This is a genomic window from Lysinibacillus sp. RS10, assembly GCF_041956855.1.
Taxonomy (GTDB): domain Bacteria; phylum Bacillota; class Bacilli; order Bacillales_A; family Planococcaceae; genus Lysinibacillus; species Lysinibacillus xylanilyticus_A.
The window spans coordinates 4,897,010-5,012,352 of record NZ_CP167122.1 but is presented as its reverse complement, the minus strand read 5'-3'; the positions used below and the strand labels follow the sequence as shown (position 1 = coordinate 5,012,352).

Sequence of the window (115,343 nt, the reverse complement as noted above, 5' to 3'; positions counted from 1 at the left end):
TCATCTGTATCATAAACGACACCATTTATCATGACACCCGATTGCAAGTATCTACGAATCAGCTTGAGTAGAGGTTTATCAGAAATTTTCTTCGCTAATGTACTCATTAGACGGTCATGGTTTACTTTGTCGAAGAATTTCTCTAAGTCCATATCTACTACCCAGCGATATCCTTCTTTTATATAGCCTTTGGCTTCTCGGATTGCATCGTGAGCACTTCGTTTTGGTCGAAATCCGTAACTATGATTCGAGAAGTTCGGGTCGTATAGGTTGGATAGCACTTGGGCAATTGCCTGTTGAATGAGTCGGTCTGTCACGGTTGGGATTCCTAATAGTCGCACACCGCCGTCAGGTTTCGGGATTTCGATTCTGCGAACTGGTTGTGGTTGGTAGGTTCCCTCAAGAATTTGCTTCTTAATCGTTAGCCAGTTTTCGACTACATGCTGTCGTAGGAATTTTACGGGCATTTTGTCTACTCCATGACTCCCTTTGTTTCGTTCCACCCGTTTGAGTGCGAGAAGCAGATTCTCTCGTGATAAAATTTGATTCATTAACATCTCGTTCGACTCCTCCGTGAATAGCTTGTCTTCTTATAACAGTTTCTACTGCACCCGCTCAATGTCCCTCATGGGATTCACCATTACCTCCATTAAGTCGGTCCTTCTGGATTTTCTGTGTTTATCATAGAAAACTGCATGCCAAGGGCTATTCTCTCCGAATTGTTCGGTCCTTTCCATTCATTCTAGAAGTGAATGGTACTATGACCTCTGCTGACTTCTGATGGTTCAGCTACCTATCGCTAAGTAGGTTACAAAGTGTACTTTGCGTTTCCATCAGACCTCCCCGGGTAAGCGTATGCACTTTCACACCATCTATCCGCCTCATTTACTCGATATGACCTTCGACAGAAAGGACTTTGTGTTGTTGTGCACACTCATCCAATCATACCTAGCCTTATATGAGATTTGTGTTCCTCGGACCGGTGTTTTGCCTCCAGCTTCCTTCAGATTCCGCGTCGCCACGGACACCCTTGCTCTTGGCTAACCTCTACTTCTGTCTTCGAGGTTCGGGACTTGCACCCTATAGTTCATACGCATGCCGGGCGCACACATAAAAGGGTGTACCGCATACGGCACACCCTTTTGTGTTTTTCATTTATTATGCTTCCCAAACGTCTACTAAAACGTTCGTTTGTTCACGTGCAGGACCAACAGAGAAAGTAGCAATTTGAATACCTGTTAATTCACTAACACGTTCTACATAGCGTCGTGCATTCTCAGGTAGCTCTTCTAATGTTTTGCAACCTGTAACATCTTCTGACCAGCCTGGAAGTTCTTCATAAATTGGCACACATTGTTCAATAATATGAAGATTTGCAGGATACTCCGTAATTGTTTCATCTTTATATTTATACGCTGTACAGATTTTCACTGTCTCTAAACCAGATAAAACGTCAATAGAATTAAGTGCAAGATGTGTAATACCACTTACGCGACGTGAATGACGTACTACTACTGTATCGAACCAACCTACGCGACGTGGGCGACCTGTTGTCGTACCATATTCACGACCTACTTCACGAATTTGTTGACCCACTTCATCAAATAATTCAGTTGGGAACGGACCATCACCAACACGAGATGTATATGCTTTAGATACACCAATAACACTTGTAACACGTGATGGACCAACGCCAGCACCGATCGCTACACCTCCGGCAACAGGATTCGAAGATGTTACATATGGATACGTACCTTGATCGACATCAAGTAAAATACCTTGTGCACCTTCAAATAACACTTTGCCGCCCTCATCAAGTACATCATTTAAGATTTTAGATGTGTCTGTTACATATTTTGCGATTTCTTGTCCATAGCCATAATATTCCTCGAAAATTTCTTCGAATGTTACACCTTCAACTTCATAGAATTTCTCGAATAATTTATTTTTAATTACTAAATTATGACGTAGTTTTTCTTCAAATACTTCTTTGTCTAATAAATCAGCCATACGGATACCGATACGTGCTACTTTATCCTGATAGCAAGGCCCAATTCCTTTACAAGTCGTACCAATTTTTTTATCGCCACGGCTTTCCTCATCAGCGATATCTTGTTTGATATGATAAGGTAAAATAACATGTGCACGGTTAGAAATACGTAGATTGTCCGTATCAATACCACGCTCTTGTAAACCTCTAAGCTCAGTTACTAATGACTTCGGATTAACAACCAATCCATTTCCGATTACTGAAGTTTTTTCTTTATAAAAAATACCTGATGGAATTAAATGTAGCTTATAAGTCTCCCCATCAAATTTAATTGTATGTCCAGCATTATCGCCACCTGCAAAACGAGCGATTGCTTCGGCTTTTTGTGAAAGGAAATCTGTAATTTTACCTTTCCCTTCGTCTCCCCACTGTGTTCCTACAACTACAACTGATGTCATAATCAGCACCTCCGTTAGATACGTTTGTATCACAATTTTTAAGCCGTTAATTATTGTAACAATGAAAGAAACGCCTAGTCAACAAAAAAATAGTTAAAACACGAACGTAAAATCAAACAATCTGATTCAACGTTCGTGTTTAATGACAGAATGGTATGAATATTATCTAACATTCAGATTAATTCCACCTTGGCGTAATTGCTGACGTTAAGTTCCTCTTTAGAGGTAGGCGTCTTCTACTGAATGAAGATAAATAGCATACGTTTTAACAAATGTCATCTCCAACTATTGGTGATGAACCAAATAATATATTTAATCACGTGGAGGTGGTGGCGGCATTTGCGACCAGTCCACATTAATGAATTTATTGAATTCTTTTTTAAACGCAAGTGTAACCGTACCTGTTGGACCGTTACGCTGTTTAGCAATAATAATTTCAATCATATTTTTACTCTCGGACTCTTTATCGTAATAATCATCACGATATAAGAAGGCAACAATATCAGCATCTTGCTCAATACTTCCCGATTCACGTAAGTCACTCATCATTGGTCGCTTATCTTGACGTTGCTCAACGCCACGAGATAACTGTGATAATGCGATAACTGGAACCTTTAATTCACGTGCTAATCCTTTTAATGAACGTGAAATTTCAGATACCTCTTGCTGACGGTTTTCACCTGGTTTACCACTACCTTGGATAAGCTGTAAATAATCGATTAAAATCATACCAAGCCCATGCTCCTGTGCTAAACGTCGACATTTTGCTCGAATTTCATTGATACGTACACCTGGTGTATCATCAATAAAAATACCGGAATTCGATAAACTCCCCATTGCCATAGTTAGTTTACCCCAATCTTCCGTTGTTAAAGCACCTGTACGTAAAACTTGTGCATCTATATTTCCTTCTGCACAAAGCATACGCATAACTAGCTGCTCAGCACCCATCTCTAAGGAGAAAATCGCAACATTTTCACGTGCTTGAACGGCAACACTTTGCGCGACATTCAATGCAAAGGCCGTTTTCCCTACAGAGGGACGTGCTGCTACAATAATTAGATCGTTGCGCTGGAAGCCAGCTGTGATATTGTCTAAATCACGGAAGCCTGTCGGAATACCTGTAACGTCTCCCTTTTGTGATTGAAGCTTCTCGATGTTATCGAAGGTTTCTACCAATACGTCTTTAACATGCTTAAAGTCACCCGCATTTTTACGATTGGCTACCTCCATCATTTTCTTCTCTGCTTCACCTAGTAATGCCTCTACTTCATCCTCACGTGTATAGCCATCTTCTACTATTTTAGTAGCTACACGAATTAAGCGACGTAATAGGGCCTTTTCTTCGACAATTTTCGCATAGTGTACGACGTTAGCGGCCGTAGGGACAGCATTGGCGAGCTCTAGTAAATACGATAGCCCGCCAACGTCCTCAATTTCTTTTTTAGCTGATAATTCTTCAGTAACTGTTACAACATCTATCGCTTTTCCTTGATCACTTAAACGTAGCATCGTTTCAAAAATTTTCTTATGTGCATTCTGATAAAAATCATCTGCTAGTAAAATTTCAGATGCAGTGATTAACGCTTGAGGATCAAGAAAAATTGCACCGATAACCGATTGCTCCGCTTCCCGGTTATGCGGTGGGACGCGGTCCATCATCGGTTCGTTCATGGATTGTCGCCCCTTATTCTTCCGTTACATGAACTTTTAATGTTGCAGATACTTCATGATGTAGTTTTACAGGTACATTTGTAAAGCCTAGCGCACGAATTCCATCAATTAAAGTCATTTTACGTTTATCAATTTTAATGCCATGCGTTTTTTGAAGCGCATCTGCAATTTGCTTTGTAGATACAGAACCAAATAGGCGACCACCTTCACCTGATTTTGCTTTTACTTCTACTGTTAACGCCTCTAATTTTTCTTTTAATGCTTTTGCTTCAGCTAATTCTGCAGCAGCGTTTTTAGCCTCTAATTTCTTTTGACCATCTAATTGACTTAATGATTGAGCATTTGCTTCTGCAGCGTAGCCATTTTTAATTAAGAAGTTTTGTGCATAGCCATCTGCTACATTTTTAACTTCTCCTTTTTTTCCTTTTCCTTTAACATCTTTCAAAAATACTACTTTCATGATTCAGAACTCCCTTCGAGTACCTCATTTATGGCCTCTTCTAAATATTTTTTTACTCCAGCAATGGAATTTGCTTCGATTTGGCAAGCTGCATTAGTTAAATGCCCACCGCCACCAAGCTTTTCCATAATAAGCTGTACGTTTACCTCGCCAAGTGATCTTGCACTTATGCCGATTTTACCATCTGAACGATGCGCTATGACAAAAGAAGCCCCCACATCCTTCATTGTGAGTAAAATGTCTGCTGTTTGCGCAATTAGTACAGAATCATATATTTTTGCTTCTTCACCTACAGCAATAGCAATACCTGGCTTCACGAACTTAACAGTCTGCACTATTTTAGAACGCTCAATATACGTATCGACATCTTCTTTTAGTAATCGCTGTACTAACACTGTATCTGCACCATTTGTCCGTAAATAAGATGCTGCTTCAAAAGTACGGGCTCCTGTACGCAGTGTAAAACTCTTCGTATCTACAATAATTCCCGCCAATAATGCAGTAGCCTCTAGCATATTAATCTTTGCACGTTTTGGTTGATACTCGAGTAACTCTGTCACAAGTTCAGCCGTGGACGACGCGTATGGTTCCATATAAACAAGCGTTGGATTTTCAATAAAATCCTCACTTCTACGATGGTGATCAATCACTACAACTTTTTCAGCTAGCTTCAATAGGTGTGAATCGATGACTAAATTCGGTTTATGTGTATCGACAATAACGAGCAATGACTTTTCTGTCATTTTTGTCGCAGCTTCCTCTGGTGTTAGGAAATTTTCATAGAAATCCGATTTATTCTCAATTTCATTCATTAAACGCGTTACACTGCCGTTTAATTCATCAAAATTTATAATGACATAGCCCTTTACATCATTCATTTGTGCCATCTTACGTACACCAACAGAGGCACCAATAGAGTCCATATCAGGGTTTTTATGTCCCATGATAAACACTTGGTCACTATCTTGAATTAAATCACGTAGTGCATGAGAAATAACACGTGCTCTAACGCGCGTACGTTTCTCAACTGGATTCGTTTTCCCACCATAGAATTTTAACTTTCCAGTAGGTTGCTTGATGGCAACCTGATCCCCACCACGGCCTAAAACTAGATCTAGACTTGACTGTGCTAATTCACCAAGTTCTACTAATGAAGAAGATCCTGCGCCAACACCAATACTTAATGTTAATGACGTATTTTTTTGTGCTGTTTTTTCTCGAATGGTATCTAAAATAGCAAATTTTTTCTTTTCAAGCTCCATTAAAATGGATTCGTTTAATACAGCTAAAAAACGATCAGATGATATTCGTTTCACAAATATCCCTTGCTCCGCCGCCCAATCATTAACAATTGATGTCACCATCGTATTCGTTAAACTACGTGGCTGATCATCCATTGCTTGTGTGATTTCGTCATAGTTATCAACAAATAAAATCGCAATGACTGTACGATCTGCATAATATTGTTTTTCAATGGCTATCTGCTCAGTAATATCAAAGAAATATAGCAAATTCTCTTCTTTTTTATAATAAACTCGATATTTACGGTCACGAAGCGTAATCGTATCTTCGTTGGTCTCCTCGGTCTTCATTAGCACGTAGATGTCATCAGATATATTAACGATTCCTTCACCTACTAAATTTTCCATATTTAAAACACTCTGCATATATGGATTCGACCATTCTATTTCATACTGCTCATTAACAAGTAAAATCCCAATTGGCATTTCCAGCAATGCCTCTTCCCCAACTTTTTTCATGCGGAAGGAGATGGATTCAATATGCTTTTCTGTTTCTTCAAAGGTAATTTGTTCTACCTTCCACGTATAGGCCATTAATAGAACAAACCCTACTCCATAACCGATACCTACTCCGATATTCCAAATACATAGAAGCACGAACGTCACAATGCCAAAAATGGAAAGAACAAAAAGCGGATAGCGGATTGGTCGTTTTCTAAAAGTCCCCATTACATCAGCCCCTTATTCTTTAGTTTTCCCCTTCACAAGTGAACGTAAATCGAAACCTAAATCTACAATACCTAGCAATATCATAAAGGATGCTAATGGTAAGGCTAACAAAGTAGCTACCCATTTAACACCATTCGGCATTTCCTTTTTAGAAATGAAATAATGTATAAAGGAAATCCCCTGCAGGATTAATAACATCCATAAAACATAAGAAACATTTAAAACAATAACATCTAAAGTAGACCCAAATTCTGGACGCATAAATAAATTAATGCATAACACAATCATGTAATACCAGAGTATAGATCGTGGTAGACGCATATTTTGGAACGGTGCAAATTTTGGTACGTCTAAACCAAGACGTTTTAATACAGGTAAATTTAACGTTATGATAATAAATGCTGCGAAAAATGCAGAGATTGTTACTGTTGCAGGCATTGTCAGCTCAATAGTTTTTAACATTGCCTCAATTATCTCTGGCTGAAATACTACTTGACCTGTCACATTTTTTGCAAGTTCATTTGATTGCTCATAATTTTCGCGTAAAATCTCTAAACTCATGTCAATTATGTTGATACCAGCAAATTGTACATAAGCTACATAGACTATTGTCATTGATAGAAGAAAAGCAATCCCAGATGACATGAATAGGTACAGTTTGCTCTTCTTTAGATAAATTGCATTTCCTATTACGACACCCATTAATGCCAAAATAAAGGCAAATGGTAACATAGTTATACCACTCGTTAAAGTGGTTAAGGTACAGCCTACTACTGCTACGAGTATTGATGAGGAACGCTTGTAATTTGCGCTATACCAAGCAATCGGTAGTGGGGCAAATATTAGACCTACTATAAAAATGATTGGTACGTATGCAGAAATAAGCATTAGAATCGTAAAGATTGCGACCATCATTGAGCCTTGTACAAGCGCCTTTGTTTGATTATTCGGCATTGAAAACCTTCCTTTTTTCAGTCAAACTTACTGACCTTTATTGTACCATTTTTTCACGTTATTGAACAAAAAACGCTAACAACAACTGTATGCTTTGTCATTAATTTTGTAAAACCATTGGCTATAGTGTAAAAAACATAGCTATATAGGAGATTTTTTACCGAAAGAACACTTAATATTACAATTCATCACATGAAAAAAGGCTTTTAACCAAAATGATTATAAGCCGTTTTGTTAATAAATTTTTTAATCTACTTACTTAGTCGATTGTTTATTTCATCCATACATTTCTGTAATAGGATGGTATTTTGTTTTTCAATCTCACATTTCATTTTTCCGTTTTTCATGCCTTTAAAAGTGTAATCAATTCTTATGATAATGGCAAATGGTAATATATAGAGTCAGGTGTATTGATTAACCATTTTTATCTACTCTGATTAATTAACAGGCTCTGATTTCCGCTGCGAGCGAGCGACGGGCCGCTTTGTTGTTGCGATCGTTGCACTTTCGCACAGAAAACATTCGCTCCGTGCAGGGTCTCGTCTGTCTCGATTTCCCGCGGGAGTCGAGTAGCCCTACGCTACAATCAGTTAAAAATGGGAATATATTAACAAAATAGCAACAAAAAAATCCTTTTATCGCTCAATAATAAACCTATTTTTTCCTAATCAATACACCTGATATCGATTGAGATTATGTTATTCCAAATTCTCCGACCAAACGGTTAACATATCGCTTTCCCTCAGGTAAAAGTTATTATTGTATCAAATCTAACTAGACGAACTTTACTATAAAAAAAGCACAACAAGATTTTATCAACCTTTGTTGTGCTTTATATCTATCTTATTTATCTTCTGCAACGAATGGAAGTAATCCCATGATACGAGATACTTTGATAGCTGAAGTTAATTTACGTTGGTACTTAGCGCTAGTGCCAGTTACGCGACGTGGTAAGATTTTACCGCGCTCAGAGATGAATTTTTTTAATAAATCCACATCTTTATAGTCGATATTCGTAATGTTATTAGCAGTGAAGTAGCAAACTTTACGGCGTTTGCGGCCTCCGCGACGTGGTGCCATAGTGTGTCTCCTCCTTATCATTTTTTATTTTAGAAGTATTAGAACGGTAAATCATCCTCAGATACTTCTATCGGTCCTTTGCTATTAGCAAATGGATCCTCATCTACACGTGTATAATTCGGCTGATTCATAGGTGGTTGATTTTGCTGATAAGCATCGCCGCCAAATGAACCCTGCCCTGGCATAGCACCACCAAACTGTTGTTGTGGTTGACCACCGCCATATGACGGTTGATTATTACCGTAAGTCTGTCCACCGTATTGAGGAGATGCAGGAGCACCACCACCATTACGAGGTTCTAAAAACTGTACGCTATCTGCCACTACATCTGTTGTGTATACTCGCTTACCATCTTGTCCTTCATAACTGCCTGTTTGAATGCGGCCTTCCACTCCAATTAAACTTCCTTTTCGCATGAAGTTCGCAAGGTTTTCAGCCTGTTTGCGCCAAGCAACACAGCTAATGAAATCAGCTTCGCGATCACCTTGTTGGTTTGAGAATGTTCGATTCACAGCAACTGTAAATCTTGTAGACGCAACACCATTAGGCGTATAGCGCAGCTCAGGATCTTTTGTTAGTCTTCCAACTAATACGACACGGTTTATCATCAGAAATGCAACCTCCTTTTCAGCATTTTGTTAAAAATAAATGATTACGCTTCTTGGCGAACCGCAATGTGACGAATGATATCTTCGCTAATGTTAGCAAGACGTGTATATTCGTTAATTGCATCTGAAGTAGCGTTTACTTTCACGATTTGGTAGAAACCTTCGCGGAAGTCTTGAATTTCATAAGCTAAGCGGCGTTTGCCCCACTCTTTTGATTCGATGACTTCTGCACCGTTAGAAGTTAAGATTTCGTTGAAACGTTCAACTAAAGCTTTCTTCGCTTCGTCTTCAATGTTCGGACGTACGATGTACATTAATTCGTATTTTCTCATCTGTTTACACCTCCTTATGGACTTAGGCTCTCCTGTACACAGGGAGCAAGGAGCAAGTAATAATTATTACTCACATCAATGAATTGTAACATATAGGTACTTTTCTTTCAAGTCGCAAACAAAGAATTCATTCTATATAATAAAATTAATGGATTTATGAAAGGAGTATTTTCATGCCACTAGATACAGAACCAATCGTAATAGAGTTAGATATAAAAAAACTAATGATGGACAATATTGTTCTCACAAGTGGACTTGCCATATTATTTGTAGCGATCCAATATATTTGCTTTAAAGATTTTGATTTTTCATTTTGGAGTATGATTAGTGGGGTCATACTTTTTGCCATCCTGTATATTGTTTTCATTATATTGCATGAAGCCTTTCATTTAATTGGCTTTATGGTCTTTGGAGGCGTGCCCTTTAAATCATTAAAATATGGTCTTAATTTAGAGCTTGGCGTAGCGTACGCAACAACTGAACAACCATTACCAAACCATACAATGAAAAAAGCTTTATTACTTCCATTCTGGACAACTGGCGTCCTTCCGACAATTGCTGGTTTCTACTTTAACAGTACTGTTTTAGTAGTAGTGGGTGCTTTTTTAATAGCTGGAGCAGTCGGTGATTTTGCCATGTATAAAGAATTACGCAAATATCCAAAAAACGCGTTAATACAGGATGACCCTCAATTTCCTAAGCTTTATGTATATATGCCTGAGAAAAAGCAATAACTTAGTTTAGAGAACACGTTTAATACGTTTTCCATTCCATATAGAATCTGCTTGGCTCCAAGCAGATTCTATTTTTTCACATACATTTATGGGGTTAAAAAACCATGCTGTGCAGCTGTATATAAATTTCTCCAAATACGATTGATCGAGGATGTTTCCTTAATTGCATCCATACCAAGTCTGCGTATTAAGTTATTGGTAATATCTACACAAGCTGCAGCGATATCTTTACTCAGTCGTGAAAATTGTTGTAGTTCTTCCTCAGCTAACTTATGGCCTTCTTGATGTTTTTGCCAGTATCCATTCAATATTGAATAAAATTGCTCTTCAAGCTGTCTAAAGTGCTTCTGTTGCTGCATCAATAAAAATTGTAATGCACCCATACGTTCAGTACGGTTTGGATCATGATTTCTTTGCTTCACTAAAATAGACGTCTCTTCTAAGAAATTTTCTGTTATCCCAAGACAAACGCTTAAAAAAGAAGCTTCCGCAAATGCGCCAAACGGAAAACTATGTACTGCACTTTCATACTTGTTTTTAATTGTGCCTAATTGAAATGTTGCCTCTTGTGGTACCCAAGTATTTTGCACACGGATTGTATGACTAGCCGTTGCTTTTAAGCCCATTGCCCGCCAATCGTTAAGAACCTCTACCTGGTATCGCTCCACTGAGCAACTAATTATTTCATCTGTCCTAACACCGTCATGTTCGACAAAGCAATTCATTGTAAAAGTTGTAGCATAATCTGCGCCACTACAATACTTCCACTGCCCTGTAACACTATAGCCTCCATCCATTTTTTTTGCTGTTCCTGTAGGATAACCACTGCCTGCTATTACTGCATTTCTTGGTGAATAGATTTTTTCACAAGCCGCTTGGTTTAATGTTGGAATAAATGCATTACCACCTGTACCGATTGTGACAAGCCAGCCAAAATTCCCATCGAGTGCAGACATTTGTTGAAATACTTTCATACCCTCTAGTAAATCTAAATCCTTACCTCCTAATTCCTTTGCTGTAAATAACTTAAACAATTGGTGCTCATAAATGACCTCTAACACATCTTCTGGCAATCTACCTAGCTCTTCAATTTCTAAACCACGTTCTTTTATTTGTACTATGTTCATACTGTAACTACCCCCTCTATGGATTGAAAATTCAGATAACTATATAGACAAAAAAGGGCAATCTTTCTATGATTGCCCTGCACATTTTTTATACATTGAAACGGAATAACATAATATCGCCGTCTTGCACTACATATTCTTTACCTTCAAGACGTACTTTACCAGCTTCTTTAGCAGCAGGTTGAGATCCAGCTTCAACTAAATCATCAAAAGCAACTGTTTCTGCACGAATAAATCCACGTTCAAAGTCTGTATGAATGACTCCAGCACATTGTGGTGCCTTCATGCCTTTACGGAATGTCCATGCACGTACTTCTTGTACCCCAGCAGTGAAATATGTTGCTAGTCCTAGTAAATCATATGAAGTACGGATTAATTGATCTAAACCAGATTCTTTAATGCCTAGCTCTTCTAAGAACATTGCTTTTTCTTCATCATCCAGCTCAGAAATTTCTTCTTCGATTTTTGCACAAATTGTAATAACTTGAGCTCCTTCAGCAGCTGCATACTCACGTACCTTTTGTACATACTCATTATTATCTGCGTCAGCAACTTCATCTTCTGAAACGTTCGCCACATAAAGCATAGGTTTAATTGTTAAAAGATGAAGTCCTTTAATAACCTTTAGCTCGTCTTCTGAAAGCTCTGCAGCACGTGCTGGTCGACCGTTTTCTAATTGTTCTTTAACTTTTACAAGAATTGGTTCTTCAATCATTGCTTCTTTGTCTTTTTGCTTTGCCATTTTGCCAACACGTTGTAATCGCTTATCAACAGATTCTAAATCAGCAAGTGCAAGCTCTAAATTAATGACTTCAATATCGTCAATTGGATCTACTCCACCTGATACGTGCGTAATATTTTCATCAACAAAACAACGTACAACTTGACAAATTGCATCTACTTCACGAATGTGAGCAAGGAATTTGTTCCCTAACCCTTCACCCTTTGAAGCGCCTTTTACGATCCCAGCAATATCTGTGAACTCGAATGCTGTTGGTACTGTTTTTTTAGGTGTTACTAATTCTGTTAATTTATCTAAACGTGCATCTGGTACTTCAACAATACCGACGTTCGGATCGATTGTTGCGAATGGATAGTTTGCAGCCAATGCGCCCGCTTTTGTAATTGCGTTAAATAATGTTGATTTTCCAACGTTAGGTAAACCAACGATTCCAGCTGTTAATGCCATAAATGGACACAACCTTTCTATATCTGTTCAAATTTGCTCTTATCTCCCGTACTAACGGATACTATGAGGATGCAGAAAATCCTCACTGATTAATCACTGTATAACCCTATCTATTATATTGATTCACTCATAAAAAGTCTAATACACATCCATTTCGCCTTGGCGTAATTGCGTCCGGATTTTGAGTCGTTGCCACAGGACGTGGCGTTCTTAGACTGAGTTCCCCTATTTCAGCAAGTGTCTTTTGTCCGAAAGCGTAGCGACAGGTACAGGTGTTTGAACACCCACTGAAAAGGAACCACATGTGCGTTCATCTCACCACCTTCTGAGATGGGAATCTTCTGTAACTGACGTTTCACTTTCGCTACAAAACATTTGCTGAATGAAGATGAAAGTTAGTCTTCACTAGAGGAATTTAATATCTTTTTCATTTTTTTCTCAAATTCACGTCGTGGAATCATCACACTATGCTGACAGCCTTCACATTTAATACGTACATCTGCCCCCATACGAATAATTTTCCACTTATTTGTGCCACATGGATGTTGCTTTTTCATTTCAACAATATCATTGAGACTGAACTTTTTATCTTCCATATTATTCACTTCTCCCCTCTTCTTTCCCATTAACACCGTACAACATCATTTTCGGATGAGCCATTGGAATATTATGTTCTTCAAAGAGTCTAGTAACATCACGACGAATTGCACGCGCCACTCCGTATTGTTGCTGTGCCAATGTTTCTGCGACTATGCGAATAGTTACCTCTGTACCCTTAACACTTTGTACACCTAAAAAGATTGGTACTGATACAAGCTCTTTGTGAATATCTGGTAGAGTTGCTAAATACTTTTTAATAATGGCTTCTGCTTTTTCAAAGTCTGCATCTGTCATCATTTGTAAATCTATAAAAATTTTAGAATTATTTATAGAATAATTGATAACCTCACCAATCGCACCATTTGGAATAATAAACTGCTCTCCAGTAGCACCATTAATCTTTGTTGTTCGTAAACCGATTTCTACAACAGTTCCTTCTGCTGCATTTATTTTTATATAATCACCTACACCAAATTGATCTTCAAAAATAATAAAGAATCCCGTAATGACATCCTTAACTAAGCTTTGTGCACCAAAACCGACTGCTAAACCGACAATCCCTGCTCCAGCTAATAACCCCGCTACCTTAATATGTAAGATAGAAAGAATAGCAATGATTGCTGAAAAATAAACAACATAGGATATGACACTTTGTAATAGTCTGGCAATTGTCTTTTGTCGACGTTCTGAGTGGTTTAACGGTGAACTCATTCGTATTAAAAACACTTTTTTAATAAATTTTTTACCTAATCGTACGGCTAGCCACGATGCTATCAAAATAAGCGTAATTTTAATTGAAGCATTTATTATATTTTCCCAAAACTTCTCTGACATCACCGTATCCCAAAAACTCTTTAATATCTTTTCGTTAAAGTAATCCATTAATACCACCTCTTGAATAACTTGCTAAAAATTTGCGTATACTGCATAAAAATCGAGCGCTTCTTACAAATAAAAAGGAAAGTGAGTTTTTTTATGAATACTATACCAAAATTATTACTCCCTTATACTCTTCATCATGAAAGTAAAAATGCCGTTTGGCAGTTAAGTACATTATTTTTAGAACATATACCCTTTCATCATGAACGCCTTATTTTCTGTTGTATTGGAAGTGACCGTTGTACAGGTGATACACTCGGCCCATTAACAGGTAGCTTCCTAAAAAAGTCTGTTAGCTTTCCATATGAAGTTGTAGGTTCTTTAGAAGATCCTTTGCATGCTCTTAATTTAGACACTACTATGCAACAACTACACAATCATACTATAAAACCTTTCATTATTGCGATTGATGCATGTCTTGGAAGTGAACAAAATGTTGGACATATTTCTGTGCAAAACGGACCTATTTTTCCAGGAAAAGCTGTAAAAAAACAATTACCTCCAATTGGTGACATTTCTGTTAAGGGGATAGTCAATATTGGAGGCTTTATGGAAATGCTTGTTTTACAAAATACAAGACTGCATATTTCCTATGCAATGGCTGAAAAGCTTTCAAGAGCTCTATTACTCGCTGTACATCGGTACTCACTGAAAAATATAGAGGATAGCAACCATAACACCGACAACAATGATACCTGGCAACAAGTTAGCAGCCTTGATCTTAGTTAAGCCCGCTATATTTAAACCAATGGCAAAAATCATAACACCGCCTACAGCAGTCATTTCTGTAATAAACATTTGTAATGCCCTATCTGGTATAAAAGAGCTAATGGCACCTGCAAAGAGTGCAATCAATCCCTGATATACAAATACAGGTATAGAGGACAGCAACACGCCAATTCCTAATGTAGATGCTAAAATTATCGATGTAAATCCATCGATAATTCCTTTCGTAATAAGCACATTATGATCATTGCGCAGACCACTATCGAGTGCACCTATTACAGCCATAGAGCCAACTACGAATATTAGTGAGGCTGTTACAAAGCCCTCTGCAATATTAATTTGATTATTATCAGTACGCTTTTTGCTGAATAAAGATTCTACCCATTGTCCAAGTCTATTCATTTGCTTATCTAAATCTAACCATTCACCAATTACTGCACCTACCACTAAACTTATCACCAAAATAATAAAATTATCACTTTCAAAGCCCATTTTAATCCCTAAAAGTGCAACTGCTAAACCGATAATCGATAATACAGTAGATTTCATTGATTCAGGAATATTTTTGAAAATTCGCCCTACTAATGCACCCGCTATAATGAGTAAAGCATTAATTAATGTCCCTAGTAATACCATAGCCTATCCTTCCTCCTCTCTAGAAAAATAGAGAGCGCCTTTTAGCTCGGCGCTCTGATTACGTGATCGATATTTCTCTTACTCTTCCTGTAAATTTAGTATTTCTAAAATACGTTCTAAATCATCTTCAGAGTAAAATTCAATTTCAATCTTCCCTTTATTGTTAGCTTTCTTAATTTGGACATTTGTTCCAAAATAATCGCGCAATTGTGTTTCCTTTGCTGCAACAAATATATCCTTTTTCTTCGATTGATTTGTTTCACGTGAAACTTCTTCATTTAAATTTTGTACCAACATTTCAACTTGACGGACATTTAAACCTTGTTTAATGACTTTATTGGCTACTTCTGATATTCTTCTTTTATTTTTTAATCCAAGTAATGCTCGTCCTTGTCCCATCGATAGTGCGCCATCGTTCATGAACGCACGAACATCCTCTGGTAATGCTAGTAAACGAACATGATTGGCAATATGTGGTCTACTCTTCCCTAATCGTTTGGATAGCTCTTCCTGTGTTAGATGTAAGTTTTCCATTAGGCTTTGATATGCCTCAGCCTCTTCGATAACAGTCAAATCTTCACGCTGTAGATTTTCTAAAATTGCTAACTCCATCATTTGCGTATCTGATAGCTCTTTTATAATAGCTGGAATAACCTCTAATCCTGCTAATTGAGTTGCTCTATATCGGCGTTCCCCAGCGACGATTTCATATTTTCGTCCTTTTTTACGTACAGCAATTGGCTGTAAAATACCATGTTCCTGTATTGAGTCAGCTAATTCTTGTAAAGTTTCTTCATCGAAAATTTTACGAGGCTGGAATGGGTTTGCGACGATAAACTCTAATTGTATTTCTTCCACTTGCCCACTTTGCTCTAAAGACTCTCCAGGAAATAATGCACCTATGCCTCTTCCTAAACCTTTAGCCATTTTTAATCACTTCCCTCGCCATCTCTAAATAAACTTCTGCACCTCTCGATCTTGCGTCATAAATGATAATTGGCTGTCCATGACTTGGTGCCTCACTTAATCGTACATTACGAGGAATAATTGTTTTGTATACTTTATCTTGGAAATATTTTTTTACTTCATCAATAACTTGTAAGCCTAGGTTTGTTCGTGCATCAAGCATCGTCAATAATACGCCATCAATATATAATTGCTGATTTAAATGCTTCTGCACTAAACGGACGGTTGATAACAACTGGCTTAGTCCCTCTAATGCGTAATATTCGCATTGTACAGGGATAATAAGTGCATCTGATGCAGTCAAAGCATTAATTGTTAGAAGCCCTAATGAAGGTGGACAATCAATAATAATATAATCATAATCTTCTTTTACATCTTGAAGTGCATGCTTTAACCGTACTTCTCTTGAAATTGTCGAAACTAATTCAATTTCTGCTCCTGCTAGTGAAATGGTTGCTGGAACAATCGATAAGTTTTCGACATTTGTTTCTTTAATGACATTTTCAACGTTTTCATCATCAATTAACACATCATAAATACAGCCATGAAGTTCTCCTTTATTAACACCAAGTCCACTTGTTGTATTTCCTTGTGGATCAGTATCGATTAAGAGCACTTTCTTCCCTAAAAACGCTAAACAAGCGCTCAAATTGACTGATGTCGTTGTTTTTCCTACGCCACCCTTTTGATTGGCGATCGCTATAATTCTACCCATTTAAAAGCACCTGCTTTCATTTATCAAAGTTCACTTTGACAAATCAATTGTAAAATCACTGATCAATTATGCCTCCGGCGGATGTTTGGACACCCGCTGCAAGAAGTTAAATACCGCTATCTTACTTTCATTCTATCAAAAAAACAGAAAAGAGTTGTATAAAATATTAAGAATATATACAAAAAAAGGAGACATCTCAGAAATATTTCTGAGATGTCTCTAAAAAACTCAATAAATTACTTTCCTAAAATAACTTTAATTCTTGTACTCAAGATTTTTTCTTTTTAGGTATCTTCACTGTAATTTGATAATATTCCTCTGTATCTTCTTCTTCAGTCTTAACTGTTATACCACTCTTCGTTACCATAGATAATGATTGTTTAATAGTATTCAAAGCAATACGCACATCTTTACTAATCGCCTTACGTTTAGGCTTTGCTTTCTTCGGCGTTGCTTCTTCTTGATCTGCCGCCACAGGATGTAATAAAGCATAAATTTGCTCTTCTAACTGACGAACATTCCAATCATTTTCTATCGTTTGTTGTAAAATTTCTAGCTGTAATGGCTGATCTTTTATCGCAATTAATGCACGTGCATGTCGTTCAGAAATTTCACGCGTTAAAATAGCTCGCTGCACTTCTTCAGGCAGCTTTAATAAACGTAATTTATTGGCTACCGTGGATTGTCCTTTTCCAAGTCGTTGGGCTAGTGCTTCTTGTGTTAGCTCATGAAGCTCTAATAATTTTTGGTAGGCCACAGCTTCTTCAATTGCAGTTAACTCCTCACGCTGCAGGTTCTCGATTAACGCGATAGAAGCTGTTTCCTTATCAGTTAAATTTCTTATAATAGCCGGAACTTCTGTCCATTGTAGCTTTTTCATTGCTCGATAACGACGCTCACCAGCAATGATTTCATATTGATTTTCCGCTGTTTTACGTACAACAATTGGCTGAATCACACCATGCGTATGAATGGTTCTTGATAATTCTTCGATTTTTTCATCATCAAAAATAGTACGTGGCTGAAAACGGTTAGGCACAATTTGATCAATAGGCAGCTTTATAACTTCTTCTGCTGCATGAACCGCCTCTGCTTGTTCTACTTCATTTTTCACAATAGGCTCTGTTTTATTTCCGCCTCCAAAAAAACGTGAAAAAGGACTTTTCATCCAAGTGGCACCACCTTTAAGTAACTATCTTGCTCTGTGTCATTCTATTATTATTTATTATATTTCCTAAAATGTATATAGTTCATAGATGTCATTTGCGTGAACCATCCATAACTAGTATGTATGCTCAAAATAGAAAAATTATTTTCTACTTTGAGAAGTTTCACATGAAACACTAATTATTGAATCGGTGATTTATTTGGCACACCTGGTTTACGCGGATATTTTTTGGGTGTTCCTTTTATTTTATCAAAGATATATAAAACACGGTCACTTTCTTCAACAGGTAGCTGGAAAGAAAATTCTTCTTTTAGTGTAACTCCTAATGTAACTAATGCCTTTTTTGCATCTTTTAATTCTTCTGCGCCTGCTGCTGCTTTTAAAGCAACAAAATAGCCACCTTGTTTTGCTAATGGTACGCATAACTCCGATAAAACCGATAAACGGGCTACTGCACGGGCTGTTACTACGTCAAACTGCTCACGATATTTCGCATTTTGAGCAAATTCCTCTGCTCGCGCATGTACAAAATGCATGTTCTCTAATTGCAACTCATCACTTAAATGATTTAAAAATGTAATTCTTTTATTTAAAGAATCAACAATTGTTACGTGTAAATGCGGGAAGCAGATTTTAATTGGAATACTTGGGAAACCAGCTCCTGCTCCAACATCACAAACTGTTATTACTTTGGAAAAATCAAAATAGAAAGAAGCACTAATCGAATCATAAAAGTGTTTTAAATAAACACCTTCTAAATCGGTAATAGCAGTTAAGTTCATCTTTTCATTCCACTCAACAAGTAACTCAAAGTATTTTTTGAATTGAGCCATCTGTTTTTCAGAAAGTTCGATGCCCTTCTCCTTTAGCGCCTCAAAAAATTGTTGTTCGTTCATGTAAAGTCTCCTTTATCTATATAGCTTTACTATCTCTATTATTGACTTGTAAGTATGTAACTACTCACATTTCCGAATCAACTATGTAAAATAGTAAAGCCTTAAAAATAGGAAGCGGGCACAATGGTATGCCCGCCCCTTATTCACTTTACGAATCTTTATTATTCACCGCTGACACGTGCGATTTTACCTTGCTCAATATAAACGAGTAATATTGAAATATCTGCTGGATTTACACCAGATATTCGCGATGCTTGGGCAATGGAAAGTGGTGTAACTTGTTTTAATTTTTGTCGAGCTTCTGTTGCTAAACCTGAAATAGCGTCATAATCAATATTTTCTGGGATTTTTTTATTCTCCATTTTATGAAGCTTTTCAACTTGTTGCAATGCTTTTTCAATATAACCTTCATATTTAAGCTGAATTTCAATTTGTTCCTTCACTTCATCCGAAAACTCTATGTCTGCTGGAATTAACGAAGAAACTAATTCATAATGCATTTCTGTACGTTTTAATAAATCCGCTCCACGGATACCATCTTTTAGCTCACTACCACCTACAGAGCGAATAGCAGCTTGTGTTGCTTCATTTGGTTTAATAATAACTTCACGGAGACGTGCAATTTCGTTTTCAATCAGCTCTTTTTTCTCATTGAATGTTGCATATCTTCCTTCAGAAATCATTCCCACATTATAACCTAGCTCTACCAAACGTAAATCAGCGTTATCATGACGAAGTAGTAAACGATATTCTGCACGAGATGTTAGTAAGCGATACGGTTCATTTGTTCCCTTTGTTACTAGATCATCAATTAATACGCCAATATAAGCATCTGAACGACTTAAGATTAATTCTTGTTTATCAAGTACATTAGCAGCAGCATTTATCCCAGCCATTAAGCCTTGAGCAGCCGCTTCCTCGTAACCAGAAGTTCCGTTGATTTGACCAGCTGTATATAAACCTTTAATACGTTTTGTTTCTAAAGTTGGCCACAATTGTGTTGGCACGATTGCATCGTACTCAATTGCATAGCCAGCACGCATCATTTCTGCTTTTTCTAAACCAGGAATTGATTTTAGTAAACGTGTTTGTACATGCTCTGGTAAGCTAGTTGATAAACCTTGTACATATACTTCACGTGTATTGCGACCTTCTGGCTCTAAGAAAATTTGGTGGCGCGGTTTATCGTTAAATCGCACAACCTTGTCTTCAATAGAAGGGCAATAGCGTGGACCCGTACCTTTAATCATCCCTGAGTACATCGGTGAAAGATGTAGGTTTGCCTCAATAATTTCATGCGTTTCTAGGCTTGTATAAGTTAACCAGCAAGGTAGCTGATCCATAATGAATTCAGTTGTTTCAAAGCTGAATGCACGTGGAACATCATCTCCTGGCTGAATCTCTGTTTTATCATAATCAATTGTACGATTATTCACTCGTGGTGGAGTACCTGTTTTAAAACGCACAAGGTCAAAACCAAGCTCTTTTAAGTTATCAGCTAAACGAATTGACGGTTGTTGGTTATTAGGCCCACTTGAATACTTTACGTCACCAATAATGATTTCACCACGAAGGAATGTACCTGTTGTGATAACAACTGTTTTAGCGCGGTATATAGCACCAATTTGTGTAATAACACCTTTTACTTCCCCGTCTTCAATTATTAGCTCTTCAACCATTCCTTGCTGAATTGTCAAGTTTTCAGTTTCCTCCAAGATGCGTTTCATTTCTTGTTGGTATAAAACTTTGTCCGCTTGTGCACGTAATGCACGCACAGCAGGACCTTTCCCTGTATTTAACATACGCATTTGAATATGCGTTTTATCAATAACTTTCCCCATGACGCCACCTAATGCGTCAAGTTCTCGTACTACGATTCCTTTGGCAGGACCACCAATGGAAGGATTGCATGGCATAAATGCAATCATATCTAAATTGATTGTTAACATCAGTGTGTTAGCACCCATTTTGGCAGCAGCATGTGCAGCTTCAGATCCTGCGTGACCTGCGCCAATTACGATAACATCAAACGTGCCTGCCTCATAATTTGTTGGCATAGCTCGTATCTTCCTTTCTTTAGTAAAATTATTTTCCTAAGCAGAACTGTGAAAATAACTGATTGATTAGGCTTTCTTGTACTGTGTCGCCGATAATTTCACCAAGTATTTCCCAAGTTCTAGTGACATCTATTTGCACCATATCAACAGGTACACCAGCTTGTGCTCCAGCTAATGCATCCTCGACCGTTGCTTGTGCTTGATGAAGTAATGCAATATGTCTTGCATTTGAAACATATGTTAAATCGCCCGCTTCAATTTGTCCTTCAAAGAATAATGCAGCAATCGCTTCCTCTAGCTCTGTGATCCCCTCTTCTTGTAAAAGAGATGTTGTCACAATGCGATGGTTACCCGCTATCTCTTTGACACGTGCTAAATCAATTTTTTGCGGTAGATCTGTTTTATTAATAATAACGATGTAATCCATCGCCTCAATTGTTTCGAATAGACGCTCATCCTCAGCAGTCAATTCTTCTGCGTAGTTTAAAACAAATAAAATTAAATCTGCGCCACGCAAAGCCTCACGCGAACGTTCAACACCAATTCGTTCGACGATATCCTCTGTCTCTCGAATACCAGCTGTATCGACTAAACGAAGCGGAACACCACGTACATTCACGTACTCTTCTATAATATCACGAGTTGTACCTGCAATATCTGTCACAATGGCCTTATTCTCCTGTACTAAACTATTTAAAAGAGAAGATTTCCCGACATTTGGGCGACCTAAAATAACAGTTGATAGACCCTCTCGTAATATTTTCCCCTGAGATGATGTTTGCAAAAGTTTAATAATTTCATTTCGTACCCATGTACATTTTTCTACTAATACTGGTACCGTCATCTCTTCTACATCATCATACTCCGGATAATCTATATTAACCTCTACTTGCGCTAATGTCTCTAGTAATGCTTGGCGTAAGTCACCAATTAAACGTGATAATTTGCCATCCATTTGTCCCAATGCTACATTCATCGCTCTATCAGTTTTTGCTCTTATTAAATCCATAACTGCTTCAGCCTGTGATAAATCGATACGTCCATTTAAGAATGCGCGTTTTGTAAATTCACCTGGCTCTGCGAGTCTTGCTCCATTTGTTAATGCTAGCTTTAATACACGGTTTACCGAAACTAGTCCCCCGTGACAGTTAATTTCTATTACATCCTCACGAGTGAATGTTTTAGGTCCGCGCATTAATGACAGCATTACTTCCTCTACAACCTCATTTGTTTTTGGATCGACCAAATGTCCATAATGAATTGTATGTGAAGCCTTCGTTGTTAAACTTTTACCACCAGGCGATCTGAATATTTTATCTGCAATCGCTACTGCTTCGTCCCCACTTAAACGAACAATAGCAATAGCTCCTTCACCCATAGGTGTGGATATCGCAGCAATTGTATCGAACTCCATTTAATGACCTCCTTAACGTTATCCACATGTGGATAAATAAAACCGACCAACACTTACTAACACCTTAGACTAACATATTTTCTGCAAAATCTAAAGTAAGGATAATTTCCAATTGTGGATAATAAGAAAGCTCTACATTATAGCATGTATTTCGACAAGAATTGCAAATGCTTGAACATTCTTTCTAGATCATAGAAAAACTATTTTGCCAATGTAATTAAGGTGTCAATGAATAAAGTATGGCTCTTCGGCAAAACAAGTGGTTGGTTTCCATTCCGACTGAGCGCTTTCCTGGGAGCGTCCGATATTGGTCACGAAGGCATTTTCACAGGACGTGACGCACTTAGCCTTCGTTCCTTTAGCGGAGGAAGCGGCTCGACGCTCGCCCACAGGAAGCTCTGCTCTGCGCGAAAGCGAAGCGTCAGCGACAAATGTTTTATCTGTGCGAAAGCGAAGTGACAGCAACAAAGCGAGTAGCCTGGAACGGAAATCACCCTCATCTGAAGCACCACAACATTCACAAAGATTCCCTTGACCATCTTGTTTTTCAACAACATAAAAAAGTCATTTTATCATGACGATAAAATGACTTTAGTTATGTCTGTATGTTTTTAGCGAAGTTTAATCGTTCTTTACAGGTTCAATTACTAAATAACGATTAGGCTCCGTTCCTTCTGAATATGTTTCAATATCAAAGCGGTTTGCCAATTGATTATGAATAATTTTTCTTTCGTACGACTGCATAGGTTCAAATGTCACACGCTGATTTAAGCACAGTGCTTTATCCGCCATGCGGTCTGCCAGTAACTCCAAAGCCACTTGACGACGCTCACGATAGTTTTCTACGTCTAATTTCACCATTAAGAACTGCTTGGCACTTTTATTTAACACAAGCTGTGTTAATTGCTGCAAGGAATTTAATGTTTGACCACGTTTCCCTATAAGCAGTGCAGCTTTCTCGCTTTTCAGTTGAAATATAACATATTTCCCTTCACGTGTCGTTTCAATTTCAAGATCATGAATACCCAATTGTTCAGCAATATTTACTAAATAAGCCTTTGCATCTTCAATTGGGTTTACTGAGGCTTCTTCTTCCTCTTTTTGATCCTCTACGACTTGTTGAACAGCTTCGAGATCACTTGGTTGTTCAGAAACTTGTGAACTTATTGTTTCAACACCATCTTTTACTGCTGGTTCGTCAAATTGAGCCATATTTTGCTGTTCAGCTTTTTCTGCCTCAATCATTGGTCGAACATGTACTTCCTTTACTGTTACACGAACTTCTGCAGATCGTGCCCCAAAACCTAAAAATCCTTTTTTACCTTCTTGTAAAACTTCAACATCTACTTGTTCACGGGTTTTGCCAAGTTTCTGTAACGCCAATGAGATCGCTTCTTGTGTTGTTGCGCCTATTTGCGTAAGTTGTTTCACTTTTTAGCCCCTCCATTTTGAGCAGGTTGTGTTTTATCTTTTTCCCAAGGTTTATAAATATACAGGTTTTGCATAATCGAGATAACGTTTCCGATTACCCAGTATAGTGATAATGCTGCTGGTAATGCTATACCAAAAGAAATAATCATAATTGGCATAATGTACATCATTATTTTCATTTGAGGGTTATCCATCGCTGGACCCGTACGTAAAACTATAAATTGCATGATACCAGCAGTAATTGCTAATGCCGGTGCAGGATCTGCTAATGGGAAGATAAGGAAATTCCCTAAATCAAAAGTAGATGTAGCATTCATACGACTAATCGCATGATAGAAACCAATTAAAATTGGCATTTGAATGATTACAGGTAAACATCCAGCAAGTGGGTTAACACCTGACTCACTCATAAGCTTCATCATTTCTTGCTGATACTGTTGCTGTGTCTGTGCATCCTTAGAAGCGTACTTCTTCTGCAATTCCTTCAATTTCGGCTGAACTTCTTGCATTTTTTTAGCGTTCTTTGTTTGTTTAATCATCAATGGCAGAATTGCCAAACGAATGATAATCGTTACAACAATGATCCCCCATGCGTATGAACCAAGCAAATCAGCGAAGTATTTTATCACTGATACTAAAGGCCAAACAATGAATTCATTCCAGAAGCCTGTGCTGTCCTTGGAGATTGGTTCATTAAATTCTGTACAACCAGATAGTAGTAATGCTACTGATGCTAGAGACAAAATTACCCAAAGTTGTTTCTTCAACCTTCTTCCCCCTACAAATACTATTCACTTTTTCTAAAACTATATGCATTCTTCTTCTTTATTCATTGAAAGTTTCCTGCCACTGAATAAAGTTATCAGTTATTTTATCATGCATATAACGTTTCACTCTACTAATTATTCTAACAATGTACTTGAGATGTTACTAATTTTACATATATCCTTATGAAACAGCAGCAGAAAATACCCCTGTGTGTATTTTCTGCTGCTTTAAAACATACTTCTAAAATAAATGCTTTTCACCACTTTGGCTGCCCTCCGTATCACGCTTTCTTCAATACTTTCGCGATTCGTAGAACATGCTGTAAGCTTTGTTTCACTTCATGAAAATCCATAGTGGCCGCCGGTTGTCTGGCGATAATAACATAGTCCATATTTGGCTTTAGCTCATCCTTTAATTCATGAATGCTCTGCCTAATATAGCGTTTGATCTGGTTGCGTGTTACCGCATTCCCAAGCTTTTTACTAACCGATAAACCTACACGAAATTCCGTTTGTCCCTCTTTTTCAAATAAATAAAGGACAAACTGACGATTAGCGAAAGATTTACCCTTTTTAAACACCTTTTGAAAATCATCGTTTTTTTTCACTCGTTGGCGTTTTTTCATTTCTTTCACCTGCTACTAGATAATTATCTTTTGATCCTCATTTCTAGGTTTACCAAAAATAAAGAAAAAAAAGACCACTGATGTGTCTCAGTGGACTTATTTTATGCTGATAATACTTTTCTTCCTTTACGACGACGAGCAGCAAGAACTTTACGGCCGTTTTTCGTGCTCATACGTGCGCGGAAACCGTGAACTTTACTGTGCTTACGTTTTTTTGGTTGGTAAGTACGTTTCATTTATATAGACACCTCCTGAATGAAAGTTGAGTTTTTCAACATACAGACCTGAACATTATATAAAGTAACTAGTTATTTTGTCAATGAATTTCATAAATTTCTTTCTTTAAGCGAGTCTATGTATATCTTTTACCGCTCTTCGCCAATATATGTACTTAAGCGCAGGTATTCCTATAAGGTCTCAGATCTAACACAATCCATTCTCTCTATGCACTTTCGTATGAACCTAATTTTTATTTAAGAACAGATTTTAATATTTATCTTTTTTTACTTAAATTAATTATCCACAGAGTACTTGTTTTTTTTACACAGAGTTGTGTATAGTATTTTTTGCATTATTTTTTATCCACAACATTTATCTACAGCTTTTTCACATAAGCAGATACTGTGGACAACTCTAAAGTGTATAAACCAAAAGTATGTGGATAAGTTTCACAAACTATTGAAATGACTTTGTTTTTCTGATACGATATCTGTGCTTCACTTTGTTGAAAACTGAAATGAACATTTATTTTATCCACAACTGTTGATATGCTGTGGATAATTTTTATCACAGCCTTTGGTTAACTTTTATCCACAACTTGTGAGTTTGTGGACGAGTTGTAAAATGAACGTGTTTACCATTACTATAAATGCGCTTTTTTATTGCTGTACTTGTATTGAACTGTAAAGGAGATTAGCAGCTTGGAACATTTAGAAGAACTATGGAATAATGTCCTGGCTCAAGTTGAACAAAAAATTTCTAAACCAAGCTTCGAAACGTGGCTAAAGTCTACTAAACTACTTTCTTACAATGGAAGTGGTTCTACTGTGACCATTGCTGCGCCAAATTCGTTTGCTCGAGACTGGCTTGAAAATCATTATATTCATTTGATTACAGGTATATTAACGGAGCTTACAGGCGAAGACTTGCTTATTAAGTTTGTTGTTCAAAAAAACCAGGATTCGGACGATTTCGATCTGCCAGCGCCGATTATCCAAGCAAAAAATAACGATCATCATGATATTTCACCAGGGATGTTAAACCCGAAGTATACTTTTGATACGTTTGTTATTGGCTCTGGTAACCGCTTTGCTCACGCTGCATCGCTAGCTGTCGCAGAAGCGCCTGCAAAGGCTTATAACCCGTTTTTTATCTATGGGGGAGTAGGGCTTGGCAAAACACACTTAATGCACGCGATTGGTCATTATGTTTTAGAACATAATCCAAATGCAAAAGTTGTATATTTATCATCTGAAAAATTTACTAATGAATTTATTAACTCAATTCGAGATAATAAGGCACTTGATTTTCGCAATAAATACCGCAATGTAGATGTACTGCTAATTGATGATATTCAATTTCTAGCTGGAAAAGAATCAACTCAGGAAGAATTTTTCCACACTTTTAATACATTGCATGAAGAATCGAAACAAATTGTTATTTCCAGTGACCGTCCTCCTAAGGAAATCCCGACATTGGAAGATCGTTTACGCTCTCGATTCGAATGGGGACTAATTACAGATATTGCACCACCTGATTTGGAAACTCGTATCGCCATTCTTCGAAAAAAAGCAAAGGCTGATGGTCTAGAAGTGCCAAATGAAGTTATGCTCTATATTGCGAACCAGATTGACTCCAATATTCGGGAGCTTGAAGGTGCGCTTATTCGCGTCGTTGCCTACTCATCACTTGTTAACAAGGACATTAATGCAACTTTGGCTGCTGAAGCATTAAAAGATATTATCCCTAATTCGAAGCCACGAACTGTCACTATATTAGACATTCAAAATGCAGTAGGAGAGCATTTTAATATTCGTTTAGAGGACTTTGCCGCGAAAAAACGTACAAAGTTAATTGCCTTTCCACGTCAAGTCGCGATGTTTTTATCCCGCGAATTAACAGATTTTTCGCTGCCGAAAATTGGCGAAGAATTTGGTGGACGTGACCATACTACTGTTATTCATGCTCACGAAAAAATATCTTCTATGTTGAAAAATGACGTTCAGCTGCAACAAGATATTAAACAAATTCGAAGCATGCTAGGGAAATAATTCTGTGGATAACACAATCGTTTAATCACAAACTTATACACAGTCTATCTACATGTGGATAGACTGATTTTATTCACTTAAATACACTTATCCACAAATCCACAGGACCTATTACTATATCTTTTTTATTTTATATAAATAAATAATATAAATATGTGAGGGAAAACGAATGAAATTTGATATTTTACGTGACCGTTTATTAGAGGGTTTAAATGATGTCATGAAAGCTGTAAGTTCTAAAACAACTATTCCAATTTTAACGGGGATTAAAATCGATGTAACAAATGAGGGCATTCGCTTAACAGGTAGTGATGCTGATATTACAATTCAAACATTTATTCCAGTTGAAGAAGATGGTCAACAAATAATTCATATTACTGAAACAGGATCGATTGTTGTACAAGCTCGTATGTTCAATGAGATTGTACGTAAGTTACCAACAAATGAGGTTGAAATCCAAGTAACACCTGGTTTCCAAACTCATATCCGTTCAGGTAAATCTGAATTCCATTTAATTGGCTCAGATGCTGCTGAATATCCTTTATTACCCGAATTAACAGAGGATCAAAAATTTACTATTCCTGCAGATCTATTAAAGTCAATTATCCGTGAAACAGTATTCGCTGTTGCTACTTCAGAAAGTAGACCAGTGTTGACAGGTGTAAACTGGCAAATAAAAAATGAAACATTAATCTGTGTTGCAACAGATAGCCACCGTTTGGCAAGACGTAAAGTTCAACTAGATAGGTTACCTGAAGTTGAACATAGTGTTGTAATTCCTGGTAAAAGTTTAAATGAGTTAAATAAAGTTTTAGAGGATTCAACGAATCTTGTGCAAATTGTTATAACAAGTCAGCAAGTATTATTTAAAACTGGAGAAGTATTATTCTTCTCTCGTTTACTTGAAGGGAATTACCCAGATACAACACGTTTGATTCCTGAAGAATATCAAACAAATTTAACGATAAATGGTAAATCATTATTACAAGCAATCGATCGTGCATCTCTTGTTGCTCGTGGCGATCGTAATAATGTTGTACGTTTCGAGATTTTAGATAATCAAGCTGTTGAAGTTTCTTCTAATTCTCCAGAAATAGGTAAAGTACAAGAGGAAATTCTTGTCGAGTCATTAGAAGGGGAGAACTTAAAGATTTCTTTCAGTGCGAAATACATGATGGAAGCACTAAAAGCAATAGATGGTCAAGATGTGGTCATTCAATTCACAGGTGCAATGAGACCGTTTATTTTACGTTCTGTTCATGATGATGCTATTTTACAATTGATTTTACCTGTACGTACTTACTAATATTTAAACTATTTTCGTTGGAGAAAATAAAACTCCATGCTTTTAGGTTTTAATTGCTTTGGAAAACATTCGGATAGTCGCTAATTGCGGCTATCTTTTTTTACTTATGACGAATTTTTAGGTATGATAGAGAGATAGACAATCTGTATTTGGAGGGAAACACAGCTATGAAGGACGTTGAAATTGATGTAGAGTTTGTCACTTTAGGACAGCTTTTAAAAATGACCGATGCTATTAGCTCTGGTGGCATGGCAAAATGGTTTTTACACGAAAATGATGTATATGTAAATGGAGAAGTGGATGATCGCCGCGGTCGTAAATTACGTGACGGTGACATTGTAAATATTCCCGGATGTGGTCGATTCCGTATCGTTGGTACCGCTGGACAGTAGATTATGCATATAGAGCAATTAAAACTTACAAATTACCGTAATTATGATGCCTTAGCTTTAAACTTCTCTCCCAAAATTAATGTTTTTATTGGTGAAAATGCTCAAGGAAAAACAAATGTTATGGAATCTATTTACGTATTAGCGATGGCTAAATCCCACCGCACGACGAACGATAAAGAATTAATACGTTGGGATTCAGACTATGGTAAAATAGAAGGGGCCGTTCAAAAAAGGCATGGTATTTTACCGATTGAGCTTACGATTACAAAAAAAGGCAAAAAAGGTAAGATAAATCACATAGAACAGAGTCGCCTCAGTCATTATATTGGCCAAATGAATGTCGTGATGTTTGCACCCGAAGATTTAAACGTTGTAAAGGGAAGTCCGCAAATACGGCGACGTTTTATTGATATGGAGATTGGGCAAATTTCGCCTGTCTATTTACATGATTTATTAACCTTTCAAAAAATTTTAAAACAACGTAATCATTTTTTAAAAATGAATCAAGGTAAGGCAATGCCAGATGACGTGATGTACGAGGTTTATAATGAACAATATATTCACGCAGCTACCCAAATTATTCGAAAAAGATTTCAATTTATGGATTTATTGCAGGAGTGGGCAGAGCCAATTCACGCAGGTATTTCACAAGGGAAAGAAACGTTAGTTATTAAATACCGCACAGTAGCTGGTATCGAAAAAGAACATAATTTCAGTGAAATTGAAGGCTTCTTGCATAAAAAGTTACTTGAAGCTAAGGAGCGTGAATTTGATCGAGGTGTAACATTAGTTGGTCCACATCGAGACGATTTGCAGTTTTTGGTGAATGGCTATGATGTTCAGACATACGGTTCGCAAGGACAGCAACGTACAACCGCTCTTTCATTAAAACTTGCTGAAATCGAGTTAATTAAACAAGAAACAAATGAAACACCCATACTACTTTTAGATGATGTATTGTCGGAACTCGACGATTATCGTCAATCGCATTTATTAAATACCATTCAAGGTGAAGTTCAAACTTTTGTAACGACTACAAATGTTGATGGAATTCATCATGAAACGATGGAGCATGCACAACTGTTTCACGTGAAACAAGGAGCGATTGAAGAAAGTTAGCCCGGGGAGTTTTTTAGATTACAAAAGAATGGTAATAGTCAGCTCGGTTGACTGTTCATTCATTTACACACAATGATGTTATGAAGGAGTAGATGAAAGCCGTGGCTATAGAGAACGAAGGTTTACAAAATCAAGCTTATGAAGCCGATCAGATACAGGTATTAGAAGGTTTAGAAGCGGTACGTAAAAGACCGGGGATGTATATCGGTTCAACAAGCTCTAAAGGGCTACACCATTTAGTATGGGAAATTGTTGATAATAGTATTGATGAAGCACTTGCAGGATTTTGTTCAGATATAACAGTAACGATAGAAAAAGACAATTGGATTCGTGTAGAAGATAATGGTCGTGGTATTCCAGTAAGTATTCAAGAAAAAATGGGTAAGCCTGCTGTTGAAGTTATTATGACAGTGCTACATGCTGGCGGTAAGTTCGGCGGTGGAGGATATAAAGTATCTGGTGGTCTACATGGTGTAGGGGCATCTGTTGTAAATGCTCTATCAATTGAGACAATCGTTCAAGTTCATCGTGAGGGTCATATACATGAGATTAAATTTGAACGTGGAAAAACTGTTCAAGAGCTAACAATTATTGGTGACTCAGATCGTAATGGAACAACTACACGTTTTAAAGCTGACCCTGAAATATTTAAAGAGACTACAGTTTATGAATACGATATTTTAGCACATCGTATTCGTGAATTAGCTTATTTGAATCGTGGTATCAGGATTACAATTGCTGATGAACGCGAAGATGAAGAACGTTCTACAACGTATCACTATGAAGGTGGTATTCGTTCGTATGTAGAGCATTTGAATCAATCTAAAGAGCCAATCCATGAACCAATTGACGTTCTTGGAGAAAAGGATGGAATTTCAGTTGAAATTGCTATGCAGTATAATGCTGGATTCTCGTCAAATATTTTTTCATTTGCTAATAACATTAATACGTATGAAGGTGGTACACATGAGTCTGGTTTTAAAACAGCTCTAACACGTGTTATTAATGATTACGCGCGAAAAAACGGGCAATTAAAAGAGTCAGATGCAAATCTTACTGGTGAGGATGTTCGTGAAGGGTTAACAGCTATTGTTTCGGTTAAGCACCCTGATCCACAATTTGAAGGACAAACAAAAACAAAGCTTGGTAACTCTGAAGTTAGCCAAATTACTAACTCCTTATTCTCAGATGGTTTTGAACGTTTTATGTTAGAAAATCCTACTGTTGCTCGTAAGGTTGTAGAAAAAGGTTTAATGGCTGCTCGTGCACGTGTCGCGGCTAAAAAAGCACGTGAATTTACACGTCGCAAAAATGCACTTGAAGTATCAAGTTTACCGGGGAAATTAGCTGACTGTTCATCAACAAATCCATCAGAATGTGAAATTTATATCGTTGAGGGTGACTCTGCCGGTGGGTCAGCTAAATCTGGGCGTGACCGACACTTCCAAGCAATCTTACCGTTACGTGGTAAAATCCTTAACGTTGAAAAAGCACGTTTAGATAAAATTTTATCCAATACAGAAATTCGTGCAATGATTACAGCATTTGGTACAGGTATTGGGGAAGAGTTTACTTTAGAAAAGGCTCGTTACCATAAAATCGTTATTATGACAGACGCTGATGTTGATGGTGCGCACATCCGAACATTACTGTTAACATTCTTCTTCCGTTTCCTTCGACCTCTCATAGAGGCAGGGTATGTTTATATTGCACAGCCACCTCTTTATCAAGTAAAGCAAGGTAAGCATGTTGAGTATTGCTATGATGATATTACTCTTCAAGAAATTTTAGAACGGCTACCGAAAATGCCAAAACCAAATGTTCAACGATACAAAGGTCTTGGAGAAATGAATGCAGAGCAGCTTTGGGAAACTACAATGGACCCTGAGCACCGCACATTGTTACAAGTAGAATTAGATGATGCCATTAAAGCAAATCAAGCATTTGAACGTTTAATGGGCGATGAAGTTGAACCTCGTCGTCAATTTATCGAAGAAAATGCTGTATACGCTAATTTAGATATTTAATTTTTCTTGAGAGGAGGTCTACACTTTGTCAGAACAAGAACGCTCCGGTGTTAAAGGAGTTAATATAACAGAAGAAATTGAAACATCTTTCCTCGATTATGCGATGAGTGTAATCGTTTCTCGTGCATTACCTGATGTACGAGACGGGTTAAAGCCTGTACATCGTCGTATTTTATATGGCATGCAAGAGCTTGGAAATACAGCAGATAAAGCGTACAAAAAATCAGCACGTATTGTTGGGGACGTAATGGGTAAATACCATCCACATGGTGACTCATCTATCTATGATGCAATGGTACGTATGGCGCAAGATTTCAGCTATCGTTACATGCTTGTTGATGGTCATGGTAACTTTGGATCTGTTGATGGCGACGGCGCTGCAGCAATGCGTTATACAGAATCACGTATGTCTCGTATTGCAATGGAGATGCTTCGTGATATCAATAAAGACACAATTGACTATACAAATAACTATGACGGCTCAGAAAAGGAACCTATTGTCCTTCCAAGTCGCTATCCAAACTTATTAGTAAATGGAGCGGCAGGGATTGCAGTTGGTATGGCGACAAATATCCCGCCACATCAACTTGGTGAAACGATAGATGCAGTGATAGCACTTTCTGAAAACCCTGCTATTACAACGGAAGAATTGATGGAAATTATCCCAGGACCTGATTTCCCAACTGGTGGATTAATTTTAGGTCGTAGCGGTATCCGCCGTGCCTACGAAACAGGTCGTGGCTCTATCATTATTCGTGCAAAAGTAGAGATTGAACAGAAATCAAATGGTAAAGAAACAATTCTTGTTCATGAATTACCATACCAAGTAAATAAAGCTAAGCTTATTGAAAAAATAGCAGAGCTTGTACGCGATAAAAAAATTGATGGTATCACAAACTTGCGTGATGAATCTGACCGACGTGGTATGCGAGTAGTCATTGAAGTTCGTAAAGATGCAAATGCTAATGTAGTTTTAAATAACTTATATAAACAAACAGCAATGCAGTCTAGCTTCGGTATTAATATGCTGTCATTAGTAAATGGTCAGCCTAAAGTAATGGGCTTAAAAGAAATGTTGCATCATTATTTAGAACATCAAAAAGTGATTATCCGTCGTCGTACGGAATTTGACTTAAGAAAAGCGGAAGATCGTGCACATATTTTAGAGGGCTTACGTATTGCCCTCGATCATATCGACGAAATTATCGCTATTATCCGTGGTTCTCGTAGTGGTGATGAGGCGAAGCCACAATTGATGGAGCGATTCAATCTATCTGAACGTCAAGCACAAGCAATTTTAGATATGCGTTTAGTTCGTTTAAGTGGATTAGAGCGTGAAAAAATTGAAGCAGAGTACCAAGAGCTTCAAGTCCTAATTGCGGAATTAAAAGAGATTTTAGCAGATGAAGCTAAAATTGTTGATATTATTCGTACTGAAATATTAGAACTAAAAGAACGCTTTAATGATAAACGACGTACTGAAATTACTTCTGGCGGTTTAGAAATGATTGAGGACGAGGATTTAATCCCAGTCGAAAACTCGGTTGTAACTTTAACGCACAATGGTTATATCAAACGTTTAGCTGCGAATACATATCGCAGTCAAAAACGTGGTGGTCGTGGTGTACAAGGTATGGGCACTAATGAAGATGATTTCGTAGAGCACCTTATGAATACATCCACACACGATACAATTTTATTTTTCACTTCAAAAGGAAAAGTATTTAGAGCAAAAGGTTACGAGATTCCGGAATTTGGTCGTACAGCGAAAGGATTACCGATTGTTAACTTACTCAATATTGAAAAAGGTGAGAAAGTAACAGCGATGATTCGTGTTGATTCATTTGAAGAAGATGCATACTTCATCTTTACTACTAAAACAGGTATTACAAAGCGTACTCCAGTTTCTCAATTTGCTAATATCCGTACAAACGGCTTAATAGCTATAAGTTTACGAGAAGATGATGATCTTATTTCTGTTCGTTTAACAGATGGCGAAAAGCAAGTGATTATCGGTACTCGTGATGGCATGCTCGTACGCTTCCAAGAGGATGATATTCGTTCAATGGGACGTACTGCGGGTGGTGTACGAGGTATTAAACTTCGTGATGGTGACGAAGTAGTTGGTATGGAAATCATTGAACCAGGACAGGAAATTTTAGTTGTTACAGAAAAAGGTTACGGTAAACGTACTTCTGAAGAAGAATATCGTTTACAGAGCCGTGGTGGTGTAGGATTAAAAACAATTCAAATCACTGATAAAAATGGCCCAATGGTAGCTGTAAAAACTGTGGATGGTTCAGAAGATTTAATGCTTATTACAATTAACGGCATGCTAATCCGTATGGATGTGGATGATATCTCTTTAATTGGACGTAGTACACAGGGAGTTCGTTTAATTCGTTTAGGCGATGATGAGCTTGTTGCAACTGTAGCGAAGGTTGAAAAAGAAGAAGAATCAAATGAAGAAAATGATGAAGTAGAAGATCAAGTAGAAGAATAATAAAAGCCGATGACGACAGCTATTGTTGCCGTTCATCGGTTTTTTTAGCATAAATTATGAAAAATAAGTAATTATTTTGAATTCGTGATAAAATGAAATTAACTTTATGTTTAAGCAGTGAAATAGTGAAGAGGTGTTAATCGGGTGGAAACAATATATGTTCCAATTCCAGAATTACGTGTTGGTAAAGTGATTTCTGAAGATATTTTTGCTAATACACAATATCCAATAATTTTTAAAAATACGATAATTTCCTATGACCATTTACAAGTTTTTTTTGCTTTTAATATCTCAAGAGTCCCAGTTTATAAAGATGGTAGAGAGGTTCAAGCAGAGACAATAGAAACAGAAATAGTTGTTCCACCAGAGGTTATTCCAACTTTTAAAAGGGTCTATGACAATTCTGTTGAGCAATTCAAAAAGGAATTTAAAAACTGGGAAGCTGGAGCAAAGGTAGATATTGCGAAAGCACGTAAAATTATCTTGCCATTATTAGAAATGGTTTTAGAAGATCGTACAATAATTTTTGATTTAAATGAGTATTCAAATCCAAAAGACTATTTGTACCATCATTGTGTAGCAACAGCATTGATTTCTGCAGTGATTGCACAAAAATTAGGCTATGACAGAGGAATTACAATTCAAGTTGCAATTGGAGGTTTATTAGCTGATTGTGGGATGGCAAAAGTTCATCCACGTATCCGTGATAAAAAAACAACCTTAACAGAGCAGGAGTTTGATGAAATTTATAAGCATCCGATTTATAGCTATCATATGGTCAAAGATTTAACAATCTTAAAGGATACAATGAAAGAGGCTATTTTCCAGCACCATGAGCGTTTAAACGGTAGTGGCTATCCGAAGGGTGAAAAAATTGCTAATATCTCTACTTTCGCACAAATTATTGCTGTTGCAGATGTATTCCATGCAATGACATGCGAGCGAGTTTATAGAACAAAGCAATCTTCTTTTAAAGTTATAGAGATGATTAATGAAGCTGAATTTGGAAAGTTTGATATTAAAGTAGTTCGTGCACTTATAGATATTGTTGCTGATCTCCCAATAGGTACAATAGTTGAACTATCTAATCTTGAACATGGCGAAGTAATGTTTGTAAATAAATTTGCACCAACTCGACCACTTATCAAATTAAGTCTTTCAGGGGAGATATTTGATTTAAGTAAAAATCGTACCTTCTATATTTCACGTATTATAACGAACTTATAATAGACGAAAGGCAACCCATTAACATTGGCGTTTGCCTTTTTTTATTTTTATTTCTGTCGACAAAGGTTTATGAGGTGAAAACAAAAGCGTCAGTAATATCTCGAAATATAACGAGATGAATACAAGAGAATTTTTATCTCAAAAAACAATTCAAATAGAGAATAACATCTCTTTAGAATTAATTAATCAATATTAATTAAAACCTTTAAACATAGTGATGTGATAGGAGAATAATAGATATATATAAACTATTGAATTATTTTATTGAGAAAGTGTTGACATAGTTTTAGATTCTTGATATTATAAGTAAGTCGCCAAGAGGTGATGCTTAAAACAAAGTAATGAACCTTGAAAACTGAACAAGCAAAACGTAATCAATAAAGTTTTAAGTAGCTAACCTTGAGTTAGTGAACGAAACAAAATTTTGGACATCAAACATGATGCCAGCAAAACAATTTGAGCTAATCAAATTTCTTTTATGGAGAGTTTGATCCTGGCTCAGGACGAACGCTGGCGGCGTGCCTAATACATGCAAGTCGAGCGAACAGAGAAGGAGCTTGCTCCTTTGACGTTAGCGGCGGACGGGTGAGTAACACGTGGGCAACCTACCTTATAGTTTGGGATAACTCCGGGAAACCGGGGCTAATACCGAATAATCTATTTTACTTCATGGTGAAATACTGAAAGACGGTTTCGGCTGTCGCTATAAGATGGGCCCGCGGCGCATTAGCTAGTTGGTGAGGTAACGGCTCACCAAGGCGACGATGCGTAGCCGACCTGAGAGGGTGATCGGCCACACTGGGACTGAGACACGGCCCAGACTCCTACGGGAGGCAGCAGTAGGGAATCTTCCACAATGGGCGAAAGCCTGATGGAGCAACGCCGCGTGAGTGAAGAAGGTTTTCGGATCGTAAAACTCTGTTGTAAGGGAAGAACAAGTACAGTAGTAACTGGCTGTACCTTGACGGTACCTTATTAGAAAGCCACGGCTAACTACGTGCCAGCAGCCGCGGTAATACGTAGGTGGCAAGCGTTGTCCGGAATTATTGGGCGTAAAGCGCGCGCAGGCGGTCCTTTAAGTCTGATGTGAAAGCCCACGGCTCAACCGTGGAGGGTCATTGGAAACTGGGGGACTTGAGTGCAGAAGAGGAAAGTGGAATTCCAAGTGTAGCGGTGAAATGCGTAGAGATTTGGAGGAACACCAGTGGCGAAGGCGACTTTCTGGTCTGTAACTGACGCTGAGGCGCGAAAGCGTGGGGAGCAAACAGGATTAGATACCCTGGTAGTCCACGCCGTAAACGATGAGTGCTAAGTGTTAGGGGGTTTCCGCCCCTTAGTGCTGCAGCTAACGCATTAAGCACTCCGCCTGGGGAGTACGGTCGCAAGACTGAAACTCAAAGGAATTGACGGGGGCCCGCACAAGCGGTGGAGCATGTGGTTTAATTCGAAGCAACGCGAAGAACCTTACCAGGTCTTGACATCCCGTTGACCACTGTAGAGATATAGTTTTCCCTTCGGGGACAACGGTGACAGGTGGTGCATGGTTGTCGTCAGCTCGTGTCGTGAGATGTTGGGTTAAGTCCCGCAACGAGCGCAACCCTTGATCTTAGTTGCCATCATTTAGTTGGGCACTCTAAGGTGACTGCCGGTGACAAACCGGAGGAAGGTGGGGATGACGTCAAATCATCATGCCCCTTATGACCTGGGCTACACACGTGCTACAATGGACGATACAAACGGTTGCCAACTCGCGAGAGGGAGCTAATCCGATAAAGTCGTTCTCAGTTCGGATTGTAGGCTGCAACTCGCCTACATGAAGCCGGAATCGCTAGTAATCGCGGATCAGCATGCCGCGGTGAATACGTTCCCGGGCCTTGTACACACCGCCCGTCACACCACGAGAGTTTGTAACACCCGAAGTCGGTGGGGTAACCTTTTGGAGCCAGCCGCCGAAGGTGGGATAGATGATTGGGGTGAAGTCGTAACAAGGTAGCCGTATCGGAAGGTGCGGCTGGATCACCTCCTTTCTAAGGATATTTTCGGAATACAAACCTAGGGTTTGTAAGATTACGTTTTGCGTTCAGTTTTGAAGGTTTATGAAAAAAATAAAACTTCTAAGAGGGCCTATAGCTCAGCTGGTTAGAGCGCACGCCTGATAAGCGTGAGGTCGATGGTTCGAGTCCATTTAGGCCCACCATATATACCTCTTGGGGCCTTAGCTCAGCTGGGAGAGCGCCTGCCTTGCACGCAGGAGGTCAGCGGTTCGATCCCGCTAGGCTCCACCATTTTTTTGTTCTTTGAAAACTGGATAAAACGACATTGAAATTGTAACAAACACATTTATTTTTTAAGTTTTTTATAGGCTTAATAACTTGGTTAAGTTATTAAGGGCGCACGGCGAATGCCTTGGCACTAGGAGCCGAAGAAGGACGGCACTAACACCGATATGCTTCGGGGAGCTGTAAGTGAGCTTTGATCCGGAGATTTCCGAATGGGGGAACCCACTACGTTTAATCGCGTAGTATCTTGACGTGAATTCATAGCGTCTTGAAGGCAGACCCAGGGAACTGAAACATCTAAGTACCTGGAGGAAGAGAAAGAAAAATCGATTCCCTGAGTAGCGGCGAGCGAAACGGGAAGAGCCCAAACCAAGAGGCTTGCCTCTTGGGGTTGTAGGACACTCTATACGGAGTTACAAAAGAGCGAGTTAGATGAAGCGACTTGGAAAGGTCCGCCAGAGCAGGTAAAAGCCCTGTAGTCGAAAGTTCGTTCTCTCCTGAGTGGATCCTGAGTACGGCGGAACACGTGAAATTCCGTCGGAATCCGGGAGGACCATCTCCCAAGGCTAAATACTACCTAGTGACCGATAGTGAACCAGTACCGTGAGGGAAAGGTGAAAAGCACCCCGGAAGGGGAGTGAAAGAGATCCTGAAACCGTGTGCCTACAAGTAGTTAGAGCCCGTTAATGGGTGATAGCGTGCCTTTTGTAGAATGAACCGGCGAGTTACGATTACGTGCGAGGTTAAGCTTTAGAAGGCGGAGCCGCAGCGAAAGCGAGTCTGAATAGGGCGAATTAGTACGTGGTCGTAGACCCGAAACCAGGTGATCTACCCATGTCCAGGGTGAAGGTGAGGTAACACTTACTGGAGGCCCGAACCCACGCACGTTGAAAAGTGCGGGGATGAGGTGTGGGTAGCGGAGAAATTCCAATCGAACTTGGAGATAGCTGGTTCTCTCCGAAATAGCTTTAGGGCTAGCCTCGTGATGAGAATACTGGAGGTAGAGCACTGTTTGGACTAGGGGGCCATCCCGGTTTACCGAATTCAGACAAACTCCGAATGCCAGATATTTATACACGGGAGTCAGACTGCGAGTGATAAGATCCGTAGTCAAAAGGGAAACAGCCCAGACCACCAGCTAAGGTCCCAAAGTAATCGTTAAGTGGAAAAGGATGTGGCGTTGCACAGACAACCAGGATGTTGGCTTAGAAGCAGCCATCATTTAAAGAGTGCGTAATAGCTCACTGGTCGAGTGACGCTGCGCCGAAAATGTATCGGGGCTAAACGATTCACCGAAGCTGTGGATTGACATCTACGATGTCAGTGGTAGGAGAGCGTTCTAAGTGCGTTGAAGTCAGACCGGAAGGACTGGTGGAGCGCTTAGAAGTGAGAATGCCGGTATGAGTAGCGAAAGACGGGTGAGAATCCCGTCCACCGTATGACTAAGGTTTCCTGAGGAAGGCTCGTCCGCTCAGGGTTAGTCGGGACCTAAGCCGAGGCCGATAGGCGTAGGCGATGGACAACAGGTTGATATTCCTGTACCACCTCCTCACCGTTTGAGAAATGGGGGGACGCAGTAGGATAGGGTAAGCGCGCCGTTGGTTGTGCGCGTCCAAGCAGTAAGGCGTGTGTGTAGGCAAATCCGCACACTGTAACGTTGAGCTGTGATGGCGAGTCCGTATGGACGAAGTTCCTGATTTCACACTGCCAAGAAAAGCCTCTATCGAGGTGAGAGGTGCCCGTACCGCAAACCGACACAGGTAGTCGAGGAGAGAATCCTAAGGTGTGCGAGAGAACTCTCGTTAAGGAACTCGGCAAAATGACCCCGTAACTTCGGGAGAAGGGGTGCTCTTGAGCGTGCAAGCGCATGAGAGCCGCAGTGAATAGGCCCAGGCGACTGTTTAGCAAAAACACAGGTCTCTGCAAAACCGTAAGGTGACGTATAGGGGCTGACGCCTGCCCGGTGCTGGAAGGTTAAGAGGAGTGGTTAGCGCAAGCGAAGCTGCGAATTGAAGCCCCAGTAAACGGCGGCCGTAACTATAACGGTCCTAAGGTAGCGAAATTCCTTGTCGGGTAAGTTCCGACCCGCACGAAAGGCGTAACGATCTGGGCACTGTCTCAACGAGAGACTCGGTGAAATTATAGTACCTGTGAAGATGCAGGTTACCCGCGACAGGACGGAAAGACCCCGTGGAGCTTTACTGTAGCCTGATATTGAATTTTGGTACAACTTGTACAGGATAGGTAGGAGCCAGAGATCTCGGAGCGCCAGCTTCGAAGGAGGCGTCGGTGGGATACTACCCTGGTTGTATTGAAATTCTAACCCATGCCCCTTAGCGGGGCAGGAGACAGTGTCAGGCGGACAGTTTGACTGGGGCGGTCGCCTCCTAAAAGGTAACGGAGGCGCCCAAAGGTTCCCTCAGAATGGTTGGAAATCATTCGTAGAGTGTAAAGGCACAAGGGAGCTTGACTGCGAGACCTACAAGTCGAGCAGGGTCGAAAGACGGGCTTAGTGATCCGGTGGTTCCGCATGGAAGGGCCATCGCTCAACGGATAAAAGCTACCCCGGGGATAACAGGCTTATCTCCCCCAAGAGTCCACATCGACGGGGAGGTTTGGCACCTCGATGTCGGCTCATCGCATCCTGGGGCTGTAGTCGGTCCCAAGGGTTGGGCTGTTCGCCCATTAAAGCGGTACGCGAGCTGGGTTCAGAACGTCGTGAGACAGTTCGGTCCCTATCCGTCGTGGGCGTAGGAAATTTGAGAGGAGCTGTCCTTAGTACGAGAGGACCGGGATGGACACACCGCTGGTGTACCAGTTGTCTTGCCAAAGGCATCGCTGGGTAGCTATGTGTGGACGGGATAAGTGCTGAAAGCATCTAAGCATGAAGCCCCCCTCAAGATGAGATTTCCCATTACGCAAGTAAGTAAGATCCCTCAAAGACGATGAGGTAGATAGGTTCGAGGTGGAAGTGTGGTGACACATGGAGCTGACGAATACTAATCGATCGAGGACTTAACCATAATGTTTGAAACATTCAATGCACCGTTTATCCAGTTTTGAAAGAATAATTTCTTTTAACCAAGGGTTTCAAGATACGAGTAGTTCGAGGAAGCGATGGAGAGAAGGAAGGAGCGTACTCAAGTACGTGACTGACTGAACGACAGAAGCTGACGAAGAAATACGATGTATATTGAAAGCCGATAATAGTCTAGTGATGATGGCAAAGAGGTCACACCCGTTCCCATACCGAACACGGAAGTTAAGCTCTTTAGCGCCGATGGTAGTTGGGGGCTTCCCCCTGTGAGAGTAGGACGTCGCTAGGCAAATGAGACAGTCAGCTATATGCTGGCTGTTTTTTTTTATAAAATTATAAAAAATAATATACCAATAAAAAAATCAAGAAGCTTAAATAACCAGCTTCTTGATTTTTTTTAGTTATTAACTTTAGCAAAGATAATTTTTATGTAGTTAAAAATACTTAGTAGTATATAGATATTTAATTATACTTTTTATCAATCACGGTGTAATATTACCTATAGTTTAATGAGTTGAAATTATGGATTTTATGGGTATTTTATATTAAGATAGGGAATGGTTATTTTTTCATACTTTTATAGATTGTTTTAGAATATAGATCTGTAAAAAAATACATGAATAGGAGTGTAAAAGTTGATAATACTAGATAGACCTTATGTTTCTGATTTATTAGCGCAAACAGTTAGTAAGAATAAAATTCCGGTTATCAAATTAAATGAAGTTTTTATACCAAACGAATCTGCTATAAATTTAAAAAAGGTAGATGATTTGTTGATTGAATTAGAGAAGGGGAATTCTCCAATTCTCTTTAACTCTGAAAATGGACTTAATATTTTATCAAAATATGCGCCTGATCACTATTTAACAACTGTTACAGATATTTTGAAAAATAAAGTTACTTTCAGGAAAACATTAAGTAGACATTATAAAGATTTCTTTTTCACAGAAGTTTCTCTAAAAGAATTAGAAGAATTAGATTCTAATTTACTCCCGTTCCCTATTATTGTTAAACCTGCTATAGGATATTCCAGTATAGGTGTACATCGAATTGATAAAGTAGAGGAATATAATGAAACTATTAAACAACTTAAATCTGAAATGGAAGTTACAGGTTCAGAGTATCCAATCGAAGTTATAAATAGTCAAACATTTATAATCGAGAAGTTAATTGAAGGTGATGAATACGCTGTTGACGCCTATTTTTCAGAAGATGGGGAACCAGTCATCCTAAATCTCTTTAAAAGAATGTTTAGGCATGAGAAAGACATGAGCGATAGAATTTACTATACGAGTAAGCAAGTAATAAATGAGTCTCTCCATAAAATTCAAGAATTTTTAAGAACTATTTCATCATTCTTCGCTTTAAAACTTGCCCCTATACATATTGAAGTGCGCATTGATCGTGATGGACAAATTGTCCCTATTGAAGTAAATCCACTTAGATTTGCTGGTATAGGGACAAACGAACTTGGTGTTTATGCATATGGTGTAAACGCATGTGAATACTTTTTTAAACAACAAAAGCCTGATTGGGGAAATATAGTTAATCAAATGGATGATTCAATTTATAGTTTCTGTTGTGCTGAAATAGATGCATCTATTGATTGTAAGAAAGTTAAATCTATTAATCATGAAGCCTTTAAACTAAATTTTGATGAAATTTTAGAGTATCGACCAATGAAAATTAATGAAAGCTCTACTTTTGCTGTAATATTCCATAAATCACCGGATCTAAAAGAAAATATAAGGTTATTGAATTTAGATCTAGATCAATATATTACGTTAAAAGAATTGGTACTTGCTTAATATTGATGAATTTTTTTATTACAGTTAGGAGCGTTAATGTTGTTAAAAAGAATGACAATTAGAAAGAAAATATTATTAAACGTACTAATGCCTATTGTTGTTATAAGCACAATTTTTAGTTTTGTCATTTTTTTTGTAGCTGATCATTTAATTGATGGGTATATTATTCCTCAATTTGAAAAGAGCTTAACAATGAAAATGGAGGAATTTGATGAGCTGTTTGATAAAGAATTAATCAATAGTGCTAAAACAAACAAAAGTGCATATGAAGAATTAGTGTCTAAAGGAAATGCATTTCAAGAAAAGTATGATTTAGAAAATGTTTATATTATGAGTAAAGTAGATAATAAAGAAGTCATTCTATTTTTAGGTAATGACGATAAGTATTTATCACCACTAGCGTTTACAGATGAACAAAAAGCTGCGTTAGGTACAACAAAGATGGTTACGAGTGATATTTATATAGATGATTACGGTGCTCATAAGTCTACATTTTTACAAGTTCAAGGAACAGATTCTGTTTTAGGATTAGATGAAGATGCAGATTTTATAGTTGATTTAGAAAATGTATTAATAATAATTTGTATAGTATTAGCACTTGTATTTATTGTCGGAAGTGGTGTACTAGCATACTTCACTGCTAAAAGAATTTCTGAACCGTTAAATAACCTGGTAGATTATACTAAAGTAATTGCAGCTGGTGATTTGACACAGGAATTAAAAAGTACAAGTAATGACGAAATTGGTCAGCTTGCATCAAGTTTTAATAGTATGCAAATACAGTTAAAAGAAGTTATAGGCCATGTATCCTCAACTGCAGACTATGTAGTAAATGGATCTAAAGAATTGACTCACAGTATAGAGCAAGTGACAGAAATGGCTAATCAGGTATCAGCAGCGATTCAGGAAGTTTCGGTAAGTAGTGAAATGATAACAACTGGGGCCATTCAAAATCAAATTGCTATTAGGGAAATATCAGAGGGTATAGCAGAAATTACAGAATCTACTACAAATGTTTCTAATGAATCTATTAGGACCTCTGAAGAATCCAATCAAGGTAATAATGTTATTCAAAAATCCGTACAAGGTATTGATGCAATTAACGAGCTTTCGAAAGCTTCTATGCAAATGACAGAACAAATGCATCAACGTTCTAAAGAAGTGGGACAAATTACAAATGTAATTACAAGTATTTCAGATCAAATTAATTTACTTGCTTTAAATGCAGCTATTGAGGCTGCTCGTGCAGGTGAATACGGAAAAGGGTTTGCTGTTGTTGCAGATGAAATAAGACATTTAGCAGAACAATCTGCCCAATCAGCGAATGACATTACTAAATTAATCTCTGAAATGCAAAACAATTCTAATGAATCTGTTGAAGCTATTACGAGAGTAGTAAATGAAATTGATCACGAGACTGTCGCAGTAAGAATGGCTGGAGATACTTTCCAAAAAATCTCATCTTTAATTTCAAACATTAGTATGCGAACACAATCAATTGCTTCGACAGTAGAACAAATATCAGCAAGCTCTGAACAAGTATTGGGGACTACTGAGACAACTGTGCAATCATTGGAGCAAACATCAGCAGGTACTCAACATATTGCTTCAACTATGCAAGAGCAATCTGCTTTTATGGAAGAGATGCTAGGAACAGCTAATCAAGTAAATGAGATGGTTGAAAACTTAAAAGGTCAAATTTCACATTTTAAAATTAAGTAATCAAAGTAATAATATTAACTAAATTAAAAGGATTAGCTCTATATTGAACAGAGCTAATCCTTTTAATATTTTTAGATCCGCATGACAGTATCATAGTAGTTTAATAATTCGACAAAATACTCATCGAGTTCGTTCTATTTGTATATAGCTCTTTGTATAATGTAACGATTACCTTAAAAAAGGAGAGGGAATTTTGTGGATTGATGGTGTTTTTTCTGGTGGAGGTTTGAAGGGGTTTGCACTAGTTGGGGCGTATCAAGTATTAGAAGCTGAAAATTTTCGGTTTAAAAGGGTAGCAGGAACGAGTGCAGGGGCTATTTTAGCTGCTTTTATTGCTTCAGGATATAGCGGTAAAGAAATCCAAACTATGCTAGAAGAGTTGGATGTACCTTCACTACTAGATCCAAGGAGAACAATATTACCATTTCCGTTTATGAAGTGGGTCAATGTTTATCACCATTTAGGTTTATATAAAGGAAAAGCTTTGGAAAAATGGTTTTTTCAGAAATTAGCTAAAAAGGGAGTTTATACTTTCGGGGATCTACCTAAAGACTCGTTAAAATTAGTTGCGTCCGATTTAACAAACGGCAGAATCATTGTTTTACCAGATGATTTACACAACTATCATATTGATGCAAGTAATTTCTCAGTGGCTTGTGCATTACGTATGAGCTGTGGGATTCCATTTTTCTTTGAACCTGTCACATTAAAAACAGGGAAAGGTGAATCTGTTATTGTAGATGGTGGTGTATTGAGTAATTTTCCATTATGGGTATTTGATGATAAAGAAGGACGTAAAGTACGACCTATTTTAGGGCTAAAATTAAGTAGACGTAGAGAAGAACAATGTCCACACGAAATTAAAAATGGATTAAATTTATTTGAAGCTTTATTTTCGACTATGAAAGATGCTCATGATGAAAGATATATCTCGAGACGACATGAGAGAGATATTATTTTCATTCCTGTCGATGATTATAGTGCTACACAATTTGATTTAGATGAAGAAACTAAGGAAACGCTGCTAGAAATCGGCAGAAACCGTACTATTCAATTTTTAAAAACATGGCCAAGATTTAAGTTATAAAACTTTTTAAAAAAACGATAGAAAACTATTGACGTTCTATAGGAGTAAGTGATATTATATAAAAGTTGCTGCTGAACAAACAGCTAGAACAATATAAAAATAAAATAACTGTTTGACATTATATACGAAACATGTTATTATATAAAAGTTAACTCTTAACGAAGAGATAACGAAATGAACCTTGAAAACTGAACAAGCAAAACGTAATCAATAAAGTTTTTAGTAGCTAACCTTGAGTTAGTGAACGAAACAAAATTTTGGACATCAAACATGATGCCAGCAAAACAATTTGAGCTAATCAAATTTCTTTTTATGGAGAGTTTGATCCTGGCTCAGGACGAACGCTGGCGGCGTGCCTAATACATGCAAGTCGAGCGAACAGAAAAGGAGCTTGCTCCTTTGACGTTAGCGGCGGACGGGTGAGTAACACGTGGGCAACCTACCTTATAGTTTGGGATAACTCCGGGAAACCGGGGCTAATACCGAATAATCTATTTTACTTCATGGTGAAATACTGAAAGACGGTTTCGGCTGTCGCTATAAGATGGGCCCGCGGCGCATTAGCTAGTTGGTGAGGTAACGGCTCACCAAGGCGACGATGCGTAGCCGACCTGAGAGGGTGATCGGCCACACTGGGACTGAGACACGGCCCAGACTCCTACGGGAGGCAGCAGTAGGGAATCTTCCACAATGGGCGAAAGCCTGATGGAGCAACGCCGCGTGAGTGAAGAAGGTTTTCGGATCGTAAAACTCTGTTGTAAGGGAAGAACAAGTACAGTAGTAACTGGCTGTACCTTGACGGTACCTTATTAGAAAGCCACGGCTAACTACGTGCCAGCAGCCGCGGTAATACGTAGGTGGCAAGCGTTGTCCGGAATTATTGGGCGTAAAGCGCGCGCAGGCGGTCCTTTAAGTCTGATGTGAAAGCCCACGGCTCAACCGTGGAGGGTCATTGGAAACTGGGGGACTTGAGTGCAGAAGAGGAAAGTGGAATTCCAAGTGTAGCGGTGAAATGCGTAGAGATTTGGAGGAACACCAGTGGCGAAGGCGACTTTCTGGTCTGTAACTGACGCTGAGGCGCGAAAGCGTGGGGAGCAAACAGGATTAGATACCCTGGTAGTCCACGCCGTAAACGATGAGTGCTAAGTGTTAGGGGGTTTCCGCCCCTTAGTGCTGCAGCTAACGCATTAAGCACTCCGCCTGGGGAGTACGGTCGCAAGACTGAAACTCAAAGGAATTGACGGGGGCCCGCACAAGCGGTGGAGCATGTGGTTTAATTCGAAGCAACGCGAAGAACCTTACCAGGTCTTGACATCCCGTTGACCACTGTAGAGATATGGTTTTCCCTTCGGGGACAACGGTGACAGGTGGTGCATGGTTGTCGTCAGCTCGTGTCGTGAGATGTTGGGTTAAGTCCCGCAACGAGCGCAACCCTTGATCTTAGTTGCCATCATTTAGTTGGGCACTCTAAGGTGACTGCCGGTGACAAACCGGAGGAAGGTGGGGATGACGTCAAATCATCATGCCCCTTATGACCTGGGCTACACACGTGCTACAATGGACGATACAAACGGTTGCCAACTCGCGAGAGGGAGCTAATCCGATAAAGTCGTTCTCAGTTCGGATTGTAGGCTGCAACTCGCCTACATGAAGCCGGAATCGCTAGTAATCGCGGATCAGCATGCCGCGGTGAATACGTTCCCGGGCCTTGTACACACCGCCCGTCACACCACGAGAGTTTGTAACACCCGAAGTCGGTGGGGTAACCTTTTGGAGCCAGCCGCCGAAGGTGGGATAGATGATTGGGGTGAAGTCGTAACAAGGTAGCCGTATCGGAAGGTGCGGCTGGATCACCTCCTTTCTAAGGATATTTTCGGAATACAAACCTAGGGTTTGTAAGATTACGTTTTGCGTTCAGTTTTGAAGGTTCATTCTTATGAATGAAACACTTCAAAACTTGTTCTTTGAAAACTGGATAAAACGACATTGAAATTGTAACAAACACATTTATTTTTTAAGTTTTTTTTATAGGCTTAATAACTTGGTTAAGTTATTAAGGGCGCACGGCGAATGCCTTGGCACTAGGAGCCGAAGAAGGACGGCACTAACACCGATATGCTTCGGGGAGCTGTAAGTGAGCTTTGATCCGGAGATTTCCGAATGGGGGAACCCACTACGTTTAATCGCGTAGTATCTTGACGTGAATTCATAGCGTCTTGAAGGCAGACCCAGGGAACTGAAACATCTAAGTACCTGGAGGAAGAGAAAGAAAAATCGATTCCCTGAGTAGCGGCGAGCGAAACGGGAAGAGCCCAAACCAAGAGGCTTGCCTCTTGGGGTTGTAGGACACTCTATACGGAGTTACAAAAGAGCGAGTTAGATGAAGCGACTTGGAAAGGTCCGCCAGAGCAGGTAAAAGCCCTGTAGTCGAAAGTTCGTTCTCTCCTGAGTGGATCCTGAGTACGGCGGAACACGTGAAATTCCGTCGGAATCCGGGAGGACCATCTCCCAAGGCTAAATACTACCTAGTGACCGATAGTGAACCAGTACCGTGAGGGAAAGGTGAAAAGCACCCCGGAAGGGGAGTGAAAGAGATCCTGAAACCGTGTGCCTACAAGTAGTTAGAGCCCGTTAATGGGTGATAGCGTGCCTTTTGTAGAATGAACCGGCGAGTTACGATTACGTGCGAGGTTAAGCTTTAGAAGGCGGAGCCGCAGCGAAAGCGAGTCTGAATAGGGCGAATTAGTACGTGGTCGTAGACCCGAAACCAGGTGATCTACCCATGTCCAGGGTGAAGGTGAGGTAACACTTACTGGAGGCCCGAACCCACGCACGTTGAAAAGTGCGGGGATGAGGTGTGGGTAGCGGAGAAATTCCAATCGAACTTGGAGATAGCTGGTTCTCTCCGAAATAGCTTTAGGGCTAGCCTCGTGATGAGAATACTGGAGGTAGAGCACTGTTTGGACTAGGGGGCCATCCCGGTTTACCGAATTCAGACAAACTCCGAATGCCAGATATTTATACACGGGAGTCAGACTGCGAGTGATAAGATCCGTAGTCAAAAGGGAAACAGCCCAGACCACCAGCTAAGGTCCCAAAGTAATCGTTAAGTGGAAAAGGATGTGGCGTTGCACAGACAACCAGGATGTTGGCTTAGAAGCAGCCATCATTTAAAGAGTGCGTAATAGCTCACTGGTCGAGTGACGCTGCGCCGAAAATGTATCGGGGCTAAACGATTCACCGAAGCTGTGGATTGACATCTACGATGTCAGTGGTAGGAGAGCGTTCTAAGTGCGTTGAAGTCAGACCGGAAGGACTGGTGGAGCGCTTAGAAGTGAGAATGCCGGTATGAGTAGCGAAAGACGGGTGAGAATCCCGTCCACCGTATGACTAAGGTTTCCTGAGGAAGGCTCGTCCGCTCAGGGTTAGTCGGGACCTAAGCCGAGGCCGATAGGCGTAGGCGATGGACAACAGGTTGATATTCCTGTACCACCTCCTCACCGTTTGAGAAATGGGGGGACGCAGTAGGATAGGGTAAGCGCGCCGTTGGTTGTGCGCGTCCAAGCAGTAAGGCGTGTGTGTAGGCAAATCCGCACACTGTAACGTTGAGCTGTGATGGCGAGTCCGTATGGACGAAGTTCCTGATTTCACACTGCCAAGAAAAGCCTCTATCGAGGTGAGAGGTGCCCGTACCGCAAACCGACACAGGTAGTCGAGGAGAGAATCCTAAGGTGTGCGAGAGAACTCTCGTTAAGGAACTCGGCAAAATGACCCCGTAACTTCGGGAGAAGGGGTGCTCTTGAGCGTGCAAGCGCATGAGAGCCGCAGTGAATAGGCCCAGGCGACTGTTTAGCAAAAACACAGGTCTCTGCAAAACCGTAAGGTGACGTATAGGGGCTGACGCCTGCCCGGTGCTGGAAGGTTAAGAGGAGTGGTTAGCGCAAGCGAAGCTGCGAATTGAAGCCCCAGTAAACGGCGGCCGTAACTATAACGGTCCTAAGGTAGCGAAATTCCTTGTCGGGTAAGTTCCGACCCGCACGAAAGGCGTAACGATCTGGGCACTGTCTCAACGAGAGACTCGGTGAAATTATAGTACCTGTGAAGATGCAGGTTACCCGCGACAGGACGGAAAGACCCCGTGGAGCTTTACTGTAGCCTGATATTGAATTTTGGTACAGCTTGTACAGGATAGGTAGGAGCCAGAGATCTCGGAGCGCCAGCTTCGAAGGAGGCGTCGGTGGGATACTACCCTGGTTGTATTGAAATTCTAACCCATGCCCCTTAGCGGGGCAGGAGACAGTGTCAGGCGGACAGTTTGACTGGGGCGGTCGCCTCCTAAAAGGTAACGGAGGCGCCCAAAGGTTCCCTCAGAATGGTTGGAAATCATTCGTAGAGTGTAAAGGCACAAGGGAGCTTGACTGCGAGACCTACAAGTCGAGCAGGGTCGAAAGACGGGCTTAGTGATCCGGTGGTTCCGCATGGAAGGGCCATCGCTCAACGGATAAAAGCTACCCCGGGGATAACAGGCTTATCTCCCCCAAGAGTCCACATCGACGGGGAGGTTTGGCACCTCGATGTCGGCTCATCGCATCCTGGGGCTGTAGTCGGTCCCAAGGGTTGGGCTGTTCGCCCATTAAAGCGGTACGCGAGCTGGGTTCAGAACGTCGTGAGACAGTTCGGTCCCTATCCGTCGTGGGCGTAGGAAATTTGAGAGGAGCTGTCCTTAGTACGAGAGGACCGGGATGGACACACCGCTGGTGTACCAGTTGTCTTGCCAAAGGCATCGCTGGGTAGCTATGTGTGGACGGGATAAGTGCTGAAAGCATCTAAGCATGAAGCCCCCCTCAAGATGAGATTTCCCATTACGCAAGTAAGTAAGATCCCTCAAAGACGATGAGGTAGATAGGTTCGAGGTGGAAGTGTGGTGACACATGGAGCTGACGAATACTAATCGATCGAGGACTTAACCATAATGTTTGAAACATTCAATGCACCGTTTATCCAGTTTTGAAAGAATAATTTCTTTTAACCAAGGGTTTCAAGATACGAGTAGTTCGAGGAAGCGATGGAGAGAAGGAAGGAGCGTACTCAAGTACGTGACTGACTGAACGACAGAAGCTGACGAAGAAATACGATGTATATTGAAAGCCGATAATAGTCTAGTGATGATGGCAAAGAGGTCACACCCGTTCCCATACCGAACACGGAAGTTAAGCTCTTTAGCGCCGATGGTAGTTGGGGGCTTCCCCCTGTGAGAGTAGGACGTCGCTAGGCAAAGAAAACAGTCAGCTGTGTGCTGGCTGTTTTTTATTTTTTATGAAAATCATTAATAATTTATCAATAATTTTGCAAAAATTGCTTAAAATTAAGATAGGACAGGTTTTAGCTAATGTTTATATACTAATAGAAGAAAGAAAATTGAAAAGGCCTCATTTTTGTCCATGTGAAAGGGGACGAAAAACTATAAGAATTACTGCCTTAAAAAATCTGAATTGTCTTTCTTTTATAAGTTTCTTGACAGTAGCCTAGCTCGTTGTTAATCTTACAATTAATATTCTTTTCACTATAGGAGGAAGTTACGATAATGTGGGAAACTAAATTTGCCAAAGAAGGTTTAACTTTTGATGATGTATTATTAGTACCAGCTCATTCAGAAGTATTACCGAAAGACGTTGATTTATCAGTTCAACTAACACCGAAGATTAAATTAAATATTCCAATGGTCAGTGCAGGCATGGATACAGTTACAGAATCTAAAATGGCAATTGCTATGGCACGTCAAGGTGGTATCGGTATTATCCATAAGAACATGGGTATTGATGAGCAAGCTGAGCAAGTAGAAAAAGTAAAACGTTCTGAAAATGGTGTTATTACAAACCCATTCTTCTTAACTCCGACTCACCAAGTTTTTGATGCTGAACATTTAATGGGCAAATACCGAATTTCGGGTGTACCAATTGTTGATAGTATGGAAAACCAAAAGCTAGTAGGGATCATTACAAACCGTGACTTACGTTTTATTTCTGACTATTCTTTAAAAATTGAAGACGTTATGACAAAAGAAGATTTGATTACAGCTCCTGTTGGAACGACTTTAGAGGATGCTGAAAAGATTCTTCAACAATATAAAATCGAAAAACTACCAATTGTGGATGAAGAAGGTAAATTAACTGGATTAATCACAATTAAGGATATTGAAAAAGTAATTGAGTTCCCTAACGCTGCAAAAGACATACACGGTCGTTTATTAGTAGGGGCAGCAGTTGGTGTTTCAAAAGATACGATGCTACGTATTGAGAAGCTTGTTGAAGCACAAGTAGATATCGTAGTAATCGATACAGCACACGGTCATTCTGAGGGAGTATTACAAACAATTCGCTCTATCCGTGAGACGTATCCAGAGTTAGAAATTATCGCTGGTAACGTGGCAACAGGTGAAGGTGCACGCGCATTATTTGAAGCTGGTGCAGATGTAGTGAAAGTTGGTATTGGACCAGGTTCTATCTGTACTACACGCGTAGTAGCTGGTGTAGGTGTACCACAAATTACAGCTGTTTATGATTGTGCAACAGTAGCTCGTGAGCTTGATAAAACAATTATTGCTGATGGAGGTATTAAATACTCTGGAGACATTGTAAAAGCTCTTGCAGCAGGTGGTAACGTTGTAATGCTTGGTTCACTTCTTGCAGGTACTTCTGAATCTCCTGGCGAAACTGAAATCTTCCAAGGTCGTCGTTTCAAAGTTTACCGTGGTATGGGTTCAATTGGAGCTATGGAAAAAGGTTCAAAAGATCGTTATTTCCAAGAAGATGCGAAAAAATTAGTACCAGAAGGTATTGAGGGCCGTCTTCCATACAAAGGACCTCTAGCAGATACAATTTATCAACTAATCGGTGGTATTCGTGCAGGTATGGGCTATTGCGGATCACCTAACCTTGAGTTCTTACGTGAAAATGCTCAGTTTGTTCGAATGACAGGTGCAGGTCTACGTGAATCACATCCACATGATGTACAAATCACAAAAGAATCACCAAACTATTCGATGTAATATATTACTAGCAACTTTTATGCTCTCGAATCGTCTACAAAGATGGCGCGAGAGCATTTTTTTATGGTAGAGAGTGCGCACGGAATCAACTTTCTATGATAAAATGTCGAGGACAAGATTATTTTTTTGGAGGGCTTTAAAGGTGAAAAAGACAATGAACACAGTTATCCGCTTGCTCCTAATTCCTGTTTTGTTATTTAGTGTTTTGGCAGCTGTCCCTGCGAAGGCACATGCAGAATCAGATTTAGGATTAAAAGTGGATGCTGCGATTTTAATTGACGCAGATTCAGGTAAAATTTTATATGAACAAAATGCAGATACATCACTAGGTATTGCGAGTATGACAAAAATGATGACTGAATACCTGTTATTGGACGCAATTGATGCAGGTACAGTTAAGTGGGATCAGGAATATCATGTAACTGAGTATACGTATAAATTGTCTCAAGATCGTGCGTTAAGTAATGTACCATTGCGTAGAGACGGGTCTTACACAATTCGTGAATTATATGAGGCGATGGCAATTTACTCTGCAAATGCTGCTACAGTTGCTATAGCAGAAACAATTGCGGGTACTGAAACTGAGTTTTTAAAGCTAATGAATAAAAAAGCAGAAGAGCTTGGTCTTACAGACTATAAATTTGTAAATTCTACTGGTCTTAACAATGCAAATTTATTTGGTATGCACCCAGCAGGTACTGGACCAAATGATGAAAATGTAATGCCTGCTAAATCTGTAGCTAAATTGGCATATCATTTACTAAAAGATCATCCGGATGTATTAAAAACTTCTAAAATTGCAAAGAAAACTTTCCGTGAAGGTACAGAAGATGCGATTAAAATGGAGAACTGGAACTTTATGTTGCCAGGATTAGTGTACCAATATGAAGGCGTTGATGGATTAAAAACAGGAACAACTGACTTTGCTGGACATTGCTTTACAGGTACTGCAGAGCGTAATGGTACACGTTTAATTGCTGTTGTTATGAAGGCTGTAGATGCAAATGGAGAAGGTTCATATAAAGCTCGCTTCGATGAAACAGCTAAATTATTTAACTATGGCTTCTCACAATTCTCGAAACAAGAAATTATCCCAGCGAACTATAAGTTTAAAGATCAAGAAACAGTAAAAGTTACGAAAGGTAAAGAAAAGAATGTAGCGATTGCTGTTAAAGAACCAGTTTCATTTATGGTAAAGTCATCTGAGAAAGACTTATATAAACCTAAACTAGTATTAGATAAAAAAAGTCTTGAAGCAGAGGTCAAGAAGGATACACCTGTCGGAAAGGTAGTTATTGAGCGCTCAGAAGGCACAGATTACGGTTTTGTTGACGGTAAGGAACTTTCAGCTGATGTTGTCACTACGGAGGCTGTAGAGCGTGCTAGTGGTATCTCGCTATTCTTCCAAGGTATTGGTAGCTTCTTCGGAAACTTATGGAGTGGTATTACCGACTTTGTTGGTGGCTTATTTTAATAATTAATGGATAGAACACGTAGATGTTTTCAAACATCTCGTGTTCTTTTCACGTTTTCACGCTTTACTGCATACGCTAATAGGCGAAAGGATGTGTGGCTAAATGTGTGGTATTACTGGATGGGCTAGCTTTCAAAAGGATTTAAGAACAAGTGATAGAATTCTGAAGTTAATGACGCAAACGTTAAATAAACGAGGGCCTGATGATGAAAATATTTGGTGTAGTGAGCATATTGCATTTGGCCATCGACGGTTAGCCGTCATCGATTTAATCGGTGGGAAGCAGCCGATGAAAAAAGTACATGATGGTGCAAACTATGTCATTACATACAATGGCGAGCTTTATAATACAGAAGAATTACGGAAAGAGCTTCAAAATCGAGGGCATGTTTTTACAACTCATTCAGATACGGAAGTATTATTAACTGCTTATATTGAATGGAAAGAGCAGTGTGTAGATTTTTTAAATGGGATTTTCGCTTTTGGTGTATGGGATGAACAATCACAATCTCTTTTTTTATGCCGGGATCGACTAGGTGTAAAGCCTTTGTTTTATACAGAGCTACAAGACGGCTTGCTTTTTGCATCAGAGGTGAAAGCATTATTAGCTCATCCATTGATGAAAACAACCGTTAATATAGAAGGGCTAGCTACTATTATGGCTTTAGGACCATCTAGAACGCCTGGAAAGTCACTTTTTCAAAATATTAATGAGTTACGTCCAGGATATGCAATGCGTTTCTCTAGAGAGGGTATACGACTTTGGCAGTATTGGAAGCTGCAGAGTAAACGGCATGAAGAGCCATTAGAAGAAACAATCGATCATGTCCGTTTTTTGCTAACGGATGCTATTGAACGGCAGCTTGTTTCAGACGTACCGATTTGTACATTTCTTTCAGGTGGTTTAGATTCCAGCATCATTACTGGAATAGCAGCAAACATGTTTCAGCAACAAAACAAAGGCACACTTCATACGTACTCTATAGACTATGAGGATAATGAGCGTTTCTTTAATCCACATGCTTTTCAAACATCGACAGACACGTATTGGATTCAAAAAATGACAGGTACCTTTAGTACAACACATCATACTGAGGAAATTTCTCAGCAGCAATTAATCGATTTGTTAGTAGAGTCTGTCATTGTTAGAGATTCACCAGGGATGGCGGATGTGGATTCATCATTACTATGGTTTTGTCGAGAAATAAAAAGGGACTTTACCGTTGCGCTATCAGGTGAATGTGCGGATGAAATTTTCGGTGGTTACCCATGGTTTACAGAAACGGCTACAGGTTTCCCTTGGATTCGTTCACTGTCTGAAAGGTCTACAATGTTACAAGAGCGGTGGCGTAAGAAATTAGCAGTTGAATCTTATGCACAACAAGCATATTTGCAAACAATTGCTGAAGTACCCTATCTTGATGGAGAGAGTATTGAGGAAGTAAGGCAACGTGAAATGTTTTATTTGAATATGGTATGGTTTATGCAAACATTGCTGGAACGAAAAGATCGTATGAGCATGGGAGCGAGTCTGGAAGTTCGTGTTCCATTTGCAGATCATCGCCTTGTGGAATATGCGTGGAATATTCCTTGGGAAATGAAAAATTTAGGTGGTATGGAAAAGGGGTTGCTTCGTAAAGCAATGCAACACTTATTGCCAGAAGAAGTTTTATATCGAAAAAAGAACCCGTATCCTAAAACTTATCATCCAGTTTATACAGCAGGCGTTCAAAAATGGCTAAGAGAAATAGTGAAGGATAAAAGTTCGATTCTTCATGAATTATTTGAACGGCAGAAGCTAATCGAGCTCATTGAATCTGGTGGCAGTTCTTTCAAAGTCCCGTGGTATGGACAATTAATGGCAGGCCCACAGCTTTTAGCTTATCTGGGGCAAATTCATACATGGTTTAAGCATTATAATATCCAATTGATTGAATCATGATCAAAAGAAACACCTATCAATTTGATGGGTGTTTCTTCTGTATATCCCAACAGTCCATTAGCTTTTCAATAAACGCTTCTATTTCATCTACAGGTATACTTCCAAAACCTAGTAAAAATTGAGCATGTGAGGCTGTGGAGTGATCCAGGCGATAATCAGATAATGGATAAATCCCGATATCTGCATTGGAGGCAAGCTGCTGTAATTGCTTTTCCGATAAAGCATGCTGTACATCAAGTAAAATATGCATGCCTGCTTGCTCTCCAGTAATTTTAATTTGATTAGAATAGTTTTCTAAAATTGAAGTGAGTTTTTCATGCTTTTTTCGATAAATTTTCCTCATTCGATTTAAATGCTTTGCAAAATGACCATCACGCATAAAATTAGCTACGATATGTTGATCGAAACGAGGTACGGTTGATGAATAGTAATTAAATACATCATTATAAGTAGCAAGTAATTTTGGTGGAAGTACAAAATAAGCAACACGCAAGGATGGCATTAACGATTTTGTAAAGGTACTCATATAAATTACTTTATCGTTTCGATCTAATGCATGAAGTGCAGGAATTGGTTTTCCGGTATAGCGAAATTCGGAATCGTAATCATCTTCTATAATGTAACGGGAGGAGCTTTGTGCGGCCCATTTTAAAGCCTGTGCACGTCTCGTTGCTGATAATACTGCTCCTGTTGGGAATTGATGTGATGGCGTGATATAAACAACGTCTGCGCTAGTTTTTTCGAGCTCATGAATGACAATTCCTTCATCATCGACCGCAATTGGATAGACTTTTCGTTTATGTTGGGAAAACATACGATGCACAGCTGGATAGCCTGGATTTTCAAGCGCAAAGCAAGTGTCGTCACTAAAAAGGCGCAAAATCATTGGAAGAAGTTGCTCTGTTCCGGAGCCAATAACAATTTGCTCAGGACTACAAACAACTCCACGTGATTGAAATAAATAATTAGCAATCTCCGTACGTAAAGATCGTTCTCCTTGAGGCTCACCAGTTAATAATAATTCCTTTGAGGCGTTGTCAAAGAGATCTTTCGCATATTTCCGCCATGTTTGAAAAGGGAAGGCATCGATATCGATGGAACCAGGATTAAAATCTATTTTGTGCGATTTTTTTTTAGGTTGTTCGGTTAAGGAAGCTACTGTTTCCTGTTGAATATACGGAAGCTCGTCAATTTCCTCTACAAAATAACCAACTCGTGATTTTGACATAATATAGCCTTCTGCAAGTAGCTGAGCATACGCAATTTCAATTGTTGTTTGAGAAATATTCAAAAAATCTGATAATTTTCTTTTTGATGGTAATTTTTCTCCTACTGCTATTTTCTTTGTAATAATAGCCTCTTTAATGCCGCTATAAAGCTGATCATAGAGCGGTTTTTCACCAGTTTTTTCTAGTTGAAATAATAGCATGTCCATGTCCACTAATCCTCCTGACCTTATAATTATTTTGTAAACTGGATATTTTTATATGGTCAATTTCTATTATACTAAATTTCATCATACAGGTGGAGGTTAGAAATCATGAAACAAACAGGTACAGAGTTAGTAAAACGCGGGATGGCGGAAATGCAAAAGGGTGGCGTCATTATGGATGTTATTAATGCAGAGCAGGCGAAAATTGCGGAAGCGGCAGGGGCTGTAGCTGTCATGGCATTAGAACGAGTACCATCAGATATTCGCAAGGCGGGCGGAGTTGCACGTATGGCTGATCCTCGTATTGTTGAGGAGGTAATGGGGGCTGTATCTATTCCGGTAATGGCTAAAGCACGTATTGGACATATTGTTGAAGCAAGAGTTTTAGAAGCAATGGGTGTCGATTATATTGATGAAAGTGAAGTATTAACTCCAGCAGATGAAGAGTTTCATTTATTAAAAAGTGATTACACAGTGCCATTTGTTTGTGGTTGTCGCGATTTAGGAGAAGCGGCTCGACGCATTGGTGAGGGAGCTTCCATGTTACGAACTAAAGGTGAACCAGGTACGGGGAATATTGTAGAGGCTGTTCGCCATATTCGCAAAGTGAATGCGCAAGTACGTAAGGTTGTTGGCATGACAGAGGACGAATTAATGACAGAGGCTAAATTACTTGGTGCTCCTTTTGAATTATTAAGAGAAATTAAGCGTCTTGGCCGTTTACCAGTAGTGAATTTTGCGGCAGGTGGAGTTGCTACGCCAGCGGATGCGGCATTAATGATGGAACTTGGAGCGGACGGTGTATTCGTTGGTTCTGGTATTTTTAAATCAGAAAACCCAGAGAAATTTGCTCGTGCAATTGTAGAGGCCACTACGCATTATAAGGACTACAAGTTAATTGCTGAAATTTCAAAAGAACTTGGTGTTCCAATGAAAGGCATTGATATTGCACAGCTTAGTCAAAATGAGCGTATGCAAGAGCGAGGCTGGTAAGATGAAGCGAATCGGTGTTTTAGCATTACAGGGAGCGGTTCGAGAGCATGTGCAAATGTTAGAGTCACTTGGATGCGAAGCGGTCTTAGTAAAACAAAGTGCTGATTTAGAGAAGCTTGATGGACTTGTCTTGCCTGGTGGAGAAAGCACAACGATGCGGAAATTGCTGAACCGCTATGAGCTATTGGAGCCAATTCGCACACTTGCAAAACAGGGATTGCCGATGTTTGGAACATGTGCAGGATTGATTTTATTAGCAAAGGAATTAGTGGATTATGAATCACATTTAGCTGTAATGGATGTGGTAGTTGCACGGAATTCTTATGGACGTCAGGTAGATAGCTTTGAAGTGAAGCTCGACATACCTGAAATAGGTGGAGCAATTCCGGCTGTCTTTATACGTGCGCCACATATTGTTTCTGTAGGTGAAGGTGTTGAAGTATTAGCAGAGCATGACGGGAAAATCGTGTTAGCAAAGGACGATCATTTATTAGGCTGCTCTTTCCATCCTGAATTAACGTCAGATGCACGTATTCTTGAATATTTTGTATCTTCTATGGTATGACTTGCAAAATCTTAATTCATATAGTACAGTATGGATAAAATTTAAATAACTGAACACGATGATGGGAAGTAGTAGCAAGCACGTTTTTTTTAGAGAGTCAGCGGGTGGTGGAAGCTGATAAAAGCACTTGTGAATCCGTCCTGGAGTTGCGCAGTCGAAGTTAATAAAGTAGGCTGTCGCCGGCTGAAATGCCGTTATGAAATAAGTGGATTAGGCAAATTGTCTAGTCAATTAGGGTGGCAACGCGGGTAGCTCTCGTCCCTTTTGGGGGATGAGGGCTTTTTTTGTGTTCTACTAAATATTTCCCATCATTAACAATCTACTGGAGGTATGACGATGTTAGATATTAAACGCGTGCGCGACAATTTCGCGGAAATTAAAGAAATGCTGTTAACACGTAATGAGGATTTAGGAAACTTAGACGATTTTGAAGAATTAGATGCAAAGCGTCGTGAATTAATTGCAAAAACAGAAGAGCTTAAAGCTGAACGTAATAAAGTATCTGAGCAAATTTCTGTTATGAAACGTAACAAAGAAAATGCGGATGAAGTCATTGCACGTATGCGTCAGGTTGGCGATGAAATTAAAGAGTTAGATGTCCAATTAAATGAGGTAGAAGAACGCTTTAAAGATATGATGATGCGTTTACCAAACGTTCCACATGAATCTGTACCAGTTGGCACAACAGAGGACGATAATGTAGAGGAATATACTTGGGGTGAGGTACCAACATTTGATTTTGACATTAAAGCACACTGGGATCTCGCTACGGACTTACAAATTGTTGACTTTGAACGTGGGGCAAAAGTGACGGGTAGTCGTTTCTTATTCTATCGTGGTCTTGGTGCTCGTTTAGAACGAGCATTAATGACGTTTATGATGGACTTACATGCAGAAGAGCATGGCTATGAAGAAATGCTACCACCTGTAATTGTCAATCGCGATAGCTTAACAGGTACAGGACAACTGCCTAAATTTGAAGAAGATGTCTTTAAATTAGATGACACAGATTATTTCATGATTCCGACAGCAGAGGTACCTGTGACAAACTTCTATCGTGATGAAATTTTACCTGCCGAAGCATTACCACAAGGCTTTGCAGCATATAGTGCTTGCTTCCGTTCAGAGGCAGGATCTGCGGGTCGCGATACACGTGGTTTAATTCGTCAACATCAATTCAACAAAGTAGAATTAGTACGATTTGTAAAACCAGAAGAATCTTATGAACAGTTAGAACTATTAACAGGTCATGCTGAAAAAGTACTGCAATTATTAGGGTTACCATACCGTAAACTAAAAATGTGTACAGCTGATTTAGGATTTACTGCAGCGAAAAAATATGATTTAGAGGTTTGGATTCCGGCGCAAAACATGTACCGTGAAATTTCTTCTTGTTCTAACTTCGAAGATTTCCAAGCACGTCGAGCAAATATTCGCTTCCGCCGTGAGCCAAATGCAAAGCCAGAGTATGTACACACATTAAACGGCTCAGGTCTTGCAATTGGCCGTACAGTAGCAGCAATCCTAGAAAATTATCAGCAACAAGATGGAAGCGTAGTAATACCTGAAGTATTAAGACCATATATGGGCGGAAAAGAAGTAATTGCTCCAAAGTAAAATGGATCGAAAAATAAAAGAAACTACTGTTGAAAATTTAATCTCAACAGTAGTTTTTCTTTTTTAAAGTAGATTAGCGAGGTCGAACTCGATGTTTCACAGAGAAATTATGTTCATTAGAAAGCAAGTAAATAACGCCCTCTATAAAGCCTATAAATGCCGGAATATATGTCCAGAAGAAGATGAGGTACAATATACCTTGTCCAATTTTCCCTAAGTAAAATTTATGGATTCCGATTCCACCTAAAAAGATAGCAAGTACCCCTGCTACCGTTTTATTTTTTATAGGCCAAGAAGGGTCGATCCCATCATACATAAATGCTTGCTGTGGCTGTGTTTGATAGACAGGTTGAGGCTGTTGTTGATAAACTGGTTCTGGTTGTTGCACAACTTGCTGTTTATTACTGAAATTGAATTTTTCACCACAGTATTTACATTGAGCTAATGCAACATCAGCAGGTGCACCACATTGGGGACAGTCAACATTGTTCATATTAAAATCTCCTAATCAATTATTATTGTTTTTATGCATCTCTTTTTAGACATTATTTTTTTCTTTAAGGTGATAACCAGTTATTGAATTCATTTAACTTGAGCGCCACAGTTATTACAGAATTTTGAGGTAATGTCTAGTTCTTGCCCACATGAACAAACAGGTTTAAGTAAACTATTTCCACAAGAGCTACAGAATTTTGATGATTCTTCGTTTTCGCCCTGACAAGAATGACATGTAATAACCTTACGCGTTAAATTTTCACCGCATAAATTGCAAAACTTACTAGTAGACGAAATATTGCCGTGGCAAGAAGGACATATTTTATGTGTGACATTATTGGTAGGCTGTTGTACTTGTTGGTTCATCATATTTACCATACCTTGTCCTACCCCTAAGCCAACCCCACTTGTAGCAAATAATCCGGCTACACCATTCTCATTTGCTGCCGCAGACTCATATATATCAAAGCTACGCTGTGTTACATAACGATTGTCACCCATAATTTCGAATTTAGCTTTATCTTGTAAAATTTCATTTATTTTATCGAAATCTTCTTCGGGGAAGTTGATGGATTGAATATGAAAATGGGCCATTATAAAGCCGAACTCACTGAATGCATTAGATATTTTTTCTTTTAAACTATTTGAAATATTATTAAGCTCTGTTGTTATTTCAAGTGCAGAAATTTTCTCATTAATAATTTTATTTGCAAGTTCAGTTTTTATGGAGGTAATAAGAGAACCTTTAAAGTAATCTTGTACTTTTTCATAGCTAACAATATCATCTTTATTCATAGAGCCAATAATTTCTGTAAAGAACAATAAATAATCATCAAGACGAAGAGACAGTTGACCAAACGCTCGTATACGTAGTTTTACAAAGTATTTTGGGTCAATCAGTTGGATAGGATCAGTGGTACCCCAATATAAATCCATTTTTGACGTAAGATTTATAAAGTATATCTCTGCTGAAAAAGGTGTCTTCCCTCCATAGGCAAGATTCACTATGTTATGCAGTAATGGTAAGTTATTTGTTGATAAAATATGTGTACCCGAATTAAACACATCACATATTTGGCCACCTTTTATAAAGATAGCTACTTGCCCCTCGTTAACAATAAGTGTAGAACCTAACACTAACTTATCTGTTGGATGTTTGTAGATTAACCAATCACGCGAACGTAATCCATCGAACTTCACTCTGTCCAAAATAGGCATGAATATACTCTCCCCCTATTTACTTACTATGAATATAACTAGTTATATTCTCCCTTTTCAGTTTATAGATGTCAATAATTTATATGTATTGAAATTTTTTACTGATTGAGTTAATTTCATAATTTTAATCCCTTTAGTATCAAGGATTCTGAAACAATAAAAAACGGGCACCTCCCCAAATTCGGTATAATGGTAGCGACGAAACTAAACCATACTGAATGAGGTGAATGCCCTATGACTATTGTAAAACAAATGAGCCTATTTGACATCCAAGAATTATTGAAAATGGAAAGTTCCCATCGATTTGATGCGATTTTTGCCACTTTCGACGTACAGCCGATTTTTCAGCTATTTTCAAAAAAGACGTTACGCGGTGCTCCACGTGAATTAAATTACGGTGCTATGATACAGTCACTCATTGTTCGCATTGTCGAACGTATTCCAACAATCAAGGATTTAAACAAACGTTTGGTCAATGATCCTTTATTCCGCTTGGATTGTGGATTTCTTGTTTCTGATGTTGTGCCTTCTGAAGCGTCTTATTCTCGAATGATTGATGTCATTAGTCAATCCGATGTACTTGATGTGATGCAAGATACATTGATACAAGTAGCCATGACAGAAGGCTTTCTAAACGATGTACATCTCGCTATAGATGCCACACATTTTGAATCATGCGATGCAGCGAAACCTTCGGTGAAAAAAGGGACGGCACCACCAAAAAAACGTGGACGAAAATCAAAAGAAGAACGAGATGCTTGGCTGACGAAACAAGTAGAAATCAAAGCCAATCAGTCAACTTATGAAAAAGAAATCAAGGACCAACTCGACACACCACTGGAGACACTGTGGCAAGATGCCCCCATCGAACCGAATTGGGGCATCAAAAAGAACAGTGACGGTAAAAATACGTTTTGGTTTGGCTTTAAAGGACATCTCGCGGTGACGACCAAGAGTCAATATATCGTTAGACGCCTCATGACATCTGCTAATTTGTCAGATAGTAAAGCAGCGATTCCTCTTTTAAAGAAAGCAGAAGACCAATTTCCAGGGCATTTTACAACCGCTATTTTGGATGCAGGGTATGATTATGAACCCATTTACCGTCAATTACACGAATATCAAATGCGTGCAGTCATTCCCTATAATGTCCGCAATGAAGGCGAGTATCTCGGATTTGATGAGCATTTCAGACCGACTTGTGTACGTGAACACAGCTACCGCTATGACAGCTTCGACGAAAAATACCGAACACTAAAATTCACAAGGCCAAAGGAATGTGCAACCTGTCCGTTACGTGATGATTCCCTCTGTCAGAAGGTTTTCAAAATCAAATGTGACATAGATTTACGAAAATTCACGTATCCAGCACGAGGCTCCGAACTATGGAAGCAACTTTATAAGGAACGTACAGCCGTTGAACGTGTAAATGCATACCTAAAGCAATATTTTCAGTTAAACAATGTCCGTCACAGAACAGGAAGAAAAGCTAAACTACATTTCAACCTGGTGACGTTTATTTATAATGCCTGCAAGTTAGCGGTGGATCGTCTGAATGCTTTATCACAAGTACAAATTCAAGCAGCATAATTTTTAAAAACGCAAGTTTTCTTAATAGGAGTAGTCTAGGCTTTTGAAAAATATGATTTATGAAATTGATTCGATTATTTAACAATTAATGTGCCATCCAGTTTTTATGATAGAGAATCTTTTGTTGAAGAGAATTATCACTATTCGAAAAAAGAAGGTTTCTCAGATTGAGATACCTTCTTTTATTTTAAATTTCTTCATTGTTAGATATTAATGCTTGTCGCGCTTTTTTCTCAGCTTTTTTTCGTTCACGTAATGCTCTGAAAAAATCGGTTAAGATTTGTCCACATTCCTCAGCTAAAATTCCTTCTGTTACTTCGCATTCGTGGTTAAAGCGTGCATCGTTTAATAAACGGTAGAGTGAATCTACACAGCCTGCTTTTATATCTCTTGCCCCATATACAACACGAGGCACACGAGATTGCAAAATGGCACCTGCACACATAGGACAAGGTTCAAGTGTCACATAAAGTGTTGTTTTTTCAAGACGCCAGCTACCTATTTTTTTACAAGCCTCTTGAATAACCATTAGTTCAGCGTGCGTCGTTGCATTTTGTGTTGTTTCTCGTAAATTATGAGCTCGTGCAATAATCTCTCCATTATATACAAGCACAGCTCCTATTGGCACTTCTCCAAGTAAAGCTGCTTTTTTAGCTTCTTCCAGTGCACTGTTCATAAACAATCGGTCTGTTTCAAAAATATCCACTATGATCTCTCCTTATCATTTAGTGTATCCTGCTTAATTGACAATTGCTACTATCAAATATGTCTCCGTATAATCGTTGCTGTCGCTTCGCTTTCGCACAGATAAACAATGCGTCCGGATTCAGTAAGAAGTTAAAACGTTGACATATTCAAAGCAACCATCTATATTTATATATGAACACATGCTCATATATAAATATAGACTTTTGGGGGTAAACTAATGGATGGAAAATTACAAAAGATAGAAGTTCAAGTTACTAACGATCAACATTTAGATGAAGAGACACTTTTTGTTGTGTCACAAACATTTAAAGCTTTAAGTGATCCGACGAGAATTCGTATTTTAAATTTATTGTGCACTGATGAGCATTCGGTCAACGATATCGCTGAAATTTTAGATTTAGGTCAATCTACAGTTTCACACCAATTGCGTTTTTTGAAAAATTTACGTTTAGTGAAATTTAGAAGAGAAGGTACAACTCTATATTATTCAAAAGATGATGATCACATTATGAATTTATTAAAGCAAGCTATCGAGCATGCTGCACATAACTAGTATTAATGGAGGGATAAAATATGGGGCATGATCATGGCCATGACCATACACATGGCGCAAATAAAAAGGTGTTAATCTTATCATTCATTATTATTACGAGTTATATGGTTGTTGAAGCGATTGGTGGCTATTTAACAAATAGTTTGGCTCTTTTATCCGATGCAGGACATATGTTAAGTGACTCCATTTCTTTGGCAATTGCTTTGCTTGCTTTTATGTTTGGAGAAAAGGCTGCGAGCTATAGTAAAACATACGGATATAAACGATTTGAAATTTTAGCTGCAGTTTTAAATGGTGTGACATTAATTTTTATTGCTTTATTTATTTTCTATGAAGCAATTGAACGTTTTGCCAATCCACCAGAAGTGGCAACTACAGGTATGCTAGTAATAAGTACGATAGGTCTTTTAATAAATATTTTGGTAGCATGGATTATGATGCGTGGCAGTGATACAAAAGAAAATTTAAATATGCGTGGAGCTTATTTACACGTATTAAGTGATATGCTTGGATCTGTAGGGGCCATCGTTGCCGCACTGTTAATAATGTTTTTTGGCTGGGGCTGGGCTGATCCACTTGCGAGTGTTATTGTTGCAGCATTAGTATTAAGAAGCGGCTACTATGTAACGAAGGCAGCTGTCCATGTTCTCATGGAAGGCACACCTTCAAACGTTGACGTTGAAGAAATCGTACAAACTATTGTACAAACAAATGGCGTTCATAGCATTCATGATTTACACATTTGGACAATAACAAGTGGAACAAATGCACTTTCTTGTCATGCCGTTGTCGATGATCAGCTAAAAATTGCGGATGGTGAGCATATATTACGGGAAATTGAACATAATCTTGAGCATAAGGGCATAAAGCATGTAACGATTCAGCTGGAAACAGTAGCACATAAGCATGATCAATCCATTTTATGTACAATAAAAACTGAGCAATCGAATCATCACCATCATCATTAATAAAAATATTTAGTTCTTTTTACACTTTATATACCCTTCGTGGGTATAGTATGATGAGTGTGAGTAGGAGGTGCATTGTATGGAGGATGTAGTGAAAAAGGATGTTTGTCATACAGAGGAAGGTATGTCGTGTCGAAAAAGCCATCATCCTGAACGCGTAAAAAAAGATTTAACGACTCGTTTAAATCGAATCGAAGGTCAAATCCGAGGCATTAAAGGGATGATTGACAAAGATGTTTACTGCGATGATATTATTACGCAACTGTCTGCCACACAGTCTGCTTTAAATAGTGTAGCAAAAATATTATTAGAAGGTCATTTAAAGGGATGTGTAGTAGATCGCCTATCAGAAGGTGATGAAGCAGTGTTAGATGAATTAGTAGTGACCATTCAAAAATTAATGAAGAAGTAAAAGTTTTTTCAGGCGTGTTGATTAGGAAAATATAGATTTATTATTTTTCTAATATATGTCCATTTTTACTGATTGTAGCCCGTAGCGGAAATCAGAGCTTAAAATAATTAATCAACACACTCGATTTTTTTTAATAAATATATACCCCTATATAGTACCTAAATTAAAAGGAGAGATATTTTATGCAAAATGTAACATTAAACGTACAAGGAATGTCATGTGGACATTGTGTAAACTCAGTGGAAAAAAGTGTTGGAGCTTTAGCAGGCGTTGAACAAGTAAAAGTAAACTTAGCTGATGGTTTAGTAGATGTAGCATTTGATGAAACACAAGTATCTCTAGATCAAATTAAAGAAACAATCGACGATCAAGGCTATGACGTTAAATAATATAAATAGGGTGCTCAAGTAGCACTCTATTATTTTCAATTACACATACCCCCTGTTGGTATGTAGGGAGGAGAAATAATCATGAGTTCAGAAATAAAGGAAGCGAATTTGCAAATTACAGGTATGACATGTGCGGCATGTGCCACTCGTATAGAAAAAGGTTTAAATAAAATGGATGGTGTAGAACAAGCGACGGTTAATTTAGCTCTTGAAAAATCGTCCATTAAATACGATCCGACAAAACTAAATGAAGAAGACTTTGAAAAGAAAATTGAAGCACTTGGTTATGGTGTCGTTAAACAAAAAACTGAATTCGATATTACAGGTATGACATGTGCGGCCTGCGCAACACGGATAGAAAAGGGTTTAAATAAACTAGCAGGTGTATCCTCTGCAAACGTAAACTTAGCGCTGGAAAAAGCAACTATAGAGTTTAACCCATCTGAGGTGACGATTGCAGATATTATTGCGAAGGTTGAAAAATTAGGATATGAAGCGCATCAAAAAGCAGATGAGCAAGAGACAGTAGATCATCGAGAACAGGCCATCAAGCAACAGCAACATAAATTTATTTTATCGGCCATTCTTTCATTACCACTACTTTGGACGATGGTAGGGCATTTTTCATTTACATCATTTTTATATGTTCCCGATTTTTTAATGAATCCGTGGGTACAAATGGTGTTGGCTACTCCTGTTCAATTTATCATTGGAAAACAATTTTATATTGGCGCCTATAAAGCTTTGCGCAATGGTAGTGCCAATATGGATGTACTTGTCGTAATGGGCACATCTGCTGCTTATTTTTATAGTGTGTATCAAGCTATTGTAACTGCAGGATCACATCATAGCCCTCACCTTTATTTTGAAACAAGTGCAGTATTAATTACTTTAATTTTATTAGGTAAATTATTTGAGGCAAAAGCAAAAGGTCGCTCGTCAGAAGCTATTAAAAAATTAATGGGACTTCAAGCGAAAACGGCGGTCGTTATTCGAGACGGTGTTGAGAAAGAAGTACCATTAGAAGAAGTAGCTATTGGGGACATTATTTTAGTAAAACCAGGTGAAAAAATTCCAGTCGATGGTGAAGTATTAGAAGGAACAACAGCTGTTGATGAATCAATGTTAACTGGAGAAAGTTTACCAGTTGATAAAAAGCAAGGTGACCTATTATTCGGTTCAACTATTAATAAAAATGGCTTTATTAAAATGACAGCAACTAAAGTGGGTCGCGATACAGCATTAGCTCAAATTATTAAAGTTGTAGAAGATGCACAAGGCTCAAAAGCACCGATTCAACGCTTAGCAGACCAAATTTCAGGTATATTTGTACCCATTGTTGTAGGCATTGCTGTTGTCACGTTTTTAGTTTGGATTATTTGGGTGCAACCAGGTGAGTTTACGCCAGCACTTGAAGTATTAATTGCAGTTCTTGTGATCGCATGTCCATGTGCGCTTGGATTAGCAACGCCAACATCTATTATGGCGGGCTCAGGTCGTGCGGCGGAATTTGGTATTTTATTTAAAGGTGGAGAGCATTTAGAGCAAACTCAAAGCATTGACACAGTGGTTGTTGATAAAACAGGTACAGTGACACACGGCAAACCTGTCTTAACGGATATCGTACTAACAGAAAATCAAGACGAAGTACGCTTTTTATCGTTAATTGGGGCAGCGGAGAAGCAATCAGAGCATCCGTTAGCAGAAGCTATTGTTCAAGGCATTGCCGATCGTGGTATTGAGCTAGGAGATGTTCAATTCTTTGAAGCGATACCAGGTTTCGGTGTGCAAGCGACTGTCTCTGGTCAAGGGGTTGTAATTGGTACACGTAAATTAATGCAGCAATACGGAATTTATATTGATGATATTCTACCAACAATGGAGCAACTAGAGGAAAACGGTAAAACTGCAATGTTAGCTGCTATTAACGGTCAGTATGCTGGCCTAGTAGCAGTTGCTGATACAGTTAAAGATACTTCAAAAGAGGCAGTTCATCGTCTACAAGAAATGGGTATTACTGTGATTATGATGACTGGTGATAATGAACGTACAGCACAAGCAATCGGAGCAGAAGTTGGCGTGAATCATGTGATTGCTGAAGTTCTTCCAGAAGGCAAAGCAGATGAAGTAAAAAAACTGCAAGCTACGGGTAAAAAAGTGGCGATGGTTGGTGATGGCATTAATGATGCACCCGCACTTGCGACAGCTAATATTGGGATGGCAATCGGTACTGGTACCGACGTTGCAATGGAGGCAGCAGATATTACGCTAATTCGTGGTGATTTAAACAGTATTGCAGATGCCATCATTATGAGTCGTAAAACAATGCGTAACATTAAACAAAACTTATTCTGGGCATTTGCTTACAATACATTAGGTATTCCGATTGCTGCATTTGGACTGTTAGCTCCTTGGGTAGCGGGTGCAGCGATGGCGTTTAGTTCGGTATCTGTTGTTTTAAATGCACTACGTTTACAGCGAGTTAAATTATAAGAGTAACGATAGATCCACTTTTGTGGGTCTATTTTTTTCGTGTCGTTTGTTGTTGCCAAATTTAATAGAGAACTGGCTTGATTCTGTTTTTCATTTTCTCACTATGATACAATGAAAAATACTGACTCATTTTTAACTTCTTTCAGCAAGTGTTTTATGTAACGTAAGTGAAACGGCAGTTACAAATGTCTTTTGAATCATCGTATCCATGCGATAATGGCTAACTGACCTGCATCGGTAAAAACACCACGTCCTGTGGCATTACCGAAATGACCGACATCGTGTCGGCCTAAGCATAAAGCCGATTCCAAACGCAATTATGCCGAGGCATAATTGATATAATGAAAGCCTCAAAGCTGGGGTAATGACGATAGAATCCATAGAACATAAAGGAGGAGCTTCTGGTGACGATTCCATTTGTTACGGTAGAAGGTCCGATTGGTGTTGGTAAAACCTCTTTATCGAAAGAGATTGCAGCGACATTTAATTACCATCTATTAAAAGAAATAGTAGACGAAAACCCTTTTTTAAATAAGTTTTATGAGAACATTGAGGAATGGAGCTTCCAAACAGAAATGTTCTTCCTATGTAATCGCTATAAACAATTATCAGATATTAAAAAATTCCGTTTGACACATGAAAAACCTGTTGTAGCGGACTACCATATTTTTAAAAATTTAATATTTGCAAAGCGTACATTGGCGTCTACAGAGTATGATAAGTACGAAGAAATATATAAAATATTAACGAAAGATATGCCTGTTCCAAATGTAGTTGTTTATTTACACGCTAGTGTGGATACGTTGATGAAACGTATTGCGATGCGTGGTCGTGAATTTGAAAAAATGATTTCACGAGATTACATGGAACAACTTGTGGCAGATTATCATACCTTTATCGAGCATTTTGAGAAAATGCATCCCGAAATTCCTGTTATTCGATTTAATGGCGATCAGCTTGATTTTGTTAAAAATCCAGATGATTTGAAATATGTTTTACAAACAATAAAGGATACGTTACAACAAAGGAGCTTGCAGCAATGAATTTGAGAGAGAAATACGATATTCCTCCACAAACAGTCATTACAATCGCTGGTACGGTTGGTGTAGGAAAATCAACGATGACAAAGGGGCTAGCAGAGGCGTTAAACTTTCGTACGTCATTTGAAAAGGTGGATACAAATCCATACTTAGATAAGTTTTACGAGGACTTTGAAAAATGGAGTTTCCATTTACAGGTGTATTTTTTGGCGGAGCGTTTTAAGGAGCAGAAGCGTATCTTCGAGTATGGCGGTGGGTTTATTCAAGATCGTTCAATTTATGAAGATACAGGAATTTTTGCAAAGATGCACTATGACAAAGGTACAATGAGCCCAACAGATTACGAGACTTATACAAATTTATTTGATGCTATGGTGATGACGCCATATTTCCCGCATCCAGATTTACTTGTTTATTTAGAAGGACCAATTGATTCTGTTATTGGACGTATTCAAGAGCGTGGTCGTGCGATGGAGCAGCAAACACCGAATGATTATTGGTGTGAAATGCATGAACGTTATGAGAGTTGGATCAATAACTTTAATTCATGCCCAGTTCTACGTTTAGACATTAATGATTATGATTTATTAAAAAATCCTGAAGCAATTGAATCAATTGTGAGCCGCATCAGTCATATGCTAAAACAAACAAGCCATTTACGTAAATAGAAGGTTTATTAAAGCTAATATTTCTAAAACAATAGGAAGATAAATTATGGCGTTCTGGCCAAGAGCGAAGTGGCAGGCTCAAGCAATTGAAGAAAATAAATAATCAAAAAGACGTGAGACAATATGTAGCTTATTGTGTCACGTCTTTTGAAATAGGAGGGATTACTATAAGAATAGCGGTGTATTGTGGTTCTGGGTTAGGCGTAAACCCAATTTATGCAGACAAGGCAGCCGAATTAGGGACTGTATTAGCTCAAAATGGTCATGGTGTAGTTTATGGTGGTTCGAAAACAGGGCTAATGGGAAAAGTAGCAGACGCAGTATTAGCAGCTGGCGGAGAGGTTATTGGGGTAATGCCAACACATTTACAGAAGCGGGAATTAGCGCATGCTTCTTTAACAGAAATTCATTTTGTTGAGTCTATGCATGTACGTAAAGCCAAAATGGTAGAGTTAGCAGATGCTTTTATAGCCCTACCGGGGGGTGGCGGGACAATGGATGAATATTTTGAAGTGTTTACGTGGGCACAAATTGGACTACATGAAAAGCCAATAATTTTATATAATGTAAACAGCTTTTATGATGCGCTTCTACAACAATTTCAAAAAATGTTTGAGGAAGGCTTTATACGTGCTGAACAAAAATCAATTATTCATGTAGCTACTACATCGCAAGAAGTATTACATTTTTTAAAAAAACATGGGTAATGTGCGAGGGCACTGAAAAAGTCTATATCTTCTCACATTGTGACTCTACTGTTGTTTTCCGAAGCATTCCGCTCGCTTTCCGCGGGCGAGCGCCGAGCCTCCTCCTACACTTCGCTTCGTGCGGGGTCTCGTCTGTCTCGCTTTCCCGCAGGAGTCGAGCGATGCTTCTCCAAACAACGCAATGTTTCACACTATTATTTTAGTCACGCTTTCCTTTATAATAAAAGAATTAATGTGCAGGTGGTGCCCCCCATGATTTCAAATCAAGAAACCCTTAATTTAAGTCCATATATGGCGATCTACGATATTGTTGTGCCAAAAGATAATATACTTCGCCAAATCAATGAACTTGTTGATTTTTCATTCATTTTAGAAGAGTTAAAAACAAAATATTGTTTAGACAATGGACGTAATGCCATTCCTCCAATTCGTATGTTTAAGTACTTATTATTAAAAGCAATTTATGATGTATCAGACGTCGACCTTGTAGAGCGTTCGAAGTACGATATGTCATTTAAATATTTCTTGGATATGGCGCCAGAAGATCCAGTCATTGATTCAAGTTCGCTTACAAAATTTCGTCGGCTTCGTCTTCAAGACGTAAGCTTATTAGACATGCTCATTGGGAAAACAGTTGAGATCGCATTGGAGAAAAAAATCATCAACAGTCAAACGATTATTGTGGATGCCACACATACAAAAGCACGTTACAACCAAAAAACGCCTAAAGAATTTTTACAAGAGAAATCAAAAAACGCTCGAAAAGCTGTCTACAAAATTGACGAATCGATGAAAGACAAATTCCCCACAAAGACCACTTCTAACGAAGTAAAGGATGAGTTAACTTACTGTAAGGAAGTTATTTCAGTCATTGAAAAGGAACCACAAATTGCACAAATGCCATCTGTCAAAGAAAAGCTGAATGTTTTAAAAGAAGTCGTAGAAGATTTCCAAGAACATCTAAATTACTCTTCTGATGCGGATGCGCAAAAAGGGCATAAGACGTCGGAATCTTCTTTCTTCGGGTATAAGACACATATCGCGTTGAGTGATGAACGTATTATTACAGCGGCTGTCATTACAACAGGTGAAAAAAGCGATGGAAAATATCTTCAAGAGTTAATTGAAAAAAGCACACAAGCAGGTATGAAAATTAATACAGTTATTGGAGACGCAGCTTACTCTGAAAAGGCAAATATCGAATATACAAAAGAAGAGAAAATCGCGCTTGTGGCAAAGTTGAATCCTATTCTTACACAAGGACCACGAAAAGAAGAAGACAAGTTTGAGTTTAATAAAGACGCTGGAATGTTTGTTTGTAAGGCCGGTCATCTCGCGACAAGAAAAGCACGTACGGGTAAAAAAGGAACGAGTAAGAGTCAAAGTCAGACATATTATTTTGACATTGAAAAATGCAAAGTATGTCCAATGAGAGAGGGCTGTTATAAAAAAGGCGCAAAAAGTAAAACATATTCTGTCACAATTAAGTCGGATACACATGCCGAACAAGAGGCATTTCAAAATACGGAAGCATTTAAGCAATTAGCCGCAAATCGCTACAAAGTAGAAGCGAAGAATAGTGAATTAAAAAACGGACACGGGTACGATACGGCATCGACTGCGGGTCTATTTGGCATGGAAATTCAAGGTGCTACAACGATATTCGCTGTCAATTTGAAACGGATATTAAAGTTACTAAACGAAAATGAATAAGGAATAGAGACAGAAATAAGGCACTTCCTGTTCAACATTGAACAAGAAGTGCCTTATTTTTATCTGAGAAAGGTTCGCTTTTATGAAAACGTAAGTTTTTCAGTGCCCTCGTAATGTGCCCATGTTTTTTTGTAATAAATAATCTTTATAAGGGCTGTTGATGTAAAATAATTTATTTTTAAGTAAAATTTTAGGGGAGAGTTAGGTGTGGGTTATGCAGAAAATATTAGATACACAAGTTACGGATGATCTAGTAGTGCAGGCAATTGAGCGAAATATAGCCATTATCCGTTTTGACATGGAGCGTAAAGTTGCCTATGTAAATGAGCTTTTTGCTAAAGCATTAGGCTATAAAGTGGAAGAAATGATAGGGAAGGATCATAAAGATTTTTGCTTACCGGAATTTGCGAATAGCATAAACTACGAAAAACTTTGGCGCAACTTAGCTGCTGGTAATAGCTATCAGGATAAAATCGAGAGAATGGATGCAAGCGGAAATAAGATTTGGCTTGAGGCTACCTATATGCCTGTCTTTGCTAATAATTCAAGAAAGGTTATTGGCGTATCGAAAATTGCAACTAATATTACTGAACGCCAAAATGAAATTGTTCATGTAGCTGATACATTAAAGATCATGTCTAAAGAGCTTCATAGCCGATCAGAGGCTGGTATTCAAAATTGTGAGGATTTACTGGAAACAGTCAAAGAGGTTTCACAAGAGTCAGTCGATAATGTTAGAAATCTTGCGCAGCTACAGAAGCAAGCTGAATCCATTAAAGGTATTGTGAAAACCATTCAAGAAATCGCGTCTCAGACAAATTTACTTGCTTTAAATGCAGCTATTGAAGCAGCAAGAGCAGGTGAGTATGGCCGAGGCTTTGATGTTGTAGCAAAAGAGGTTAGAAAGCTTTCCATAAGAGTGGAGCAATCTATTTCAGAAGTGAAAAGTAATGTTGAGGGCATAGAGCGAGAGATTGGACAAGTCACGGAAAATATTACACGTATCGCTGAAAAAGTAGAAAAAACAAATGGTCAAATTAATGTTACAACAAATGATTTTGCTGAAATTGCAACTGCAGCAGAGGCATTAGATAAACAATCCAAGCAATTTATTGAAATTATTTAATGTAATTTGATTGAGTTGTTAATAATTTTAATATATAACCTTCTTTTTCTTTAATTTGATTACCCTTAACAATAACATGTTTAAAAGTTTTATTTACATAATTTTCAGATATTTATATTGAAATAGCAGCTGAATTTTATTTACAATAATTGTGTAAGGCTTTCATAAATCATAATAGGGGTGTTATAGATGACGAAGGTGGAAGTAAGTTTTAAGCATTTGCCAACGACTGCGGTTTCAGATGCGACAGGGGGACATACAAATTTACGCAGTGATATTAAACCGTTAGCAGATCATTTTAAAATTGCTGGGCGTGCGGTAACAGTACGTTTACCAGATGGCGAAAATGGTGCTGTACTGGAAGCCATTCGAGCTGCTAGTGAAGGTGATATTTTAGTCATTGATGCAAAAGGGAATAAAAATCGTGCTGTTGCCGGTGATTTTGTTCTGTCTTTAGCGAAAGGTATTGGTGTACAGGGCTTTGTCATAGATGGTGTTATTCGTGACATTGCAGCTATTCGTGAGCTAGATTTTCCTGTCTTTTCTTTGGGCACTACGGTAGCGGCAGGCAATAAAAACGGTGGTGGCAAAGTAAATGTTCCGATTGCTATTGGAGGCGTTACTGTTCGTCCAGGCGATTATATTATTGGAGATGTGGACGGTGTGGTTGTCGTGCCACAGGAGGATGCAGAGCATATTGTTGCAGCTGCTGAGGTAAAAGTTAAAAAGGATGAAATACGTGCACAAGAAGCACATGTAAATGGAAAAGAATCAGTTATTGCTTATTTAGATAAAGTATTAGCTTCTTTCAGCTAATGTCTTTTATACCGAAAGTGTAGCGACAGGTACAGAAGTCTCCCACCTCTATAAGTGATGAGATGGATGTGGATTTAAGCTACTTTTCAAGAGGTTTCCAAACATCCGCTGAAATAGAGAGATTCAGTCTAAGAACGCCACGTCTTGTGGCAATGACTGAGTGACCAACATCATGTTGTTGCCGCTGCCGCTGCCGCTTCGCTTTCGCGCAGATAAAACCCTTTTGCTGTCGCTACGCTTTCGCACAGACAAAACCATTCTGCTGCCGCTGCGTTAGCACTACGCTTTCGCACAAAAAACATCTGTTGGCCTAATGTCTCCGGCGGATCAAAGAAAAAAAACTCACGATGCCACATACATCGTGAGTTTTTTTGATTTTTATGCTAACTTTTCGTTATCTTTAAAGTAATTTTTCATTTTTTCTGCATCGAAACGACCTTCCCATTTCGCCATTACTAATGCAGCAAGTGAGTTACCAATTACGTTAACGACTGTACGTCCCATATCAAGGATACGGTCGATACCTGCGATGAATGCTAAACCTTCAACTGGAATGCCGACAGTACCTAAAGTCGCTAGAAGTACAACGAAGGATACTCCTGGAACACCTGCAATCCCTTTAGATGTAACCATTAATACAAGCATTAATGTAATCTGTTCACCAATGCTTAGGTGAATACCGTACATTTGAGCAATAAATAATGCCGCAATAGCTTGGTACAGTGTTGAACCATCTAAGTTAAAGGAGTAACCAGTTGGAATAACAAAGGATACGATATCCTTTGGAGCGCCTAATTTCTCCATTTTTAGCATGATTCGTGGTAACACTGCCTCAGAGCTAGCTGTTGAGAACGCTAAAATTAGCTCATCTTTTAGTACTTTAATTAAAAAGATAATGCTGATACCCGTGAATCTTGCTACAAGACCAAGAACGACAAAGATAAAGAATATCATTGTTGCATAAACAAGTAGAGCAAGTTTGCCAAGTGGTATTAGTGAAGCAAATCCATATTTGGAAACGGTTACACCAATTAAACCAAATACCCCAATTGGAGCGAATTTCATTACGAGGTTAGTTACCCAGAACATAGCATCTGCTACCCCATTAAAGAAATCTAATACTGGTTTACCTCGATCACCAATAGCGGCAACCCCTAAACCAAAAATAACAGAGAAGAAAATGATCGCAAGCATATTACCTTCAGCCATTGCCTGAATGATATTTGTCGGTACAATGCTTACAAGAATATCAAATGGACCTTCGTGCTTTACGTCCTCTGTAGTTGCAACGTAACCCGAAATATCTCCTTTAGAGAGCTCGTCCATGTTCACACCAGCGCCTGGCTGGAAGATGTTTGCAGAAAGTAAACCAACTACAATTGCTACTGTTGTAATGATTTCAAAGTAAAGAAGTGATTTCCCGCCTAATCGTCCTAGCTTTTTCATGTCTCCAGTTCCGGCAACACCAACGATTAGAGTTGAAATAATAATAGGTACAACAATCATCTTAATTAGATGAAGAAAGATATCCCCTAAAGGTTGTAAATATGTCTCAACTTTGGGGTTTCCGTAAAAGATACCACCAACAATAATCCCTAAAGTCAAACCAATCAAAATTTGAGTGGCTAAACTGATTTTAAATTTCTTCTTCAAACCCTTTGTACCCCCTAGTATTAAATTTTTAGGACTTGCCTTACTTTAATAATACGGAGGACTTATGAAATCCGACAAAATCCGAGAAAATTAATTTAATTTTGTTAAAATGTCTGAATATAATACCTGGATAAATTTTTTAATATTAACTTTTGCTTTACGGTTTCCGTGGTCTTCTATTTGAGTCATTAGCTGACGAATCTCTTTAAAGTCAAAGTATCGAGGTGCATAATATTCAAACTCAGAATTTGTATAATCAACGACACCTAAATTGGCGAGATTTATCATTGCTGCTAATATAGTACGACGCACACGCTGTTCAATGGCTTTACTTTCTTTCAAAATTTCATCTGGAGTAGGCTTTGTAACAGCTGCTATTTCCTCATATAGCTCCTTTAGTGGAGGAAGTGGTGCAATTTTGTGCTGATGAGCAAGCAATGTTTCGATGATGGCTATAATATCCTCACTTCCGATTTCACCAACGATACCCATATCATTTAAGATGGATTGAATATGATCTCGTGACGTTGCTTTATGATTTATTTGTTCACTTAGATCAATGTTTGTAAGTGATTGGCGAATTACTAGCAATGAGTTTTTTAGGCGAAATTGTTCAGTTGTTTTACGTAAAACATTCTCAACCTCAATACGGTTTATAGGCTTATGAATAAAGAAATCTATACCTTGTTCATATGCTTCACCAACCATCTCCTTATTCACTACCTGAGAAATCATGACAAATTGTCCCTCAAACCGATTTTGAATAAGATGCTCGACTGTTGCTATCCCATCAAGCTTAGGCATAAGTAAGTCGATAAGCACAAACTCTGGCTGTGTCATTAAAATTTGTGGAATAGCGTCCTCACCATTGCGTGCTTCACCAATAACTGTACCTAAACCACTATCTTCAATAATTTGTTTTAACATGACTCGACTAGCACGATCATCATCAACAATAAAATATCTCATTTAAGTCTCTCCCGTTTGAATAGTTTGCGTAGGAACTTTAATTTTAAACATCGTGTTTTGATTGTTTGATTCAACGGATATTGAGCCATTTAATTTGTTAACTAATTCAGCAACATGTGAAAGCCCAATGCCAGTTGCCGCGACACCCTCCACATTGTATTTCGTGGTGTATCCAGGTTCAAAAATAATTGAGAGATCACTTTGTGAAATACCCTGTCCGTTATCACATACTGTTATTACAGTATCATCCTGTTGTTGTTGAATAGCAATAGAAATAACACCTTGTCCTTCAATTGCTTCTATAGCATTAGCTGTTAAATTATTCAAAAGTGCAAGCAGTGCAATATGTTCTTTCGCTTGAAAATCGGTGTCTATACTTATTTTAAACTCAATGTTTTTTCCGAGTAATTCAGCGTATTTACTATTGCCGTCTTCAATATAATGTAATAATTCAGACAATCTAAGGGTGCCAAAACTCTTCTCACCAACAATCTTAGAAATACCTGCATAAATACGTTGAGAATCTTTCTTCACTTCATGAATTTCCTGGGCAATAAGGAGTGCCTGTAAACTTTCCTCGCGATTGCCGAGTGACTTTAATTGTCGATATAAATCAAACCCACTGGCTGTAATTTTTTCGATGTGGTTCATAGATTTTTTTAAATAAAGTGTCTCAACATATAAATCTGAGCCGATCGTAAGCATTTCCTGAACACGTTTTTTTTGTTCAGCAATTAAAATAGAGCTATAAATACCTACTACAAAAAAGCTACGCAATAAAGCAACCGCTAATAGTATAAGTAAATCATGAAGAAGTAAAAAAGTGTAAGAATGAATGAAAAAACGAACTAGCTGTTCTACTAAATTACTGAAGACTTCACTAAATGCAACTAGTAATCCAAGCATTAGTGGTTTTTCTCTATACTGATGAATACTAAGCATTTGTAGGCATATTGCGAACAATACATAAAATGCAGCAGCAGGTAGATGTGTAAGTAAACTATCTATTAATGGAACATCGTGTAAAGAGTAATTAATGATAACTCGAAAAACTATTGTCACGATACTTGTAATAAATCCAGCCAAAATGATAGGTGTAGGTCTAAGTAGTGTACATAAAAAGAAAACAATACTTCCTAATCCAAAGCGAAAAGTAGTATCAGTGAAAGGCATTATTTTAATCTCACTACCGATTGCAGTTAATAAAGCAATTATGATAATCCAAGTGAGGGAAGTACGAGTTGTAAAAAAATTTGAGCGCATAAAAAATCCTCCCTAATCAATTTTAATAGAGCGGGATAGTAAAGAAAAGATGTACTAAAAAGCTTGATTATTCGACGATGCTATGGAAAAACACTTTGGAGAACGTGAAATTATAATTTTTTTCAACAATAATGCTTAAGAATAGTCTTAACTATCAAATCAATATTTTTCGTAATAAATAAAAAAATACCACAACCTAAGAGGAAGTGGTATCTAGTAATTGTTACATACAATTTTGGAGCAAAAAAAAAACGGCTACATTTGTAGTCGGAATTTTAAAAAATGGAGGAGGTAGAGGGATTCGAACCCCCGCGCGGTGTTACCCGCCTGTCGGTTTTCAAGACCGATCCCTTCAGCCAGACTTGGGTATACCTCCATAATATATAGTACTGCATGTCTTTTCGACAAAACTTAATTTATCATGTTTTTAAATTCACGTCAACATATTTTTATGTTTTTTTGAAAAAATGTTTTTTTTACATTGCAGATAGATTATTCCACATAAATATTATGTGTATTAAGTTGCAATTTATGAAAACAGTAAGTATACTAGTTATTGCCGTGCTAGGTGGGAAGGTAGCGGTGTCCTGTAACTCGCAATCCGCTCTAGCGAGACTGAATTCCTTTTTCGAGGCTGTCCGTATTGTTTGGTCTGCCTTTTGCACGTAGTGTTGACGATTGGGTCCTGCGCAATGGATACCCATGAACCATGTCAGGTCCGGAAGGAAGCAGCATTAAGTGGTCTTATTCATGTGCCGCGGGGTTGCCTAATCTGAGCTAACGACAAGAGTAACGCTTATGTGCGGCTGTCGAAGAAAGGTGCACGGCATTAAATTGCCAATTCAAACGCACCCGTCTACAATAGACGGGTGCGTTTTTTTTATGTAGTAATTATGTAAAATAATAACCACCTTAGAATTTTCTCCTTCTATTGAAGCGGAGGGGAATTACCTTGAATTTGTGAAAAACAGTGACACTATTTCATAAATAATGGGGCAAATGTTATAATAGGAATATTCTAATTAAAAAAGAAGAGGAGAGGAAATCATTGACGTATCAAGCATTTTACCGTGTGTATCGACCGCAATCATTTCGAGAAATGTCTGGTCAAGCACATGTCAAAAGAACGCTACAAAATGCTCTCCTAGCGAATAAAACAACACATGCTTATTTATTTTCAGGGCCACGTGGTACTGGTAAAACAAGTACTGCTAAAATTTTTGCAAAAGCTTTAAACTGTGAGCATGCACCATCAAGCGAACCTTGTAACGAATGTGCTACTTGTTTAAGTATTACAGATGGTTCACATCCAGATGTTATTGAATTTGACGCGGCGTCTAATTCACGCGTTGAAGAAATACGAGACATTATTGAGAAAGTTCGATTTGCTCCTGCAAGTAGCAGATATAAAGTGTATATCATTGATGAAGTGCATATGCTTTCTACAAGCGCTTTCAATGCCCTTTTAAAGACATTAGAAGAACCACCTTCTCATGCTGTATTTATTTTAGCAACGACAGAGCCCCACAAATTGCCTGCAACGATTATTTCACGTTGCCAGCGCTTCGATTTCAAGCGTCTTTCGACCAATGATATTATTGAGCGCATGAAAGTTGTATTAGAGGATATAGAGTTACCATATGAGGAACAAGGGTTGAAGGTAATCGCACAATCAGCAGCTGGTGGTATGCGTGATGCTTTAAGCTTATTAGATCAGGTCGTATCCTTCAGCGGAGAAAAGCTGAAGCTTGAGGATACACTACTTGTTACTGGTTCCATTAGTCAGGATGTTTTCTATGAATTAGCAGAAGCTCTAAAAGTAAAAGATGTTGCGCAAATGCTTGCATTATTAGAACAGCTTATTGCGGATGGAAAAGATCCTCTTCGCCTTTCAGAGGACTTGATTACATTTTTCCGTGACTTATTATTGCTACAAACGAGCGATGATTTAGCGGAATTATTGGAGCTCGTATCACCAGAGGAGCGGGTTTTTACATTAGCGCATGATTTTGCGCCCGATTTGCTCTACGGCTACATTGATATTTTAGCGAAAACGCAGCAAGAAATGCGATTCTCTCATCATACAAAGATCTACTTAGAAACCGCGCTACTTAAAATGGTACAGTTTTCAGGTGGGGGAGTTAGTCAAGCAATTACTTCAGGTGAAGCTACTATGAGCCCTGAACTTGCTCAAAAAATAGTAGCACTTGAGCAAATGGTGCAACAACTGTCAGCACAATTACAAGCTGGTGTGCCGGTGCAGACGGCGCAAGCGCCAAAAGAGCAACGTTCGCGAGCTAAAAGTCCGAATGGCTATAAAGCACCAACAGGGCGTATTCAAGAGGTGCTAAAGGATGCAACCAAACAAGATGTGCAACGTATAAAATCGGTTTGGGCACAGGCGCTAAGTCAATTGCAAAAGTCTCAATCAGCTCTTTTAGCGGAGGCTGAACCTGTAGCGGCATCTTCAAGTGCTTTTGTGTTAAAATTCAAGTATGATATTCATTGTCAAATGGTTGCCGATAATCAATCTCTAAAAGCGCACTTTACACAATTAATTGCAGGGCAAACGGGTGCTATGTATGAAATGCTTTGTACACCTGAAGAAACCTGGTTAAAATTACGTGAAGAGTTTGTTCGTGATCACGGCTTGCAGCAACAGAAAAAATCTCAGTCTGAGAGCGATCGTGGAGTGGAATTATTAGAGCCGCCACCGGCAGAGATGCCAGAAGAGCCGTTTATCGATGATGCGCAACCACTTGCTTCACAAGATCCACTTGTGACAGAAGCGGAAAAGCTGTTTGGTAAAGATTTTATTGAAATTGTTGAAGATTAATCATTTAGGAGGAATATGTTTATGCGTGGAATGGGAAATATGCAAGGTATGATGAAAAAAATGCAAAAAATGCAAAAAGAAATGATGGAAGCTCAAGAGGCCTTAAATGCAGAACAATTTGAAGGTGTTGCTGGCGGCGGTATGGTGAAAGTAGCTGTTACTGGTCAACGTGAAATCGTAGAAGTAAATCTTGATCCATCAGTAGTAGATCCAGATGATATCGAAATGCTACAAGATTTAATCGTTGTTGCTGCAAATGAAGCATTGAAAAAAGTAGATGAAAAAACGAATGCAACTATGGGTAAATTCACTCAAGGCATGAACCTTCCGTTCTAGGAGGTAAATAAATGTACTACCCAGAACCAATATCGAAACTGATTGATAGTTTTATGAAATTGCCAGGTATCGGGCCGAAAACCGCGGCTCGTCTGGCGTTTTTTGTGTTAACGATGAAAGAAGATGACGTTTTATCTTTTTCAAAAGCATTAATTGATGCTAAACGAAATTTAAGCTACTGCTCTGTGTGTGGCAACATAACTGATGTAGATCCATGCCATATTTGTACGGACAAACAACGAGATCATTCTATTATTTGCGTTGTCCAAGATACAAAGGATGTGATTGCGATGGAGAAAATGCGTGATTTCAACGGTATGTATCATGTACTACAGGGAGCTATTTCACCTATGGATGGTGTTGGTCCAGAGGATATTAATGTCTCTTCTCTGCTAGTCCGTTTGCATGATGAGACTGTTCAGGAGCTAATTTTAGCTACGAATTCGACTATCGAGGGTGAGGCAACAGCTATGTATATTTCTCGTCTAGTGAAGCCATCAGGCATTCGAACAACACGTATCGCCCATGGACTACCAGTAGGTGGAGATTTAGAGTATGCAGACGAAGTTACGTTATCGAAGGCAATGGAAGGTCGCCGGGAATTGTGAGTGAGGGATTACTATGTTCTTCCGCAGTAAGGGAAAATTAAAAAAAGAATTCGATGACAAGCTTGTAAATCTTATGAAAGAAACAAAAGAGGATTTACAGCAGTCAAAGATAATCGAAGAATTAGTAGATGACTATGATTTAGAAGTAATTGCTCAACGAAAAGCAACTGAGAGTATACATTTTTATTTATTCAAGGAAGCTAGGATTCGAAAAGTATTAATTAAATAGTAGTTTTTTAACTTATTTCAGCGGATGTCCAAAGATCTGCTGAAATAAGTTAATGCCTCCGGCCGTGATTATGCCGAGGCATAATTGATATTCATAGAAGCAAAACAGGAAACATAAACTTTCGTAATTATATACTTAAGGGGGAAACCGTGTGTCCGGATTCGTAATTATGAGTTTTTGTGTGCCTGTAGTGCTTCTTTTTCTTTATATAATAATAAGACATGCTAAAATGGGAAAAATATTAGAAGGAATGTCTGTTTTTTGGTTTAGATTTGCCTTTGCCTTTCTTCTATTATTTATTATTCATTTAGGTATAGGGTATGCCGGCTATAATGTACCTATTAATCTATTTTCTGTTCTAACAATTGCGATACTAGGTATCCCGGGAGTACTTGGGATAACAGCTTTAATATTTTTCTTATAAAATGCTTGCAATACAAAAATATTGTGGTATAGTAATAAGAGTCGTTAAGATAACTGCTGAAAAACAAATAAATTAAATTAAACAATTTAGTTGTTGACACATGATTGGCGACATGTTATTATATAAAAGTTGCTGTTGCGAAACGGTAACGAAATGAACCTTGAAAACTGAACAAGCAAAACGTAATCAATAAAGTTTTTAGTAGCTGACCTTGAGTTAGTGAACGAAACAAAATTTTGGACATCAAACATGATGCCAGCAAAACAATTTGAGCTAATCAAATTTCTTTTTATGGAGAGTTTGATCCTGGCTCAGGACGAACGCTGGCGGCGTGCCTAATACATGCAAGTCGAGCGAACAGAGAAGGAGCTTGCTCCTTTGACGTTAGCGGCGGACGGGTGAGTAACACGTGGGCAACCTACCTTATAGTTTGGGATAACTCCGGGAAACCGGGGCTAATACCGAATAATCTATTTTACTTCATGGTGAAATACTGAAAGACGGTTTCGGCTGTCGCTATAAGATGGGCCCGCGGCGCATTAGCTAGTTGGTGAGGTAACGGCTCACCAAGGCGACGATGCGTAGCCGACCTGAGAGGGTGATCGGCCACACTGGGACTGAGACACGGCCCAGACTCCTACGGGAGGCAGCAGTAGGGAATCTTCCACAATGGGCGAAAGCCTGATGGAGCAACGCCGCGTGAGTGAAGAAGGTTTTCGGATCGTAAAACTCTGTTGTAAGGGAAGAACAAGTACAGTAGTAACTGGCTGTACCTTGACGGTACCTTATTAGAAAGCCACGGCTAACTACGTGCCAGCAGCCGCGGTAATACGTAGGTGGCAAGCGTTGTCCGGAATTATTGGGCGTAAAGCGCGCGCAGGCGGTCCTTTAAGTCTGATGTGAAAGCCCACGGCTCAACCGTGGAGGGTCATTGGAAACTGGGGGACTTGAGTGCAGAAGAGGAAAGTGGAATTCCAAGTGTAGCGGTGAAATGCGTAGAGATTTGGAGGAACACCAGTGGCGAAGGCGACTTTCTGGTCTGTAACTGACGCTGAGGCGCGAAAGCGTGGGGAGCAAACAGGATTAGATACCCTGGTAGTCCACGCCGTAAACGATGAGTGCTAAGTGTTAGGGGGTTTCCGCCCCTTAGTGCTGCAGCTAACGCATTAAGCACTCCGCCTGGGGAGTACGGTCGCAAGACTGAAACTCAAAGGAATTGACGGGGGCCCGCACAAGCGGTGGAGCATGTGGTTTAATTCGAAGCAACGCGAAGAACCTTACCAGGTCTTGACATCCCGTTGACCACTGTAGAGATATGGTTTTCCCTTCGGGGACAACGGTGACAGGTGGTGCATGGTTGTCGTCAGCTCGTGTCGTGAGATGTTGGGTTAAGTCCCGCAACGAGCGCAACCCTTGATCTTAGTTGCCATCATTTAGTTGGGCACTCTAAGGTGACTGCCGGTGACAAACCGGAGGAAGGTGGGGATGACGTCAAATCATCATGCCCCTTATGACCTGGGCTACACACGTGCTACAATGGACGATACAAACGGTTGCCAACTCGCGAGAGGGAGCTAATCCGATAAAGTCGTTCTCAGTTCGGATTGTAGGCTGCAACTCGCCTACATGAAGCCGGAATCGCTAGTAATCGCGGATCAGCATGCCGCGGTGAATACGTTCCCGGGCCTTGTACACACCGCCCGTCACACCACGAGAGTTTGTAACACCCGAAGTCGGTGGGGTAACCTTTTGGAGCCAGCCGCCGAAGGTGGGATAGATGATTGGGGTGAAGTCGTAACAAGGTAGCCGTATCGGAAGGTGCGGCTGGATCACCTCCTTTCTAAGGATATTTTCGGAATACAAACCTAGGGTTTGTAAGATTACGTTTTGCGTTCAGTTTTGAAGGTTCATTCTTCTGAATGAAATACTTCAAAACTTGTTCTTTGAAAACTGGATAAAACGACATTGAAATTGTAACAAACACATTTATTTTTTAAGTTTTTTTATAGGCTTAATAACTTGGTTAAGTTATTAAGGGCGCACGGCGAATGCCTTGGCACTAGGAGCCGAAGAAGGACGGCACTAACACCGATATGCTTCGGGGAGCTGTAAGTGAGCTTTGATCCGGAGATTTCCGAATGGGGGAACCCACTACGTTTAATCGCGTAGTATCTTGACGTGAATTCATAGCGTCTTGAAGGCAGACCCAGGGAACTGAAACATCTAAGTACCTGGAGGAAGAGAAAGAAAAATCGATTCCCTGAGTAGCGGCGAGCGAAACGGGAAGAGCCCAAACCAAGAGGCTTGCCTCTTGGGGTTGTAGGACACTCTATACGGAGTTACAAAAGAGCGAGTTAGATGAAGCGACTTGGAAAGGTCCGCCAGAGCAGGTAAAAGCCCTGTAGTCGAAAGTTCGTTCTCTCCTGAGTGGATCCTGAGTACGGCGGAACACGTGAAATTCCGTCGGAATCCGGGAGGACCATCTCCCAAGGCTAAATACTACCTAGTGACCGATAGTGAACCAGTACCGTGAGGGAAAGGTGAAAAGCACCCCGGAAGGGGAGTGAAAGAGATCCTGAAACCGTGTGCCTACAAGTAGTTAGAGCCCGTTAATGGGTGATAGCGTGCCTTTTGTAGAATGAACCGGCGAGTTACGATTACGTGCGAGGTTAAGCTTTAGAAGGCGGAGCCGCAGCGAAAGCGAGTCTGAATAGGGCGAATTAGTACGTGGTCGTAGACCCGAAACCAGGTGATCTACCCATGTCCAGGGTGAAGGTGAGGTAACACTTACTGGAGGCCCGAACCCACGCACGTTGAAAAGTGCGGGGATGAGGTGTGGGTAGCGGAGAAATTCCAATCGAACTTGGAGATAGCTGGTTCTCTCCGAAATAGCTTTAGGGCTAGCCTCGTGATGAGAATACTGGAGGTAGAGCACTGTTTGGACTAGGGGGCCATCCCGGTTTACCGAATTCAGACAAACTCCGAATGCCAGATATTTATACACGGGAGTCAGACTGCGAGTGATAAGATCCGTAGTCAAAAGGGAAACAGCCCAGACCACCAGCTAAGGTCCCAAAGTAATCGTTAAGTGGAAAAGGATGTGGCGTTGCACAGACAACCAGGATGTTGGCTTAGAAGCAGCCATCATTTAAAGAGTGCGTAATAGCTCACTGGTCGAGTGACGCTGCGCCGAAAATGTATCGGGGCTAAACGATTCACCGAAGCTGTGGATTGACATCTATGATGTCAGTGGTAGGAGAGCGTTCTAAGTGCGTTGAAGTCAGACCGGAAGGACTGGTGGAGCGCTTAGAAGTGAGAATGCCGGTATGAGTAGCGAAAGACGGGTGAGAATCCCGTCCACCGTATGACTAAGGTTTCCTGAGGAAGGCTCGTCCGCTCAGGGTTAGTCGGGACCTAAGCCGAGGCCGATAGGCGTAGGCGATGGACAACAGGTTGATATTCCTGTACCACCTCCTCACCGTTTGAGAAATGGGGGGACGCAGTAGGATAGGGTAAGCGCGCCGTTGGTTGTGCGCGTCCAAGCAGTAAGGCGTGTGTGTAGGCAAATCCGCACACTGTAACGTTGAGCTGTGATGGCGAGTCCGTATGGACGAAGTTCCTGATTTCACACTGCCAAGAAAAGCCTCTATCGAGGTGAGAGGTGCCCGTACCGCAAACCGACACAGGTAGTCGAGGAGAGAATCCTAAGGTGTGCGAGAGAACTCTCGTTAAGGAACTCGGCAAAATGACCCCGTAACTTCGGGAGAAGGGGTGCTCTTGAGCGTGCAAGCGCATGAGAGCCGCAGTGAATAGGCCCAGGCGACTGTTTAGCAAAAACACAGGTCTCTGCAAAACCGTAAGGTGACGTATAGGGGCTGACGCCTGCCCGGTGCTGGAAGGTTAAGAGGAGTGGTTAGCGCAAGCGAAGCTGCGAATTGAAGCCCCAGTAAACGGCGGCCGTAACTATAACGGTCCTAAGGTAGCGAAATTCCTTGTCGGGTAAGTTCCGACCCGCACGAAAGGCGTAACGATCTGGGCACTGTCTCAACGAGAGACTCGGTGAAATTATAGTACCTGTGAAGATGCAGGTTACCCGCGACAGGACGGAAAGACCCCGTGGAGCTTTACTGTAGCCTGATATTGAATTTTGGTACAACTTGTACAGGATAGGTAGGAGCCAGAGATCTCGGAGCGCCAGCTTCGAAGGAGGCGTCGGTGGGATACTACCCTGGTTGTATTGAAATTCTAACCCATGCCCCTTAGCGGGGCAGGAGACAGTGTCAGGCGGACAGTTTGACTGGGGCGGTCGCCTCCTAAAAGGTAACGGAGGCGCCCAAAGGTTCCCTCAGAATGGTTGGAAATCATTCGTAGAGTGTAAAGGCACAAGGGAGCTTGACTGCGAGACCTACAAGTCGAGCAGGGTCGAAAGACGGGCTTAGTGATCCGGTGGTTCCGCATGGAAGGGCCATCGCTCAACGGATAAAAGCTACCCCGGGGATAACAGGCTTATCTCCCCCAAGAGTCCACATCGACGGGGAGGTTTGGCACCTCGATGTCGGCTCATCGCATCCTGGGGCTGTAGTCGGTCCCAAGGGTTGGGCTGTTCGCCCATTAAAGCGGTACGCGAGCTGGGTTCAGAACGTCGTGAGACAGTTCGGTCCCTATCCGTCGTGGGCGTAGGAAATTTGAGAGGAGCTGTCCTTAGTACGAGAGGACCGGGATGGACACACCGCTGGTGTACCAGTTGTCTTGCCAAAGGCATCGCTGGGTAGCTATGTGTGGACGGGATAAGTGCTGAAAGCATCTAAGCATGAAGCCCCCCTCAAGATGAGATTTCCCATTACGCAAGTAAGTAAGATCCCTCAAAGACGATGAGGTAGATAGGTTCGAGGTGGAAGTGTGGTGACACATGGAGCTGACGAATACTAATCGATCGAGGACTTAACCATAATGTTTGAAACATTCAATGCACCGTTTATCCAGTTTTGAAAGAATAATTTCTTTTAACCAAGGGTTTCAAGATACGAGTAGTTCGAGGAAGCGATGGAGAGAGGGAAGGAGCGTACTCAAGTACGTGACTGACTGAGCGACAGAAGCTGACGAAGAAATACGACGTATATTGGAAGCCGACAATAGTCTAGTGATGATGGCAAAGAGGTCACACCCGTTCCCATACCGAACACGGAAGTTAAGCTCTTTAGCGCCGATGGTAGTTGGGGGCTTCCCCCTGTGAGAGTAGGACGTCGCTAGGCAAACAGCAGCCACTGAGAAATCAGTGGCTTTTTTGTTTGCTTTCAAGAGCTCAACAAATACCTATATTTAATGTTAGAGTCATGACTAAACCCTGAAAAATGTTGCAATTTAATTGATTTAAATTAGCAAAAAAGGGGGTTATATAGTGAAGATATTTGAATTTAAAAATAAGATTACAGGAATTTATTGAAAATAAAGAGGAATGAGCTATTCTAATACAGGTATTTGCATCATGAATTTCCAAATGTACAAGATATGATTTGGGTATTTCAAGGGGATTTCGATATTATTTATTTCAAAGGCTGTTTCAAGTGCTGTCAATCAAATAATGATCAAGTTAAATTTGATTTGGTAGATTTATCAGATCTGATAAATGGTGGCGTTTTTTTTGAAATAAAGCGAAATTAGGATGGAACATATCAGCTTCTTGGTAAGTTAACAATGAAAGCAAGTGTTTTTTTAGTGGGGATGATGAAGCCAATATTAGAAAAGTTCGTATCTCAATTAGTAGAACAGCAAGTACAAGAAGTGGCGGCAAAGGCTATTAAATAGTATAAATGAGAAGACGAGAATAACTTCGTAGTTATTTGAAGAATAATCTTTGTAGAGCGGAGCTATCCAAATTGCTAGGATAGCTTTTTTATCATGCTATAATTTCGTATAATTAAATAAGAATATAACGGAAATGGGTGTTTTGTTTTGCAAAAGAAAAAGCCAATTGTAGAAGGGTTAGAGCGCTTTCGACTACAACAAAATATTTCCTTTCATGTACCAGGGCATAAGCATGGAGAACTGTCACATCTTCCTCAGGCATTTAAAGATGTAATGCGCTATGATGTAACTGAATTATCGGGTCTTGATGACTTACATCATCCAGAGGAAATGATATTAGAAGCAGAAAACTTGTTGGCAGATACATATGGGGCGATGAAGAGCTTCTTTTTAGTAGGTGGATCGACAGTTGGTAATTTAGCCATGATTTATGCCACATGTAAAAAAGGTGATACAATTATTGTCCAACGTAATGCACATAAGTCTATATTTCATGCAATTGAGCTTGTTGGAGCAAAGCCTGTATTTGTTTCGCCACTTTGGGATGAACGAACATTAACTGCAACATATGTTTCTTATAGAGATTTAAAAGAAGCTGTTGATTATTTCCCAGAGGCTCGTGCAGTAGTTTTAACATACCCTACTTACTATGGTGTGACATCTAAAGAGATAGAGCAGCAGATTGCGTATTGTCATGAAAAAGGTATTCCTGTTTTGGTGGATGAAGCACATGGAGCTCATTTTAGTGCGTGTACTTTATTCCAACCGTCATCATTGACATATGGTGCTGATATCGTAGTACAGTCAGCACATAAAACATTGCCTGCTATGACAATGGCATCCTTTATGCATGTCAATTCAGACTTCATCGATGTCGAAAAAGTAAATCATTATTTACGGATGCTACAATCTAGTAGTCCATCCTATCTTTTATTAGCTTCTTTAGATGATGCACGTTATTATGTACAGACATATATGGAGAGTGACGGTGCATATATAATAGAAAAAAGGAATCAATGGATAGAGGCATTACGGGCTATTGGTTCTTTGGAAGTTATTGAAGTAGATGATCCAATAAAATTATTACTTCGCGTTGATGGTTATAGTGGCTTTCAATTACAAGAGGCATTAGAAGCAAAGCATGTTTACGCAGAGCTAGCAGATGCAAATCAAGTATTGCTTGTGCTACCGTTGTTGAAACAGGGGCATAGCTATCCATTTGCAGAAATTCGTGTCCGTATTAAGGATGCAATAACATTGTTATTGAGTACGCCAATGGTAGAAATAATAACTGCTTCTCAAACAGCATACAATTTTGTAGCTATTACGGAACCAGCCTATACATTTGATGAGGTTGAAGGGTCGGAAAAAGAATGGTTGCCGTATATGCGTACAATGGGGCGTATCTCCGCAAGTATGATTATTCCGTATCCACCTGGCATTCCATTGCTTGTTCCGGGCGAAAAAATAACAGTAGCAAAGTTGAGTCAACTTGAGGAATTACTAGCTACTGGTGCGACATTTCAAGGAAATCACCGTTTAGAAGAAAAAATGATAGAGGTCATTAAATAGTTGGAGGCAATAACAGCATGAATTGCAATTTATTTATTACATTTGAAGGTCCAGAAGGTGCTGGAAAAACAACAGTTATTCAAAAAATAGCTGAGCGACTTGCACAAGAAAATATTGATGTTTTAGCAACGAGAGAACCTGGTGGTATTGAGATTGCTGAAAAAATTAGGACGATTATTTTAGACCCTGCTCATACTGCAATGGATGAGCGTACAGAGGCATTACTATACGCAGCGGCGAGAAGTCAGCATTATTTTGAAAAAGTACGACCTGCTTTGGATGCTGGTAAAATGGTTATTTGTGATCGCTTTATTGATTCATCTTTAGCATACCAAGGATATGCACGTGGTATTGGCGTCGACGAAGTATTATCTATTAATGAGTTTGCAATCGGTAAGAAGTTACCTGATATGACAATATTATTTGATCTTGCTCCAGAGGTTGGCTTAGCCCGGATTCATGCTCACGGAGAGCGAGAAGTAAATCGTTTAGATGTTGAAAGTTTAGCTTTTCATAAGAAGGTTCGGGAAGGGTATTTACAGTTAGTGGAGCGTTATCCTAAGCGTATATATGTCGTTAATGCAGACCAAAATATTGAGCGTGTTGTTGAAGATGTATGGTCATTATTATATGAAGTAATACAGTAAAAACATGAAGTTGTCCACCACATTGTGATATAATGGTAACATCTATTATGTTATCTTCATTCAGACGATATTTGGACACCAACTGACTGAAGATAAAGTCTCCGATGTATATTTGATTTGGCTATATAACGCTTGTTAAATAAGATTAACATTTCCCGTAGATGCTACTGTATTAAAAAAGGTAGTTAAAATTTGTTTAGGTGAATTTTATAAAAGGGGTGAGTGCGAATGAAGTTAGTCGTAGCTGTAGTTCAAGATCAGGATAGCAGCCGTTTATCGAATGCTTTAACGAAAAATCAGTTTCGCGCAACTAAGTTAGCGAGCACAGGAGGATTTTTACGCTCAGGAAATACGACGTTTCTTATTGGGACGGAAGACTCTCTCATACCCAAAGTTTTAGATATAATTCGTGATAATTGTCGAGCACGAGAACAAATGGTTGCACCTGTTTCACCATTAGGTGGAAATGCAGATTCCTATATACCTTATCCTGTGGAGGTAGAGGTAGGGGGAGCGACTGTTTTTGTATTACCAATTGAACAGTTTCACCATTTTTAAATTATTGCCATGTTAAATATAACGTAAACACATTATAAATTAGCTTTTGCGTATTTGATAAAGAAAGCAAGTGGGGGCGAAAACAGCTTGAAGATCAATCAAGATATACGTGTCGGGTTAAATACTAATCGTAAAGAGCCACTGCATAACAATAATCAAAATAACCGATTTGGAGATATGGTCGTCAAGCAAGGAACCAAACTGCAAACAGAACAGCTTACACGATTGCTAGGAGATATATCTACAGCGGGTGACCGTGTTGCAAGATCACGTAATTTACGAGAACTTGCTCGTTTTAAAATGCTTGTTAAACGATTTCTACAAGAAACAGTAGAGCATGGTATGGAGTTAAAGCAATCACATACATGGAATCGTTTTGGTGAAGGAAGACGCTTAAAAATTATTGAAACTATTGATACGCGTCTTGTGGAGCTTGCACAAGATATTTTAGATGAAGAAAAAGAAGCAATTGACCTTCTTGATAAAATTGGTGAGATTAAAGGCTTATTAATTAATTTATATATGTAAAACCCGTGTCTTGTTCTCTTGTAGGCGCGGGCTTTTTTCAAATCTATTCCGCAGTCATTTTTACAACACTAGGTAAGGAACTACTTGTGAATGACATGAAACTAATATGTAACTAATCTATCTACTCTAAAAAGTAGATATTTCTGTACTAAAAGTGAGCAATTGTTATAGGAAGGAATTTAAATATATGGCCAAGAATGTTGAAGAGCTATTCACACTACAGCCAGTCGTAATGAAGCAGCTTCAAACGATTTTTGACAAAAATAGATTAGCGCATGCATACATTTTTGATGGCGAAAAAGGGACAGGCAAAGTAGATATTATGCAGTTTTTTGTCAAATTAATGCTATGTGAGCAACCAAATCAAAATGTTCCATGTGAAACATGTCGAAATTGCAGACGTGTGGATTCAGGCAATCATCCAAATATTCATCAAATTTATCCAGAAGGTCAATTTATAAAAATTGATCAAATACGTGAATTAATTGCTGAAATGAAAATGATGGGCGTTGAAGAAGGACGTAAGATTTATGTACTTCATCATGCAGATCGTCTCAATATTGCATCTGCAAACATGATACTTAAATTTTTAGAGGAACCAGATGGTGAGGTAACTGCGATTTTGCTAACGGAGCAAATGCAGTCAATATTACCAACGATTCGCTCTCGCTGCCAGCATATTAAATTTCAAAAAATGCCTCGACATATATTGTTAAAGCATTTGCAAGATCAAAATATTTCTTATTCGATGGCTTCTACAGTGAGCATGATGACGAACGAGCTCGAAACAGCGATATTTTTAGCAAATGATGAGCAGTTTGCACATGCTCGAAAAACAGTGTTAAAATTAGTAGAGGCAATTCGTCAGAATGTACATGAAGCAATGCTTGTTGTACATGAAGAATGGTTGCCGCTGTTTAAAGAAAAAGGCGAGATGGAGCAGTCATTGGATTTACTACTATTTGCTTACCGTGATATAGTGTCAATAAAAGCTAATCCCGAAGCAGCTTGTACTTATCCAGACATGTTACAAACATTTAAAGAAGCTGCGTTGCATTCGACTTATGAACGCCTATCTAGTCAAATGGAGTCAATTTTACAGGCACGTGCATCTTTACAGCGTAACATGAATAGGACGTTAATGATGGAGCAGTTAATGCTAAATCTGCAGGAGGGATATACATTTGTATAATGTAGTGGGGATCCGCTTTAAAAAGGCGGGTAAAATATATTATTTTGATCCAGCATCATATCTACTAGAAGACAGTCAATATGTCATTGTAGAGACAGCTCGCGGTGTGGAATATGGTAAAGTAGTTGTCCCTCAAAAGGTTGTTGGGGATAATGATGTTGTATTACCACTTAAACAAGTTCTACGACCAGCGGATGAACGGGATCGTATTCAAGTAGAAGAAAATGCTGCCGAATCAAAGCGCGCATTTGAATTAGCAAGTACAAAAATCATAGAGCATAGTTTAGAAATGAAGCTCGTAGATGTTGAATATACATTTGATCGTAATAAAATTATCTTTTATTTTACGGCTGAAGGACGTGTCGATTTCAGAGATTTAGTAAAAGATTTAGCTTCGGTTTTTAGAACACGTATCGAACTTCGGCAAATTGGCGTACGTGATGAGGCGAAGTTGTTAGGTGGTATTGGTCCATGTGGCCGAATGCTTTGCTGCTCAACTTTTTTAGGCGATTTTGAGCCGGTTTCTATTAAAATGGCTAAAGATCAAAACTTATCTTTAAATCCATCCAAAATTTCAGGTCTTTGCGGCCGTTTAATGTGCTGCTTGAAGTATGAAAATGATGAATATGAGGAAGCAAAAGAGGGTATGCCAGATATTGGTGAAATGACGATGACACCAGATGGCCGCGGTAAAGTTGTAGGTTTAAATGTACTGGAAAGACTTATTCAAGTATATTTACAAGAGCAGGAGCGCACAGTCGAATATACACTAGAAGAACTGCTAGCATACGAAAAAAATCTTATATAAGATAGAGAATTGAACGAGGTGGCTTGGGTGAAGGACCGTAATTTCTTAGATACCGTTATGGAGTTCGAACAACAGCTCGAAGCAATGCAGGAGCAATTTGGTGCATTGAAACAATTTGTAGCGTTAATGATGGAAGAGCATAAGGCACTCGAAACAGAAAATCATCACCTTCGTACACGTCTAGAAGAACTACTTTCTAATGAAACTACTGTACAAGCTATTGTTGAGAAGAAAGGGAATTCGTTAGATATTGGCGAAGGCTATGATAACCTAGCACGTCTATACCAAGAAGGCTTCCATGTTTGTCATGTTCATTTTGGGAGTTCAAGGAAAGGCGAAGACTGTCTGTTTTGTCTATCATTTTTAAATAAACAAAATGTGTAATAGAAGACTGATTCCCACTATGGTGGTGTCAGTCTTTTGTTTTGTATAGTAGGAGGAAGAAACATGGAAGATTGGTTAAAGGATGACGAACGGTTAGACTATTTATTGGCTGAGAATTTACGTATTATTCAAAGTCCCTCTGTCTTTTCGTTTTCATTGGATGCAGTACTACTTTCGAAATTTGTCAATGTCCCATATCATAAAGGGAAAATTGTTGATTTATGCTCAGGTAATGGTGTAATTCCGCTGTTTCTAAGTGCCAGAACAAAAGGACATATTACAGGAGTAGAGATTCAACCACGCTTATTTGATATGGCTGAACGAAGTATCCGTTACAATAAGTTAGAAGAGCAAATTGATATGGTTCTTGGTGATGTGAAGGAAATTCCTAAGAAGCTTGGGATCGAAAAATATGATACTGTAACCTGTAATCCACCATATTTTTTAGCACATGAAGCTAGTGATAAAAATCTAAGTGAACATTACGCTATTGCACGTCATGAACTATATTTAACGTTAGAGGAATCGATACAATCAGCAAGCAAATTATTAAAGCAAGGTGGAAAAGCAGCTTTTGTTCATCGACCTGGTCGATTATTAGATATTGTTACGGCAATGCGGGCAAATCGTTTAGAGCCTAAACGAATGCAATTTATTTATCCAAAAGAAGGTAAGGAAGCCAATACACTATTAATAGAAGGAATTAAAGACGGTAAACCTGATTTAAAAATATTGCCTCCCCTGTATGTCTATGATGCCAACAATGAATATACAGCAGAAGTGAGAGAAATCCTTTATGGAAAAGAACAATAGTCATTATTTTTATGTGCTAGAATGTGCCGATCAATCCTTATACGCAGGCTATACAAATAATGTAGACAGACGTGTCGCTGTACACAATGCTGGTAAAGGTGCAAAATATACGAGAGCACGAGGACCAGTGCAATGTATTTATGTAGAGGAATTCGATACAAAACCTGAGGCGATGCGTGCAGAATATGCTTTTAAACAGTTAACACGAACGCAAAAAATAAAATATATAGGGAGAGATGGGTCATGAAATCTCAGAAAAGTACAATACATGATCATACAGGTTGTTTATATCTAGTTGCAACACCTATTGGGAATCTAGAGGATATGAGTGTGCGTGCACTACGTATTTTAAAGGAAGCAGATATTATTGCAGCCGAGGATACGCGTAATACAAAGAAGTTATGCAACTACTTTAATATAGAAACACCACTTATAAGCTATCATGAACATAATTTAGCGGTGGGCGGAGAGAAGCTGTTAACCCTATTACGTGAAGGAAAAACCGTTGCATTAGTTAGTGATGCTGGTTTACCTTGTATTTCTGATCCTGGTGCAGATATAGTAGAAAAAGCAATCGATCAAGACTTTCCAGTTGTACCAGTGCCAGGTCCCAATGCAGCAATATCAGCATTAATTGCTTCTGGGTTAACGCCACAACCCTTTTTCTTTTATGGATTTTTGAACCGAGGAAAAAAGGAACGTCGAAAACAATTAGAGCAACTCAAAAAACGTCAGGAAACCATTTTGTTTTATGAGGCTCCTCATCGATTAAAGGAAACCTTAAAAGATATGGAAGCTATTCTTGGGAATCGTCGAATTGTATTAGCTCGTGAGTTAACAAAAAAATTCGAGGAGTTTTTACGTGGTACATTAGGTGAAGCAGTGGAATGGTCACAAACAGAGGAAATCCGAGGAGAATTTTGTATTGTCCTTGAAGGAAACGAAAACGCCGAGGAAGAAAATAGTGAAGAAACATATTGGATGACAATGTCTATTATTGATCATGTCGATTATATTATTAATCATACAGGTGTTACATCGAAAGAAGCTATAAAGGAAGTAGCAAAATTACGTCAAGTAGCGAAGCGAGACGTCTATAATGAATATCATAGTTAATGTAAAAAAGAGGTTGCCTTAATATCAGGCACCTCTTTTTTATATCTATTCAAATAGATGGCACATCACCAACAACATTTCGATATGACATTTGTTAAGAATGCATGCCAATATAAGTTAATTGGAGTGGGGCTGGTCGACCTAGTGATTAAGGAACGAAAATCACCCCTATGTTATAGTGATAAGCCAATATTTAATTGATAATAATTGTAAAAAATAGTACCCTTAATTATGAAAGGTCTGACATGGACATTATAAGGGACTTAATAATTGGTTATATTATACTTTATAAAATCAAAACACCTAAATTGCTGTTCTCAATTTAGGTGTGTAACAAATTATTTTTTTAAGTTAGTTTGAATTTCTTTCACTAACATTTCTGCGCCTTCAGGACTTAAAATTAATTTGCCACCAACTAGACGGAAGTTATCATCAGAAACTTCACCAGTTACAGCACATGTCATGTTAGGCATATATTTTTTTAAGATGATTTTGTCATCATCCACATAGATTTCTAAAGCGTCTTTTTCTGCAATACCTAATGTACGACGTAGTTCGATTGGAATTACTACACGACCTAATTCATCGACTTTACGAACGATTCCTGTTGATTTCATAATTATTTTCCTCCTAATGTTAAATGTATATTGGTGTTTCGTCAAATTTCGACATAATTTCTTTGTCTGATAGTTATCATACCAAGTAATGCCATAAACGTCAATTAATTAATACACTAATATTATTGCTTTGGAAAAATTTTTGAGGAGAAAACAGATATTTTGATTATTTTAAAAGGTTTTTATTATATATTTTAATTTATAGTAAAAAAGATTCTTATTTAATACATTAAATGGATTCATTATATTATTCGACATTTTTCGCGTGCGAGAAACTTTCAATCAATTATGCCTCGGCATAATTGCGTCCAGAATCGGCTTTGTGCTTGCACAAAGAGCTCCTTTCCGTTCCGTGACATCCGCCGGAGGCTTTAACTTCTTTCAGCGAATGTTTGGACACCTGCTGAAAGAAGTTGAAACGAATTTCGTACTTCGTTAGAATAGATAGTATACTGTGAAACAATGGAGGCAGTTCTTGTGAACGAACAAAATAAAACATTCTATATAACAACCCCTATTTACTACCCAAGTGGAAAATTTCATATTGGTACAGCGTATACAACTGTAGCATCAGATACGATTGCACGTTATAAACGTTTACGTGGTTATGATGTACGTTTTTTAACTGGGATGGATGAGCATGGACAAAAAATTCAAGAAAAAGCTGCGGAAGCGGGCAAACATCCTCAAGATTATGTGAATGAAATTGCGGATTCTGCGAAAAGACTATGGGCATTAATGGATATTTCATACGATGACTTTATACAAACAACGCAAGAGCGTCATACGAAAGCTGTCGAAAAGATTTTCCAAAAGTTTTTAGACAATAATGACATTTATAAAGGTGAGTATGAAGGTTCGTACTGTACACCATGTGAATCATTCTTTACTGAAACGCAATTAGTAGATGGTAACTGTCCAGACTGTGGTCGTCCGGTACACAAAGTTAAAGAGGAATCTTACTTCTTTAATATGAAGAAATACGCAGATCGTCTATTAGCTTATTATGAAGAAAACCTTGACTTCATTGAGCCGGAATCTCGAAAAAATGAAATGATTAACAACTTTATTAAACCAGGTCTAGAAGATTTATCTGTTTCAAGAACATCATTTGATTGGGGAATTAAAGTTCCAGGAGATCCTAAACATGTGATTTATGTGTGGGTAGATGCATTAACTAACTATATTACATCATTAGGCTATCTATCAGAGGATGAAACACTATTCAATAAATATTGGCCGGCAGACGTACATGTAGTTGGAAAAGATATCGTTCGCTTCCATACTATTTATTGGCCAATTTTCTTAATGGCACTAGATTTACCACTTCCTAAAAAAGTGTTTGCACATGGTTTCATAATGATGAAGGACGGTAAAATGTCAAAATCAAAGGGCAATGTTATCTATCCTGAAATGCTAATAGAACGTTATGGCTTAGATGCGACTCGATATTTCCTATTGCGTGAGCTACCATTTGGATCTGATGGTGTATTCTCGCCAGAATCTTTTGTTGAACGTACAAACTTCGACTTAGCAAACGATTTAGGAAATTTATTGAATCGTACAATATCAATGATAAACAAATATTTCGACGGCAGTATTCCAGCAGAAAATCTTCAGTCGACAGAGTTTGATGCAGCTTTGAAAGAGCAGGCTGAATCTGTTCGTATTAAATATGAAGAAAGTATGGAAAAAATGCAATTTAGTGTCGTATTAGCCGACTTATGGACACTTGTGTCGAGAACAAATAAATATATAGATGAAACTCAACCGTGGGTCCTAGCAAAAGAGGAATCGGATCAGCCAAAATTAGGCGCCGTTATGCGAAATTTGGCGGAAAGCTTACATCAAATTGCTGTCATGTTACAACCATTTATGACATCTACACCTAAACGAATTCTTGAACAATTAGGCTTGGATGACAAATTCTTAGCATGGGATACAATTGAAACATTCGGCAATACTATTCCGGCAAACATTAAAGTGGTAGAAAAAGGAATTCCGATTTTCCCTCGTTTAGAGAGTGAAGTTGAAATTGCGTATATTCGTGAGGAAATGCGCGGTTCAGTGAAAACTCCACAAGAAGAAGAGTCAAAAGTTGAGCAAAAATCTGTAGAAATCCCAGAAATACCTGAAATTACAATTGATGATTTTATGAAAATAGATTTACGTGTAGCTACTGTAACAGCATGTGAAACTATTCCGAAAGCAGACAAATTATTAAAGCTTCAAGTGGATCTTGGATATGAGCAACGACAAGTAGTTTCAGGCATTGCAAAGTCCTATTCACCAGATGAATTAATAGGTCAAAAAGTAATTGTAGTCACTAACTTAAAACCAGTTAAATTACGTGGAGAATTATCCCAAGGAATGATTCTAGCCGGTGAAAAAGATGGAATTTTAAAATTAGCATCAGTTGATCCAAAACTAGAGAATGGTGCAAAAGTAAAGTAAAAAATTTTAGGAAGGCCTGCTGAATGCAAAAAGTTCAGCAGGCTTTTAAAATCTGTTTAAAAAATGAGTATTTTATTATCTTGAAATAATTTATGCGCAGTAAATGTTGAGTTTTATTAGGTATATAGTAACAAATTCTGTACCTGAGGTTACGGTTAATGTCATAATACCAAATTGTCTGTAACAAAATTGTAATACTTACGCAAAATATGAAATAATAATTTTTAATAAAATCTATGTTAGGAGAATGACGATGTTCATTGATACACATGTACACTTAAACGCAGATCAGTATGAAGAAGACTTACAAGAGGTTATTGATAGAGCTCTTGAAGCAAAAGTAGAGACAATGGTTGTTGTTGGTTTTGACCGTAAAACCATTGAAAAAACAATGCAATTGGTTGAACAATATGATTTTGTTTACGGTGTCATAGGGTGGCACCCAGTAGATGCGATTGATTGTACGCAAGAGGAATTAAATTGGATTGAGGAATTAGCAGCACATCCAAAAATAGTTGGTATTGGTGAAACTGGATTGGACTACCATTGGGATAAATCCCCGAAGGATGTTCAACAAGCACTTTTCCGCAAGCAAATCCATTTAGCGCAAAAGTTAAATTTACCAATCATTATTCATAACAGGGATGCAACAAAAGATGTTGTACAAATTTTACGTGAAGAAAATGCAGCATCTGTGGGGGGCGTGATGCATTGTTATAGTGGTAGCGTGGAAACAGCACGTGAATGTATTGCTATGAATTTTATGATTAGTCTTGGTGGGCCAGTAACATTTAAAAATGCACGTATGCCAAAGGAAGTGGCGACAGAAATATCGTTAGAGCATTTGATGATTGAAACAGATGCTCCTTATTTAGCGCCTCATCCATATCGAGGAAAGCGTAATGAGCCAGCATTAGTGCCATTAGTTGCAGAAGAAATTGCTCGTTTAAAAGGGTTAAACGTTGAGGATGTTGCACAGGTCACAACAGCAAATGCGAAAAAATTTTTTGGGATTGACATTTAGTAGCTGAGACGCCTCCAATGCTGGGTTTGTGGTTGGGTGAAAAGGCAAGGTCAAATTTCTTTTCCAAAACATTCGGGTTGACAGTGCCAAAACTAGTCCGTATAATCCAACTTTGTATTAAGGAGGCGTTTTTTCATGTCAAATAATTCCATGAAAAACTTGTTCTTAGGATCATTGAGGAGTAAGCAAACAGTGATAAGCATTATTTCACTTGTCCTGTTTGTAACTGTAATTTCATTTGTACTTTTTCAAGTTACTAAAAAAACCGTAACGCTTGATGCAAACGGGGAAGTAATCAACGTAGTAACACATGCCAAAACTGTAGAACAATTATTACAAGATCAAAATATAGACGTAGCAGAGCATGACAAAATATCACCCTCTCTGAATACCAAAATTGCAAATGGTTTAGCAATTACATGGGAACAGGCAAAAGAAGTAACTATTTCAGTTGATGGAAATCAGTCAAAAGTTTGGACAACTGAAACACAAGTGAAAGACATTTTGAAAGAAGCAAATATCGAAGTATCAGAGCATGACGCATTAGCACAAGGTCTAGATACAGAAGTAGGAGCAGATAACAAAATTGATATTCAAAAAGCGTTTCAAGTAACGCTTGTCGATGGTGTAAACAAAAGACAAGTATGGTCCACTTCGACTACGGTCGCTAACTTTTTAAAACAACAGGGAATTCAGTTAAATGAATTCGATCGTGTCGAGAATAACCTGAAGGACGTAATCACTCCGGGAAGTAAAATCACAGTAGTTCGCGTAGAAAAGGTTATCGATGTAGTGGAAGACTCTTTAGATTTCGCAATTGAAAAGAAGCAGGATGCTTCATTACAAAAAGGAAAACAAAAAGTTGTAACAGCTGGCCAGGAAGGCGTAATTACTCGAACGTATGAAGTCGTGAAGGAAAATGGCAAAGTTGTAGCAAAAAATCAACAATCTGAAAAAGTTGTAAAAGAACCAAAGAAGCAAGTGGTAGCAGTAGGTACTAAATCTGTAGTAGCAAGTGCAGCAACTGTATCACGTGGTTCAAAAGAGCCAGCTAGCGGTAAAGAATTTTATGTAACGGCAACAGCATATACACCTTATTGTAATGGTTGCTCGGGTACATCTGCCACTGGCATTGATTTGCGCTCAAGCTCTGGATTGAAAGTAATCGCAGTAGACCCATCTGTTATTAAGCTGGGCTCAAAAGTTTGGGTTGAAGGCTATGGAACGGCTATAGCAGGAGATACTGGTGGTGCAATTAAGGGTAATAAGATCGACATACTTGTACAAACTGAAGCCCAAGCTAGCAATTGGGGAGTTAGGAAAGTGCGTATAAAAGTATTAAATTAAAAAAATTGTAAAATTAATCAATATGTTTTTTCGCTAATTAGTAGCTTTCCTGTTTTGACTGGCAGGAAAGCTTTTTTATCTTTTTTTAGTCATTTTTATGTTCTAGAGAATGAAACTAACTAAATTAAATTTACATAAGGTAAGCTGTAGCGACAGCGGCAATAAGTCTGCGCGAAATTAATGAACAACAATACTCAACTCAAGAGCAAAGAGTATTATATAAGAGGGTGAACGACCGTGTATTTCTGTACAATCGTACAGTGCAGTTGTAAAATGGTCTGAAGATAAGGTAGAAAAGAGGAGCCTTTTTGCAAATAAAAGAAATTATTGTTGTTGAAGGAAAAGATGATACAACAGCTATTAAGCGGGCTACACAGGCAGATACAATAGAAACAAATGGATCGGCTATTTCAGAGGAGACACTGAAGCGAATTCAACATGCACAGGATAAAAGAGGTGTTATTGTTTTTACTGATCCAGATTATCCAGGCCGTCGGATTCGTGCCATTATCGAGGAGCGTGTAAAAGGAGTGAAACACGCTTTTTTACCAAAAGCTAAAACAATTGCAAAAAACGGTAAAGGACTAGGCATTGAGCATGCAGCAGATGAGGATATACGAGAGGCATTACGACATGTCTATACCCCAAATAGTGTTGAGTTCATCATCGATGATATTACTCTGGAGGATTTAATGACAGCACGTTTGATTGGCCATCAACAGGCGAAAAATCGTCGTGATCGCCTTGGAGAGATTTTGAATATTGGTGCAACAAACGGTAAACAACTTCATAAAAGATTGAAAATGTTTCAAATTACAGAAAAGCAATTTGGTGCGGCCGTCGCACAGTTAGATCAGGAGGAAAACAATGCATAAGGATATTGCAACACCCATTAGAACACAAGAGATTTTAAAGAAATATGGATTTTCATTCAAAAAAAGTTTAGGTCAAAATTTTTTAATAGATCCGAATATATTACGTAATATTGTTAGTCATGCAAATTTAACTGAGAATAGTGGTGCAATCGAAGTTGGTCCTGGCATTGGAGCATTAACAGAGCATTTAGCGAGAAGTGCCAAAAAGGTTGTATCTTTTGAAATTGATCAGCGCTTATTACCTGTATTAGAAGATACACTTAGTCCATATAACAATGTTACTATTGTACATTCAGATATTTTAAAGGCGGATGTTGAGAAGGTAATTAATGAAGAGATGCCGGGAATTGAAGATATTATGGTTGTAGCAAATTTACCTTATTATGTGACGACACCGATTTTAATGAAATTGCTCAATGATCGTTTGCCAATTCGTGGCTTTGTGGTCATGATGCAAAAAGAGGTAGCGGAGCGTATTACGGCTAAACCTGGAACGAAGGAGTACGGTTCTTTATCAATTGCGATCCAATACTATGTAAAGGCTGATATAGCTATGACAGTACCGAAGACTGTTTTCATGCCACAGCCAAATGTAGATTCTGCGGTAATCCGTCTTATTAAACATGATGAGCCTCCAGTAAAGGTAATTGATGAGGACTTCTTATTTGTCGTAACTCGAGCGTCGTTTGTACAGCGTCGAAAAACGATTTTTAATAATTTGCAATCAAGTTTACCGAATGGAAAGGAACGTAAGGAGAAAATTATGGAGGCCTTAACTGCAGTAAATATTGAACCAACACGTCGAGGAGAAACACTTACTATACAAGAGTTTGGGAAATTGGCAGATGCACTATATCCAACGTTTGCAAAGTAAAACTTTTTTGTTAACTTTTTTGAGTTTACGTAAAAAAAAATATTTTTTTCATAAAAAATAAGTTGACAATATTTATTGTAGGCTGATAAAATATTATATTTTGTTGACATTTTTGGGCGAATCGCTTATACTAAGTAGTAGTGAGGTGTAAGCGAAAATGCCAAAAACTTTAGCGGACATTAAAAAGTCGTTGGATTGTCATTTGGGTAAACGTTTGCAGTTAAGAGCAAACGGCGGTCGCAAGAAAACGGTCGAGTGTGCAGGGGTATTGCGTGAGACATATCGCGCTATTTTTGTAGTTGAGCTTGATCAAGAGGACAATACGTGCAAGCGCGTATCGTATAGCTACACAGATATTTTAACTGAAGCAGTAGAGATTACATTTTTAGACGAAGCAAAGGCTGCTGTCGCAAAATAGTTTCTAGTACTTATTTCTATATTTTGAAACGCTCATGTATGTTCAAAACTGCATGAGTGTTTTGCGTTTTCTGGGACATACTAAATTCGTCAGTTGTTAAAGGAGGAGTTTATATGCCTAGAAAAGGTATCATGTCACCTCGTTTAAAAGAAGAGATCGCTAAAGAACTTGGATTTTATGATGTTGTGCAACGAGAAGGCTGGGGCGGCATAAAAGCTCGAGACGCCGGTAATATGGTGAAACGTGCCATTGAAATGGCTGAAAGAGCAAGTAGTGAGCAAGAGCATAATAAGTAGACTATTTTTGAAATAGACTACTTATAAAAGATAACTTCATTTCAGCAGGGATGAAAACTTTCTGTCGACACAACAACACAACTGACGAGAGAGAACCGTTACACCAAACAGGGGTATACGGTTCTTTTTTTCCGTTTTCGCTTTCCCGTTATGGTAAAATAAAATGAATAATATTTGTGAAAGATGAACGGCTGTTTATACTAAGGAGGAAGAAAGATGCTTTATGTAAAGGCGCCTGCAAAAATAAATTTAACATTAGATGTACTTTATAAAAGACCAGATAATTATCACGAAGTAGAGATGGTCATGACGACTGTCGATTTAGCTGATCGTATTAGCCTGGAATCCCGCGAAGATGGCGTAATTGAAATAATTTCGACTGATAATTTTGTGCCAAATGATCACCGTAATTTTGCTTATCAGGCAGCGCGTCTAGTTAAAGATACATACGGCATTGGACAAGGTGTATCCATTACTATAGAAAAAGAAATACCAATTGCAGCAGGGCTAGCAGGTGGAAGTAGCGATGCGGCTGCTACACTAAAAGGTTTAAATGAGTTGTGGAATTTAGGGCTATCTATAGACGAGTTAGCCGAATTAGGTGCTAAAATTGGTTCAGATGTTTCTTTTTGTGTCTATGGTGGTACGGCATTAGCAACAGGACGTGGAGAAATAATTCAGGAATTGCCTGCACCACCAAACTGTTGGATAGTCTTAGCTAAGCCAAAAATAGGTGTCTCTACTGCTGAAGTGTATGGTGGACTAAAGGTTGAGGGATTAGCACATCCAAATACGAAACAAATGATTCATGCTATTGAAACGACAAATTATGAGTTGCTCTGTGTATCATTAGGAAACGTTTTAGAAACTGTAACATTTAAGCTTCATCCAGAAGTAGTAATGTTAAAGGAACAGATGAAGCGCTTTGGGGCAGATGCAACATTAATGAGTGGAAGCGGTCCAACTGTGTTTGGTTTAGTGGATAGTGAAGCTCGTGTAAGCCGCATTTATAATGGTTTACGTGGTTTTTGTGAAGAAGTATATGCTGTCCGAATTTTAGGCGAGCGAAATACGCTTGCTTAAAACCGCAAATTTATGTTAATTTTACCTATAAATATTCGTGTTTAGGAGAGGGTCGCATGAAATGGAAACGTAGTGAACGACTAGTTGATATGACGTACTATTTACTAGAGCATCCACATCAGTTGATCCCGCTAACTTATTTTTCAGAACTATATCAATCTGCAAAGTCTTCTATTAGTGAAGATTTAACGATTGTAAAAGAAACTTTCGAAGAAAAAGGAATCGGGTTATTGATAACAGTACCGGGCGCTGCTGGAGGAGTTAAGTATATTCCTAAAATGTCCGAGGCTGAGGTCCGTTTAGTTATTCAGGATTTAAAGGCGGAGCTTGAGCATTCAGATCGTTTGTTACCAGGCGGTTATTTATTTATGACGGACTTACTCGGCAATCCAGATTTAATTAATCGAGTTGGAAAGGTGTTTGCATCAGCTTTTGCTGACCAGCAAATTGACGTCATAATGACTGTGGCGACAAAAGGGATTTCTATTGCCCACGCTATTGCAAGACATTTAAATGTACCAGTTGTTGTTGTTAGAAGAGATAGTAAGGTAACGGAAGGCTCTACAGTCAGCATCAACTATGTATCTGGTTCTTCCAGAAGAATTCAGACAATGGTATTATCAAAGAGAAGTATGAAGAGTGGACAAAGAGTGCTTATTACTGACGACTTTATGAAGGTCGGTGGTACAATGAATGGCATGAAAAATCTATTAGAGGAGTTTGACTGTCAGTTGGCAGGTATTGCAGTACTTGTAGAGGCTGAGCATGCAGATGAGACGTTAGTAGATGATTATTATTCACTAGTGAAGCTTCATGAGGTCAATGAAAAGGACCGTACAATTGCATTAAGTGAAGGTAACTATTTTTCTAAAAAGGGGAAATGACAAATGAAAGTAGTAGCAACAACAAATGCACCAGCAGCAATCGGACCATATTCACAAGGTATTATTGTAAATGGCATGTTTTATAGCTCAGGTCAAATTCCACTAACAGCAGCTGGCGAATTAGTAGAAGGCGACATCACGGTTCAAACAAATCAAGTATTTGCTAATTTAAAAGCAGTTTTAGAAGCTGCTGGAACTTCATTAGACAATGTTGTGAAAACAACTGTTTTTATGAAGGACATGAACGACTTTGTCGCAATGAATGAAGTATATGCTAGCCACTTTGGCGATCATAAACCAGCTCGTTCAGCAGTAGAGGTTGCACGTCTACCGAAGGATGTAAAAGTAGAAATTGAAGTTATTGCCATCGTTAAATAAGAAATTTTTTAATCCCGCTAGAAGAGAAGTGATTAGCTCTTTTTAGTGGGTTTTTTTTATTAGTATCAGAGCAGCTGACAAACAATTGTCAAAATTTCCGTAAATTAAAGGAAATATTATACTGATGAGTATTCAAATTTTTTAGAAAATTTGATAGACTAGAAAAAGGAAAATATTCGGTAATAAAGAATATTGGATTTTTATTTAGGCATCTAAGATGAGAGGTGGTGAGAAAATGGAAGTTACTGATGTAAGGTTACGTCGTGTACAGACGGATGGTCGCATGCGTGCGATTGCTTCCATTACACTCGACAATGAGTTTGTGGTTCACGATATTCGTGTAATCGATGGGAATGCTGGTTTGTTTGTTGCTATGCCAAGTAAACGAACGCCAGACGGTGAATTTAGAGATATTGCGCATCCTATTAATTCAACGACTCGCAATAAAATTCAGGAGATTATTTTAAACGAGTACCATAATTCAAGCGAAACAGAAGAAGTCGAGAAAACAGAAGAATTAGAAGGAATTGGCGTATAGTTACAAAAGAAATAAATATTAATGTAAAAAGCTATTGGCTCATCTTCAAAAGTTGGAGATGAAATTTGATAAAACCTATGCCTTGTATATAAGTTGATTGGATGCTGGGCGACTCATCGGAGCCCAGGCCGAGACGGAAATTAACCCCATGCTAGGGTGATGATCCAATCTATTGAAATTTTAGTATACATTTGGTTATAGTATATAATTAGAGCTCTTCTTGATTGGAGAGTTCTTTTTATTTTGTGAATAAGAGAAATAGAGCAGTTTTAGGAAATACATATTAACATTCGAGCATAAGGTGCATTTGATTTGGAAATTCATCTTTTTGTCAAGTCTACACACCTTGAAAATAGATGAATTTTGCTATATAGTCATAAGAGAAAATGAGCGTATTGGAGGACTTACAGATGAGCAACATTTTTGCTGTCATTTTGGCTGCAGGTCAAGGTACACGTATGAAGTCCAAATTATATAAAGTGCTCCATCCAGTATGTGGGAAACCGATGGTACAACATGTAGTGGATCACATTCAAACGTTAGATGCGAATCGCATCGTAACGGTTGTAGGACATGGTGCAGAAAAGGTAAAACAACAGCTTGGAGATAAAAGCGAATATGTTTTACAGGCTGAACAGTTAGGGACAGCTCATGCTGTACAACAGGCTGAGGCAATTTTAGGTAGCGAAGAAGGTACAACGTTAGTTGTTTGTGGTGATACGCCACTTATTCGCCCTGAAACGATGCAAGCTTTGTTCGAGCATCATCAAGTAAAGAATGCTAAGGCTACTATTTTAACAGCGATTGCTGAAAACCCAACAGGCTATGGTCGTATTTTACGTGGCGACAATGGACAGGTGGAGCAAATTGTTGAACAAAAGGATGCTTCAGCAGAGCAACAATTAGTTAAAGAAATTAATACGGGCACATACTGCTTTGATAATAAAGCGTTATTTGAGACATTAAAGCTTGTGAAAAACGACAACGCACAGGGTGAGTTTTATTTACCTGATGTGATTGAAATTTTACAAAAACAAGGCGATGTCGTGGAAGCATATGTAACGGAAGACTTTGAAGAAACACTCGGTGTTAATGATCGTGTGGCTTTATCACAAGCAGAAGGGCTAATGCGTGCAAGAATTAATGAAAAACATATGCGTAACGGTGTGACAATCATTAATCCAGAAACAACGTATATTAGCGCAGACGCAGTAATTGGTAGGGATACTGTCATTCAGCCAGGCTCTATGATAGAAGGTGTGACTGTTATTGGCGAAGATTGTATAATCGGACCAAACACACAAATCATGGATAGCCGAATCGGTGACCGAACAACTGTGCATTCTTCTGTTGTGCGTGAAAGCGCTGTAGCGGAAGACACAGCTATTGGACCGTTTGCGCATATTCGACCACTTTCTGATATTGGTAGCCATGTGAAAATTGGTAACTTTGTAGAAGTGAAGAAGAGTAAACTAGGTAATGACACAAAAATATCACACTTAAGCTATATTGGCGATGCTGAAATAGGAAGTAATGTTAATATTGGCTGTGGTTCCATTACTGTAAACTATGATGGAAAAAACAAGTTCCAAACAATTATTGAAGATGATGTATTTGTAGGATGTAATACTAACTTAGTAGCGCCAGTGAAAGTTGGAAAAGGTTCATTTATTGCAGCAGGATCTACAATTACAAAAGAAGTTCCTGAGGATGCACTTGCAATTGCTCGTGCAAGACAAGAAAACAAACCGAATTATGTAAGCAAACTAAATTCAAAATAATTATCAACCAAACAGGAGGCCATCATGCCGTATCATTATGCAAACTCACAATTAAAAATATTTTCACTTAATTCTAACAATCCACTTGCTCAAGAAATTGCGCAAGAAATGGGTGTTGAATTAGGTAGATCTTCTGTTAAGCACTTCAGCGATGGAGAGGTTCAAATTAGCATTGAAGAAAGTATTCGTGGTTGTGATGTGTTTATCGTGCAGTCTACTTCTGCGCCTGTAAACGAACATTTAATGGAGCTTTTAATTATGGTAGATGCTGTAAAACGTGCATCTGCACGTACAGTAAACGTTGTAATGCCTTACTATGGCTATGCTCGTCAGGACCGTAAAGCAAAAGCACGCGAGCCAATTACAGCTAAATTAGTAGCAAACTTACTTGAAACAGCTGGTGCAACACGTGTAATCGTTTTAGATTTACACGCACCACAAATCCAAGGTTTCTTCGATATTCTAATCGACCACTTAATGGCAGTGCCTTTACTATCTGATTACTTCAAATCAAAAGGTATTCCAGAAGATCAAATCGTTGTTGTTTCCCCAGACCATGGTGGTGTAACACGTGCTCGTAAAATGGCAGAACGTTTAAAAGCACCTATTGCAATTATTGACAAGCGCCGTCCAAAACCAAATGTTGCAGAAGTAATGAACATTGTTGGTAATGTTGATGGTAAAGTGGCAATCTTGATTGATGATATTATTGACACTGCAGGTACGATTACAATCGGTGCCGATGCATTACGCGCTGCTGGTGCGAAAGAAGTTTATGCTTGCTGCTCTCACCCAGTACTATCAGGACCAGCAATCGATCGTATCGAAAACTCTTCGATTAAAGAATTAGTAGTAACAAATACAATTCAACTTTCTGAAGAGAAAAAATCTCCGAAAATTACAGAGCTTTCAGTAGCTAAATTGATGGCAGATGCAATCTCTCGTGTTTATGAAAACAAATCTGTAAGTACTCTATTTGATTAATATAAATAAAGATATTGCAAGTGCGGTAATATATGGCGAAGTAAGGACAAATCTACGTTAAAAAGTAGATTTGTCCTTTTTATATGTGTTTTTGTGTGAATTTTCTTATAAAAGAGTATATAGTAAATGGGACTTAATAATATTTACACTACTTTATAAAAAAATAGAGGTTTATCACCTAAAGATGGGGATACATTTTGTTAAAACATATTTTAAATGAAAAAGTTGATTGGAGTGGAGACTGGACGACTCCTTGGGGATTAGCGATAGAGGAACGAAGGCTAAGAGCATCACATCCTGTGATAACGCCTCCGTGACCAACATCGGTGCTGTTGCCGCTGCCGCTTCGCTTTCGCGCAGATAAAAACCTTTTGTTGCCGCTTCGTTGCACTACGCTTTCGCGCAAAAAACATCTGTTGGCCCAACATCCTGTCGCTGTCGCTACGTTAGCACTACGCTTTCGCACAGAAAACAATTGTTGTCCCAAGCCCCCAGGAAAGCGCCCAGTCGGAACGGAAATCAACCCCACGTTATGGTGATGAGCCGAAATAGAGGTAAATATTATTATAGCCTTCAACATATGTCATTATATTTTAAAAAGTAATAGTGACATTAATCGTAAGGCGTAAATAATTTTTCTTGGAAGGGGAAGTATAGATATGAGTACAGTATTAAGTGTTAAAAAGCGCGAAGCTGGGCATCGTTCGACATTAACCCAACTTAGAAAAGGGGGAGCCATTCCTGCGGTTATTTACGGCTATAATTTAGATTCAACCCCAATTTCTATTTCAGCGAAGGAATTCAGAAAATCTATTTTAAAAAATGGACAAAACAGTGTATTTCCGATGGATTTAGACGGGAAAAAAGTGAATGTTGTTGTGTCAGAAATACAACAAAGCTCTTTGAGAGATGAAGTAAATCATATAGACTTTTTTGCAATTAATATGTTGGAAGCGTTAGAAGCTGATGTGCCTATTAAACTTGTCGGAGATTCAGTTGGCGTAAGTGAAGGTGGTATTTTGATGCAGCCTAACTTAGAGTTGAAAATTAAAGTAAAACCAACTGATATGCCTGAAGTAATTGAAGTGGATATTACTAAACTCTTAATTGGTGAGTCCATTACAGTAGCAAATATTCGTGAAACAATAGATTTTGAAATTGTTAGTGAAGATGATCGTATATTAGCAACGATGATGGCTCCAGCTGTAGTAGTTGAAGAAGCAGATCGTACTGAATAAGAGTAAAAATAGATAATCAGGAAAGGCTGTTAAAGAAGGCTATACTTCTTTAGCAGCCTTTTTGTGTTTTATGGAAATCTATATACCTCATATAATTAAAAGATTTATGAAGGAGAACGATATTTTATTTGAGACCTTCTGTTTTTTAGTGGAGTCTCAATATAGCTTTTGAAAAGCATCTATACTTTGAGCTTTTGTATTTTTGAATTTTTTCCATTCAAAAAATGTACGAAATGCTTTCTTGGCACACGGTATGGTAAAATAATGACTATTAGATTTGAAAGAAGAGAGGTACTTATGAAAATTATCGTCGGTTTAGGGAATCCGGGTAAACCTTATGAACATACAAGACATAATATTGGCTTTGATGTTATTGATGCTATAGCTGAAAAATGGGGTACACCTTTAACTAATTCAAAGTTTAACGGTATGTATGCAACGGTACATCGTCCTGAAGGAAAGGTTCTACTTGTTAAACCTTTAACATATATGAATTTATCAGGGGAATGTGTTGGTCCCCTTATGGACTATTTTGATATTGATGTGGAAGATTTAATTGTTATCTATGACGATTTAGATTTAGAAACAGGTAAATTACGTCTGCGTCAAAAAGGTAGTGCAGGTGGACATAATGGTATTAAATCATTAATCCAGCATTTAGGCACGCAAGAATTTAATCGCATCCGTGTTGGGGTTAATCGCCCGCCAGCTGGCATGAAGGTAGCAGATTACGTGTTATCGAAATTTTCAAAAGAAGACCAAGCTGTTGTTGGGGACGCTATTGAAAAGTGTGTAAATGCTATAGAAGCATCTCTTTCAGAACCATTTCTTGATGTGATGAATCACTTTAACAGTAGTAAATAAATATATAAAAAGTTAAAGCTTATTGTGGATATTGCGGACGGTACCTTGTGACTACGGCCAACTAAACTGTATAGCGTAGTCTTCAACACAATGCAAAAATTATTCTCTTTTCTGAAGTCATAGTAACTAAGACATTAAAGCTGAGCGAAAATTGGAAAGTGCATAATCCTTTTTAGAAATGTCTATACTTTAAGTAGGAAGTTGCTTAAAGGAGGATGATTTGGAGATGTCAGTTCGCTATCGATGTCGGCATTGTGAAGTAGAAATAGGGACACTACCATTTGATGCAGATGATACAATCCGAAAACTGCATATTTTCGAAATGGGAGAAGCGGATGATTATGTTGAGAAAGATCAACATGGACAAACGACGGTGCACTGCATTTGTGAGCAATGTGAGGATTCGCTGAAACAATATCCAGATTATCACGCACTCAATAAATGGATTCAATAATTGGAAGGATGCTTTGGCGCACTTTCGTGCGTTCAAAGCTTTTTCCGTTTAAAAAATGGACAATAAAGATGCGTATTATAGTACTAGATTCGTAGTATATGACGAATAGAATTACGCGCTGAAAGGAGCTTTTGACTGTGGAAGTTTTACGACAGCTTGTGTCGCAGGACAAACATATCACATCATTTTTACAGGAGATTCAGAGCGGTCATACTGCATCACAACTTATTACAGGATTAACAGGAAGCGCACGCCCGGTAATGGTCGATGTGTTATTTGAATATGTAAAAAAACCAATCTATATTGTATCTCCTAATCTATTGCAAGCTCAAAAAATGGCTGACGAGCTTGTGGGACTTTTAGGTGAGGAGCATGTTCATTATTATCCTGCGGATGAGTTTATTGCCGCAGACTTGTCTGTAGCCTCTCCAGAGTTACGTGCAGAGCGAATCGCGACACTCGATCACCTAGCTAGAGGTGAAAAAGCTGTTTATGTGATACCAGTTGCGGGCTTACGCAAAATGATGCAGCCTAAAGAGCATTGGCTACAATATTTTTTACAAACAGCAGTAGGCGAGGAAATTCAGACTGAAGAATGGCTGCAAACATTAGTAGAGATGGGTTACGTACGTAATTCAATGGTGACAACACCTGGCGAATTTGCGTTACGTGGTGGCATACTAGATATTTATCCACCGTATTTAGAGTCGCCTATTCGTATTGAGTTATTTGATACGGAAGTAGACTCTATTCGAACATTTTCAGCGGATGATCAACGTTCCATTGATAAATTGCAAAAAGTTCGTATCCTACCAGCGTCTGAAGTTATTTTGACGAAGAAAGAAAGAGTCGCGTTGGCAAGTCGTTTAGAAGCGGCATTAGCGACAAGCTTAAAGAAAGTCAAAAAACAAGAGACAAAGGAGTTACTTTATCAGCATATACAATACGATATTGAGCTGTTACAGCAGGAGAATTTACCAGACTATGTAAACAAATATGGTTCGTTATTGTATGAGAAAACTGCTTACTTAGGTGACTATTTTGCACATGATGGGATTGTGCTATTTGATGAGCTTGGCCGTATTCAGGAGGTTATGGAAGCCTGGGAACGTGAAGAGGATGAATGGTTTTTATCGTTAATTGAAGAAGGAAAAATGGTGCATGATGTAAAGCCTGCCTTCTCTTTAAAAGAAATTTTAGCATTGCTGTCACAGCAAAAATTATATTTCTCATTATTTTCACGGACATTTGCAGGTGTAACGTTTAATAAGACGACAAACTTTTCTTGTAAG

General features: G+C 38.8%; 96 protein-coding genes, 3 tRNA genes, 9 rRNA genes, 1 other RNA gene and 1 other annotated feature (2 of these 110 running past the window's edge). Of the genes, 75 read left to right on the top strand and 34 right to left on the bottom strand.

Annotated features, from left to right (window positions below):
- The 9 genes from ltrA to rpsF all read right to left on the bottom strand — a co-directional run.
- On the bottom strand, positions 1–557 hold the 5' portion of the coding sequence (gene ltrA, locus ACB089_RS24955; protein ID WP_374963429.1) for a group II intron reverse transcriptase/maturase. It extends 706 nt beyond the left edge of the window; the window shows 557 of its 1,263 coding nt (coding positions 1–557); its start codon is at positions 555–557; its stop codon lies beyond the left edge, outside the window.
- A 601-nt stretch (positions 558–1,158) separates the two neighbouring features.
- Positions 1,159–2,448, bottom strand: coding sequence for an adenylosuccinate synthase (locus ACB089_RS24950; protein ID WP_374964402.1), 1,290 nt, complete (start codon positions 2,446–2,448; stop codon positions 1,159–1,161).
- A gap of 312 nt (positions 2,449–2,760) precedes the next feature.
- Positions 2,761–4,122, bottom strand: coding sequence for a replicative DNA helicase (gene dnaB, locus ACB089_RS24945; RefSeq protein WP_374964401.1), 1,362 nt, complete (start codon positions 4,120–4,122; stop codon positions 2,761–2,763).
- A gap of 13 nt (positions 4,123–4,135) precedes the next feature.
- The gene (rplI, locus tag ACB089_RS24940) at positions 4,136–4,582 is read right to left on the bottom strand and encodes a 50S ribosomal protein L9 (RefSeq protein WP_374964400.1); all 447 of its coding nucleotides are present in this window, start codon (positions 4,580–4,582) and stop codon (positions 4,136–4,138) included.
- Positions 4,579–6,552, bottom strand: a complete 1,974-nt coding sequence (locus ACB089_RS24935; protein WP_374964398.1) for a DHH family phosphoesterase — start codon at positions 6,550–6,552, stop codon at positions 4,579–4,581. Before ACB089_RS24935 ends, rplI begins: the two co-directional genes overlap by 4 nt.
- A gap of 12 nt (positions 6,553–6,564) precedes the next feature.
- On the bottom strand, positions 6,565–7,506 hold the full coding sequence (locus tag ACB089_RS24930) for a YybS family protein (RefSeq protein WP_374964396.1): 942 nt from the start codon (positions 7,504–7,506) through the stop codon (positions 6,565–6,567).
- An 843-nt stretch (positions 7,507–8,349) separates the two neighbouring features.
- The gene (gene rpsR / locus ACB089_RS24925) at positions 8,350–8,586 is read right to left on the bottom strand and encodes a 30S ribosomal protein S18 (RefSeq protein WP_049662616.1); all 237 of its coding nucleotides are present in this window, start codon (positions 8,584–8,586) and stop codon (positions 8,350–8,352) included.
- Positions 8,587–8,624: 38 nt separating this feature from the next.
- On the bottom strand, positions 8,625–9,194 hold the full coding sequence (gene ssb / locus ACB089_RS24920) for a single-stranded DNA-binding protein (RefSeq protein ID WP_068985805.1): 570 nt from the start codon (positions 9,192–9,194) through the stop codon (positions 8,625–8,627).
- 44 nt (positions 9,195–9,238) lie between these two features.
- Positions 9,239–9,526 (bottom strand): 30S ribosomal protein S6, encoded by a 288-nt coding sequence (gene rpsF / locus ACB089_RS24915; protein ID WP_068985806.1) that lies wholly within the window; start codon positions 9,524–9,526, stop codon positions 9,239–9,241.
- A 173-nt stretch (positions 9,527–9,699) separates the two neighbouring features.
- Between rpsF and ACB089_RS24910 the strand changes: the two genes are divergently transcribed.
- Positions 9,700–10,260, top strand: coding sequence for a DUF3267 domain-containing protein (locus ACB089_RS24910; protein ID WP_374964394.1), 561 nt, complete (start codon positions 9,700–9,702; stop codon positions 10,258–10,260).
- Positions 10,261–10,346: 86 nt separating this feature from the next.
- On the opposite strand, the gene ACB089_RS24905 is transcribed toward ACB089_RS24910, so the two are convergent.
- The 4 genes from ACB089_RS24905 to ACB089_RS24890 all read right to left on the bottom strand — a co-directional run bounded on the left by ACB089_RS24905 (position 10,347) and on the right by ACB089_RS24890 (position 14,058).
- A complete protein-coding gene (locus tag ACB089_RS24905; RefSeq protein WP_374964393.1) occupies positions 10,347–11,387 on the bottom strand; it encodes an acyl-CoA dehydrogenase in 1,041 nt (346 codons plus the stop codon).
- An 88-nt stretch (positions 11,388–11,475) separates the two neighbouring features.
- Positions 11,476–12,576 carry a redox-regulated ATPase YchF gene (ychF, locus tag ACB089_RS24900; RefSeq protein ID WP_068985809.1) on the bottom strand — a complete coding sequence of 367 codons (1,101 nt, stop codon included), beginning with the start codon at positions 12,574–12,576 and terminating at the stop codon, positions 11,476–11,478.
- 395 nt (positions 12,577–12,971) lie between these two features.
- Complete coding sequence (locus tag ACB089_RS24895; RefSeq protein ID WP_368637332.1) at positions 12,972–13,172, bottom strand: DUF951 domain-containing protein; 201 nt, start codon at positions 13,170–13,172, stop codon at positions 12,972–12,974.
- A 1-nt stretch (position 13,173) separates the two neighbouring features.
- Entirely contained in the window at positions 13,174–14,058 is an 885-nt protein-coding gene (locus ACB089_RS24890; protein WP_374964392.1) for a mechanosensitive ion channel family protein, read from the bottom strand.
- A gap of 93 nt (positions 14,059–14,151) precedes the next feature.
- On the opposite strand from ACB089_RS24890, the gene yyaC reads away from it, so the two are divergent.
- Positions 14,152–14,784: a spore protease YyaC gene (gene yyaC / locus ACB089_RS24885; RefSeq protein WP_374964390.1), complete on the top strand. Its 633-nt coding sequence runs from the start codon at positions 14,152–14,154 to the stop codon at positions 14,782–14,784.
- On the opposite strand, the gene ACB089_RS24880 is transcribed toward yyaC, so the two are convergent.
- The 7 genes from ACB089_RS24880 to mnmE all read right to left on the bottom strand — a co-directional run bounded on the left by ACB089_RS24880 (position 14,701) and on the right by mnmE (position 22,633).
- Entirely contained in the window at positions 14,701–15,417 is a 717-nt protein-coding gene (locus ACB089_RS24880) for a DUF554 domain-containing protein (RefSeq protein ID WP_374964388.1), read from the bottom strand. The two genes, yyaC and ACB089_RS24880, sit on opposite strands and share 84 nt — an antisense overlap.
- A 78-nt stretch (positions 15,418–15,495) precedes the next feature.
- Positions 15,496–16,344, bottom strand: a complete 849-nt coding sequence (locus tag ACB089_RS24875; RefSeq protein WP_368637204.1) for a ParB/RepB/Spo0J family partition protein — start codon at positions 16,342–16,344, stop codon at positions 15,496–15,498.
- On the bottom strand, positions 16,337–17,098 hold the full coding sequence (locus ACB089_RS24870; protein WP_374964387.1) for a ParA family protein: 762 nt from the start codon (positions 17,096–17,098) through the stop codon (positions 16,337–16,339). The genes ACB089_RS24875 and ACB089_RS24870 overlap by 8 nt, the downstream gene beginning before the upstream one ends.
- Positions 17,099–17,366: 268 nt before the next feature.
- Positions 17,367–18,266, bottom strand: a complete 900-nt coding sequence (noc, locus tag ACB089_RS24865; protein WP_374964385.1) for a nucleoid occlusion protein — start codon at positions 18,264–18,266, stop codon at positions 17,367–17,369.
- A gap of 179 nt (positions 18,267–18,445) precedes the next feature.
- On the bottom strand, positions 18,446–19,162 hold the full coding sequence (rsmG, locus tag ACB089_RS24860) for a 16S rRNA (guanine(527)-N(7))-methyltransferase RsmG (RefSeq protein ID WP_368637201.1): 717 nt from the start codon (positions 19,160–19,162) through the stop codon (positions 18,446–18,448).
- A 161-nt stretch (positions 19,163–19,323) separates the two neighbouring features.
- Positions 19,324–21,219, bottom strand: coding sequence for a tRNA uridine-5-carboxymethylaminomethyl(34) synthesis enzyme MnmG (mnmG, locus tag ACB089_RS24855; protein WP_374964383.1), 1,896 nt, complete (start codon positions 21,217–21,219; stop codon positions 19,324–19,326).
- Between the two features lie 28 nt (positions 21,220–21,247).
- Entirely contained in the window at positions 21,248–22,633 is a 1,386-nt protein-coding gene (gene mnmE, locus ACB089_RS24850) for a tRNA uridine-5-carboxymethylaminomethyl(34) synthesis GTPase MnmE (RefSeq protein ID WP_374964381.1), read from the bottom strand.
- 307 nt (positions 22,634–22,940) lie between these two features.
- On the opposite strand from mnmE, the gene ACB089_RS24845 reads away from it, so the two are divergent.
- Positions 22,941–23,168: a hypothetical protein gene (locus ACB089_RS24845; RefSeq protein ID WP_374964380.1), complete on the top strand. Its 228-nt coding sequence runs from the start codon at positions 22,941–22,943 to the stop codon at positions 23,166–23,168.
- Positions 23,169–23,254: 86 nt separating this feature from the next.
- On the opposite strand, the gene jag is transcribed toward ACB089_RS24845, so the two are convergent.
- From jag to rpmH, 4 genes are all read right to left on the bottom strand, one after another.
- Positions 23,255–24,064 (bottom strand): RNA-binding cell elongation regulator Jag/EloR, encoded by an 810-nt coding sequence (gene jag / locus ACB089_RS24840; protein ID WP_374964378.1) that lies wholly within the window; start codon positions 24,062–24,064, stop codon positions 23,255–23,257.
- Positions 24,061–24,831, bottom strand: coding sequence for a membrane protein insertase YidC (gene yidC, locus ACB089_RS24835; RefSeq protein ID WP_374964377.1), 771 nt, complete (start codon positions 24,829–24,831; stop codon positions 24,061–24,063). Before yidC ends, jag begins: the two co-directional genes overlap by 4 nt.
- 281 nt (positions 24,832–25,112) lie before the next feature.
- The gene (rnpA, locus tag ACB089_RS24830; RefSeq protein WP_374964375.1) at positions 25,113–25,457 is read right to left on the bottom strand and encodes a ribonuclease P protein component; all 345 of its coding nucleotides are present in this window, start codon (positions 25,455–25,457) and stop codon (positions 25,113–25,115) included.
- A gap of 101 nt (positions 25,458–25,558) precedes the next feature.
- On the bottom strand, positions 25,559–25,693 hold the full coding sequence (gene rpmH / locus ACB089_RS24825; RefSeq protein ID WP_004233310.1) for a 50S ribosomal protein L34: 135 nt from the start codon (positions 25,691–25,693) through the stop codon (positions 25,559–25,561).
- A gap of 684 nt (positions 25,694–26,377) precedes the next feature.
- Here rpmH and dnaA point away from each other — a divergent pair.
- From dnaA to asnB, 21 genes are all read left to right on the top strand, one after another.
- Positions 26,378–27,727, top strand: coding sequence for a chromosomal replication initiator protein DnaA (gene dnaA, locus ACB089_RS24820; protein WP_368637196.1), 1,350 nt, complete (start codon positions 26,378–26,380; stop codon positions 27,725–27,727).
- A 169-nt stretch (positions 27,728–27,896) separates the two neighbouring features.
- Positions 27,897–29,033 carry a DNA polymerase III subunit beta gene (gene dnaN / locus ACB089_RS24815; protein ID WP_374964373.1) on the top strand — a complete coding sequence of 379 codons (1,137 nt, stop codon included), beginning with the start codon at positions 27,897–27,899 and terminating at the stop codon, positions 29,031–29,033.
- A 167-nt stretch (positions 29,034–29,200) separates the two neighbouring features.
- Positions 29,201–29,425, top strand: coding sequence for a S4 domain-containing protein YaaA (gene yaaA, locus ACB089_RS24810; RefSeq protein ID WP_374964372.1), 225 nt, complete (start codon positions 29,201–29,203; stop codon positions 29,423–29,425).
- Between the two features lie 3 nt (positions 29,426–29,428).
- Positions 29,429–30,544, top strand: coding sequence for a DNA replication/repair protein RecF (gene recF, locus ACB089_RS24805; RefSeq protein WP_374964370.1), 1,116 nt, complete (start codon positions 29,429–29,431; stop codon positions 30,542–30,544).
- Between the two features lie 92 nt (positions 30,545–30,636).
- Positions 30,637–32,571: a DNA topoisomerase (ATP-hydrolyzing) subunit B gene (gene gyrB, locus ACB089_RS24800; RefSeq protein ID WP_374964369.1), complete on the top strand. Its 1,935-nt coding sequence runs from the start codon at positions 30,637–30,639 to the stop codon at positions 32,569–32,571.
- 25 nt (positions 32,572–32,596) lie between these two features.
- On the top strand, positions 32,597–35,074 hold the full coding sequence (gene gyrA, locus ACB089_RS24795) for a DNA gyrase subunit A (protein ID WP_374964367.1): 2,478 nt from the start codon (positions 32,597–32,599) through the stop codon (positions 35,072–35,074).
- Positions 35,075–35,218: 144 nt separating this feature from the next.
- Positions 35,219–36,301, top strand: a complete 1,083-nt coding sequence (locus ACB089_RS24790; RefSeq protein ID WP_368637191.1) for an HD-GYP domain-containing protein — start codon at positions 35,219–35,221, stop codon at positions 36,299–36,301.
- 475 nt (positions 36,302–36,776) lie between these two features.
- A 16S ribosomal RNA gene (locus tag ACB089_RS24785) occupies positions 36,777–38,328 on the top strand.
- Between the two features lie 93 nt (positions 38,329–38,421).
- Positions 38,422–38,498 (top strand) — tRNA-Ile (locus ACB089_RS24780).
- 12 nt (positions 38,499–38,510) lie between these two features.
- A tRNA-Ala gene (locus ACB089_RS24775) sits at positions 38,511–38,586 on the top strand.
- An 89-nt stretch (positions 38,587–38,675) separates the two neighbouring features.
- Positions 38,676–41,603, top strand: a 23S ribosomal RNA gene (locus ACB089_RS24770).
- 187 nt (positions 41,604–41,790) lie between these two features.
- Positions 41,791–41,906 (top strand): 5S ribosomal RNA (gene rrf, locus ACB089_RS24765).
- The 16S, 23S and 5S rRNA genes sit together here with 2 tRNA genes alongside, the layout of an rRNA operon.
- Positions 41,907–42,252: 346 nt before the next feature.
- The gene (locus ACB089_RS24760) at positions 42,253–43,425 is read left to right on the top strand and encodes an ATP-grasp domain-containing protein (protein ID WP_374964366.1); all 1,173 of its coding nucleotides are present in this window, start codon (positions 42,253–42,255) and stop codon (positions 43,423–43,425) included.
- A 36-nt stretch (positions 43,426–43,461) separates the two neighbouring features.
- A complete protein-coding gene (locus tag ACB089_RS24755) occupies positions 43,462–45,147 on the top strand; it encodes a methyl-accepting chemotaxis protein (protein ID WP_374964364.1) in 1,686 nt (561 codons plus the stop codon).
- 193 nt (positions 45,148–45,340) lie between these two features.
- Positions 45,341–46,234 carry a patatin-like phospholipase family protein gene (locus ACB089_RS24750; protein WP_374964362.1) on the top strand — a complete coding sequence of 298 codons (894 nt, stop codon included), beginning with the start codon at positions 45,341–45,343 and terminating at the stop codon, positions 46,232–46,234.
- A 309-nt stretch (positions 46,235–46,543) separates the two neighbouring features.
- Positions 46,544–48,095, top strand: a 16S ribosomal RNA gene (locus tag ACB089_RS24745).
- 182 nt (positions 48,096–48,277) lie between these two features.
- A 23S ribosomal RNA gene (locus ACB089_RS24740) occupies positions 48,278–51,205 on the top strand.
- Positions 51,206–51,392: 187 nt separating this feature from the next.
- Positions 51,393–51,508, top strand: a 5S ribosomal RNA gene (gene rrf, locus ACB089_RS24735).
- A 310-nt stretch (positions 51,509–51,818) separates the two neighbouring features.
- Positions 51,819–53,282 (top strand): IMP dehydrogenase, encoded by a 1,464-nt coding sequence (gene guaB, locus ACB089_RS24730; protein ID WP_368638689.1) that lies wholly within the window; start codon positions 51,819–51,821, stop codon positions 53,280–53,282.
- A gap of 142 nt (positions 53,283–53,424) precedes the next feature.
- On the top strand, positions 53,425–54,756 hold the full coding sequence (locus tag ACB089_RS24725; protein ID WP_374964360.1) for a D-alanyl-D-alanine carboxypeptidase family protein: 1,332 nt from the start codon (positions 53,425–53,427) through the stop codon (positions 54,754–54,756).
- A gap of 103 nt (positions 54,757–54,859) precedes the next feature.
- Positions 54,860–56,698, top strand: coding sequence for an asparagine synthase (glutamine-hydrolyzing) (gene asnB / locus ACB089_RS24720; RefSeq protein ID WP_374964359.1), 1,839 nt, complete (start codon positions 54,860–54,862; stop codon positions 56,696–56,698).
- 16 nt (positions 56,699–56,714) lie between these two features.
- Here asnB and ACB089_RS24715 read toward each other — a convergent pair whose 3' ends face one another.
- Entirely contained in the window at positions 56,715–58,133 is a 1,419-nt protein-coding gene (locus ACB089_RS24715; protein WP_374964357.1) for a PLP-dependent aminotransferase family protein, read from the bottom strand.
- 105 nt (positions 58,134–58,238) lie between these two features.
- On the opposite strand from ACB089_RS24715, the gene pdxS reads away from it, so the two are divergent.
- The 3 genes from pdxS (at position 58,239) to serS (ending at position 61,305) form a co-directional block, all read left to right on the top strand.
- Positions 58,239–59,123 (top strand): pyridoxal 5'-phosphate synthase lyase subunit PdxS, encoded by an 885-nt coding sequence (gene pdxS, locus ACB089_RS24710; RefSeq protein WP_068986813.1) that lies wholly within the window; start codon positions 58,239–58,241, stop codon positions 59,121–59,123.
- Between the two features lies 1 nt (position 59,124).
- Positions 59,125–59,688, top strand: coding sequence for a pyridoxal 5'-phosphate synthase glutaminase subunit PdxT (pdxT, locus tag ACB089_RS24705; protein WP_374964356.1), 564 nt, complete (start codon positions 59,125–59,127; stop codon positions 59,686–59,688).
- A gap of 49 nt (positions 59,689–59,737) precedes the next feature.
- Positions 59,738–59,954, top strand: a binding site (T-box leader).
- 70 nt (positions 59,955–60,024) lie between these two features.
- Positions 60,025–61,305, top strand: coding sequence for a serine--tRNA ligase (serS, locus tag ACB089_RS24700; protein ID WP_374964355.1), 1,281 nt, complete (start codon positions 60,025–60,027; stop codon positions 61,303–61,305).
- A 73-nt stretch (positions 61,306–61,378) separates the two neighbouring features.
- On the opposite strand, the gene ACB089_RS24695 is transcribed toward serS, so the two are convergent.
- Both ACB089_RS24695 and ACB089_RS24690 read right to left on the bottom strand, forming a co-directional pair.
- The gene (locus ACB089_RS24695) at positions 61,379–61,621 is read right to left on the bottom strand and encodes a TM2 domain-containing protein (RefSeq protein ID WP_236690751.1); all 243 of its coding nucleotides are present in this window, start codon (positions 61,619–61,621) and stop codon (positions 61,379–61,381) included.
- A gap of 266 nt (positions 61,622–61,887) precedes the next feature.
- Positions 61,888–63,018 (bottom strand): SPFH domain-containing protein, encoded by a 1,131-nt coding sequence (locus tag ACB089_RS24690; RefSeq protein ID WP_374964353.1) that lies wholly within the window; start codon positions 63,016–63,018, stop codon positions 61,888–61,890.
- Between the two features lie 234 nt (positions 63,019–63,252).
- Between ACB089_RS24690 and ACB089_RS24685 the strand changes: the two genes are divergently transcribed.
- A complete protein-coding gene (locus ACB089_RS24685; protein WP_374964127.1) occupies positions 63,253–64,608 on the top strand; it encodes a transposase in 1,356 nt (451 codons plus the stop codon).
- 187 nt (positions 64,609–64,795) lie between these two features.
- On the opposite strand, the gene tadA is transcribed toward ACB089_RS24685, so the two are convergent.
- Positions 64,796–65,314 carry a tRNA adenosine(34) deaminase TadA gene (gene tadA / locus ACB089_RS24680; RefSeq protein WP_374964352.1) on the bottom strand — a complete coding sequence of 173 codons (519 nt, stop codon included), beginning with the start codon at positions 65,312–65,314 and terminating at the stop codon, positions 64,796–64,798.
- A gap of 219 nt (positions 65,315–65,533) precedes the next feature.
- Between tadA and ACB089_RS24675 the strand changes: the two genes are divergently transcribed.
- From ACB089_RS24675 to ACB089_RS24625, 11 genes are all read left to right on the top strand, one after another.
- Positions 65,534–65,869, top strand: a complete 336-nt coding sequence (locus ACB089_RS24675; RefSeq protein WP_374964350.1) for an ArsR/SmtB family transcription factor — start codon at positions 65,534–65,536, stop codon at positions 65,867–65,869.
- A 20-nt stretch (positions 65,870–65,889) separates the two neighbouring features.
- A complete protein-coding gene (locus tag ACB089_RS24670) occupies positions 65,890–66,837 on the top strand; it encodes a cation diffusion facilitator family transporter (RefSeq protein ID WP_374964348.1) in 948 nt (315 codons plus the stop codon).
- 79 nt (positions 66,838–66,916) lie between these two features.
- On the top strand, positions 66,917–67,249 hold the full coding sequence (locus tag ACB089_RS24665; protein ID WP_374964346.1) for a metal-sensitive transcriptional regulator: 333 nt from the start codon (positions 66,917–66,919) through the stop codon (positions 67,247–67,249).
- 182 nt (positions 67,250–67,431) lie between these two features.
- The gene (copZ, locus tag ACB089_RS24660) at positions 67,432–67,638 is read left to right on the top strand and encodes a copper chaperone CopZ (protein WP_068986807.1); all 207 of its coding nucleotides are present in this window, start codon (positions 67,432–67,434) and stop codon (positions 67,636–67,638) included.
- A gap of 81 nt (positions 67,639–67,719) precedes the next feature.
- Positions 67,720–70,131 carry a heavy metal translocating P-type ATPase gene (locus ACB089_RS24655; protein WP_374964345.1) on the top strand — a complete coding sequence of 804 codons (2,412 nt, stop codon included), beginning with the start codon at positions 67,720–67,722 and terminating at the stop codon, positions 70,129–70,131.
- A 404-nt stretch (positions 70,132–70,535) separates the two neighbouring features.
- Positions 70,536–71,174 (top strand): deoxynucleoside kinase, encoded by a 639-nt coding sequence (locus ACB089_RS24650; RefSeq protein WP_374964343.1) that lies wholly within the window; start codon positions 70,536–70,538, stop codon positions 71,172–71,174.
- Positions 71,171–71,839 carry a deoxynucleoside kinase gene (locus tag ACB089_RS24645; RefSeq protein WP_368638700.1) on the top strand — a complete coding sequence of 223 codons (669 nt, stop codon included), beginning with the start codon at positions 71,171–71,173 and terminating at the stop codon, positions 71,837–71,839. Before ACB089_RS24650 ends, ACB089_RS24645 begins: the two co-directional genes overlap by 4 nt.
- An 86-nt stretch (positions 71,840–71,925) precedes the next feature.
- Positions 71,926–72,546 (top strand): TIGR00730 family Rossman fold protein, encoded by a 621-nt coding sequence (locus tag ACB089_RS24640; RefSeq protein ID WP_374964341.1) that lies wholly within the window; start codon positions 71,926–71,928, stop codon positions 72,544–72,546.
- Between the two features lie 252 nt (positions 72,547–72,798).
- Entirely contained in the window at positions 72,799–74,259 is a 1,461-nt protein-coding gene (locus ACB089_RS24635; protein ID WP_374964340.1) for an IS1182 family transposase, read from the top strand.
- A 214-nt stretch (positions 74,260–74,473) separates the two neighbouring features.
- Positions 74,474–75,385 carry a methyl-accepting chemotaxis protein gene (locus ACB089_RS24630; RefSeq protein WP_374964338.1) on the top strand — a complete coding sequence of 304 codons (912 nt, stop codon included), beginning with the start codon at positions 74,474–74,476 and terminating at the stop codon, positions 75,383–75,385.
- Between the two features lie 189 nt (positions 75,386–75,574).
- Entirely contained in the window at positions 75,575–76,201 is a 627-nt protein-coding gene (locus tag ACB089_RS24625; protein ID WP_374964337.1) for an RraA family protein, read from the top strand.
- Between the two features lie 170 nt (positions 76,202–76,371).
- Here ACB089_RS24625 and ACB089_RS24620 read toward each other — a convergent pair whose 3' ends face one another.
- From ACB089_RS24620 to ACB089_RS24600, 5 genes are all read right to left on the bottom strand, one after another.
- A complete protein-coding gene (locus ACB089_RS24620; RefSeq protein ID WP_374964335.1) occupies positions 76,372–76,503 on the bottom strand; it encodes a hypothetical protein in 132 nt (43 codons plus the stop codon).
- A gap of 76 nt (positions 76,504–76,579) precedes the next feature.
- Positions 76,580–77,854: a cation:dicarboxylate symporter family transporter gene (locus ACB089_RS24615; protein ID WP_374964334.1), complete on the bottom strand. Its 1,275-nt coding sequence runs from the start codon at positions 77,852–77,854 to the stop codon at positions 76,580–76,582.
- Between the two features lie 90 nt (positions 77,855–77,944).
- Entirely contained in the window at positions 77,945–78,823 is an 879-nt protein-coding gene (locus ACB089_RS24610; RefSeq protein ID WP_368638705.1) for a response regulator, read from the bottom strand.
- Complete coding sequence (locus tag ACB089_RS24605) at positions 78,824–80,086, bottom strand: ATP-binding protein (RefSeq protein WP_374964332.1); 1,263 nt, start codon at positions 80,084–80,086, stop codon at positions 78,824–78,826.
- Positions 80,087–80,369: 283 nt separating this feature from the next.
- A tRNA-Ser gene (locus ACB089_RS24600) sits at positions 80,370–80,462 on the bottom strand.
- Between the two features lie 183 nt (positions 80,463–80,645).
- On the opposite strand from ACB089_RS24600, the gene ffs reads away from it, so the two are divergent.
- The 19 genes from ffs (at position 80,646) to rsmI (ending at position 97,942) form a co-directional block, all read left to right on the top strand.
- An RNA gene (gene ffs, locus ACB089_RS24595) (signal recognition particle sRNA large type) lies at positions 80,646–80,913 on the top strand.
- Between the two features lie 221 nt (positions 80,914–81,134).
- On the top strand, positions 81,135–82,922 hold the full coding sequence (gene dnaX, locus ACB089_RS24590; RefSeq protein ID WP_374964331.1) for a DNA polymerase III subunit gamma/tau: 1,788 nt from the start codon (positions 81,135–81,137) through the stop codon (positions 82,920–82,922).
- A 21-nt stretch (positions 82,923–82,943) separates the two neighbouring features.
- The gene (locus tag ACB089_RS24585; protein WP_368638708.1) at positions 82,944–83,258 is read left to right on the top strand and encodes a YbaB/EbfC family nucleoid-associated protein; all 315 of its coding nucleotides are present in this window, start codon (positions 82,944–82,946) and stop codon (positions 83,256–83,258) included.
- An 11-nt stretch (positions 83,259–83,269) separates the two neighbouring features.
- Complete coding sequence (gene recR / locus ACB089_RS24580) at positions 83,270–83,866, top strand: recombination mediator RecR (protein WP_368638709.1); 597 nt, start codon at positions 83,270–83,272, stop codon at positions 83,864–83,866.
- Between the two features lie 13 nt (positions 83,867–83,879).
- Entirely contained in the window at positions 83,880–84,095 is a 216-nt protein-coding gene (locus tag ACB089_RS24575; protein WP_374964329.1) for a YaaL family protein, read from the top strand.
- A 151-nt stretch (positions 84,096–84,246) separates the two neighbouring features.
- Positions 84,247–84,519, top strand: a complete 273-nt coding sequence (locus ACB089_RS24570) for a pro-sigmaK processing inhibitor BofA family protein (protein WP_368638711.1) — start codon at positions 84,247–84,249, stop codon at positions 84,517–84,519.
- A gap of 288 nt (positions 84,520–84,807) precedes the next feature.
- A 16S ribosomal RNA gene (locus ACB089_RS24565) occupies positions 84,808–86,359 on the top strand.
- A gap of 181 nt (positions 86,360–86,540) precedes the next feature.
- A 23S ribosomal RNA gene (locus ACB089_RS24560) occupies positions 86,541–89,468 on the top strand.
- Between the two features lie 187 nt (positions 89,469–89,655).
- Positions 89,656–89,771, top strand: a 5S ribosomal RNA gene (rrf, locus tag ACB089_RS24555).
- 700 nt (positions 89,772–90,471) lie between these two features.
- Positions 90,472–91,896, top strand: a complete 1,425-nt coding sequence (locus ACB089_RS24550) for an aminotransferase class I/II-fold pyridoxal phosphate-dependent enzyme (protein WP_374964328.1) — start codon at positions 90,472–90,474, stop codon at positions 91,894–91,896.
- A 17-nt stretch (positions 91,897–91,913) separates the two neighbouring features.
- On the top strand, positions 91,914–92,543 hold the full coding sequence (gene tmk, locus ACB089_RS24545; protein WP_368638470.1) for a dTMP kinase: 630 nt from the start codon (positions 91,914–91,916) through the stop codon (positions 92,541–92,543).
- 228 nt (positions 92,544–92,771) lie between these two features.
- Positions 92,772–93,101: a cyclic-di-AMP receptor gene (locus tag ACB089_RS24540; protein ID WP_010857007.1), complete on the top strand. Its 330-nt coding sequence runs from the start codon at positions 92,772–92,774 to the stop codon at positions 93,099–93,101.
- An 87-nt stretch (positions 93,102–93,188) separates the two neighbouring features.
- Complete coding sequence (locus ACB089_RS24535; RefSeq protein ID WP_068986570.1) at positions 93,189–93,629, top strand: YaaR family protein; 441 nt, start codon at positions 93,189–93,191, stop codon at positions 93,627–93,629.
- A gap of 187 nt (positions 93,630–93,816) precedes the next feature.
- A complete protein-coding gene (gene holB, locus ACB089_RS24530; RefSeq protein ID WP_374964327.1) occupies positions 93,817–94,821 on the top strand; it encodes a DNA polymerase III subunit delta' in 1,005 nt (334 codons plus the stop codon).
- The gene (locus ACB089_RS24525; RefSeq protein ID WP_068986572.1) at positions 94,814–95,629 is read left to right on the top strand and encodes a stage 0 sporulation family protein; all 816 of its coding nucleotides are present in this window, start codon (positions 94,814–94,816) and stop codon (positions 95,627–95,629) included. The genes holB and ACB089_RS24525 overlap by 8 nt, the downstream gene beginning before the upstream one ends.
- Positions 95,630–95,656: 27 nt before the next feature.
- Positions 95,657–96,013 (top strand): DNA replication initiation control protein YabA, encoded by a 357-nt coding sequence (gene yabA, locus ACB089_RS24520; RefSeq protein WP_368638471.1) that lies wholly within the window; start codon positions 95,657–95,659, stop codon positions 96,011–96,013.
- Between the two features lie 63 nt (positions 96,014–96,076).
- Positions 96,077–96,826: a tRNA1(Val) (adenine(37)-N6)-methyltransferase gene (locus tag ACB089_RS24515; protein WP_068986574.1), complete on the top strand. Its 750-nt coding sequence runs from the start codon at positions 96,077–96,079 to the stop codon at positions 96,824–96,826.
- On the top strand, positions 96,810–97,073 hold the full coding sequence (locus ACB089_RS24510; RefSeq protein ID WP_068986575.1) for a GIY-YIG nuclease family protein: 264 nt from the start codon (positions 96,810–96,812) through the stop codon (positions 97,071–97,073). The genes ACB089_RS24515 and ACB089_RS24510 overlap by 17 nt, the downstream gene beginning before the upstream one ends.
- A complete protein-coding gene (gene rsmI / locus ACB089_RS24505) occupies positions 97,070–97,942 on the top strand; it encodes a 16S rRNA (cytidine(1402)-2'-O)-methyltransferase (RefSeq protein WP_374964325.1) in 873 nt (290 codons plus the stop codon). The genes ACB089_RS24510 and rsmI overlap by 4 nt, the downstream gene beginning before the upstream one ends.
- 338 nt (positions 97,943–98,280) lie before the next feature.
- Here the strand turns inward: rsmI and ACB089_RS24500 are convergent, their stop codons facing one another.
- Positions 98,281–98,559: an AbrB/MazE/SpoVT family DNA-binding domain-containing protein gene (locus ACB089_RS24500; RefSeq protein ID WP_068986577.1), complete on the bottom strand. Its 279-nt coding sequence runs from the start codon at positions 98,557–98,559 to the stop codon at positions 98,281–98,283.
- 462 nt (positions 98,560–99,021) lie between these two features.
- On the opposite strand from ACB089_RS24500, the gene metG reads away from it, so the two are divergent.
- The 17 genes from metG to mfd all read left to right on the top strand — a co-directional run.
- Positions 99,022–101,013 (top strand): methionine--tRNA ligase, encoded by a 1,992-nt coding sequence (metG, locus tag ACB089_RS24495; RefSeq protein WP_374964323.1) that lies wholly within the window; start codon positions 99,022–99,024, stop codon positions 101,011–101,013.
- A gap of 253 nt (positions 101,014–101,266) precedes the next feature.
- Positions 101,267–102,037 (top strand): TatD family hydrolase, encoded by a 771-nt coding sequence (locus ACB089_RS24490; protein ID WP_374964322.1) that lies wholly within the window; start codon positions 101,267–101,269, stop codon positions 102,035–102,037.
- A gap of 135 nt (positions 102,038–102,172) precedes the next feature.
- Positions 102,173–103,384 carry a ubiquitin-like domain-containing protein gene (locus tag ACB089_RS24485; RefSeq protein WP_374964320.1) on the top strand — a complete coding sequence of 404 codons (1,212 nt, stop codon included), beginning with the start codon at positions 102,173–102,175 and terminating at the stop codon, positions 103,382–103,384.
- 308 nt (positions 103,385–103,692) lie between these two features.
- Positions 103,693–104,259, top strand: coding sequence for a ribonuclease M5 (rnmV, locus tag ACB089_RS24480; protein WP_374964319.1), 567 nt, complete (start codon positions 103,693–103,695; stop codon positions 104,257–104,259).
- Positions 104,252–105,133 carry a 16S rRNA (adenine(1518)-N(6)/adenine(1519)-N(6))-dimethyltransferase RsmA gene (gene rsmA, locus ACB089_RS24475; RefSeq protein ID WP_374964317.1) on the top strand — a complete coding sequence of 294 codons (882 nt, stop codon included), beginning with the start codon at positions 104,252–104,254 and terminating at the stop codon, positions 105,131–105,133. Before rnmV ends, rsmA begins: the two co-directional genes overlap by 8 nt.
- Positions 105,134–105,290: 157 nt before the next feature.
- On the top strand, positions 105,291–105,551 hold the full coding sequence (gene veg / locus ACB089_RS24470; RefSeq protein WP_053594102.1) for a biofilm formation stimulator Veg: 261 nt from the start codon (positions 105,291–105,293) through the stop codon (positions 105,549–105,551).
- A 113-nt stretch (positions 105,552–105,664) separates the two neighbouring features.
- On the top strand, positions 105,665–105,847 hold the full coding sequence (locus tag ACB089_RS24465) for a small, acid-soluble spore protein, alpha/beta type (protein WP_053594103.1): 183 nt from the start codon (positions 105,665–105,667) through the stop codon (positions 105,845–105,847).
- 216 nt (positions 105,848–106,063) lie between these two features.
- Positions 106,064–106,930 (top strand): 4-(cytidine 5'-diphospho)-2-C-methyl-D-erythritol kinase, encoded by an 867-nt coding sequence (ispE, locus tag ACB089_RS24460; RefSeq protein WP_374964315.1) that lies wholly within the window; start codon positions 106,064–106,066, stop codon positions 106,928–106,930.
- Positions 106,931–106,986: 56 nt separating this feature from the next.
- Positions 106,987–107,814 carry a pur operon repressor gene (gene purR, locus ACB089_RS24455; protein WP_368638477.1) on the top strand — a complete coding sequence of 276 codons (828 nt, stop codon included), beginning with the start codon at positions 106,987–106,989 and terminating at the stop codon, positions 107,812–107,814.
- A gap of 3 nt (positions 107,815–107,817) precedes the next feature.
- Positions 107,818–108,192 (top strand): RidA family protein, encoded by a 375-nt coding sequence (locus ACB089_RS24450; protein ID WP_068986585.1) that lies wholly within the window; start codon positions 107,818–107,820, stop codon positions 108,190–108,192.
- A 235-nt stretch (positions 108,193–108,427) separates the two neighbouring features.
- Positions 108,428–108,730: a septation regulator SpoVG gene (gene spoVG, locus ACB089_RS24445; protein ID WP_374964313.1), complete on the top strand. Its 303-nt coding sequence runs from the start codon at positions 108,428–108,430 to the stop codon at positions 108,728–108,730.
- Positions 108,731–109,140: 410 nt separating this feature from the next.
- A complete protein-coding gene (gene glmU / locus ACB089_RS24440; protein WP_374964312.1) occupies positions 109,141–110,511 on the top strand; it encodes a bifunctional UDP-N-acetylglucosamine diphosphorylase/glucosamine-1-phosphate N-acetyltransferase GlmU in 1,371 nt (456 codons plus the stop codon).
- Positions 110,512–110,535: 24 nt separating this feature from the next.
- Positions 110,536–111,495 carry a ribose-phosphate diphosphokinase gene (locus ACB089_RS24435; RefSeq protein WP_368638480.1) on the top strand — a complete coding sequence of 320 codons (960 nt, stop codon included), beginning with the start codon at positions 110,536–110,538 and terminating at the stop codon, positions 111,493–111,495.
- Between the two features lie 659 nt (positions 111,496–112,154).
- Positions 112,155–112,733, top strand: a complete 579-nt coding sequence (locus ACB089_RS24430) for a 50S ribosomal protein L25/general stress protein Ctc (RefSeq protein ID WP_374964310.1) — start codon at positions 112,155–112,157, stop codon at positions 112,731–112,733.
- A 297-nt stretch (positions 112,734–113,030) separates the two neighbouring features.
- A complete protein-coding gene (gene pth / locus ACB089_RS24425; RefSeq protein WP_368638482.1) occupies positions 113,031–113,597 on the top strand; it encodes an aminoacyl-tRNA hydrolase in 567 nt (188 codons plus the stop codon).
- A 226-nt stretch (positions 113,598–113,823) separates the two neighbouring features.
- Positions 113,824–114,051: an anti-sigma-F factor Fin gene (locus ACB089_RS24420; protein WP_010857031.1), complete on the top strand. Its 228-nt coding sequence runs from the start codon at positions 113,824–113,826 to the stop codon at positions 114,049–114,051.
- Between the two features lie 137 nt (positions 114,052–114,188).
- Positions 114,189–115,343: the beginning of a transcription-repair coupling factor gene (gene mfd / locus ACB089_RS24415; RefSeq protein ID WP_374964309.1), read on the top strand. Its footprint extends 2,358 nt past the window's final position; 1,155 of the gene's 3,513 nt are visible here — the first part of the coding sequence; its start codon is at positions 114,189–114,191; its stop codon lies off the right edge, out of view.

Excerpts from the sequence above, each read along its gene's own strand:
- ACB089_RS24950 (WP_374964402.1), bottom strand. The coding sequence starts at position 2,448 with ATGACATCAGTTGTAGTTGTAGGAACACAGTGGGGAGACGAAGGGAAA.
- dnaB (WP_374964401.1), bottom strand. The coding sequence starts at position 4,122 with ATGAACGAACCGATGATGGACCGCGTCCCACCGCATAACCGGGAAGCG.
- rplI (WP_374964400.1), bottom strand. The coding sequence starts at position 4,582 with ATGAAAGTAGTATTTTTGAAAGATGTTAAAGGAAAAGGAAAAAAAGGA.
- ACB089_RS24935 (WP_374964398.1), bottom strand. The coding sequence starts at position 6,552 with ATGGGGACTTTTAGAAAACGACCAATCCGCTATCCGCTTTTTGTTCTT.
- ACB089_RS24930 (WP_374964396.1), bottom strand. The coding sequence starts at position 7,506 with ATGCCGAATAATCAAACAAAGGCGCTTGTACAAGGCTCAATGATGGTC.
- rpsR (WP_049662616.1), bottom strand. The coding sequence starts at position 8,586 with ATGGCACCACGTCGCGGAGGCCGCAAACGCCGTAAAGTTTGCTACTTC.
- ssb (WP_068985805.1), bottom strand. The coding sequence starts at position 9,194 with ATGATAAACCGTGTCGTATTAGTTGGAAGACTAACAAAAGATCCTGAG.
- rpsF (WP_068985806.1), bottom strand. The coding sequence starts at position 9,526 with ATGAGAAAATACGAATTAATGTACATCGTACGTCCGAACATTGAAGAC.
- ACB089_RS24910 (WP_374964394.1), top strand. The coding sequence starts at position 9,700 with ATGCCACTAGATACAGAACCAATCGTAATAGAGTTAGATATAAAAAAA.
- ACB089_RS24905 (WP_374964393.1), bottom strand. The coding sequence starts at position 11,387 with ATGAACATAGTACAAATAAAAGAACGTGGTTTAGAAATTGAAGAGCTA.
- ychF (WP_068985809.1), bottom strand. The coding sequence starts at position 12,576 with ATGGCATTAACAGCTGGAATCGTTGGTTTACCTAACGTTGGAAAATCA.
- ACB089_RS24895 (WP_368637332.1), bottom strand. The coding sequence starts at position 13,172 with ATGGAAGATAAAAAGTTCAGTCTCAATGATATTGTTGAAATGAAAAAG.
- ACB089_RS24890 (WP_374964392.1), bottom strand. The coding sequence starts at position 14,058 with ATGGATTACTTTAACGAAAAGATATTAAAGAGTTTTTGGGATACGGTG.
- yyaC (WP_374964390.1), top strand. The coding sequence starts at position 14,152 with ATGAATACTATACCAAAATTATTACTCCCTTATACTCTTCATCATGAA.
- ACB089_RS24880 (WP_374964388.1), bottom strand. The coding sequence starts at position 15,417 with ATGGTATTACTAGGGACATTAATTAATGCTTTACTCATTATAGCGGGT.
- ACB089_RS24875 (WP_368637204.1), bottom strand. The coding sequence starts at position 16,344 with ATGGCTAAAGGTTTAGGAAGAGGCATAGGTGCATTATTTCCTGGAGAG.
- ACB089_RS24870 (WP_374964387.1), bottom strand. The coding sequence starts at position 17,098 with ATGGGTAGAATTATAGCGATCGCCAATCAAAAGGGTGGCGTAGGAAAA.
- noc (WP_374964385.1), bottom strand. The coding sequence starts at position 18,266 with ATGAAAAGTCCTTTTTCACGTTTTTTTGGAGGCGGAAATAAAACAGAG.
- rsmG (WP_368637201.1), bottom strand. The coding sequence starts at position 19,162 with ATGAACGAACAACAATTTTTTGAGGCGCTAAAGGAGAAGGGCATCGAA.
- mnmG (WP_374964383.1), bottom strand. The coding sequence starts at position 21,219 with ATGCCAACAAATTATGAGGCAGGCACGTTTGATGTTATCGTAATTGGC.
- mnmE (WP_374964381.1), bottom strand. The coding sequence starts at position 22,633 with ATGGAGTTCGATACAATTGCTGCGATATCCACACCTATGGGTGAAGGA.
- rnpA (WP_374964375.1), bottom strand. The coding sequence starts at position 25,457 with ATGAAAAAACGCCAACGAGTGAAAAAAAACGATGATTTTCAAAAGGTG.
- rpmH (WP_004233310.1), bottom strand. The coding sequence starts at position 25,693 with ATGAAACGTACTTACCAACCAAAAAAACGTAAGCACAGTAAAGTTCAC.
- dnaN (WP_374964373.1), top strand. The coding sequence starts at position 27,897 with ATGAAATTTGATATTTTACGTGACCGTTTATTAGAGGGTTTAAATGAT.
- yaaA (WP_374964372.1), top strand. The coding sequence starts at position 29,201 with ATGAAGGACGTTGAAATTGATGTAGAGTTTGTCACTTTAGGACAGCTT.
- recF (WP_374964370.1), top strand. The coding sequence starts at position 29,429 with ATGCATATAGAGCAATTAAAACTTACAAATTACCGTAATTATGATGCC.
- gyrB (WP_374964369.1), top strand. The coding sequence starts at position 30,637 with ATGAAAGCCGTGGCTATAGAGAACGAAGGTTTACAAAATCAAGCTTAT.
- ACB089_RS24755 (WP_374964364.1), top strand. The coding sequence starts at position 43,462 with ATGTTGTTAAAAAGAATGACAATTAGAAAGAAAATATTATTAAACGTA.
- guaB (WP_368638689.1), top strand. The coding sequence starts at position 51,819 with ATGTGGGAAACTAAATTTGCCAAAGAAGGTTTAACTTTTGATGATGTA.
- asnB (WP_374964359.1), top strand. The coding sequence starts at position 54,860 with ATGTGTGGTATTACTGGATGGGCTAGCTTTCAAAAGGATTTAAGAACA.
- ACB089_RS24715 (WP_374964357.1), bottom strand. The coding sequence starts at position 58,133 with ATGGACATGCTATTATTTCAACTAGAAAAAACTGGTGAAAAACCGCTC.
- pdxS (WP_068986813.1), top strand. The coding sequence starts at position 58,239 with ATGAAACAAACAGGTACAGAGTTAGTAAAACGCGGGATGGCGGAAATG.
- pdxT (WP_374964356.1), top strand. The coding sequence starts at position 59,125 with ATGAAGCGAATCGGTGTTTTAGCATTACAGGGAGCGGTTCGAGAGCAT.
- serS (WP_374964355.1), top strand. The coding sequence starts at position 60,025 with ATGTTAGATATTAAACGCGTGCGCGACAATTTCGCGGAAATTAAAGAA.
- ACB089_RS24695 (WP_236690751.1), bottom strand. The coding sequence starts at position 61,621 with ATGTATGATGGGATCGACCCTTCTTGGCCTATAAAAAATAAAACGGTA.
- ACB089_RS24690 (WP_374964353.1), bottom strand. The coding sequence starts at position 63,018 with ATGCCTATTTTGGACAGAGTGAAGTTCGATGGATTACGTTCGCGTGAT.
- ACB089_RS24685 (WP_374964127.1), top strand. The coding sequence starts at position 63,253 with ATGACTATTGTAAAACAAATGAGCCTATTTGACATCCAAGAATTATTG.
- ACB089_RS24675 (WP_374964350.1), top strand. The coding sequence starts at position 65,534 with ATGGATGGAAAATTACAAAAGATAGAAGTTCAAGTTACTAACGATCAA.
- ACB089_RS24670 (WP_374964348.1), top strand. The coding sequence starts at position 65,890 with ATGGGGCATGATCATGGCCATGACCATACACATGGCGCAAATAAAAAG.
- ACB089_RS24665 (WP_374964346.1), top strand. The coding sequence starts at position 66,917 with ATGGAGGATGTAGTGAAAAAGGATGTTTGTCATACAGAGGAAGGTATG.
- copZ (WP_068986807.1), top strand. The coding sequence starts at position 67,432 with ATGCAAAATGTAACATTAAACGTACAAGGAATGTCATGTGGACATTGT.
- ACB089_RS24655 (WP_374964345.1), top strand. The coding sequence starts at position 67,720 with ATGAGTTCAGAAATAAAGGAAGCGAATTTGCAAATTACAGGTATGACA.
- ACB089_RS24645 (WP_368638700.1), top strand. The coding sequence starts at position 71,171 with ATGAATTTGAGAGAGAAATACGATATTCCTCCACAAACAGTCATTACA.
- ACB089_RS24635 (WP_374964340.1), top strand. The coding sequence starts at position 72,799 with ATGATTTCAAATCAAGAAACCCTTAATTTAAGTCCATATATGGCGATC.
- ACB089_RS24630 (WP_374964338.1), top strand. The coding sequence starts at position 74,474 with ATGCAGAAAATATTAGATACACAAGTTACGGATGATCTAGTAGTGCAG.
- ACB089_RS24625 (WP_374964337.1), top strand. The coding sequence starts at position 75,575 with ATGACGAAGGTGGAAGTAAGTTTTAAGCATTTGCCAACGACTGCGGTT.
- ACB089_RS24620 (WP_374964335.1), bottom strand. The coding sequence starts at position 76,503 with ATGTTTTTTGTGCGAAAGCGTAGTGCTAACGCAGCGGCAGCAGAATGG.
- ACB089_RS24610 (WP_368638705.1), bottom strand. The coding sequence starts at position 78,823 with ATGAGATATTTTATTGTTGATGATGATCGTGCTAGTCGAGTCATGTTA.
- ACB089_RS24605 (WP_374964332.1), bottom strand. The coding sequence starts at position 80,086 with ATGCGCTCAAATTTTTTTACAACTCGTACTTCCCTCACTTGGATTATC.
- ACB089_RS24585 (WP_368638708.1), top strand. The coding sequence starts at position 82,944 with ATGCGTGGAATGGGAAATATGCAAGGTATGATGAAAAAAATGCAAAAA.
- recR (WP_368638709.1), top strand. The coding sequence starts at position 83,270 with ATGTACTACCCAGAACCAATATCGAAACTGATTGATAGTTTTATGAAA.
- ACB089_RS24575 (WP_374964329.1), top strand. The coding sequence starts at position 83,880 with ATGTTCTTCCGCAGTAAGGGAAAATTAAAAAAAGAATTCGATGACAAG.
- tmk (WP_368638470.1), top strand. The coding sequence starts at position 91,914 with ATGAATTGCAATTTATTTATTACATTTGAAGGTCCAGAAGGTGCTGGA.
- ACB089_RS24540 (WP_010857007.1), top strand. The coding sequence starts at position 92,772 with ATGAAGTTAGTCGTAGCTGTAGTTCAAGATCAGGATAGCAGCCGTTTA.
- holB (WP_374964327.1), top strand. The coding sequence starts at position 93,817 with ATGGCCAAGAATGTTGAAGAGCTATTCACACTACAGCCAGTCGTAATG.
- ACB089_RS24515 (WP_068986574.1), top strand. The coding sequence starts at position 96,077 with ATGGAAGATTGGTTAAAGGATGACGAACGGTTAGACTATTTATTGGCT.
- ACB089_RS24510 (WP_068986575.1), top strand. The coding sequence starts at position 96,810 with ATGGAAAAGAACAATAGTCATTATTTTTATGTGCTAGAATGTGCCGAT.
- rsmI (WP_374964325.1), top strand. The coding sequence starts at position 97,070 with ATGAAATCTCAGAAAAGTACAATACATGATCATACAGGTTGTTTATAT.
- ACB089_RS24500 (WP_068986577.1), bottom strand. The coding sequence starts at position 98,559 with ATGAAATCAACAGGAATCGTTCGTAAAGTCGATGAATTAGGTCGTGTA.
- metG (WP_374964323.1), top strand. The coding sequence starts at position 99,022 with ATGGAGGCAGTTCTTGTGAACGAACAAAATAAAACATTCTATATAACA.
- ACB089_RS24490 (WP_374964322.1), top strand. The coding sequence starts at position 101,267 with ATGTTCATTGATACACATGTACACTTAAACGCAGATCAGTATGAAGAA.
- ACB089_RS24485 (WP_374964320.1), top strand. The coding sequence starts at position 102,173 with ATGTCAAATAATTCCATGAAAAACTTGTTCTTAGGATCATTGAGGAGT.
- rsmA (WP_374964317.1), top strand. The coding sequence starts at position 104,252 with ATGCATAAGGATATTGCAACACCCATTAGAACACAAGAGATTTTAAAG.
- veg (WP_053594102.1), top strand. The coding sequence starts at position 105,291 with ATGCCAAAAACTTTAGCGGACATTAAAAAGTCGTTGGATTGTCATTTG.
- ACB089_RS24465 (WP_053594103.1), top strand. The coding sequence starts at position 105,665 with ATGCCTAGAAAAGGTATCATGTCACCTCGTTTAAAAGAAGAGATCGCT.
- ispE (WP_374964315.1), top strand. The coding sequence starts at position 106,064 with ATGCTTTATGTAAAGGCGCCTGCAAAAATAAATTTAACATTAGATGTA.
- purR (WP_368638477.1), top strand. The coding sequence starts at position 106,987 with ATGAAATGGAAACGTAGTGAACGACTAGTTGATATGACGTACTATTTA.
- ACB089_RS24450 (WP_068986585.1), top strand. The coding sequence starts at position 107,818 with ATGAAAGTAGTAGCAACAACAAATGCACCAGCAGCAATCGGACCATAT.
- spoVG (WP_374964313.1), top strand. The coding sequence starts at position 108,428 with ATGGAAGTTACTGATGTAAGGTTACGTCGTGTACAGACGGATGGTCGC.
- glmU (WP_374964312.1), top strand. The coding sequence starts at position 109,141 with ATGAGCAACATTTTTGCTGTCATTTTGGCTGCAGGTCAAGGTACACGT.
- ACB089_RS24435 (WP_368638480.1), top strand. The coding sequence starts at position 110,536 with ATGCCGTATCATTATGCAAACTCACAATTAAAAATATTTTCACTTAAT.
- ACB089_RS24430 (WP_374964310.1), top strand. The coding sequence starts at position 112,155 with ATGAGTACAGTATTAAGTGTTAAAAAGCGCGAAGCTGGGCATCGTTCG.
- pth (WP_368638482.1), top strand. The coding sequence starts at position 113,031 with ATGAAAATTATCGTCGGTTTAGGGAATCCGGGTAAACCTTATGAACAT.
- ACB089_RS24420 (WP_010857031.1), top strand. The coding sequence starts at position 113,824 with ATGTCAGTTCGCTATCGATGTCGGCATTGTGAAGTAGAAATAGGGACA.